98 protein-coding genes and 7 tRNA genes (2 of these 105 cut by a window edge) are annotated in these 115,343 nt (G+C 51.6%); 38 read left to right on the forward strand and 67 right to left on the reverse strand.

All coding sequences use genetic code 11. The features are described from left to right. A protein-coding gene (locus tag PsAD13_RS17410) for a type I secretion protein (protein WP_193777066.1) crosses the window boundary here: on the forward strand, positions 1-1,294 show its final stretch. The gene continues 3,134 nt to the left of window position 1, outside the view; only the last 1,294 of its 4,428 coding nucleotides appear in the window; its start codon lies beyond the left edge, outside the window; it ends in the stop codon at positions 1,292-1,294. A 60-nt stretch (positions 1,295-1,354) separates the two neighbouring features. Here PsAD13_RS17410 and PsAD13_RS17415 read toward each other — a convergent pair whose 3' ends face one another. The 4 genes from PsAD13_RS17415 to tpiA form a co-directional block, all read right to left on the reverse strand. After that, entirely contained in the window at positions 1,355-2,209 is an 855-nt protein-coding gene (locus tag PsAD13_RS17415; RefSeq protein WP_208986741.1) for a VOC family protein, read from the reverse strand. A gap of 23 nt (positions 2,210-2,232) precedes the next feature. After that, complete coding sequence (locus PsAD13_RS17420) at positions 2,233-3,861, reverse strand: CTP synthase (protein WP_057465503.1); 1,629 nt, start codon at positions 3,859-3,861, stop codon at positions 2,233-2,235. Between the two features lie 179 nt (positions 3,862-4,040). Then, a complete protein-coding gene (secG, locus tag PsAD13_RS17425) occupies positions 4,041-4,406 on the reverse strand; it encodes a preprotein translocase subunit SecG (protein ID WP_063288990.1) in 366 nt (121 codons plus the stop codon). A gap of 122 nt (positions 4,407-4,528) precedes the next feature. Continuing rightward, positions 4,529-5,278, reverse strand: a complete 750-nt coding sequence (gene tpiA, locus PsAD13_RS17430) for a triose-phosphate isomerase (protein ID WP_063318995.1) — start codon at positions 5,276-5,278, stop codon at positions 4,529-4,531. A 245-nt stretch (positions 5,279-5,523) separates the two neighbouring features. Between tpiA and PsAD13_RS17435 the strand changes: the two genes are divergently transcribed. The 6 genes from PsAD13_RS17435 to lexA all read left to right on the forward strand — a co-directional run bounded on the left by PsAD13_RS17435 (position 5,524) and on the right by lexA (position 12,142). Beyond that, a complete protein-coding gene (locus tag PsAD13_RS17435) occupies positions 5,524-7,410 on the forward strand; it encodes a SurA N-terminal domain-containing protein (protein WP_063318996.1) in 1,887 nt (628 codons plus the stop codon). Positions 7,411-7,555: 145 nt separating this feature from the next. After that, entirely contained in the window at positions 7,556-8,593 is a 1,038-nt protein-coding gene (gene trpD, locus PsAD13_RS17440; protein WP_057465507.1) for an anthranilate phosphoribosyltransferase, read from the forward strand. A 13-nt stretch (positions 8,594-8,606) separates the two neighbouring features. Continuing rightward, complete coding sequence (trpC, locus tag PsAD13_RS17445) at positions 8,607-9,398, forward strand: indole-3-glycerol phosphate synthase TrpC (protein WP_063318997.1); 792 nt, start codon at positions 8,607-8,609, stop codon at positions 9,396-9,398. Between the two features lie 57 nt (positions 9,399-9,455). Beyond that, positions 9,456-9,959 carry a cyclic pyranopterin monophosphate synthase MoaC gene (gene moaC / locus PsAD13_RS17450; protein ID WP_063318998.1) on the forward strand — a complete coding sequence of 168 codons (504 nt, stop codon included), beginning with the start codon at positions 9,456-9,458 and terminating at the stop codon, positions 9,957-9,959. Beyond that, positions 9,956-11,170: a gephyrin-like molybdotransferase Glp gene (gene glp / locus PsAD13_RS17455; protein ID WP_063318999.1), complete on the forward strand. Its 1,215-nt coding sequence runs from the start codon at positions 9,956-9,958 to the stop codon at positions 11,168-11,170. The genes moaC and glp overlap by 4 nt, the downstream gene beginning before the upstream one ends. A 249-nt stretch (positions 11,171-11,419) precedes the next feature. Further along, complete coding sequence (gene lexA, locus PsAD13_RS17460; protein WP_057465511.1) at positions 11,420-12,142, forward strand: transcriptional repressor LexA; 723 nt, start codon at positions 11,420-11,422, stop codon at positions 12,140-12,142. On the opposite strand, the gene PsAD13_RS17465 is transcribed toward lexA, so the two are convergent. After that, positions 12,038-14,590: a ComEC/Rec2 family competence protein gene (locus PsAD13_RS17465; RefSeq protein ID WP_063305278.1), complete on the reverse strand. Its 2,553-nt coding sequence runs from the start codon at positions 14,588-14,590 to the stop codon at positions 12,038-12,040. The two genes, lexA and PsAD13_RS17465, sit on opposite strands and share 105 nt — an antisense overlap. A gap of 125 nt (positions 14,591-14,715) precedes the next feature. On the opposite strand from PsAD13_RS17465, the gene gltX reads away from it, so the two are divergent. The 5 genes from gltX (at position 14,716) to PsAD13_RS17490 (ending at position 19,778) form a co-directional block, all read left to right on the forward strand. Beyond that, entirely contained in the window at positions 14,716-16,140 is a 1,425-nt protein-coding gene (gene gltX, locus PsAD13_RS17470; RefSeq protein ID WP_063305279.1) for a glutamate--tRNA ligase, read from the forward strand. 231 nt (positions 16,141-16,371) lie between these two features. Further along, positions 16,372-17,664, forward strand: coding sequence for a citrate synthase (gene gltA, locus PsAD13_RS17475; protein ID WP_057465514.1), 1,293 nt, complete (start codon positions 16,372-16,374; stop codon positions 17,662-17,664). Positions 17,665-17,902: 238 nt separating this feature from the next. Beyond that, positions 17,903-18,355 carry a hypothetical protein gene (locus tag PsAD13_RS17480; RefSeq protein WP_063305280.1) on the forward strand — a complete coding sequence of 151 codons (453 nt, stop codon included), beginning with the start codon at positions 17,903-17,905 and terminating at the stop codon, positions 18,353-18,355. Positions 18,356-18,544: 189 nt separating this feature from the next. Next, entirely contained in the window at positions 18,545-19,030 is a 486-nt protein-coding gene (locus tag PsAD13_RS17485; RefSeq protein WP_057465515.1) for a hypothetical protein, read from the forward strand. Between the two features lie 262 nt (positions 19,031-19,292). Next, positions 19,293-19,778 carry a hypothetical protein gene (locus PsAD13_RS17490; RefSeq protein WP_063319000.1) on the forward strand — a complete coding sequence of 162 codons (486 nt, stop codon included), beginning with the start codon at positions 19,293-19,295 and terminating at the stop codon, positions 19,776-19,778. On the opposite strand, the gene PsAD13_RS17495 is transcribed toward PsAD13_RS17490, so the two are convergent. Then, complete coding sequence (locus tag PsAD13_RS17495) at positions 19,779-20,264, reverse strand: GNAT family N-acetyltransferase (RefSeq protein WP_063319001.1); 486 nt, start codon at positions 20,262-20,264, stop codon at positions 19,779-19,781. It abuts the gene before it with no gap. 318 nt (positions 20,265-20,582) lie between these two features. On the opposite strand from PsAD13_RS17495, the gene PsAD13_RS17500 reads away from it, so the two are divergent. From PsAD13_RS17500 to PsAD13_RS17510, 4 genes are all read left to right on the forward strand, one after another. After that, a complete protein-coding gene (locus PsAD13_RS17500) occupies positions 20,583-21,038 on the forward strand; it encodes a hypothetical protein (RefSeq protein WP_057465517.1) in 456 nt (151 codons plus the stop codon). 12 nt (positions 21,039-21,050) lie between these two features. Further along, positions 21,051-21,197 carry a hypothetical protein gene (locus tag PsAD13_RS27855; RefSeq protein ID WP_193777067.1) on the forward strand — a complete coding sequence of 49 codons (147 nt, stop codon included), beginning with the start codon at positions 21,051-21,053 and terminating at the stop codon, positions 21,195-21,197. A gap of 105 nt (positions 21,198-21,302) precedes the next feature. Beyond that, positions 21,303-21,518 (forward strand): hypothetical protein, encoded by a 216-nt coding sequence (locus PsAD13_RS17505; RefSeq protein ID WP_063319002.1) that lies wholly within the window; start codon positions 21,303-21,305, stop codon positions 21,516-21,518. A gap of 46 nt (positions 21,519-21,564) precedes the next feature. Then, positions 21,565-22,020: a hypothetical protein gene (locus PsAD13_RS17510; protein WP_063319003.1), complete on the forward strand. Its 456-nt coding sequence runs from the start codon at positions 21,565-21,567 to the stop codon at positions 22,018-22,020. A 136-nt stretch (positions 22,021-22,156) separates the two neighbouring features. On the opposite strand, the gene lpxB is transcribed toward PsAD13_RS17510, so the two are convergent. The 43 genes from lpxB to PsAD13_RS17725 form a co-directional block, all read right to left on the reverse strand. Next, the gene (gene lpxB / locus PsAD13_RS17515) at positions 22,157-23,353 is read right to left on the reverse strand and encodes a lipid-A-disaccharide synthase (RefSeq protein ID WP_063319004.1); all 1,197 of its coding nucleotides are present in this window, start codon (positions 23,351-23,353) and stop codon (positions 22,157-22,159) included. Between the two features lie 3 nt (positions 23,354-23,356). Then, positions 23,357-24,226 (reverse strand): UDP-2,3-diacylglucosamine diphosphatase LpxI, encoded by an 870-nt coding sequence (gene lpxI / locus PsAD13_RS17520; protein ID WP_063319005.1) that lies wholly within the window; start codon positions 24,224-24,226, stop codon positions 23,357-23,359. A 17-nt stretch (positions 24,227-24,243) separates the two neighbouring features. After that, positions 24,244-25,044 carry an acyl-ACP--UDP-N-acetylglucosamine O-acyltransferase gene (gene lpxA / locus PsAD13_RS17525; RefSeq protein ID WP_063319006.1) on the reverse strand — a complete coding sequence of 267 codons (801 nt, stop codon included), beginning with the start codon at positions 25,042-25,044 and terminating at the stop codon, positions 24,244-24,246. 8 nt (positions 25,045-25,052) lie between these two features. Continuing rightward, the gene (gene fabZ, locus PsAD13_RS17530) at positions 25,053-25,529 is read right to left on the reverse strand and encodes a 3-hydroxyacyl-ACP dehydratase FabZ (protein WP_063319007.1); all 477 of its coding nucleotides are present in this window, start codon (positions 25,527-25,529) and stop codon (positions 25,053-25,055) included. A gap of 123 nt (positions 25,530-25,652) precedes the next feature. Further along, entirely contained in the window at positions 25,653-26,717 is a 1,065-nt protein-coding gene (gene lpxD / locus PsAD13_RS17535) for a UDP-3-O-(3-hydroxymyristoyl)glucosamine N-acyltransferase (RefSeq protein WP_063319008.1), read from the reverse strand. A gap of 65 nt (positions 26,718-26,782) precedes the next feature. Beyond that, positions 26,783-29,140, reverse strand: coding sequence for an outer membrane protein assembly factor BamA (gene bamA / locus PsAD13_RS17540; protein WP_063289008.1), 2,358 nt, complete (start codon positions 29,138-29,140; stop codon positions 26,783-26,785). Positions 29,141-29,341: 201 nt separating this feature from the next. Next, positions 29,342-30,478, reverse strand: coding sequence for an RIP metalloprotease RseP (rseP, locus tag PsAD13_RS17545; protein WP_063292464.1), 1,137 nt, complete (start codon positions 30,476-30,478; stop codon positions 29,342-29,344). A gap of 39 nt (positions 30,479-30,517) precedes the next feature. Further along, positions 30,518-31,690, reverse strand: coding sequence for a 1-deoxy-D-xylulose-5-phosphate reductoisomerase (dxr, locus tag PsAD13_RS17550; RefSeq protein ID WP_063307604.1), 1,173 nt, complete (start codon positions 31,688-31,690; stop codon positions 30,518-30,520). Between the two features lie 56 nt (positions 31,691-31,746). After that, on the reverse strand, positions 31,747-32,637 hold the full coding sequence (locus tag PsAD13_RS17555) for a phosphatidate cytidylyltransferase (protein WP_063319009.1): 891 nt from the start codon (positions 32,635-32,637) through the stop codon (positions 31,747-31,749). Continuing rightward, positions 32,637-33,410, reverse strand: a complete 774-nt coding sequence (locus tag PsAD13_RS17560) for an isoprenyl transferase (protein ID WP_063289012.1) — start codon at positions 33,408-33,410, stop codon at positions 32,637-32,639. The genes PsAD13_RS17555 and PsAD13_RS17560 overlap by 1 nt, the downstream gene beginning before the upstream one ends. A gap of 23 nt (positions 33,411-33,433) precedes the next feature. Continuing rightward, the gene (gene frr / locus PsAD13_RS17565; RefSeq protein ID WP_057465533.1) at positions 33,434-33,991 is read right to left on the reverse strand and encodes a ribosome recycling factor; all 558 of its coding nucleotides are present in this window, start codon (positions 33,989-33,991) and stop codon (positions 33,434-33,436) included. Between the two features lie 98 nt (positions 33,992-34,089). Next, positions 34,090-34,809 (reverse strand): UMP kinase, encoded by a 720-nt coding sequence (gene pyrH / locus PsAD13_RS17570; protein WP_057465535.1) that lies wholly within the window; start codon positions 34,807-34,809, stop codon positions 34,090-34,092. Positions 34,810-34,874: 65 nt separating this feature from the next. Beyond that, positions 34,875-35,798 (reverse strand): translation elongation factor Ts, encoded by a 924-nt coding sequence (tsf, locus tag PsAD13_RS17575; RefSeq protein WP_063319010.1) that lies wholly within the window; start codon positions 35,796-35,798, stop codon positions 34,875-34,877. Between the two features lie 170 nt (positions 35,799-35,968). Further along, a complete protein-coding gene (gene rpsB / locus PsAD13_RS17580) occupies positions 35,969-36,766 on the reverse strand; it encodes a 30S ribosomal protein S2 (RefSeq protein WP_057465538.1) in 798 nt (265 codons plus the stop codon). A 580-nt stretch (positions 36,767-37,346) separates the two neighbouring features. After that, a complete protein-coding gene (locus PsAD13_RS17585; RefSeq protein WP_063319011.1) occupies positions 37,347-37,625 on the reverse strand; it encodes a hypothetical protein in 279 nt (92 codons plus the stop codon). A 377-nt stretch (positions 37,626-38,002) separates the two neighbouring features. Further along, positions 38,003-41,437 carry a DNA polymerase III subunit alpha gene (dnaE, locus tag PsAD13_RS17590; RefSeq protein ID WP_063319012.1) on the reverse strand — a complete coding sequence of 1,145 codons (3,435 nt, stop codon included), beginning with the start codon at positions 41,435-41,437 and terminating at the stop codon, positions 38,003-38,005. Positions 41,438-42,025: 588 nt separating this feature from the next. Continuing rightward, positions 42,026-42,757: an ABC transporter ATP-binding protein gene (locus tag PsAD13_RS17595; RefSeq protein WP_063289363.1), complete on the reverse strand. Its 732-nt coding sequence runs from the start codon at positions 42,755-42,757 to the stop codon at positions 42,026-42,028. Beyond that, positions 42,757-43,980: a lipoprotein-releasing ABC transporter permease subunit gene (locus tag PsAD13_RS17600; protein ID WP_082597131.1), complete on the reverse strand. Its 1,224-nt coding sequence runs from the start codon at positions 43,978-43,980 to the stop codon at positions 42,757-42,759. The genes PsAD13_RS17595 and PsAD13_RS17600 overlap by 1 nt, the downstream gene beginning before the upstream one ends. Before the next feature lie 224 nt (positions 43,981-44,204). Then, positions 44,205-45,530: a proline--tRNA ligase gene (gene proS / locus PsAD13_RS17605; protein WP_057465596.1), complete on the reverse strand. Its 1,326-nt coding sequence runs from the start codon at positions 45,528-45,530 to the stop codon at positions 44,205-44,207. Between the two features lie 681 nt (positions 45,531-46,211). After that, positions 46,212-46,490: a DUF1467 family protein gene (locus PsAD13_RS17610; protein ID WP_057465597.1), complete on the reverse strand. Its 279-nt coding sequence runs from the start codon at positions 46,488-46,490 to the stop codon at positions 46,212-46,214. A gap of 155 nt (positions 46,491-46,645) precedes the next feature. After that, positions 46,646-47,050, reverse strand: a complete 405-nt coding sequence (mce, locus tag PsAD13_RS17615) for a methylmalonyl-CoA epimerase (protein ID WP_057465598.1) — start codon at positions 47,048-47,050, stop codon at positions 46,646-46,648. A 234-nt stretch (positions 47,051-47,284) separates the two neighbouring features. Then, positions 47,285-48,952 carry a ribonuclease J gene (locus PsAD13_RS17620; protein WP_063289016.1) on the reverse strand — a complete coding sequence of 556 codons (1,668 nt, stop codon included), beginning with the start codon at positions 48,950-48,952 and terminating at the stop codon, positions 47,285-47,287. A 237-nt stretch (positions 48,953-49,189) separates the two neighbouring features. Beyond that, complete coding sequence (locus PsAD13_RS17625; RefSeq protein ID WP_208986745.1) at positions 49,190-49,930, reverse strand: biotin--[acetyl-CoA-carboxylase] ligase; 741 nt, start codon at positions 49,928-49,930, stop codon at positions 49,190-49,192. Positions 49,931-49,972: 42 nt separating this feature from the next. Further along, on the reverse strand, positions 49,973-51,415 hold the full coding sequence (nuoN, locus tag PsAD13_RS17630; RefSeq protein ID WP_057465600.1) for an NADH-quinone oxidoreductase subunit NuoN: 1,443 nt from the start codon (positions 51,413-51,415) through the stop codon (positions 49,973-49,975). A 17-nt stretch (positions 51,416-51,432) separates the two neighbouring features. Then, positions 51,433-52,959: an NADH-quinone oxidoreductase subunit M gene (locus PsAD13_RS17635; protein WP_057465601.1), complete on the reverse strand. Its 1,527-nt coding sequence runs from the start codon at positions 52,957-52,959 to the stop codon at positions 51,433-51,435. Then, on the reverse strand, positions 52,959-54,938 hold the full coding sequence (nuoL, locus tag PsAD13_RS17640; RefSeq protein WP_057465602.1) for an NADH-quinone oxidoreductase subunit L: 1,980 nt from the start codon (positions 54,936-54,938) through the stop codon (positions 52,959-52,961). The genes PsAD13_RS17635 and nuoL overlap by 1 nt, the downstream gene beginning before the upstream one ends. A gap of 7 nt (positions 54,939-54,945) precedes the next feature. Then, positions 54,946-55,254 carry an NADH-quinone oxidoreductase subunit NuoK gene (nuoK, locus tag PsAD13_RS17645; RefSeq protein ID WP_057465603.1) on the reverse strand — a complete coding sequence of 103 codons (309 nt, stop codon included), beginning with the start codon at positions 55,252-55,254 and terminating at the stop codon, positions 54,946-54,948. 112 nt (positions 55,255-55,366) lie between these two features. Next, entirely contained in the window at positions 55,367-55,981 is a 615-nt protein-coding gene (locus PsAD13_RS17650) for an NADH-quinone oxidoreductase subunit J (RefSeq protein WP_057465604.1), read from the reverse strand. A gap of 76 nt (positions 55,982-56,057) precedes the next feature. Next, positions 56,058-56,546: an NADH-quinone oxidoreductase subunit NuoI gene (gene nuoI, locus PsAD13_RS17655; RefSeq protein WP_057465605.1), complete on the reverse strand. Its 489-nt coding sequence runs from the start codon at positions 56,544-56,546 to the stop codon at positions 56,058-56,060. A 122-nt stretch (positions 56,547-56,668) separates the two neighbouring features. Continuing rightward, positions 56,669-56,905: a hypothetical protein gene (locus tag PsAD13_RS17660; protein WP_063319013.1), complete on the reverse strand. Its 237-nt coding sequence runs from the start codon at positions 56,903-56,905 to the stop codon at positions 56,669-56,671. After that, positions 56,902-57,975 carry an NADH-quinone oxidoreductase subunit NuoH gene (gene nuoH / locus PsAD13_RS17665; RefSeq protein WP_063319014.1) on the reverse strand — a complete coding sequence of 358 codons (1,074 nt, stop codon included), beginning with the start codon at positions 57,973-57,975 and terminating at the stop codon, positions 56,902-56,904. The genes PsAD13_RS17660 and nuoH overlap by 4 nt, the downstream gene beginning before the upstream one ends. A 13-nt stretch (positions 57,976-57,988) precedes the next feature. After that, positions 57,989-60,085 (reverse strand): NADH-quinone oxidoreductase subunit NuoG, encoded by a 2,097-nt coding sequence (nuoG, locus tag PsAD13_RS17670; RefSeq protein WP_063319015.1) that lies wholly within the window; start codon positions 60,083-60,085, stop codon positions 57,989-57,991. Further along, complete coding sequence (locus PsAD13_RS17675; protein WP_063305297.1) at positions 60,082-60,432, reverse strand: pentapeptide repeat-containing protein; 351 nt, start codon at positions 60,430-60,432, stop codon at positions 60,082-60,084. The genes nuoG and PsAD13_RS17675 overlap by 4 nt, the downstream gene beginning before the upstream one ends. A gap of 5 nt (positions 60,433-60,437) precedes the next feature. Further along, positions 60,438-61,739, reverse strand: a complete 1,302-nt coding sequence (nuoF, locus tag PsAD13_RS17680) for an NADH-quinone oxidoreductase subunit NuoF (RefSeq protein ID WP_057465610.1) — start codon at positions 61,737-61,739, stop codon at positions 60,438-60,440. Between the two features lie 3 nt (positions 61,740-61,742). Beyond that, positions 61,743-62,543, reverse strand: a complete 801-nt coding sequence (gene nuoE, locus PsAD13_RS17685) for an NADH-quinone oxidoreductase subunit NuoE (protein ID WP_057465611.1) — start codon at positions 62,541-62,543, stop codon at positions 61,743-61,745. After that, positions 62,543-63,727, reverse strand: a complete 1,185-nt coding sequence (locus tag PsAD13_RS17690) for an NADH-quinone oxidoreductase subunit D (protein WP_057465612.1) — start codon at positions 63,725-63,727, stop codon at positions 62,543-62,545. Before PsAD13_RS17690 ends, nuoE begins: the two co-directional genes overlap by 1 nt. Positions 63,728-63,741: 14 nt before the next feature. Next, positions 63,742-64,344 (reverse strand): NADH-quinone oxidoreductase subunit C, encoded by a 603-nt coding sequence (locus tag PsAD13_RS17695; protein ID WP_057465613.1) that lies wholly within the window; start codon positions 64,342-64,344, stop codon positions 63,742-63,744. 100 nt (positions 64,345-64,444) lie between these two features. Continuing rightward, complete coding sequence (locus PsAD13_RS17700) at positions 64,445-65,029, reverse strand: NADH-quinone oxidoreductase subunit B (RefSeq protein ID WP_057465614.1); 585 nt, start codon at positions 65,027-65,029, stop codon at positions 64,445-64,447. Further along, positions 65,020-65,385 (reverse strand): NADH-quinone oxidoreductase subunit A, encoded by a 366-nt coding sequence (locus PsAD13_RS17705; protein ID WP_057465615.1) that lies wholly within the window; start codon positions 65,383-65,385, stop codon positions 65,020-65,022. Before PsAD13_RS17705 ends, PsAD13_RS17700 begins: the two co-directional genes overlap by 10 nt. Before the next feature lie 662 nt (positions 65,386-66,047). Then, positions 66,048-66,124 (reverse strand) — tRNA-Asp (locus PsAD13_RS17710). A 47-nt stretch (positions 66,125-66,171) separates the two neighbouring features. After that, positions 66,172-66,248, reverse strand: a tRNA-Asp gene (locus PsAD13_RS17715). Positions 66,249-66,293: 45 nt separating this feature from the next. Continuing rightward, a tRNA-Asp gene (locus PsAD13_RS17720) sits at positions 66,294-66,370 on the reverse strand. Positions 66,371-66,430: 60 nt separating this feature from the next. Beyond that, positions 66,431-66,507, reverse strand: a tRNA-Asp gene (locus tag PsAD13_RS17725). 380 nt (positions 66,508-66,887) lie between these two features. Here PsAD13_RS17725 and PsAD13_RS17730 point away from each other — a divergent pair. The 5 genes from PsAD13_RS17730 (at position 66,888) to PsAD13_RS17750 (ending at position 72,573) form a co-directional block, all read left to right on the forward strand. Next, positions 66,888-68,006, forward strand: a complete 1,119-nt coding sequence (locus PsAD13_RS17730) for a peptidoglycan-binding domain-containing protein (RefSeq protein ID WP_063319016.1) — start codon at positions 66,888-66,890, stop codon at positions 68,004-68,006. 178 nt (positions 68,007-68,184) lie between these two features. After that, the gene (locus tag PsAD13_RS17735; RefSeq protein ID WP_063319017.1) at positions 68,185-69,447 is read left to right on the forward strand and encodes a hypothetical protein; all 1,263 of its coding nucleotides are present in this window, start codon (positions 68,185-68,187) and stop codon (positions 69,445-69,447) included. Between the two features lie 384 nt (positions 69,448-69,831). Continuing rightward, positions 69,832-70,233 (forward strand): peptidoglycan-binding domain-containing protein, encoded by a 402-nt coding sequence (locus PsAD13_RS17740; protein ID WP_193777068.1) that lies wholly within the window; start codon positions 69,832-69,834, stop codon positions 70,231-70,233. A gap of 14 nt (positions 70,234-70,247) precedes the next feature. Beyond that, positions 70,248-70,865 (forward strand): hypothetical protein, encoded by a 618-nt coding sequence (locus PsAD13_RS17745; protein ID WP_153040918.1) that lies wholly within the window; start codon positions 70,248-70,250, stop codon positions 70,863-70,865. A 505-nt stretch (positions 70,866-71,370) separates the two neighbouring features. Continuing rightward, positions 71,371-72,573 carry a peptidoglycan-binding domain-containing protein gene (locus PsAD13_RS17750; protein ID WP_063319020.1) on the forward strand — a complete coding sequence of 401 codons (1,203 nt, stop codon included), beginning with the start codon at positions 71,371-71,373 and terminating at the stop codon, positions 72,571-72,573. Between the two features lie 92 nt (positions 72,574-72,665). Here PsAD13_RS17750 and PsAD13_RS17755 read toward each other — a convergent pair whose 3' ends face one another. The 11 genes from PsAD13_RS17755 to PsAD13_RS17815 form a co-directional block, all read right to left on the reverse strand. Then, positions 72,666-73,148, reverse strand: coding sequence for a hypothetical protein (locus PsAD13_RS17755; RefSeq protein WP_057461782.1), 483 nt, complete (start codon positions 73,146-73,148; stop codon positions 72,666-72,668). 430 nt (positions 73,149-73,578) lie between these two features. After that, positions 73,579-73,654: transfer RNA gene (locus PsAD13_RS17760), tRNA-Val, on the reverse strand. A gap of 32 nt (positions 73,655-73,686) precedes the next feature. Then, positions 73,687-73,762 (reverse strand) — tRNA-Val (locus PsAD13_RS17765). A gap of 256 nt (positions 73,763-74,018) precedes the next feature. Further along, the gene (locus PsAD13_RS17775) at positions 74,019-74,294 is read right to left on the reverse strand and encodes an HU family DNA-binding protein (protein WP_008546789.1); all 276 of its coding nucleotides are present in this window, start codon (positions 74,292-74,294) and stop codon (positions 74,019-74,021) included. 191 nt (positions 74,295-74,485) lie between these two features. Then, positions 74,486-76,915: an endopeptidase La gene (gene lon, locus PsAD13_RS17780; RefSeq protein ID WP_063289030.1), complete on the reverse strand. Its 2,430-nt coding sequence runs from the start codon at positions 76,913-76,915 to the stop codon at positions 74,486-74,488. Between the two features lie 460 nt (positions 76,916-77,375). Beyond that, positions 77,376-78,641 (reverse strand): ATP-dependent Clp protease ATP-binding subunit ClpX, encoded by a 1,266-nt coding sequence (gene clpX, locus PsAD13_RS17790; protein WP_057461785.1) that lies wholly within the window; start codon positions 78,639-78,641, stop codon positions 77,376-77,378. A gap of 257 nt (positions 78,642-78,898) precedes the next feature. Beyond that, positions 78,899-79,534, reverse strand: a complete 636-nt coding sequence (gene clpP, locus PsAD13_RS17795; protein WP_063289033.1) for an ATP-dependent Clp endopeptidase proteolytic subunit ClpP — start codon at positions 79,532-79,534, stop codon at positions 78,899-78,901. Between the two features lie 348 nt (positions 79,535-79,882). After that, positions 79,883-81,229 (reverse strand): trigger factor, encoded by a 1,347-nt coding sequence (tig, locus tag PsAD13_RS17800; RefSeq protein WP_063292446.1) that lies wholly within the window; start codon positions 81,227-81,229, stop codon positions 79,883-79,885. Between the two features lie 233 nt (positions 81,230-81,462). Next, positions 81,463-81,545, reverse strand: a tRNA-Leu gene (locus PsAD13_RS17805). A gap of 201 nt (positions 81,546-81,746) precedes the next feature. Continuing rightward, positions 81,747-82,106 (reverse strand): hypothetical protein, encoded by a 360-nt coding sequence (locus PsAD13_RS17810; protein WP_063289035.1) that lies wholly within the window; start codon positions 82,104-82,106, stop codon positions 81,747-81,749. Positions 82,107-82,305: 199 nt separating this feature from the next. Continuing rightward, positions 82,306-83,826: an NAD(P)H-hydrate dehydratase gene (locus PsAD13_RS17815; protein WP_244275184.1), complete on the reverse strand. Its 1,521-nt coding sequence runs from the start codon at positions 83,824-83,826 to the stop codon at positions 82,306-82,308. Between the two features lie 210 nt (positions 83,827-84,036). Here PsAD13_RS17815 and PsAD13_RS17820 point away from each other — a divergent pair, with 210 nt between their 5' ends. The 3 genes from PsAD13_RS17820 to PsAD13_RS17830 all read left to right on the forward strand — a co-directional run bounded on the left by PsAD13_RS17820 (position 84,037) and on the right by PsAD13_RS17830 (position 87,664). Next, positions 84,037-84,486, forward strand: a complete 450-nt coding sequence (locus PsAD13_RS17820; RefSeq protein WP_208986755.1) for a type III secretion system chaperone — start codon at positions 84,037-84,039, stop codon at positions 84,484-84,486. A gap of 130 nt (positions 84,487-84,616) precedes the next feature. Next, positions 84,617-85,789 carry a protein kinase gene (locus PsAD13_RS17825; protein WP_208986764.1) on the forward strand — a complete coding sequence of 391 codons (1,173 nt, stop codon included), beginning with the start codon at positions 84,617-84,619 and terminating at the stop codon, positions 85,787-85,789. Positions 85,790-85,960: 171 nt separating this feature from the next. Then, positions 85,961-87,664: a protein kinase gene (locus PsAD13_RS17830; RefSeq protein WP_063319024.1), complete on the forward strand. Its 1,704-nt coding sequence runs from the start codon at positions 85,961-85,963 to the stop codon at positions 87,662-87,664. 41 nt (positions 87,665-87,705) lie between these two features. On the opposite strand, the gene PsAD13_RS17835 is transcribed toward PsAD13_RS17830, so the two are convergent. Next, positions 87,706-88,155, reverse strand: coding sequence for a VOC family protein (locus PsAD13_RS17835; protein ID WP_063319025.1), 450 nt, complete (start codon positions 88,153-88,155; stop codon positions 87,706-87,708). A gap of 404 nt (positions 88,156-88,559) precedes the next feature. On the opposite strand from PsAD13_RS17835, the gene PsAD13_RS17840 reads away from it, so the two are divergent. Together PsAD13_RS17840 and glnA are read left to right on the forward strand one after the other, a co-directional pair. Beyond that, positions 88,560-88,898 carry a P-II family nitrogen regulator gene (locus PsAD13_RS17840; RefSeq protein ID WP_057461792.1) on the forward strand — a complete coding sequence of 113 codons (339 nt, stop codon included), beginning with the start codon at positions 88,560-88,562 and terminating at the stop codon, positions 88,896-88,898. Positions 88,899-89,019: 121 nt separating this feature from the next. Next, entirely contained in the window at positions 89,020-90,429 is a 1,410-nt protein-coding gene (gene glnA, locus PsAD13_RS17845; protein ID WP_057461793.1) for a type I glutamate--ammonia ligase, read from the forward strand. A 202-nt stretch (positions 90,430-90,631) separates the two neighbouring features. Here glnA and PsAD13_RS17850 read toward each other — a convergent pair whose 3' ends face one another. Next, a complete protein-coding gene (locus tag PsAD13_RS17850; RefSeq protein WP_063319026.1) occupies positions 90,632-91,228 on the reverse strand; it encodes a YceI family protein in 597 nt (198 codons plus the stop codon). A 167-nt stretch (positions 91,229-91,395) separates the two neighbouring features. On the opposite strand from PsAD13_RS17850, the gene PsAD13_RS17855 reads away from it, so the two are divergent. The 4 genes from PsAD13_RS17855 (at position 91,396) to PsAD13_RS17870 (ending at position 95,280) form a co-directional block, all read left to right on the forward strand. After that, on the forward strand, positions 91,396-91,821 hold the full coding sequence (locus PsAD13_RS17855) for a MarR family winged helix-turn-helix transcriptional regulator (protein ID WP_063319027.1): 426 nt from the start codon (positions 91,396-91,398) through the stop codon (positions 91,819-91,821). A gap of 704 nt (positions 91,822-92,525) precedes the next feature. Continuing rightward, positions 92,526-92,909 carry a VOC family protein gene (locus tag PsAD13_RS17860; RefSeq protein ID WP_063319028.1) on the forward strand — a complete coding sequence of 128 codons (384 nt, stop codon included), beginning with the start codon at positions 92,526-92,528 and terminating at the stop codon, positions 92,907-92,909. A gap of 193 nt (positions 92,910-93,102) precedes the next feature. Continuing rightward, a complete protein-coding gene (gene tyrS / locus PsAD13_RS17865) occupies positions 93,103-94,356 on the forward strand; it encodes a tyrosine--tRNA ligase (RefSeq protein WP_063319029.1) in 1,254 nt (417 codons plus the stop codon). A gap of 162 nt (positions 94,357-94,518) precedes the next feature. Next, positions 94,519-95,280 (forward strand): methyltransferase domain-containing protein, encoded by a 762-nt coding sequence (locus PsAD13_RS17870; protein ID WP_063319030.1) that lies wholly within the window; start codon positions 94,519-94,521, stop codon positions 95,278-95,280. Here the strand turns inward: PsAD13_RS17870 and PsAD13_RS17875 are convergent. After that, positions 95,273-98,443, reverse strand: a complete 3,171-nt coding sequence (locus PsAD13_RS17875) for an AsmA-like C-terminal domain-containing protein (RefSeq protein WP_063319031.1) — start codon at positions 98,441-98,443, stop codon at positions 95,273-95,275. The genes PsAD13_RS17870 and PsAD13_RS17875 overlap by 8 nt on opposite strands. 296 nt (positions 98,444-98,739) lie before the next feature. On the opposite strand from PsAD13_RS17875, the gene PsAD13_RS17880 reads away from it, so the two are divergent. From PsAD13_RS17880 to PsAD13_RS17890, 3 genes are all read left to right on the forward strand, one after another. After that, positions 98,740-99,237 carry a peroxiredoxin gene (locus PsAD13_RS17880; protein ID WP_063319032.1) on the forward strand — a complete coding sequence of 166 codons (498 nt, stop codon included), beginning with the start codon at positions 98,740-98,742 and terminating at the stop codon, positions 99,235-99,237. Positions 99,238-99,240: 3 nt separating this feature from the next. After that, positions 99,241-100,128 carry a ferritin-like domain-containing protein gene (locus tag PsAD13_RS17885; RefSeq protein WP_063319033.1) on the forward strand — a complete coding sequence of 296 codons (888 nt, stop codon included), beginning with the start codon at positions 99,241-99,243 and terminating at the stop codon, positions 100,126-100,128. Positions 100,129-100,282: 154 nt separating this feature from the next. Next, on the forward strand, positions 100,283-101,503 hold the full coding sequence (locus PsAD13_RS17890; protein ID WP_063319034.1) for a M23 family metallopeptidase: 1,221 nt from the start codon (positions 100,283-100,285) through the stop codon (positions 101,501-101,503). A 70-nt stretch (positions 101,504-101,573) separates the two neighbouring features. On the opposite strand, the gene prfB is transcribed toward PsAD13_RS17890, so the two are convergent. The 3 genes from prfB to PsAD13_RS17905 form a co-directional block, all read right to left on the reverse strand. Then, positions 101,574-102,705 (reverse strand): peptide chain release factor 2 gene (gene prfB / locus PsAD13_RS17895; protein WP_153040920.1). Its coding sequence is split into 2 segments (ribosomal slippage): positions 101,574-102,635 and positions 102,637-102,705, totalling 1,131 coding nucleotides; the frame shifts between segments, so codons are not numbered across the junction. Between the two features lie 149 nt (positions 102,706-102,854). Beyond that, on the reverse strand, positions 102,855-105,305 hold the full coding sequence (locus tag PsAD13_RS17900; protein WP_063319035.1) for a penicillin-binding protein 1A: 2,451 nt from the start codon (positions 105,303-105,305) through the stop codon (positions 102,855-102,857). A 268-nt stretch (positions 105,306-105,573) separates the two neighbouring features. Further along, a complete protein-coding gene (locus tag PsAD13_RS17905; protein WP_063292432.1) occupies positions 105,574-106,827 on the reverse strand; it encodes an N-acetylmuramoyl-L-alanine amidase in 1,254 nt (417 codons plus the stop codon). An 804-nt stretch (positions 106,828-107,631) separates the two neighbouring features. On the opposite strand from PsAD13_RS17905, the gene PsAD13_RS17915 reads away from it, so the two are divergent. Then, entirely contained in the window at positions 107,632-110,640 is a 3,009-nt protein-coding gene (locus PsAD13_RS17915) for an Rne/Rng family ribonuclease (protein ID WP_063319036.1), read from the forward strand. 55 nt (positions 110,641-110,695) lie between these two features. Here the strand turns inward: PsAD13_RS17915 and PsAD13_RS17920 are convergent, their stop codons facing one another. Then, positions 110,696-111,838, reverse strand: a complete 1,143-nt coding sequence (locus tag PsAD13_RS17920) for an aminotransferase class I/II-fold pyridoxal phosphate-dependent enzyme (protein ID WP_063319037.1) — start codon at positions 111,836-111,838, stop codon at positions 110,696-110,698. Between the two features lie 185 nt (positions 111,839-112,023). On the opposite strand from PsAD13_RS17920, the gene PsAD13_RS17925 reads away from it, so the two are divergent. From PsAD13_RS17925 to accC, 4 genes are all read left to right on the forward strand, one after another. Beyond that, a complete protein-coding gene (locus PsAD13_RS17925) occupies positions 112,024-113,466 on the forward strand; it encodes a M48 family metalloprotease (protein ID WP_057464437.1) in 1,443 nt (480 codons plus the stop codon). 51 nt (positions 113,467-113,517) lie between these two features. Continuing rightward, positions 113,518-114,261 (forward strand): DsbA family protein, encoded by a 744-nt coding sequence (locus PsAD13_RS17930; RefSeq protein WP_063292429.1) that lies wholly within the window; start codon positions 113,518-113,520, stop codon positions 114,259-114,261. A 523-nt stretch (positions 114,262-114,784) separates the two neighbouring features. After that, positions 114,785-115,261, forward strand: coding sequence for an acetyl-CoA carboxylase biotin carboxyl carrier protein (gene accB / locus PsAD13_RS17935; protein WP_063292428.1), 477 nt, complete (start codon positions 114,785-114,787; stop codon positions 115,259-115,261). Positions 115,262-115,275: 14 nt separating this feature from the next. Further along, a protein-coding gene (accC, locus tag PsAD13_RS17940; protein WP_063289054.1) for an acetyl-CoA carboxylase biotin carboxylase subunit crosses the window boundary here: on the forward strand, positions 115,276-115,343 show its beginning. Its footprint extends 1,300 nt past the window's final position; only the first 68 of its 1,368 coding nucleotides appear in the window; the start codon lies at positions 115,276-115,278; its stop codon lies beyond the right edge, outside the window.

Consider the following 115,343-nt stretch of genomic DNA (forward strand, 5'->3'; position numbering starts at 1 on the left):
AAATCCCTTCGGTGGCGACATTATCGCTTTAAGTCTTGATGAGAGCGCTTTGGGAGATCAGATCGGCAACAATGAGCCGACGGGCGATATGATTGGCTCAAACCCAGCAAGCACGGCAGAAACACAAAGCGATACCCTGAGTTTCACAGCTGGCTCTGACAATATTGTCAGCTTCACGATTGGAGACACATCCAATATTGAGGTCCGTGATGACAGTGGCGTAGTCGTCAATTCCATCAACTGGGCTCTTTCAGCTGATAAACAAACACTCACAGGCTCAATCAATGGTCAAAACGTTATTCAGCTTGCCCTGACAGGCTCATCCATTGCAGCTGGATCCACGGGTTCAGTTCAAGTAACTGCCACACTGCTTGCAGATTTTCCGCATGTGACCAACGGAACCAGCGATTTCACAATATTGGGTGTTCCCATTGTCGCAACGGATACAGATGGCAGCACGGCTCTAGGCATCACCAACATCTCAATCAAAGATGACAATCCAGACATCGACATCTCAGACACACAGAACGTCGTAACTGAGGGAGAGACAATCAGCGATACATTCTCCCTCAGCTCTGGCACTGATGGATACGCTCAAGTGACCGTCTACACAGACGTAAACGATCAACACATCGTCAATTTGGCTCCTAACACACAAACCACGCTGTACACGCAGCAAGGTGAACTTACCATCCATTCAGATGGCACATGGGAGTTTACAGCCGACACGGGGCTGGACTTTCCCCAAAACCAAACATTGCAGTTTTTCATTTCAGTTGAAGATGGGGATGGCGATACAGATACGGATAGCCATCTCATTTCCATCAAGCAGGCAGCACCGCCCATACTCGGCACATCCGGGAATGATGTGCTAACGGGAACTCAAACCAGCGAGCTCATCAAAGGGCTCGACGGTGACGATCATATCTCCGGCATGGAAGGCCGAGATAAGATTGCAGGAATGGGTGGCAGGGACACACTTGAAGGTGGAGCAGACAGCGATACATTCGTGCTGGATCTCTCCAATCTCACAATTGCAGATCTCATCACTGACTATGATTCATCTGGTGATGATGCTGATCGGCTGGATGTGACAGAATTGATTGGATCAGAACAAGTCACGCAGCAAAATGCGGGAGACTACTTCCAGCTATCAGGAGGCGTTCTAAGTTTTGATCAGGATGGAGCTGGAACAAACCACAACATGGTGCAGGTCATGGAGTTTTCATCTCCACCAGCTCAACTGGAGCTGATCGTGGATGAAAATCAGGCACCACTCGTTGTCACTGCATAACTCATCAGGCTCAACGCAAAGAAAAACCCCGAAAGCGATAGCCCCGGGGTTTAAATAGGTTCAGCTGCAGATCACGGTAACACCGGCCATTCGTTCTGGCTCAATCACCCAGAAATCACCGGATTTGCGTCCACCAAGCGCTTCAGCATATTCCCCAAAGCTCTCAAGATTTGCAGCAGAAAAGCCAAGGGCAGCCAGTTTAAGGCCTGCCCTGTTAGCTGGAGCTTTAACCCCATAAAGGCTCTCATAGGCGCTTGGGGAAAGAACCCTGACCACCCCGCGAGACGTTTCAATCTCAACACCAAGACTGGAAAGCCGTGCAGTACGCTCACCAATAAACGCCTTTAGGAATTCATGATGGTCAGCAGGGTCATCTGCAACAAAAATAACTTCACTCAGATCGCGCACAGTGTTTGGATGGGACTGATACTCTGCCTTCCAGAAGTTTTCCGGAAATTTGTTATGGCAGGTAAAAAAGCCAAGTTCCGCACTGAGTGGATCTGTCGTGAACGTCAGATCAAAGGCAACCTGACGCTCTTCACCTTCTGGAGAAACAGCAATCCGCTCAAAGGAAAATGGCGCGTACTCAGGAAGACCGGCAGCAGCGTATGCTTTATGATCGTCCACCGCACTCGTGCTGTCCATGACGAACATGGAAGCACCTTCTCCCTTGAGCAGGAAGTCACGATTGAACGCGCCAAAGGAGAAAACACCTTCACTTAGTTCTGTTAGCTTAGCACCTTCGCCAATCGCCAAAACCTCAAGAAAACTGCCGTTCAGCTGAACGAGGCGATTTTCCGTGCCCCAAGGATGATGCGCAATTGGCGTCACCTTAAATCCGAGCTGTTCCCAAAGCCCTGCTGCATCCTGCAAAGAGTTTACAGCAAGTACAATGTGGTCGATTCCCTTGGTCAAAGTGTTTCCCCCAAAACAGCAGATTAAACCAGACGGCTATTATCGCGCGCAGCACCTACAAAGGAGGAGAACAGCGGATGCGGTTCAAACGGGCGTGATTTAAGTTCTGGATGGTACTGAACACCGATGAACCAAGGATGGTTATCAATTTCTACCGTTTCAGGCAGAACACCATCAGGAGAGGTGCCAGCAAAGATCAGACCAGCTTCTTCAAGCTTATCACGGTACCCGATGTTCACTTCATAACGGTGACGGTGACGCTCGGAGATCTCAGTGGAATCGTAGATCGCAGCAATCTTACTGTCAGCTTTCAGAACAGCATCATACGCACCAAGACGCATGGTACCGCCCAGATCACCTTCTGCCTGACGCTGTTCTTTCTCGTTACCGCGTGTCCACTCAGTCATCAGGCCAACAACTGGCTCTTTGGCTGGGCCAAACTCGGTGGAGCTCGCATCAGCGATACCCGCAAGGTTACGCGCAGCTTCAACAACAGCCATCTGCATACCAAAACAGATACCGAAGTAAGGGATGTTGTTCACACGTGCATAGTGTGCAGCAGCAATCTTGCCTTCAGAGCCGCGCTCACCAAAACCACCAGGAACGAGAATACCATTCACATTAGCAAGGAACTCGCTTGGGTCTTCTTTTTCAAATGTTTCAGATTCAATCCACTCAAGATTGACCTTCACACCATTCGAAATTCCGCCATGCACAAGCGCTTCAATCAAGGACTTATATGCGTCTTTGAGAACGGTGTACTTGCCAACAATCGCAATAGTGACTTCACCCTCTGGATTGAACAGAGAGTTTACGATGCTCTCCCAGCGGGAAAGATCTGGAGCCGGAGCACCGGTGATGCCAAATGCATCCAGAACCTGCTCATCAAGACCTTCCTTGTGGTAGGCCAGCGGCACTTCATAAATGCTCTTCGCATCATATGCCGGAATAACAGCTTCTTCGCGTACGTTACAGAACTGAGAAAGCTTACGGCGCTCATTCTCAGGGATCTGACGATCACAGCGCACCATAAGAATGTCTGGCTGAATACCGATAGAACGCAGCTCTTTAACAGAGTGCTGTGTCGGCTTGGTCTTCATTTCACCAGCACTTGCGATGTAAGGCAGCAGTGTCAGGTGGATGTAAACAGCTTGTCCGCGTGGCAAATCATTGCCCAGCTGGCGAATAGCTTCAAAGAACGGCAGACCTTCGATGTCACCAACGGTGCCACCGATCTCACAAAGCACGAAGTCGTAGCCTTCGTTGCCATCGAGAACGAAGTTCTTGATCGCATCAGTCACGTGAGGAATCACTTGTACGGTACCGCCGAGGTAATCACCGCGGCGTTCCTTCGCAATAATATCCTGATAAATGCGACCAGTGGTAATGTTGTCCTGCTTATTTGCCGGACGCCCCGTGAAACGCTCGTAGTGGCCAAGATCCAGATCGGTCTCTGCGCCATCATCGGTCACATAACACTCACCATGCTGGTAAGGGCTCATGGTACCCGGATCAACGTTCAAATAAGGATCGAGTTTACGGAGCCGAACCTTATATCCGCGCGCCTGTAAAGCCGCACCAAGAGCTGCGGAGGCAAGTCCCTTCCCAAGAGAAGAAACAACACCACCGGTGATGAATATGTACCGTGCCATGGATCGCTACCACGTTTGAAAGGGTGGAATTTATCAAATAGGGAAGCACGCCGTGGTGGGTGCCTGATAATCCAATACCCTGGATAATTGAGTTATGTCTGAACGCACGAATGACGGACACTGCACAAGTGTGCGGTGCCGTCAGACGTATATTTCAACTGTTTCTGCTTTACAGCAGATTACTGAGCAGGTGGAACCTGCGGGCCAGTTGGCTGACTTTGCTGCTGAAGCTGGTCAAGAAGACCATTGCCAGCGCCCCCTTCTGTACCCTGCGTTGCTGAACCGGCAGGAACCTGATCAAGCAGAGAGCCTGGACGCTCATCATAACGAGCCAACAGAGAAAGAGCGAGTGAAGTAGCAAAGAAGCAGACAGCAAGAATCGCAGTACCGCGAGTCAACACATTAGCTGTGCCGCGGCTGCTCATCACACCACCGCCGCCACCGCCGCCAATACCCAATGCGCCGCCTTCAGAGCGCTGTAGTAGAACCAGTGCTACCAGCGCCACGACGACCATCAGGTGGATAACAATCAGAACGGTTTCCATAGGTATCCGTAGGTTTAATGAATTCGTTAGTCGGCCTTCTAACCGAATTTGCTGCGCCTTTCTACCCTAAAGGCGCAGCAAATTGGTGGACTGCTAAGAATATTATAAAAAACCGGCTATTATTAGCCGCGATAAGCTTCGGCAATTCCAAGGAAATCCGTAGCTTTCAGGCTTGCACCGCCAACCAGAGCACCATCAACGTTTTCAACCGCAAGCAGCTCTTTTGCATTGGTAGGCTTAACAGAGCCACCATAAAGGATGCGCATTTTACCGCCAACATCACCACCAAACTGCTTGATGAGAGTCGCTCGAATAGAAGCGTGAACCTCAGCAACGTCTGCTGGAGTTGGCGTCAATCCAGTACCAATCGCCCAAACTGGCTCATAAGCAATTACAGTGTTTTCGGCAGTTGCGCCTGCTGGCACTGAACCCAGAACCTGTTTGGTAACCACGTCAAGTGTTGTGCCTGCGCGGCGCTCGCTCTCAACTTCACCAACACAAACAATAGCAATGAGGTCAGCGCGGTAAGCAGCTTCAGCCTTCTCACAAACGTCCGCATCAGATTCGCCATGATCTTCGCGGCGCTCGGAGTGACCAACAATCACAAACTTGCCGCCAGCATCACGGATCATTTCCGCAGAAATATCGCCAGTATGCGCACCGCTCTCATTTGCGTGGCAGTTTTGTGCGCCAATCGCAATTTTGTCTTGGGAAGCCAACTGCGCAACCAGCAATGCAGGTGGACAAATCAGAAGCTCTACATTTTCGGCAAGTGCTGAGTCGTATCCCGCGCCCATAGCTTCCAGCTCTGCAGCTGAAGCCTTGGTGCCATTCATTTTCCAGTTACCAGCAACAAGTGGCCGATTAGTCATTTGATCCGTTCCCCAAATATGAATTCCAAATTCCCAAATGGAATGTGTGCTCACTAGCAGAAAAAACACTTAAGTCCCATAGCGGATTACCGCTAGTACGATGAACTTCGTATCTCCTGTCGAATCTCACAGCCTTTATGGCGTGTAAACTTGCCCCAGGGCGAAAGGAACACTATTATCCGGCGGCCTTGCATGTGTGCGCGGGGAGACTGTCCCTCGCCTTCAACAAGAGAACGGATAAAATTATGCTCGACGCGCTGCGTAATAGCGTAGGTTCCTGGTTCGCAAAGATCCTGATCGGCCTTCTGGTCCTCAGCTTTGCAGTTTGGGGGATCGCTGACGTCTTTACTGGAATCGGCTCCACATCTGTTGCCTCAGTTGGCGACAAAGAAATTTCGGCTCAGGATTTCCAACGAGCTTATTCACGCGAGCTCGACCAGCTGTCACGCCGCGTCGGCCAGCCTGTCACTCAGGAACAGGCCGCTGCATTTGGCGTACCAGCTCAGGTTCTGGGCCGCCTCATCGCCGAAGCTGCGCTTGATTATGAAGCATCACAGCTGCGCATCGGTGTATCTGATGAAGCTATTGTCAAAACAATTCAGGAAACACCAGCATTTCAGGGTGTAAATGGCTACGACCGTAATCGCCTGAGCCAGGTACTTTATAATCTGGGCATAAGCGAAGACGAATTCGTGATGCAGCAACAGCTCGTCGCAGAGCGTCAGCAGCTTGCAGAAGCTGTTATCGGCGGCATCGTTGTGCCTAAAGCAATGCTCGAAGCCTTCGACAAATACGCAATGGAAGAGCGCACTGTTGAGTACCTCGTGCTGCCACAAAGCTCTTTGACAAATGTTCCAGCTCCGACTGACGAAGAACTCGCTACGTTCTTTGAAGAGAACAAAGGCAACTACAAAGCACCTGAATACCGCAGTGCCACTTTGATCGAGCTGACAGCAGACAAGATTGCAAAGCCGGAAAATGTGACTGAAGCGGAACTCGCTCAGGAATATGAGCGCACCAAAAACCGCTATCAGTCTCAGGAACAGCGCCGCATCTTCCAGATTTCCTTCCCAACCAAACAGGAAGCAGAAGCTGCTGTTGTTGAAATGGAGTCCGGCAAGACCTTTGAAGACCTCATGAATGAACGCGATCTGACCGAAAAAGACGTCGACCTCGGCCTCATGAACAAATCCGGCTTCCTTGACCAAAAAATTGCAGATGCAGCTTTTGCTCTCAAAGAAGGTCAGGCAAGCAACGTGGTCGAAGGTCAGTTCACTAACGCGATTCTCTTTGCCAAAGAGGTCAAAGCAGCAGCAGTACAGCCTCTGGAAGACGTTAAAGACGAACTACGCGGTGTCGTTGCTCAGGCAAACGCAGCCGATGAAGTAGAAGACCTCTTCAACGAAGTCGAAGACGCACGCGCAGGCGGCAGCACCTTTGAAGAAATCGCTGAGCGCTTTGATCTGGCTCTGATCAACACACCTTCATTTGACGCTTCCGGTAAAAACGAAGCGGGCGAAACTGTTGATCTTCCACAAGCAAGCGCACTGACCAAAGCAGTCTTTTCAACCGATGTTGGCGTTGAAAATGATCCGCTGGAAATCGACCGTACAGGTCACCTGTGGTACGAAGTGAAAAATGTCACCCCTTCCCGCGACAGAGAACTCTCTGAAGTAAAAGAAGCCGTGACTGCTGACTGGACAGCCAACCGCACAGCGGAACTACTGGAAGAAAAAGCCCAAGCTCTGATCGCAGAAGTCGAAGCAGGAAAGCCTCTTTCCGAAGTCGCAACGGCCGAAGGTCTGACAACAGCCACATCTGCTCCGTTCACCCGCAACGGCGGCATCGCGGAGCTTTCCGGCTCTGCTGTGACAGCAGCATTTTCCGGACCAAAAGGCACCGCCTCTCAGGTTCCTGGCAACAACGAAGACCGCATTCTTCTTGTCCTAACCGACACGACGTCTCCAGCCTTCATGACAGAATCTGAAAACGTGCAGCGCATTGACACTCAGCTAACAAGTGCGCTGGAAAGCTCCTTGCTCAACCAGTTCATCTCTCAGCTGGAGCAAACAGAAGGTGTCCGAGTAAATCAGGCAGTCTTCAACCAGCTGACCGGACTGGATCGCCAGTAGACAAATCCTTGTCGAAAACAAGCCCGCCACACTTATAAGTGTGGCGGGCTTTTGTTTATCTCCTAGACAGCCCTCCGAAAGCTATCTAATAGTTAGCCCTTGTGTATGCTAAGGAATTACCTGAGAGATTGAGGGGGTTTTCGCCGTGAGCAATTTGAAAAATCTCATTGGAATTGTCGCTGACGGAAACACGTTGGACCGATCTCAGGCCCGCGAGGCCTTCGAGATCATCATGTCAGGCGCTGCAACTCCCGCACAGATCGGTGGCTTCCTCATGGCCTTGCGCTTGCGCGGCGAAACCATCGACGAAATTTCTGCAGCTGTAGAAACCATGCGCGCCAAAATGATCCCGGTGAAAGCACCAGATCACGCCATCGACATTGTTGGCACAGGTGGTGACGCATCCGGCTCCTATAACATTTCAACCTGCACAGCCATTGTTGTGGCGGGCTGCGGTGTGACCGTTGCAAAACATGGCAACCGGTCCCTGTCCTCCAAATCCGGTTCAGCAGAAGCACTTGCCGAGCTTGGCATCAACCTGGACCTGGATGCGAACGGCATCAGCCATTGCATTCATGAGGCCGGTATCGGCTTCATGTTTGCACCAAACCACCACAAGGCCATGCGCCATGTCGGCCCGGCCCGCATTGAGCTGGGCACCAGAACAATCTTCAACCTGCTAGGCCCGCTCGCCAACCCGGCAGGCGCAAAGCGCCAGATGACAGGCGTATTCGCACAGCAATGGGTTGAACCACTCGCCAACACCCTTCAGGAAATGGGCACCGAAAAAGCCTGGATCGTCAACGGCTCCGATGGAATGGACGAAATCACCACCACCGGAACTACCTTTGTCGCCGAACTGAAGAACGGAAACATCAACACCTTCACAGTGTCTCCTGAAGATGCGGGCCTGCCGCTTGCAAAGACAGAAGATCTGAAAGGCGGCGATCCAAAAGAAAATGCTCAGGCACTGCGCGAAGTGCTGCAAGGAGCAAAAAACGCTTACAGGGATATCGTCCTGCTCAATTCAGCGGCCTCCCTTATCGTCGCAGATAAGGTCTCCACCCTCGCTGAGGGTGTCCAGATGGCTGCGCATGCGATTGACCAAGGTGCAGCCCTTTCCCGACTGGACAAACTTGTTGAAGCCTCCGACGCTGCAACAGCTGCCAATATGAAACTCTAAGACCACGGATCCCATGTCAGATATCCTTACGAAAATCGAAGCTTACAAACGTGAAGAAATTGCTGCTGCCAAAGCGCAAACTTCATTGGCTGATCTGAATGAGGCGATTAAAGCAGCAACACCAACACGCGGCTTTGCAAATGCTTTGAAAGCCAAGCATGTGAACGGTGAGTACGCCCTGATCGCAGAGGTAAAAAAAGCAAGTCCATCCAAGGGGTTGATCCGCGCTGACTTCAACCCGCCCGCACTCGCCAAAGCCTATGAAAACGGTGGTGCAGCATGCTTGTCCGTATTGACAGACACACCATCCTTTCAGGGCAAACCAGAATATCTCGTCACAGCTCGCGCTGAAGTCTCCCTGCCAGTTCTGCGCAAGGACTTCCTTTATGACACCTATCAGGTTCATGAAGCACGTGCATGGGGCGCTGACTGTATTTTGATCATTATGGCAGCTGTTGACGACCAACTGGCCAAAGAGTTGGAAGACGCCGCATTTGAACTGGGCATGGATGCGCTTATCGAAGTTCATGACGAAGCTGAGTTGGAACGCGCACTGAAGCTCTCCTCTCCGCTTGTTGGCATCAACAATCGCAATTTAAAAACCTTCGAGACATCTCTGGAAACCAGCGAGCGGCTCGCACCACTGATCCCGCAAGATCGGATCATCGTTGGCGAGAGCGGCCTGTTCACTCCGGAAGACCTCTCCCGAATGGAAAACTCCGGCATCTCCACCTTCCTCATCGGCGAAAGCCTGATGCGTCAGGAAGATGTGGAAACCGCAACCAAAGCTTTGCTTAAACGCTAAAAATCAACTGCTTGGCAAAAGCAGACACCTGAACAAACTGTGTCCAGAGGCAAGAAAATGTCAGAACTTTCTCCAAAACTCACTCACTTAGATGACAGCGGTGCGGCTCATATGGTCGACATTTCGGAGAAAGAGGTTACCTCACGCATTGCCCGTGCAGGCGGTCAGGTAAAAATGCGGCCTGAAACTCTGGACATGATCCTTTCAGGCAACGCCAAGAAAGGCGACGTGCTCGCAACGGCGCGCATTGCTGGCATCATGGCGGCCAAGAGAACTCACGAGCTGATCCCGTTGTGCCATCCTCTGGCGCTTTCCAAGGTTCAGGTGGACTTCACACCCAACCCTGAACTTCCGGGAATTGAGATCGAAGTCTTCGCAAAAGTATCCGGCCAGACTGGCATCGAGATGGAAGCACTTACAGCTGCCTCCGTTGCCTGCCTGACAATTTACGATATGGCAAAAGCCGTTGATCGCTCTATGGAGATCGGTGAAATCCGGTTGCTGGAGAAGAAGGGCGGCAAGTCCGGTCACTATCTGGCTGAGGAGGATAACTCCCAATGAACTTGATCAGTATTGAAGAAGCGCTGGACCGCCTCCTGAAAGATGTGAATCCGACCGGTACCGAGCAGCTTCCACTACTTGAAGCCGGAGAACGCATTCTGGCAGAAGATGTTGCTGCAACACGAACGCAGCCTCCATTTTCCGCCTCAGCAATGGATGGATATGCCGTCAAAGCTGCTGATACGGTCGATCCAGAGACTGCTTTGAAGGTCATTGGAGAAGTCGCTGCCGGGCATAACTTCGATGGCACGTTGCAAGCCGGAGAAGCTCTGCGCATCTTTACAGGTGCACCTGTTCCAGCAGGCGTCGACGCAATTTTGATGCAGGAAAACGCCCGCCGTGACGGGGATAACCTGTTTTGCGAGGAAGCCGTTTCTGTTGGTAAGTTCATCCGCCCAGCAGGCCTCGACTTCAAAGAAGGTCAGACCCTCCTGAAGGCAGGCGCGCCACTCGGCTTCCGTGAGTTATCGCTTGCAGGCGCCATGAACCACGCAGCCTTGCCAGTACGCAAAAAACCGGTTGTTGCGATCCTCGCAAATGGTGATGAACTCGTAGAGCCAGGTCAGATACCAGGTCCGAATCAAATCATAGCGTCCAATCAAGTCGGCATCGCAGAATTCGTCAGAAACTGTGGCGGAACGCCAATGATGCTGGGCATTGCACCAGACCAGCCTGAGGAAATCACGGCACGCGTGAAACAGGCTATTGAAGCAAAAGCCGATGTACTGGTGACACTCGGCGGTGCCTCTGTTGGCGACCACGATCTCATTCAGGACGTACTGGGCGCTGAAGGCATGGAGCTAGGCTTCTGGCGCATCGCCATGCGCCCGGGCAAGCCCCTCATGGCCGGTGCCCTTGGCCCGATGAAAGTCCTCGGCCTTCCTGGCAATCCAGTCTCCAGCCTTGTATGCGCACTCCTCTTCCTCGGCCCGCTTCTGGACAAGATGTTAGGCCGCACGGTCTCTGTGACAAATCAAGGCGTTACCAAAGCAACTCTGGCAGATGATTTGCCTACAAATGATATGCGCCAGGACTACCTGCGCGCCAGTCTGGACACAGACGAACACGGAGATCTGATAGCAACACCGTTTGGCAAACAGGACTCTTCCATGCTTGCCTTGCTGACAAAAGCAGATGCCCTGATCATTCGTCCACCACACGCACCAGCTGCAAAGGCAGGTGAAAAAGTGGACCTGCTCAAGCTACGCTAAATCCAGACATCAGAAGTGGGCAACCCCTGCCCACTCACCCACCAGAAACCAAATCCCCCAGTTCTAGCAGGGCTTAACCTCAACAAACCCATTGCAGAACACAATGAGAACAGGTAGAGTACGTTCGTGTTTTGTCCTTCCAATCGCAGAAGTTGAAGTCTTTCAGCTTCTTGGAATTACAAAACTGCGATTGGTCAGGAATGACCGCTCACTTTCAATCAGCGCCTTAGGAGCGAACGGGGATAAAAGATGCTTACACAGAAGCAACACGAGCTTTTGATGTTCATCCATCAACGCTTGAAGGAAGCCGGTGTTCCGCCCTCCTTCGATGAGATGAAGGACGCGCTGGACCTCCGTTCCAAATCCGGCATTCACCGGCTGATCACAGCTCTGGAAGAGCGCGGCTTCATTCGCCGCTTGCCGAACAGAGCTCGTGCACTTGAAATCCTCAAACTGCCAGACTCCATTTCTCCGGGCCTGAAGCCTGCCGCTAAGGAAAAAGGCTTTGCACCTGAGGTGATTGAGGGCTCCCTGAGCAAGAAAGTAGCAACGCCGCCACCTCCACGCACCACATCACCAGACGAAGTGCCAACGCTGGAAATCCCGGTCATGGGCCGCATTGCTGCAGGCGTCCCAATCGAAGCAATCCAGACACAAAGCCATACCATCGCAATGCCTGCTGATCTGATGGGTCGCGGCGAGCATTATGCGCTGGAAGTCAAAGGCGATTCCATGATCGATGCCGGTATCTTCGATGGAGATACCGTGTTGATCAAACGTGGTGACACGGCTGATAACGGCGAGATTGTTGTGGCGCTGATTGATGAAGAAGAAGCAACCTTGAAGCGCCTGCGCAAAAAAGGCGCCTCAGTCGCGCTGGAAGCGGCCAACCCCGCCTACGAAACTCGCATCTTCGGCCCGGGCCGCGTCCACGTGCAAGGCAAGATGATTGCGCTCTTCCGCCGCTATTAAATCATTGGTTGCCTGAGGCAATTTCGGATTCCAAGGCCTGCGCTGAGCATCATATGCCCAGCGCACTTTTTTTATTCTTTCCCCGCCCTCAGCACCAACAGAAAGCCAGATGTAAGCTGAACCGCGCTCTCCGAAAACCTTCTGGTCAATAACCAGCTCAGCCCGGCAAGCCGGAGGCGCCTGAACCTGCGTGATGACGATGGTGGCAAGATGGCAGTCAGCCTCCAAAACATCAGCCACTTTGGACTGTGCCAACAGGATCGGCGCAGAGCTTATCCTCCCTCCCTCTGCAGGCTGCTGAGGGAATATCTCAATCACACAGCCGCGATCATCACAGGACCGATCTGAAGCCCTCACCTTGTGTTGCTTGAACGAACCCGCCGAAACTCCACCAGCGCGCAACAGGCTGTCAGCAGCAAACGACATACGTGAGGACGTCAGTCGAAACGCACCATCCTGCCCATAATAAGCAATGTGCTTGCCCGCATCCGCAATCATCAGATCAGGCGCCTTGCCACCGGCAAACATCAGGACACTCACCGTAAATGCCGGAAGTGAAAGCCATTTCAGGCGCAGCGGCATCACACACAGTACGACAATCGCTAGGATCACGAGCAGATACCCTGGAGCACTGGAAACCCCGAGACTGGTCAGCCCCTCACTGAGTGAGCTCACCCAGTAAGCAGCTTTCAGCACCAGCGCCAACCCAGCCTCCATCCCTTGCAGAAAGAACGCATCCGCACCAAACGGGATCGCCAACAGACTCAATAACCCAAGGGGCATAACCACAAAAGTCACCAATGGCATAGCAAGAATATTCCCCAGAACTCCATAAGGCGCAACCTGCTCAAAATGCATCGCCGCAACTGGCCCCGTGGCAGCACCTGCAATCAACGAGGTCAACGCACAAGCTAGAATCCACTTTAAGATTACACGACTAATCCTATGAAACCATGAGGTATTCCGTCTTCGCGAACTATCTCGATTACCGAGCAACCAATCCTTCCCAAGCATATAGGCTGAGAGCAAGGCGAGCACTGCAATGAAGGACATCTGAAACCCGGGAGCCAGAACCTCCTCCGGCCTCAGGCTTAAAAGCACAAGGCAAGCCAGCGCCAGACCACGCAGACTGAAGGCCCGCCGACCAAGCAGACCCGCGCATAAAATCATCGCCGCCATCAAAAAAGCCCGCTGCGTTGCCACAGAAGCTCCTGACAAACCAAGATAAACAATCGCCGCAATCAGTGCTGCCACGCTGGCATAAACGTGAATATGTCCTTTCAGCGCAAGCGACTGGCTGAGGGATAGGATCAGGCGGGCACCAAGGAAGACCAGAGAGGTCACAAGTCCCATATGCATGCCGGAGATAGCGAGCACATGAGCAAGCCCTGCATTGCGCAAGGCATCCTTGTCAGCGGTGGCAAGATAGTCTCGCTTGCCCACCAGAAGTGCAACAGCAAACGCACTTTCCGGGCTGTTATCCAACACCCGCCGGATCCGCTGTGCTATCCCACTGCGCACACGCTCTATCCCTTGCAGAAAACTTGTGCCCTCTACCTGTGCCACAACAACCGGTTTGGAAAGCGCATAGCCGACCGCACCAATCCCACTGAAAAACGCAGTTCGGGCAAAGTCATACCCACCGGGGCGCACCGCACCTCCCGGCGGCAACAACCGAGCCTTCAGCTGCATCCTGTCCCCCATCACGGGTGCCTCTTTCATCCCCTTGATGCTAATCCGGATGCGATAAGAAAGAAGAGTTACGCCCTTCTGCGAAAGTGTTGTCACATCTGCAAAAATGACGGAGTAAGCCCCTTTGCCAGAATGCTTCACTCCAGCAACCACACCCTCCACTTTGCGTGTAACCGGGCGCTCCAGCGGGTCACCGCGCGCATACTCCACGCGCAAATCAGCAAGGAAGAACCCGGCAGTAAAGAACAAAAGCGCGGTCAGCCCAACCGTTAACCGCCCGATCTTCCAACGACGAAAAGCGAATACTCCCAATAAGATAAAAGGAGTTCCGCTTAAAACACTGTAAGGCTCGGCGGGGAGTGAGAAATAAACCAGCACACCAGCTAAATGGCAAAGCGCATACCAGAGGATGCCATGCCCCTTGTTCCAATCCTGCACGAGCGCAGAGCGGGCATAAGTCATGACAGCTGACCAATCCGGCCTCAGCACGAAACCCAGCAGCTTACGTGCCCTTTGAAGCACATCACGAAGACTAAGGCGCTGTTTCTCTTCAGCAAAACGCATGCTTGCGTTGCTATGTGCGTTTTTTGCGTTGACTTGCGTTTTTGTGCGTTGCTGTGTAGTTCGCCCAGCAAGCGCCGTATCGGTCTCAAACGGCGCAGAAGAAAACTTATCCTCCTCAAGGCAAAGCTCACCTATTCTGGGAGCACAGCCACCAGATTGCGTCTTGTCTGAGGATGATTGCCCCTCGCGCACCCTTAAGTCCCTTTCTGCCACTTGGGAACTTTTCAATGCTATGGTACACAGCCCGCAGAGGTACGGCGCCCCGCCGTAATTACCCCAAACTATTCGAAGTAACTTGAAACTTTTCCGGAACACCTATGACTAAACCTGTTGTGACGCGCTTCGCGCCTTCTCCTACTGGCTACCTGCATATTGGCGGCGCCCGTACAGCCCTGTTCAACTGGCTTCTGGCAAAACACAGCGACGGTAAAATGCTGCTGCGCATTGAAGACACCGATCGCTCCCGCTCCACTGAGGAAGCCGTAGATGCGCTGCTGGACGGTCTGTCCTGGCTGGGCATGGACTGGGACGGCGAGCCGATCTCCCAGTATGGCCGCGTTGACCGCCACCGCGAAGTTGCTGAGCAGATGGTCAAGGACGGCACTGCGTACTACTGCTACTGCTCCCCGGAAGAAGTGAACGAGATGCGCGAGAAGGCCCGCGCAGAAGGTCGCCCGCCGCGCTATGACGGCACCTGGCGTGATCGTGACCCATCTGAAGCACCAGAAGGCATCGCCCCTGCCATTCGCCTGAAAGCACCGCTTGAAGGTGACACCATCGTGGAAGATCAGGTTCAGGGCACCGTCAAGTTCGCCAACAAGGATCTGGACGACCTGATCCTCGTGCGTTCTGATGGCAACCCAACCTACATGCTGGCCGTTGTGGTAGACGATCACGACATGGGCGTCACCCACATCGTTCGTGGCGATGACCACCTGACCAACGCAGCACGCCAGTCCCTGATCTACAAGGCTCTGAACTGGGATGTCCCGGTCATGGCGCACATTCCGCTGATCTACGGACCAGATGGCGCAAAGCTCTCCAAGCGCCACGGCGCAGTAGGTGCAGAAGCGTACCGGGCTATGGGCTACTTGCCATCCGCCATGCGCAACTATCTGGCACGCCTCGGCTGGTCCCATGGCGATGACGAGATCTTTTCTACCGATCAGATGATCGAGTGGTTCGGTCTGGACGCTGTCGGCAAATCCCCGTCCCGTTTCGACTTCAAGAAGCTGGAAAACCTGAACGCTCACTACATGCGCTCAGAAAGCGATGAGGAGCTGCTCGGTCACTTCCTCACCTATCTGATGGACGTGGAAGGCGGCGCAGACGTCATGGCGTGGATTGCAGGCGATGGAAACCAGGACAAACTGGTTGAAGCTCTGCCTGGCCTGAAAGAGCGTGCAAAGACCCTTGTCGAACTGCAGGAATCTGCTCGTTACCTCTGGGTTCAGCGTCCGCTGGATCTGGATGCAAAGGCTGAAAAGATCCTCTCTGACGAGGCACGTGCTGTTCTTGGCAAGGTTCTGGTTGCTCTGGAAGCACTGGACGAGTGGACCGTGGAGAGCACCGAGACTGCCGTTAAGGCAGTTGCTGAAGCAGAAGAGCTGAAACTCGGCAAAGTTGCTCAGCCATTGCGCGCTGCACTCACTGGTCGTGGCACATCCCCAGGCATCTTTGACGTGCTCAAAGTGCTCGGAAAAGACGAATCTTGCGCACGCATTCGTGATCTTTCAGCTTAATTCGCTGAATTCTAAAAGAAACTACCGCTGCAAATACTAGTCATTCGTAGCGGTAGTTACACTTATAGCTAAAAGCATTGGTTGCGGGCGCTTGCCCCATCGCGGCAAATGATATAGGCAGTTCCACGACAACACTCTCCTCCGGGCGGAAACGTCAGATCATGCAGTGTATTCATTTGTACACAAATGAAGCAAGTCGCATGAGGAGATACAAAATGGGGGTTGCCTGATATGAGCGACAAAACAGCGAAACTGACTATTGGAGACAACAGCTGGGACTTTAACGTCCACTCTGGCTCCATGGGCCCTGATGTTCTGGACATCGGTTCGCTTTATAAGCAAACTGATCACTTCACACTGGACCCTGGTTTCACATCAACTGCCTCATGCGAATCCAAGATCACTTACATCGACGGTGACGCAGGCGTTCTGCTTTACCGCGGTTACCCGATTGAACAGCTCGCCGAACACGGCGACTTTTTGGAAAGCTGCTATCTGCTGCTGTACGGCGAACTGCCAACACGCGCAGAGAAGGACGATTTTGTTCATCGTGTAACCTACCACACCATGATCCATGATCAGATGAGCTCTTTCTTCAAGGGTTATCGTCGTGACGCCCACCCAATGGCAGTCATGACCGGTACCGTTGGAGCTCTCTCTTCCTTCTATCATGACAGCACCGACATCTCTGATCCACACCTGCGCATGGTTGCATCCCTGCGCATGATCGCAAAGATGCCGACCATTGCTGCAATGGCCTACAAATACCACGTTGGCCAGCCATTCGTTTACCCAAGAAACGATCTGGACTACGCATCCAACTTCCTGCACATGTGCTTCGCAGTTCCATGTGAGGAATATAAAGTAAATCCGGTTCTGGCACGTGCCATGGACCGTATCTTCATCCTGCACGCTGACCACGAGCAGAATGCTTCCACATCCACCGTACGTCTTGCTGGTTCTTCAGGCGCAAACCCATTTGCATGTATTGCAGCTGGTATTGCATGTCTGTGGGGTCCATCTCATGGCGGTGCGAATGAGGCAGCTCTGAACATGCTCTCCGAAATCGGTTCTGTTGACCGTATTCCTGAGTATGTAGCACGTGCAAAAGACAAGAATGATCCGTTCCGCCTCATGGGCTTCGGTCACCGCGTCTACAAAAACTACGACCCACGCGCGCGCATCATGCAGAAAACCTGTCATGAAGTGCTTGCAGAGCTGGGCCACCAGGACGATCCGCTTCTTGAAGTGGCAATGGAACTGGAAAAAGTTGCTCTCACCGATCCTTACTTCGTTGAGAAGAAGCTTTATCCAAACATTGACTTCTACTCCGGCATCACCCTGCGTGCTCTGGGCTTCCCAACCACCATGTTCACCGTGCTCTTCGCACTGGCTCGTACAGTAGGTTGGATCGCACAGTGGAAGGAAATGATTGAAGATCCTTCCCAGCGTATCGGTCGTCCACGCCAGCTGTACACCGGCTATTCCGAGCGTGATTATCAGCCAATCGACCAGCGCCGCTAAGAACATTCTCCGAAAAACGGATACCGGTTTTCGGGAAGTGTAGCAAAGCTGCTTGAGCTGATAGACAGACTTAGAAAAAGGAGGCATTTTGCCTCCTTTTTATTTGAATAGCGCCCATTGCGTTCAACACACGCAAACCATGAGGCGGCTTAATCCTGTTCATGCCTCACCACATCCCTATCCTTGATGTTTGACCAAGTGCCCGGCACTACCACTGGCATCAGAAAAGGATGTATTGATGCGTCTTGCCCCCCTCCCTGTTTTTGCAGCTTTCACGCTCCTCTCTGCTGGTCTGGCAAGCTATTCCTTAGCAAACACCGACACCACACAAGCCTCCAGAGACGTTGTCTTTTCAAACCTGAGCATGCAGGACGGCACATCAGACAATTCCATCTGCGTTGAGCGATATGGTGACGGGTATACAGTCTCCCCCTCCAAGGAAGCCCCTAAGCGCACCTACATCAGCGATAAAGGGCACACGGTAACGCTGGTCGATACAAACGAGATCCTGGGACACGGCATTTTTGCAGAGCACGACCGGTTTATGATGACGTTTCCCGGCAATAAAGAGGAAGAGATCGAGGTCACTCAGTTCGTAACCGGCCTGATTGGCGGAGACCATTACAGCGGCGTATTCACAGACGGCACATGCACCGGCAAGGTCTTTGTTGGCCCGCTGAAACTCCAGTAAAGCCCGCTCACCACCGTTCCGTTGAACTGACACAGACAGAGCCAGATAATCTGAGAGGTTCCCCAAACCGAAATGGTCCGGTGCAAAAGGCACGTCCGGTTCATCGTCCAACAGCATTTAGCAGCCGCACCAATCCTGACCGTTCAGGCATAAAAGATGGGACACAACAGGTTTAAAACGAGAGAAAGCATGCGAGTTAAAAAGCTGAAGCAGTCCGGTGTTGTTCTCCTCATCACCTTTGGACTACTGGGGCCAGCCAGCAGTCAGATCGTCAATCGCGTCAATAAGGCTAATCCGTTTTCCGACATGAAGCGCGCCCTTCCAACACGGCAAGTCTTAATTGACAACCTGACAGTCCTGACTGATGCCGTGGGAATTGAGTTTTGCGAGGGACGTTATGGCAAAGGCGGCACAATTTTTCCTGACCAAAACGGGAAACAAGGGCAGTTTATCAGCAAGATGAACGACAAAGTCTCCCTCTACGACCGCAGTGAGTGGCGTCAGGACGGCATTTATGCAGAACACTCAAAACTGCTGATCACCTTCCACAATGCCCCGGACGTAGAGGTCGAGGTGACTGCCTTCATCACCGGCTTCGTCAACTCCAAGATGTTCAGCGGCGTCTTCTCTGATGGCGTCTGTACCGGGCACTTCTCCGTCGTAGCCGCCAATTGATCCCGCAAAACGCTGCCTCGAGAAATTGATTAAATCCGGACAATCGCGCGAAACACATTCTTCATCCTAAAGAAAATCAAATTGAACCCAGAGCATTTACATTAACGCAGCAGGACTATTCTTTGCTGGTCGTGAGGCCTGAACAGCAACGAGTGGAAGCTCCCCATGAAGAAGATTTTCTGTGCAGCAACAAGCCTCAGTCCTGTCGTCGACAGATCCGGGACGAGAGGTCAGGCACAGCAGGTTTGAAATGGGAGTAGACATGCGCCTTACAAAACTGAAACAGTCCGGTGTAGCTCTCATCCTCACCATTGGGATGCTGGGGCAAGCCAATGGTCAGATCACCCACCGCGACAACCGGGGCAATCCCTTCACCGACCTGAAACGCCTGTCTGTATCACGGCAAATCGCCATCCAGAACCTGACAGTCCTGACAGATGCAGTTGGTGTTGAGTTCTGTAAAGAGCGCTATGGCAACGGATACACTGTCTACCCCGATCCAAACGGACGGCGCGGACAATTTGTCAGCGACAAAGGGCACAAATTCTCCCTTTATGCCCGCAGCGAGTTGCGCGGTGACGGCATTTATGCCGAACACTCGCAAGTCCTCATCACCTTCCCCAATGATCCGGATGAAGAAGTCGAGAACACCCAGTTCATAACCGGTTTCGTGAACTCCAAAATCTTCACCGGCGTCTTCTCAGATGGCATCTGCTCCGGAAGATTCTCTGTCGTCGGCGTCAAATGATCATTTCTGGACAGGTGCAGTTGCCTCAGTCAGCTCAAAGCATTTACTGACAGAACTCTCGTTGGTCTTATAGGTGCGAAAGCCAACCGCCTCATAATAACCCAGCCCCTCCGGGTTGGAGGCACCAATCGTGGCATCAATCTTCTCAAGACCGGCTTGTCTGGCAGCATCAAGCGTTGCAGCAAACAAGGCCCGCCCGACACCGCGGCGCCCAGCACTCGGGCGCACATGGGTGCCGATCATGCCCCAACCCGGCGTCACACCATAAGTGTTGCCCTCTGATGCCCATTTCAGGACCTGCAGCCCAAGCAGGGTCCCGTCCACATCTTCAACCACAGAACAGCGGATATTATCTGAATGAGCAATGTACTGAGAGATCACATAGGTCTCATCACTCGGCAAACTGCGCTTTCCCAACGCAGCAAGTTCCTGCAAAAAACTGCTGATTTCTTCAACATCGGCCAGAACCGCGTCTCTGACTTTCATAAAAACCTCAAAATCTGTAGCTGACCTGCACACTCATTCTCAAAACAAACACGACAGGAGAAAACCCACGATGCATCAATGCAATGAAGAGCATAGCCTATCATAAGCCCCGGCTTTTCCAGCCCCTGTACTGCGTAAATCTTCAGTTTTCACGGATGTTTATGCGTAGTGCATTAGAAACTGGCTAAATCCAGCAGTATCCCCAAAACCCATTCTTCATCCTAAAGAAAATCGAAGCTCAGCAAAAACATCTACGTTAACGCAGCAGGACTACTCTTTGCGCGGTTTTAAGCCTGAAAATAACAAGTGGTGGCACCCATGAAGAAATATCTCTGTGCAGCAGCAAGCCTTGGCGCAATTGCCTATATCAGCAGCACGGCTCTGGCAGACGATCACAGTCTGGGCAGTGACAATGAATCCGTCACATTCTCCGAGCTGACATTGGCAGACGGCACGCCTGACGACGGCACCTGCGCAAAACGCTACGGAACAGGTTACAAAACCGCAGACCATCCCGACACATCTTCACCAAACGCTCAAAAGACGACGACAGAAGGCCACGACATCATCATCTCCTCCACCGGTGGCACCATTGGGGATGGCATCCTGTCCATCGAAAATGAGTACGAGATCATCTTTCCCAATGACGAACACAAAGAAACAATTGATGTGAAGATGTTCGCAACCGGCCTGATTGGCAGCGGAACAGCCTCAGGCGTGTTCTCGGATGGCACGTGCCGCGGCAAAGTCACCATTCAATCTGCTCAGCAGTAGGACCTCCACCTGATGAAAGCCGCCCTTTGCACAGTGATATCCCTGACAGCCCTGACGCTCACAAGCATCAATGCAGACGCGATGAGCCTGCGATTGGGGCGCGGCGACAAGTTTTCCGCATTCACCGACCCGTCACTGGTGGACGGAAGTCCGGAATAAGAGATCTGCACAAGGCGCTACGGGAAGGGCTTTACTGTCAAAGCACACCCCGGCTCCCTCCCTGAACAGCGGGAATTCAACACTTATGAAGGGCACATTATCAAGATGACCCATGTAGGTGGCAGCTTGGGAGATGGCGTATATTCGCTGGAAAATGAGTACCTCTTCACCTTCCCCGATGACACCGAAGCTAAACCTATCAAATTTCAACTGATAGCAACCGGCCTCATTGGAGACGGACAAGCTTCCGGAGTTTTTTCTGACGAAATATGCCGCGGCACCGTACAGATCATGCTCGTAAAGAATACAGCAGCACAATGATACAACACTGCACCATACCACTCAATAAAACGGGACGGATAGAACAATGAAACCATTCCTCCTGACTTCCGCCTGCATTCTGGCTATGACCATTGCCAGCACATCAGCACAGGCCCTCACACAACGATTAGGCCCCGGCAACAGAACAATCACCTTCTCTGAATTGTCCATGACCGATGGAAGCCCTGATGATGGCACCTGTGAAAAGCGCTATGGCACCGGCTTCACAACGCAAAGTAATCCAGATTCAGCAAGCAACCCACTCAAGCGGACAACCAAAGAAGGACATAACATCGAAGTCATTGCACTCGGCGGAAACGTAAGCGAAGGTATCTTCTCCATCGAGAACCAATATGAAATCATCTTCCCCGATGATGAAACCAAAACACCTGTAGATGTGGAACTGGCAGCAACAGGATTGATCGGCAGCCAGGAAGCCACCGGTGTCTTTTCCGACGGTACGTGTAGAGGCGTCATTCAGGTCAAAGTGGTCAGCAACTAAGCCACCATATAAAAAGGCCTGAAGATCCCTTCAGGCCTTTAAACTCATAGCTTAAAGCATCACTTTAAGCGCAACGCCAAATGACTCTTGGTTTTCAAAGAGCTACACCCATTTAATGAATCACTTTCAAAAGCACCTAAGCTGAAACTCCAGCCGTTTCCAAAATGATCCGGGCAGCCTTGCCTGCCTGACTTTCGCCTTCAGGCAAACGCATCTTTTCATCAATACGAGAGAACGCGTCCAGCTGCGCCCGCCGCTCTGGACTATCAGACAGCAGCGCAAGTACGGCCTGACTAAGCACTTCAGGGGCCGCTTCGTCTTCAATATATTCCTTGATGCTGTGATCTCCAAGCACAAGGTTGGGCAGCACAATGGTGTCCACCGCAACAATCTTGACGAACCGGTTGATCTGCTTCAGGCGGCGGAAGAACCAGTCCAGCTTGTAAGCTATAACCATAGGCACCCCAGCAATCGCCAGCTCCAAAGACACAGTACCGCTGGCCGCAAGCGCTGCATTTGCCTGTCGCAAAGCCGCAAACTTTTCCGCTTCACCCGTCACAATACGCGGCTGCACCTTCCAGGACGCCACACCATCGCGAATGCGCTGTTCCTGATGAGGCACTGCTGGAATGATCACATCCACATCCGGGTCTTGCGCACAAATCAAAGCGACTGCTTCACCAAACGGCTCCAGCAACCGCGAAACCTCGCTGGTTCGGGAGCCCGGAAGCACCACCAACTGCTTTCTGCCTGTCCCGAGCTCTGCGCGCTCCCCCGGAGCAGGCCGCAAATCCGCAAGCCGTTCAATCAACGGATGCCCTACATAGTCACAAGGCGGCCCACCAAGGCGCTTGTGGGCCTCAGGCTCAAACGGCAACAGAGCAAGCAGCTGATCCACATATGCCGCCATCTTCTTCGCACGTCCCGGACGCCACGCCCACACAGACGGGCTCACATAGTCCACCACCCGAATATGCGGCGCTTTTTTGCGCACGCGCTTTGCAACGTTGTGAGTGAAATCCGGAGAGTCGATGATCAGCAGTAAATCAGGTTGCTCGGCCATAACCGCATCAACAGTTTGATGTACACGGCGAATAATTGTCGGCAAACGCTCCAACACCGCCGTGATGCCCATCACAGCAATATCATGCAGCGGAAAGATCGACTGCACACCTTGAGCCGCCATGCGCTCACCGCCCAGACCACAGACCTGAAGACGATCGCCAATCGAAGCCCGCAGGGCTTTTATGACTTCCGCGCCGAGCTGATCACCAGATTCCTCGCCAACAACAAAGAAAACCTTGAAGGGTTTGACAGCTTCCAAATCGCTCATACCTCAGCGCTCACCAGCTTCAAAGTCTTCATCACGTGCGCAACCATAAAGGAAAACACCCAACTCATCGCAAAGGCGCTCAACCTCATCACGATGAGCAACCAGTACACGCCCAGCCTCAACACACACGCCTTTTAACTGTGCGTCAGAAGCTTTCTGTATGGTTTCTGGCCCAACGGTCGGCATATCAAGGCGCAGATCCTGTTGCGGCTTAGAACACTTTACAAGCACACCTGCAGCCCCTTTGGACCGGACACGGCCATTAGCACGCAACCCAGCAACACGCTCAAGCATGGCGTCCGTGCCTTCAGCGCCCTCAACAGCAACAACACGTGCACCCACAGCAACAGCACCCTGCCCGATATCCAATCGGCCCACAGCATCCACCGCCTCAATGGCAAGCTTCATATCACTCAGAGCCTTGGCATCCGGCTTCGGCCCTGCCACGTGGCCTGGGCTAGCAACCAACCCCGGAGCAACTTCATGAGCACCAACCACGTGCAAACCCTCTCGTTCAAATATCCCGGCTACTTTCACCAGCAAATGATCATCGCCGCCAACAACAGCCTTGATGATACGCGGCAAACGCCAAATCGTTCCAAAATCACCGAGGATTGATGTGAAATCAGGCCGCTTCTGCACAGCGCCAATCAACACCACATCCTGAACACCGTTAGATTTCAACGTTGAGAACAGTTTGCCGATCTGCCCCCAGCCAAGTTCAACGGGATTAAACGCAGAAAGGGAGGCATCTGCCTCCCCCTTGATTGCGATGGTCACCACATCGCGACCTTGTTCCATAGCGGAGCGAATGACCAGACCGGGCAAATCGCCGCCACCAGCAATCACAGCAATAGGTGCCTGTTTCACCATGAATTCAAAACAGACCCTTATTCACCGGTGTTGCGCGGCGTACAGAACCGGCGCTTTTCATCTTCCAGCATGAACGACGTCATCGTCTGCACACCTTCAAATTCAGCGTACTTGGTCCGCGCAATCTCAGCACGAGCACGCAACGTACCCTCTTCACTGTTGAAGACTTCCTTATACGCACCGCGCAGGGCGTGGATTTCTTCGCGAGAAAAGTTGCGGCGCTTCAAACCAATCAGATTCAGCCCTGCAAGACGCGCACGATCACCAATCACAGATCCATAAGGGATCACGTCAAACTCAACACCAGTCAGACCACCAATGATGGAATGAGCACCCACACGGCACCACTGACGCACAGCAGACAGTCCGCCAAAGATCACGTGATCTTCAACCTCAACATGCCCGGCAAGCGTTGCGTTGTTGGCCAGAATAACGTTGTTGCCCACAATGCAATCATGCCCGACATGAGTACCCATCATGAACAGGCCACCATTCCCAACGCGCGTCACACCACCACCGCCGGCAGTGCCAGGGTTCATAGTGGAGTGCTCGCGGATCTGATTGTCTTCGCCGATTTCCAGTAGCGTATCTTCACCGGAAAACTTCAGATCCTGCGGCTGATGCCCCAAGCTGGCAAACGGGTAGACCTTCGACCGGGCGCCGATCGTTGTCCGTCCAGCGATCACCACATGGGAAACAAGCTCTACATCAGCGCCAAGGGTTACCTTGGGACCCACCATGCAGTAAGGACCGATCTTGACATTCTCTCCAAGTACGGCCCCATCCTCGATAATCGCGGTGGGATGAATCTGTTGCATCAATGACCTCAATTCGCCTCGTCAGAATCGACAAGCATTGCGCTGATTTCCGCTTCAGCAACCTTCTGCCCGTCTACCATTGCAACACCTTCAAATTTCCAGATGGTCGCGCGGTTGCGGACTTTTTTCACGTGAAAGCGCACCTGATCACCAGGAACCACAGGCTTGCGGAACTTACACTTATCAATGGTCATGAAGTAAACCAGAGAAGGCACATCTTTCTTTTCACGACCATGGACGCAAAGCGCACCAGCAGTCTGAGCCATCGCTTCGATAAGCAACACACCTGGCATTACAGGCTGGCTTGGAAAATGTCCCTGAAAATGTGGCTCATTGATGGTTACATTCTTAATACCAACACCTGAGTTGTCGCCGTCCATATCAACGATACGGTCAATCATCAAAAACGGATAACGATGGGGCAAAAGCTCCATAACCCGCATGATATCAGCGCTTTCAAGTGTTCTGGTCTCTACATCACTCATAATAATGCCTCAGCAATATCGGTTTGACTGGCATATGTCTCACTTGGAGCATCTGAGGATACGCCCTCCTCATTCACCAGCCAATCTAGTTAACTATCGGGATCAGATCCCGGGTCTAATCTGTTATTTCTTGCCGCCTTGAGCGGTCAGGCGGCGAAGCGCCGTCATTTCCTTGAACCACTCACGGATCGGCCGTGCCGGTACACCACCATAACGCCCACCTGGCGCCAGATCGTCGTGTACAGCACTCACGCCAGCAACTTGCGCGCCCATTCCAATGCGAACGTGCCCGGAAACACCGGTCTGTCCGCCAAGAACCACATAATCCTCAAGGCTGGAACTTCCAGAAATCCCTACCTGAGAAACAATGACGCAATGCTTTCCGATATTAACGTTGTGACCAACCTGAACCTGATTATCAATCTTGGTTCCATCACCCACAGTCGTATCACGGTTTGCACCGCGGTCTATACAGGAGCCAGCGCCAATTTCAACATCATTTCCTAGCACAACTCGGCCCAGCTGGGGAACCTTGATATGTCCACCTGGCCCCATCGCAAACCCAAAGCCATCCTGCCCTATGCTAACGTTTGGGTGAATAATGACACGATCACCAAGCACTGCGTGCTGCAAACTGGAATTTGCTCCAATGGAGCAATTCTCGCCCAGCTGACAATTGGCAGCGATCACTGCATTGGGACCAACACGAGATCCAGCCCCAATCACCACATGCGCGCCAATGACAGCACCAACTTCAACAACAACACCTTCACCCAGCTGCGCGCTCTCATCAACAAAAGCACGCGGACTGACAGACGTCTCGCTGGTTACCGAAAGTGGCCGCATTGCGGTTGGGTAAAGCTCAGCCAAAACTTTCGCCAGTGAGCGGTACGGCTCCTTGGCGAGCAAAGGCACAACGCCGTCAGGCACCTTGTCGACATGCTTTTTGCTCACGAGACAAGCTGTTGCCTTCGTGCTCTCAAGCTGATCCAGATATTTTGGATTATCGATGAACACAAGCGTTCCGGGAACGCCTTCATCCAGAGGAGCAACACCAGTAATGGCAAGGTCATGATCACCACGAACAATCTCCGCCCCAGCCCATTCAGCTACTTGTTTCACTGTTATTGATCGAGCTTCAGGGAAGAAAACCGGGCTAACTTCAGATTGATTTGATGGTTCTGTCATAGGATCCTACAAAAAAACGGCCGCCGAGGGTATCGGCGACCGATTATAATCAAATTTTCACTAGATCAGAAGCGTGTACCACCACTGAGCTTGAATACCTGCGTTTCATCAACATCGTTTTTGAGCACAGGCCAAGCAAAGTCAGCACGCAGCGGCCCAAACGGCGACTGCCACAACACCCCAACACCAACGGAAGCACGAAGATCGAAGTCTTCAGACTGGATACCGCTTCCGATTACAGAAGACAGTTCGCTATCCACACCCCAGAGAGAACCCGCATCAGCGAAGACTGCGCCCGACAATCCAAGTTCTTCAGGGAAGACTGGGAATGGGAACTGACCTTCAACGGTACCTGCAACGTAGTATTTACCACCCAAGGCATCGCCACCGTTTTCATCACGAGGACCATAACCGTTGGTTGCAAAACCACGAATTCTGTCAGGTGAACCCTGGAACTGATCAGTCACGCGCAGACGGTTACCGATAGATTCGATGTAACCGGCAGAACCCTTCACAAAACCAACAAGACCCCATTCAGCATAGAGCTCTTCAAATGCGCTACCCTTAAACTGACCACGAACATACTGAGACTCTCCGCCGAGACCCGCAACTTCCTGCTCGTAGGAAGCGACATAACCGTCACGTGGGTTCAGGTTGTTGTCCAAAGTATTGTAGACGAGCGAGAAGCCCGCAAGTGAAGTCGTGTACTGCCCAAGGGAGTCACAGACACCCAAAGACACACCAGGCTCACAATCGCTAATGCCAGTAGAGTCACTACGTGTCAGATCGCGCTGGTAAAGCTTGTAGAACAGGTTAAGCGTCAGTTCGTCTTCGCGAAGCGGAAGGCCGAAGTTAATCGCACCACCAGTTGTCTGCTCTTCATAAGCACGGGAGCTGTTCTGATCGTATACGCGGCGGTATACATCCAGACCTGCGGAGATACGACGCCCCATGAAGAACGGCTCAACGAATTTGAACTCATACTTCTGGTTATCGGTACCACCACCAACAGCAGCTTTAACGTACTGACCGCGACCAAGGAAGTTGCGCTCGGTGATGGAGATATCACCAATCACACCGTCAGAGGTGGAGTAACCCACACCGAATGAAACTTCACCGGTTGGCTGCTCTTCAACATCCACGTTGATGATCACACGGTCAGGAGCACTGCCCTGCTGACGCGTAATACGCACATTCTGGAAGTAACGCGTGTTGCGCAGACGACGCTCAGCCTTATCCAGAAGGATACGGTTGTAAGCATCACCTTCAGCGAGATCGAATTCGCGGCGGATCACGTACTCACGTGTACGGTCGTTACCACGAACGTTGATACGCTCAACATAAACGCGTGGACCTTCTTCGATCAAATAAGTAATCGAGACTGTCTTGTTCTCATAATCACGCTCACCACGAGGGCGAACCTGAGCAAACGCATAGCCTGCCTTGGAAACTTCCAGCGTCAGAGCTTCAAGCGTCTTTTCAACTTCTAAAGAGTTGTAGGTATCACCAGACTGAGTGCGCAGATACTGGCGCATCGCCTCTGGGTCAACAGCAGACAAGGAGGTATCGATTTCGATATCACCGAACTCGTACTGCTCACCTTCATCAACAGTGAACGTCACGTAGAAGATGTTTTGCTCACGGTCCAGATCTGCAACAGCAGAAACAACGCGGAAGTCAGCGTAACCCTTCTGGTAGTAGAACTGACGCAAAGATTCTTCATCTACATCGAGACGATCAGGATCATAAACATCAGTTGTACGCAACCAGCCGAGGAAGCCACTTTCGCGGGTCTGGATCTGCTCACGCAGGTAGCCGTCAGAGAAGGCTTGGTTACCGATGAAGGAAATACGGGCAACACCCGTCTTATCCCCTTCTTCGATTTCAAAAACCAGATCCACACGGTTATTAGCGCGCTCAATAATCTTCGGCTCAACAGACGCACGATAGCGACCGGAGCGACGATAAGCTTCCAGAAGGTTCTGAGCATCAGACTGAACACGCGCACGTGTCAGCATGGACCGCTCAGAAGAACGAACGACTGATTGCAGAGCTTCGTCTTTCAGTCGCTTGTTACCCTCAAAGGAGATTTTGCCGATAACTGGATTTTCTTTAACATCAACAACAAGAGTGCCGCCGCGTTGCTCGATGGAAACATCAGCAAACAGACCGGTCGCATAAAGCGTGGTCAGGCTCTCGTCGATATCAATTGCAGAAAACGATTTCCCTGGACGGATAGTCAGGTAGTTGCGAACTGTTTCGCTTTCGATGCGCGTTGCACCGTTAACGACAATCTTGTTAACCACCGCGGCCTCGGCAACCCCTGTTCCGATAAACGGAACCCCAACCGGAGCAACTGTAGTAGTAGCTGCAACGGCCATTGCCAAAAGCGACACACGTGACAGGTTCTTAAATGACTGCATAGAACTGCTATGCCTTTTATTTTCAGCCTAAAGTTGCATTAGTCCCCTGATCCTCAGATCACTAATGCGCCTCAGGGTAATGGATAGAATCTGAAACACCTAGGAACTTTGTACAAGGTTTTCAGAGTAAAGCAAGGCGACACAACTGGATTTAATGCAATTTGCCCAATCCTTTGCCCAACCTTTGGTTACGCAACTTACCTAAGAGCCGATTATCGACCGCAGATCATTCCAGGTCGCAAAAACCATTAGAAGCAGAACCAGAGTGATTCCTATCCGGAACCCGAAATCCTGCAGTTTTTCACTCAACGGCTTACCCCTTACGATCTCGATGATGTAGTACAGCAGATGCCCGCCATCCAGCATGGGAACAGGCATAAGGTTGAGTAAACCAATAGAAATTGACAAAACTGCGGTAAGGTTAATTAGCGGTAAAATACCATGGGTCGCAACTTGCCCGGAAATTTGTGCTACGCGAATCGGACCACCTAGTTGGTCCGGATCTTCTTTACCGAGGAAAAGACCGCCAATATAACCTAATGTCCTATCAAGAATGTACCATGTCTCTTTTACCCCTTCACCCACAGCTTCCACCGGGCCAAAACGCTTGACTATGATATCTTCCTGAGAAGTATTTCGCTGAATTCCAAGAATTCCAACCTTCTGCGTATTCCCAAAACCATCACTGATTTCCTGTAGTTCTGGCGTTGCAGTAAGGCGCTCGACAGCATCCCCGCGCTCCACATCGATCTGCATCGGAACGCCCGCACTCGCCGTCACGACCCGCTGCACATCATTGAAACTTTCTACTGGATTGCCATCAATCGAGAGGATCAAATCCCCTGGCAAAATGCCGGCCATTTCAGCCGCACTACCAGGTCGCACCTGATCCACACGCGGCAATGTTTCGAATTTTCCTAAAAATCCAAACATTCCTGCAAAGATAAGAATAGCGAGGATAAAATTGGCAATAGGCCCTGCGGCCACAATTGCGGAGCGCTGCCACGGGTTCTTCGCAAAGAACGCAGTCCGGCGCATCTCCTCATCCATTTTGGCTTGCTCATCACGGTCTGGCACGCTTGCAGCATTCTCATCACCTGAGAACTTCACATAGCCACCCAGCGGAATGGCACAGACCTTCCAGCGCGTCCCATGCTTGTCATTGCGACCCAACAGTTCCGGTCCAAACCCGACTGAGAATGCAAGAACCTTCACCCCGCACCAACGCGCGACGAGGAAATGCCCTAGCTCATGGAAGAAAACAACCACAGTAAGCACAGCCAAGAAGGGAATGATGACTCCGAGCGAACCACCAAGAACTGAACTCAGAACGTCCATGCGAACAGCCTTACCTTATTTTTTAAAGGAAGCGCCGGATTAGGCGGCCATCTTCCCAATAACTTCGTTTGCAACTCGACGCGCTACCTGATCCAACTGAAGAATCTCCTCCAGCTGATCTGAACAATCTAGCATATTTTGCGTATGAAGCCGATTCAGAACATCCTCAAGAAGCTCTGGGATCTGGAGGAAGCCGATCTTCCGTCCAAGGAAGGCTTCCACCGCCACTTCGTCAGCTGCGTTAAAAATCGTCCCTGCCCCATCGCCAAGTTCCATCACTTTACGTGCAAGTGACAGCGCAGGAAAACGCTCAAAATCAGGCTTTTCAAAGTCCAGACGCCCAATCATCCCCAGATCAAGATCCGCAACCGGAGCCGTCTTTCGGGTTGGGTATGCCAGACAATGAGCAATTGGCCCGCACATGTCCGGAACCGCCATATGGGCCAATAATGACCCATCACAATATCTAACCATGCCATGGACAATTGATTGTGGATGGACAACCACATCCAGCTGATCAGCGGTAATAGGGAACAGATGATAGGCTTCAATCAGCTCAAGACCTTTGTTCACCATAGAAGCACTATCAATGGTAATCCGCCGCCCCATGGACCAGTTTGGATGCTTCAGCGCCACCTCAGGCGTGGCAACACGCATCTCATCCAGTGTCGATGTCCGAAACGGTCCACCGGAAGCTGTGACAATCACTTTGTCGACAGCTTTGGGGTCATCCTGCTCAAACACCTGAAAAATAGCGTTATGCTCTGAATCCATCGGCAGCAGTTTGGAGCCATGCTTTTCAGCCAGCTCACACACAATCGTACCTGCACACACCATGGTTTCTTTATTGGCAAGAGCGATATTGCTGCCTGCCTTGATCCCCTCAATGGTCGGCTCCAGCCCTGCGGCTCCCACCATAGCAGAAACCAGCACATCTACCTTCTGGCTAGCCGCCTCCAGCACAGCCTCACGACCTGCAGAAACCTCAACGCCAGTACCGGCGAGTGCTGCTTTAAGATCTTCGTATTTAGAGGCATCACCAATGACCGCATGCTTTGCGCCAGTCTCCCGGCACGCCTTCGCAAGCGCATCAACATTGCGGCCTGCAACAAGTACATTGACTTCATAACGCTCAGGGCTGTGCGCAATAACTTTGAGCGTACTGGCTCCAACCGATCCGGTTGCTCCCAACACAGTGAGAGATTTTGTCATATCAACAACCCTTGCAAATCAACAGAACCGTGGGCGAAGCACAAAAATCAGCAGTATCAGGATGCAAACAGCATCAACCCTGCATTTGGATCAAACAGCTGACCGCCAAACACTACACCAACCACATAGGCAAACACAGCGGCAGCGACAAGGCCATCAACGCGATCAAGCAGCCCACCATGCCCGGGAATAAGGCGACTGGAGTCTTTCACCTTAAAGCGGCGCTTCATGGAGCTTTCAAACAGGTCTCCAAGCTGAGAGACTGCAGAAAGAACAACAGCAAGCCCAAAAGCCCAGACCAGCTGAGAACCACCCGCAACAGCAACAAAGCCCATTCCTAAAAGCGAAGAAAAGACCACGCCGCCAATAGCACCGCTCCAGGTTTTGTTTGGAGAAACAGCAGGCCAAAGCTTAGGTCCGCCAAAGCTGCGACCACACACATAGGCCGCAATATCGGTCCCCCAGACCACAAGGAAGAGATAGATGATGAAGAACAGCCCTTCATCCCCTTCCCGCAGCGCCAGCAATGAAACAAATGTCAGGCCAGCGTAAACGTAGCCCTCACTCACCCAGCGCGCCGTCCGGTCAAAGCCACCAGCACCGTAAAGTACCACAGCACCAGCAATCAGCGCTACGGCAATCCAGAGCGGCTGCGCCTGAAAGTAACTAAAGCCAATGAAGAGAAGAAACAGGTAGCCCAGCAGCACAACAGGTCGCTGAGCATTTTGCAAAATGATCTTGTACCATTCCCAGTAAACAATCAGCATGCCAACAAGCACGAGGCCAGCAAACCAGAAACCACCTGCCCATGTCAGCGCCAGCGCGACAGGAGCAAGAATAACTGCAGAAAGAGCGCGTACCAGCAAATCAGGATTTGCATTTAGCACGCGCCGGATAATTCCTCCGGAAGCGCCTTCAGAATTGTTCTGATTGTTTTTGTCAGGCATTACGTCCCAGTCGCGTCAGAGCTCAAACCCCCATACCGCCGGTCACGGTTAGAGAACGCCAGCAAAGCATCATCAAAAGCATCTGAGTTAAACTCAGGCCAGGGCGTAGGAGCAAAATAAAATTCGGCATAAGCAGCCTGCCACAACAGGAAGTTGGAAAGTCGCTGTTCTCCCCCTGTGCGGACTATGAGGTCTGGATCCGGAATATCACGGGTATCCAGACAAGTACTGACATCATCCTCCCCAATGTCAGCAGCTCTCAACTCACCAGCTTCCACGCGCTGCGCCAGTTGCCGTGCAGCTCGGACGAACTCGTCCCGCGCTCCGTAGTTAAAAGCAATAACCAGCACCAGCCCGGTACAATGAGCGGTCTCTCGTTCCGCATCATTAAGCAGGGTCAGCATGGATTTATCGAGATTTTCTTTGGACCCGATGACACGAACCCTCACATTAGTCTTAGTGAGTTCCTTAATGTCATCGCGTACAAACCGGCGCAGCAAGGCCAACAGGAAAGAAACTTCCTGTTGCGGGCGCGCCCAGTTCTCAGAAGAAAAGCTAAAAAGCGTCAGGTAGGAGATCCCGCGCTTTTGTGCGTGTTTAACGGCTTCGCGCAGTGTTTTCACACCGCGCCGATGCCCTTCAGTGCGCGGAAGGCCCCGGCGAGTTGCCCAACGGCCATTACCATCCATAATGATGGCGACGTGACGAGGCACACTCAAAAGTCCGATTTCGGAATTTGCATCAACTGCCTCAAATTCAACGCTCGCCGCCATATAGCCCCCGCTTGCAAACAGGATTAAACCTGCTTGATTTCCTGTTCTTTTTTGGCAAGTACAGAATCAACTTCACCAATAATGTCGTCAGTCATCTTCTGAACCCTGTCAGAAGCTGACCGCGCATCGTCTTCCCCCATCTCACCAGCTTTTTCGAGCTTTTTGATGGTTTCCATGCCATCGCGGCGAACATGACGTGCAGCGATCTTCGCTTGCTCGGCAAATTTATGCGCAACTTTGACAAGTTCTTGACGACGCTCTTCATTAAGCTCAGGAATTGGCAAACGCAGCACCATGCCATCCACAACCGGGTTTAGACCAAGGCTGGATTCACGGATAGCTTTTTCAGTGGCCTGCATCATGGAACGATCCCAGACCTGAACAGAAATCATGCGCGGCTCTGGAACACTGACTGTCGCGACCTGGTTGATCGGCATTGGAGCGCCATAAGCCTCCACAGTGATTGTGTCCAGCATACTTGCAGAAGCACGACCAGTACGAAGACCAGCAAATTCATGCTTCAAAGCTGTGATCGCACCATTCATGCGGCGGTCAAGATCGTCATAGTCCAGCTCTGACATAATTTCCTCTTTCACCTATCATTTTAACGGACCGGCATTCCAAAACTAAAAACCGGCCCGGGTCAAAATCCGACAGTTAAGACACCAATTGGTGCCTGTTAGTCTTCAATGACCGTAAATAGCCCCTGCCCGCGCAGCACATTAACAAGCGCGCTGGAGGTCTTGATGGAAAAGACAACTACAGGAATAGAGTTGTCCCGGGCAAGTGCAATCGCGGTCGCATCCATGACTTTAAGGTTCTTTTCAAGAACTTCCCCCGGTGTAAGCGTGTCAAAACGCTTTGCATCAGGCTTAAGCTTAGGATCAGCGTCATAAACGCCATCAACACTAGTACCCTTGAGGAACACATCACACTGCATCTCTGCCGCACGCAGTGCCGCACCAGAATCAGTGGTAAAGAACGGATTGCCCGTACCACCGGCAAACAGAATAACGTCCCCGTCTTCCATGTAACGCTCTGCGCCGCGCTGAGTAAAGCTCTCACAAATCGACGGCACCGGAACAGCGGAAAGCACACGCGCCTGAATACCGCGCTGACGAAGCGCATCGGCAAGCGTGAGCGAATTCATAATGGTTGCCAGCATACCCATATGGTCGCCGGTCACACGGTTTGCGCCTTTGGCTGCCAGAGCCACACCGCGGAAGATGTTACCGCCACCAACAACGATGCCGAACTGGGCACCCAGATTTACAGCCTCTGAAATTTCCGCTGCTACCCGTTCAACCACCTTTGGATCGATACCAAAGTCCTGGTCGCCCATCAGCGCTTCCCCTGAAAGTTTCAGAAGAACTCGTTTCCAGCGAACACCCTCAGACATAGTAAACCTCTTTTCATGCATCCAGATACAAAGAGGGCGTCGACTGAGTCGACGCCCTCAATAAATTAGTTACCAGCAGCAGCAGCAACTTCAGCTGCGAAGTCTGATTCTTCTTTTTCAATACCTTCACCAAGGGCGATGCGAACAAAGCCGGTGAGTTTGATTGGAGAACCGATTTCTTTAGCTGTTTCTTCAACGGCCTTCTCTACAGTCAGATCAGGGTTGATAACGAAAGACTGCTTAACCAGTGTAACTTCTTCATAGAACTTACGCAGGCGACCTTCAACCATCTTCTCGATGATGCTTTCAGGCTTACCAGACTCACGAGCCTGTTCCATGTAAACAGTGCGCTCACGCTCAACAGCGTCTGCATCCAGCTCGTCAGTGTTCAGTGCCATTGGGTTGGTCGCTGCAACGTGCATTGCAATCTGTTTACCCAAAGCTGCCAGCTTGCCTGCATCACCTGCAGATTCAAGAGCAACCAGAACACCGATTTTGCCAAGGCCTTCGCCAGCAGCGTTGTGCATGTAAGAAGCAACAACACCTTCAGAAACAGACAGACCAGCAGAACGACGAAGGGTCATGTTTTCACCGATGGTGCCAACAGCTTCCTTCAGTTCGCCTTCAACGCTCTTGTCAGAACCTGGGTAAGGTGCTGCAGCAAGCTTCTCAACGTCACCATCAACAGTAAGCGCGGTTGCAGCGATATCGCGAACCAGCTTCTGGAAGTTTTCGTTACGAGCAACGAAGTCTGTTTCGGAGTTAACCTCAACAACAACAGCTTTGTTGCCATCTGCAGCAACTGCAACAAGACCTTCAGCCGCAACACGGCCAGCCTTCTTAGCAGCCTTTGCAAGGCCTTTGGTACGCAGCCAGTCAACAGCTGCTTCCATATCACCGCCTGTTTCTTTCAGGGCAGCTTTACAATCCATCATGCCAGCACCGCTTGTTTCGCGGAGCTCTTTTACCATAGCAGCGGTAATGCTCATCGTACGCCTCATGGACGGGAGTGTGTCATAAAAAAATCAGAGGAAGCCGACTTCCCTGCGGATTCATCCGATTTATCGCATAGCGACCGTGACCCTTCGCAGTAAAACAGACGAAAAATCACATAAAAACTGGAGGGGAAGCGCATAAATGCGCTTCCCGAGAGAAAACCTTAGCCTTCGCTCTTGTCAGCTTCAGCTGCAGGAGCAGCTTCTTCAGCAAGAACAGGCTCTTCAAGGAGTTCTTCAGATTCGCCAAGATCAATACCCATAGAACCGGATGCGCGTGCGATGCCGTCAATAGCAGCGCGTGCGATCAGGTCTGTGTAAAGAGTAATTGCACGACCAGCATCATCGTTACCCGGTACAGGGTAAGTAATGCCATCTGGATCACAGTTGGAATCCAGGATCGCAGCAACCGGAATACCCAGACGACGAGCTTCCTGAATTGCGTTAGCTTCGCGGTTGGTATCGATAACAAAGATCAGGTCGGGAATACCGCCCATGTCTTTAATACCACCAAGGTTGCGCTCAAGCTTCTGACGCTCACGGTCAAGGAACAGACGCTCTTTTTTGGTCATGCGGTTCGCATCACCACCGTCGAGCAGCTCTTCAACTTTACGCAGACGCTGGATGGACTGAGAGATCGTCTTCCAGTTGGTCAGCATGCCGCCGAGCCAACGAGCGTTTACGTAGTACTGAGCAGAGTTGCGAGCAGCTTCTGCAACAGCTTCCTGAGCCTGGCGCTTGGTACCAACCAAAAGCACGCGACCACCAGCAGCAACAGTGTCAGACACAGCTTTAAGAGCCTGGTGCAGAAGCGGAACTGTCTGACCAAGATCAAGAATGTGAATGTTGTTGCGAACACCGAAGATGTAGTTGTTCATCTTTGGGTTCCAGCGGTGCTTCTGGTGACCAAAGTGGACGCCTGCTTCAAGAAGCTGACGCATAGTAAAATCAGGCAAAGCCATGCCTTTATTCTCCTTAGTTTTCCGGTTTAATCCTCCGCAGGGCAGCACAACCGTGCAACTCTCTAACCGGATGGAGCTCGCCACAAGGACAAACCCCGCCCTGCGTGCGGGATGGGGCGCTTATAGAACCCCTTTTCAAGAAGATCAAGCACTCAAGGATTAAGATCAACACATAGGCCCGAATTAGTAAATCAGATGCTCTCCAGCCCTGCTTACACAACCAGAAAGCTTACCTCTCGAGTAGAAGCAACCTGCCTCAAAACTAAACGACCAAACACAGACACAGAATCTTCTGCAACACGACTCAAGAACCAGCAAATCGACACCAACTGTGCTCACCAGCATCTACCTGGCATCATGACAACAGCAGCAATGAACGGGACGCCAGGCACACACAATGAGCTGTCCGCAATTCTAGGGGCGAAATTTAACCCACAACTCCAAACACACTCGACCGAACACCCGTACAGTCCAATTTAGAGACACAATCAATGCCCATACTGCAAGCCACTATCAAAAACGCATCACCACACAATCTTAATATTGTGACTTCCGCGGTTATTCTGGGAAATGTCACGACTTAAGCTTTCCGCCTTTGATTTCTGTTTAATTCTTCGAGCTCTTCACAACACTTGCGAAGAAAGTACAGAACTTGCGCGACTGCAATAAAACTCAAACCTGTAATTACCCCTGTACCGGCGGCGAAAAATACACCTGTAACTTTCACCCAAAAATCATAGGAATCCCACGCAGACATGATGCCGATGACAAATGATATCAGGGATATGACAGTAATTATTATACCGACGGCATAAAAGATTTTAGCAACAGTATCTGGCCTGCTCTTAACATAATACATCTCTAACTCCTCACAAATGGGGGGGGGGAGTGGCTCTTGTCGGTAAACAGTAAATATGAAAACTAAAACAATTACCCTCAAGGGTATATATAAAGGACTAATTACAACTTATGGAAGTGAGGCAATTGCAATTTATGAGGAGTTAAGCAATTTCTTTGCAGGTATTTTTATCAGCGAGGTCAGAACGAGCAACGAACGGCCAGCAAGACCAGAAATCTGGCTTGAGTAAGCTATCAAAGAACAGTTGCACTCTTGGAAAAATGCTTCAAGCGCCATACTCAATAAATCATTTCCGCGTGCAAAGCTGAAAAGACAAGAAAACCCGCCAAAATCACCTCGACAGGTTTGCTACTAGACGAATTAAAACCCAGATCAATTTAAGACATCTGGACGTCCATCACGCCCGGCAGGGTTTTCAACGCACCAGACAGTTGCGGTGAAAGCTGATAGTTTCCGGGGAGTTTGACCTCCACTTCGCGCTGACCGTTATCCAGAAGCACAACGCAGCTCACTTCACCATCACCGCCGCGGCGCAGTTGGCGTTGCAAACTTTGGATCGGTTCACTAGATCCGAGGAAAATCCGTAGGGTTCGATGCACCCTGCCCGCCACTTTCTCCAGCGGCTCTACCTGTGAAATGCGAACACTGACTTCCTCATCACGCATATCTGCCTGCACCAGCAGCACAACAGATTGCCCCGGCTCCAGCAAATCGCGGCATTGGTTCAGCGTCTCAGAGAACATCACCGCTTCATACTGCCCGGTCGGATCAGAAATACGAACGATGCCCATCTGGTTGCCGGTACGGGTCTTGCGCTCCTGCTTTGCTGTCACAGTGCCCGCAAGACGCCCTGCGGAAGACCCAGCCTTCACAGAGCGCTCAAAATCTTTCCAAAGCTGCACACGCAACTTGGTGAACAGCTCGCGATACTCATCGAGCGGATGGGCTGAAATGTAAAAGCCGACCGCCGCATATTCTTTTTGCAGCCGCTCGGATGGCAGCCAAGGGTCTGTCGGATTAAAGATCAAGGGCTCAGGCGCATTATCTCCGCCAAAGAAATCATTTTGACCAGATGTCTTATTCTCTTCCGTCCGCTGTGCCATGCCGATGATACGATCCAGACCATCAAGCAACTGCGCACGGTTTGGATTAAGTTCATCAAAGGCTCCAGCGGCAATGAGATTCTCGATTGTGCGCTTATTAAGAACCTTCGGACTGATGCGCGTTGCAAAGTCACCCAGATCCTTAAACGGTTCATCTCCACGCACATCAACAATGTGTTCAACCGCCTGCTCGCCCACACCTTTGATCGCACCCATGGCGTAAACGATCTTGCCGTCAAGCACGCCAAAATGCACACCGGATTTATTGACGGAGGGTGGCACGACCTCGATGCCCATACGCACCGCTTCCTGACGGAAGTCACTCAACTTGTCCGTATTACCTAGATCAAGCGTCATGATGCCGGCGAGGAACTCAACCGGATAATTCGCTTTCAGCCATGCAGTTTGATAGGCCACAAGCGCATAAGCAGCCGCGTGGGATTTGTTAAAACCGTAGTTCGCGAACTTGGCCACCAGATCGTAGATCATCCCGGCCTGATTTTTATCGACCTTCTGCTCAACCGCCCCCTCAACAAAGCGGGCTCGCTGGATCTCCATTTCAGCCGCGATCTTTTTACCCATCGCACGGCGCAGCAAATCCGCTTCACCAAGAGAGTAACCAGACAGCACCTGAGCAATCTGCATCACCTGTTCCTGATAAACGATAATACCGTTTGTCTCGGTCAGGATTGGCTCCAGCAACGGGTGGAGATAATCAGGCTCCTGCTCGCCATGTTTTACCGCGTTGTAGATCGGGATATTGTCCATCGGGCCCGGGCGATAGAGCGCCACCAGAGCAATGATATCCTCAAACCGGTCAGGCCGCATACCAGCAATGGCGCGGCGCATGCCCTGACTTTCCAGCTGGAACACGCCAACCGTCTCACCAGCAGCCAGAAGCTTATAGGTCGCGGGGTCATCAATCGGTATTTCATCGATCTTAACTTCAATGCCACGCTTCTTGATGTGCGAAACCGCAGTATCAATCACTGTCAGCGTTTTCAGACCCAAAAAGTCAAACTTGACCAGACCGGCTGCTTCAACCCACTTCATGTTGAACTGAGCAACAGGCATGTCAGAACGAGGGTCTCGGTAAAGCGGCACCAGCTGCTCCAGCGGACGGTCCCCAATCACCACACCCGCCGCGTGGGTAGACGCGTGACGATAAAGGCCTTCCAGCTTCTGCGCCATCTTCAGCAGGCGGTCGACTACTTCTTCCTGCTTGGCTGCTTCACGCAGCCGCGGCTCCTGCTCCAATGCCTCTGGCAGTGTGCACGGATTGGCCGGGTTGCCAGGAACCAGTTTACTTAGGCGGTCTACCTGACCATATGGCATCTGCAGAACACGGCCCACATCACGCAGCACCGCCTTGGCCTGCAGCGTTCCATAGGTGATGATCTGTGCCACCTGCTCGCGGCCATACTTGCGCTGCACATAACGGATCACTTCTTCACGACGGTTCTGGCAAAAGTCGATATCGAAATCCGGCATGGACACGCGGTCCGGATTCAGGAAGCGCTCGAACAGCAATGAGAACCGCATTGGGTCAAGATCGGTGATGGTCAGTGACCAGGCAACAAGCGACCCCGCACCGGAACCACGCCCCGGTCCCACAGGAATGTCCTCGTTCTTCGCCCACTTGATAAAGTCCGCAACGATCAGGAAGTATCCAGGAAACTTCATACGGATAATGATGCCAAGCTCATAATCCAGACGGTCCCAGTAATCTTTCTCTTCAAGGTCGGGTGCCAGACCATGCAGATCGAGACGCGCCTGCAAGCCTTCCTTAGCCTGCCGCGTCAGCTCTTCCGCCTCGGCACGCTCCGCTTCGCCAGCATCAGCATCCGCACCAGCAAAGCGTGGCAGAATAGGATCTCGCTTCAAAGGCCGGTAATGGCAGCGCCGCGCAATCGCCACGGAGTTCTCAAGCGCCTCCGGAAGATCGGAGAACAGCTCCATCATCTGCTCACGGGCTTTGAAGCAATGATCCGGCGTCAGCTGACGGCGATCCGTCTCGACAAGAACACGACCTTCGGAAATCGCGATCAGGGCATCATGCGCTTCATAATCATCCGGATTAGGGAAATAAGCCTCGTTGGTCGCAACAATTGGAATATTCAGATCATAGGCAAGGTTCAGGAGCGCAGGCTCAACATCTTCCTCGCCTTTCATATTGTGGCGCTGCAATTCCACATAAAGACGGTCGCCAAATGTGGACTGCAAAACCTCTAGGCGAGACTTGGCAAGATCAACATGCCCTTCTCGCAGTTGCGAGTTAATCGGACCATCACTCGCACCAGTCAGAACAATCAAGCCATCAGATTTATCCAACACACGTGAAAGAGGAACATTGGCTTTGAGCCCCGGCTCTGTATCAAGAAAGGCTCTTGACACAAGATCCATGAGGTTCTCATAGCCCCCTTCATTCACGGCAAGAAAAACCAGATCACTGACGGCTTCATCCCCCACCGCGTCAGGTTGATCGTCAAAAGTCACCGATATCTGACAACCAATGACAGGCTGTATACCTGCGCCAAAAGCTTTTTCAGAAAACTCGAGTGCACCAAACAAGTTCCCGCTGTCAGTAATGGCCAGCGCCGGCTGCTCATCCTTGGAAGCCAGGTCAAGCAGCTTTCCAATTGGGAGAGCCCCTTCCAGCAATGAATAAGCCGAATGAACACGGAGATGGACGAAACCTGGAGATGACATCTGGAGCCTTTTGGTTCGCAAGGTGTGTGCGACAGTAGCACCTCATTTGGAGGACCCAAAAGCAAATTGCAATTGCCTGGCAAATCGCACCACCGGTTATCCCGAGTTTCCCAACCTCTCTTCCTCAGTATTTTCTAAGGAAGCATCCGGGTCAGCGCATCACCCCACATCAGGCAGCTGCTTGCAAAAAGAACGATAGAACCGAATGCTGCTGCTTCACGAAGTACAAATGACATAACAAACACCCTTATTTTGAACCCTATTTGTATCTGTTATGTTCTATCAATGTTCTCATTCTTTCAACTCTTAATTTGACTGGGTCAAACTCATAGTTAATGAGTGGTATACGCATTCCTCCTCCAACATCACCGCTCAAACACAGCAATGCATTTTCCTCCGCAACTCAACAAGTTGCAGAGCCAGTCAGCGTTAACGCGGCAGGTATACATCACGAAACACCGGCCTCGCTTGAGCGATCAGACAGAGAGAACAACAGGCATCAAAACAAGAACATCCCCTCAAAACAAAAATGCCAGCGAACAGGTCGCTGGCATTTGATTCTCAATGGAACGCACTCTCATTTCCAACTTAAGGAAGCTCGACCACCTTGCCTTCGCGCAGTGTAATCCGTCGGTCCATCTGTTTTGCAATTTCCAGATTGTGGGTTGCCAGCAAGGCCGCCACACCGGAGGCACGAACCAGCGCGGTCAGCGCCTCAAACACATACTGCGAGGTGTTCGGATCAAGGTTCCCCGTTGGCTCATCCGCCAACAGAACTCGCGGTGCATTTGCAACCGCACGCGCAATCGCAACACGCTGCTGCTCACCACCGGAAAGCTCCGCCGGACGATGAGTTTCTCGCTCAGATAGACGCATGTAAGAAAGCAGCTGGCGTGCGCGTTCTTCCGCATCCTGACGTTTCAGTCCGCAAATCATCTGCGGCAACGCAATGTTTTCCAGCGCAGTAAACTCTGGCAGCAACTGATGGAACTGGTAGACAAAGCCCACCTCAGTCCGCCGAATGGCTGTGCGCGCATCATCATTGAGCTTGGAACATTCCCGCCCGCCAATCAGCACCTCACCGCTCTGCGGCATTTCCAAAAGGCCAGCCAGATGCATCAGCGTCGACTTACCTGCGCCAGAGGGTGCCACGAGCGCAACCATTTCCCCTTCATAGAGGTTAAGGTCAGCGCCCTTCAGAATTTCCAGTTTGCTGTTGCCCTCAACATAACCGCGGACAACATTCTTCAAACTCAGAACAGGAACGCGTTCCTCACCCTTAAGCGAAACACCAGCAACCGGTTTTGTTGGTTTATTCATCATTCGTAGCGCAAAGCCTCAACAGGATCGAGCCGGGCTGCGCGCCAGGCAGGGTAAATCGTAGCAAGCAGGCTCAATACCAAAGCCATAATAACAACACTGGTCGTCTCACTTGGATTCATTTCAGCCGGCAGCTTTGAAAGGAAGTAAAGCTCTGGCGAGAACAGCTCGGTCGAGGTCAACCAGGAAATCCCCTGACGAATGCTCTCAATGTTCCAGCACACCACAGTACCCAAAATAAACCCGGCAAACGTACCAATGGTTCCAATGCTGGCCCCCGTGATGATGAAGATCCGCATCACCGCGCCGCGGGTTGCACCCATCGTGCGCAACACGGCGATATCACGGCCCTTATCTTTCACAAGCATGGTCATGCCGGAAATGATATTCAAAGCGGCCACAAGAACAATCAGCGTGAGGATCAGGAACATCACGTTACGCTCAACTTCAAGCGCTGAGAAGAACGTCATATTGCGCTGGCGCCAGTCAGAAACGAACACAGGCCGTCCAGCCTCTTCTTCAATAACAGGTCGCAGCGGACCAACAGCATCCGGGTCATCAGCATAGACCTCAATGCCCGTCGCCAGACCTTCTTTATTGAAGTACAGCTGTGCTTCATTAAACGGCATGAAGGCAATCGTGCCATCATATTCGCTCATGCCAATCTGGAAGATCGCAGAGACCGGATAGCCCTTCACGCGCGGGGTCATCCCCATCGGCGTGATGCTGCCACGCGGGGTAATCACGCGAACCGTATCACCAACAGTAACACCCAGCTGACGCGCAAGGCGGGAGCCAATGGCAACACCTTCGCCATCATCAAACCCATCCAGCGTTCCAAGCAGAACATTCCCGGACACCAGATCCAGCTTATCAAGATCAGCCTTATGAACACCGCGGAACAAAGCGCCCAGATCAGCGCTTGGTCCGGAGATCATCGCCTGCCCTTCAACAAACGGCATAGCAAAATCAACACCGTCGATGCCAGCCAGCTTGACCGAGGTCGCCTCATAGTCATTGAGCGGGCTATCGATGGGCTGCACAAGTACATGTCCGTTGATGCCAAGAATTTTGGTCAGCAGCTCCGTGCGGAACCCGTTCATCACCGCCATAACGATGATCAGAGTTGCGACGCCCAAAGTGATGCCCAAAAAGGACAGACCGGCAATAATTGAAATGAAAGTTTCTTTGCGTCTGGAGCGCAGATAACGCCCTGCCAGCATCCACTCAAAGGGTGCAAACCACCGGTTCTTTCCGGGATGAGCCGCCTGAATCTCTGCCGTCATACTAGACTATTCTCCGTTTCCGCCTGTTCAACTACCCCGTGGAATATAGGGAGCATGAAGAGCAAGTGCCATAAGCTCTGGCAAAAAGGCCCGGCAGCAGAAAGGCCGCCGGCACCTAGCATACCATTGAAGCTGCTGAGTTACCCCAAGCTTCGCTGATATCAGCCTTTTAAGGCAGAAATCAGTTTGTTGACAGCCGCTTCCGGGGTCAACATTTCGCGATCACCAGTTGCGCGGTCTTTAACTTCCACTTCACCGGTCTTCAGACCACGTGGACCAACAACCAGCTGATACGGCAGACCAATCAGATCCATGCTTGCAAATTTCTGGCCTGCACTGGTCTTGCGGTCATCATAAAGAACCTCAACGCCCGCCTTTTCCAGCTCCGCGTAAACGCTCTCACAAACTTCATCGCACTCAGAACCAACCTTCATGTTGATCAAACCAACATGGAACGGCGCAACTTCTTTTGGCCAGACAATGCCATCATCATCATGGCATGCTTCAATGATCGCGCCCAGCAGGCGGGACACACCAATGCCGTAGGAACCCATGTGAACAGGCTGTTCCTTGCCTTCAGCAGTCATCACTTTCGCGCCCATAGGCTCGGAGTATTTGGTGCCGAAGTAGAAGATGTGGCCAACTTCGATACCGCGTGCAGAAACCTTCTTGTCTTCTGCAACAGCCTCAAAGGCAGCTTCGTCATGCATCTCATCAGTGGCAGCGTAAGGCGTGGTCCACTGCTCAATAATGCCGGAAAGGTCACCATTGAAATCAATATCTTCCGCCGGAGTTGGCAGGCCAAGAATATCCTTATCAAGGAACACTTCGCTCTCACCGGTAGACGCCAGCACAATGAACTCGTGAGACAGGTCGCCGCCGATCGGGCCAGTGTCCGCCTTCATAGGAATTGCAGTTAGACCCATGCGGGCAAAAGTGCGCAAATAAGCGACAAACATGCGGCGGTAGGCTTCAGTTGCCCGCTCTTTGTCCAGATCGAAAGAATAAGCATCCTTCATCAGGAACTCACGGCCACGCATCACGCCAAAACGAGGACGCACTTCATCGCGGAACTTCCACTGTATATGATAAAGGTTCAGCGGCAGGTCCTTGTAGGAGCGCACATAACTGCGGAAGATGTCAGTGATCATCTCTTCATTGGTTGGGCCAAAGAGCATTTCACGCTCATGGCGGTCTTCAATGCGCAGCATTTCTTTGCCATATGCATCATAGCGGCCACTTTCGCGCCACAGGTCAGCAGGCTGAATGGTTGGCATAAGCAGCTGGACAGCACCGGAGCGGTTCTGCTCTTCTTCAACAATACGCTGAATCTTGTTGAGCACACGGTGGCCAAGCGGCAGCCATGCATAAATCCCGGCTGACTGCTGACGGACCATACCCGCACGCAACATCAGGCGGTGCGATACGATCTCGGCTTCTTTCGGAGTTTCCTTCAAAATAGGCAGGAAATATCGGGACAAACGCATTAGTTTAACTCTTCAGGTTTAAAGGCACGCAAGCTCTGGCTCACCACCAAACATCATTTCTATGTCTTCTTAGCAAGCAGAACGCCTGTTGTAACTGCCAACATGGCTATATGCCAATTTTCTAAGACATATTTCCCCATACACGCAGCTTTTTGCCTACACCTTTGGGTTCAACTCACGGAATCTCCGAAAAATTATAGCTAAAATTTTAGGCAAGCAAAAAATTGCGGCGAATTGATACAAAATGATGACAAACTAATGTGATTACGTTAGTGTCTGTTCAACAACAAAAACAACACCCTTAAGCGGTGTTGCAAGGTATCGCGATCTTTAGTCTTGGGAGGAAGGTTCTCGGGCGCCCGTTTGGTTGCAGCCGGCACTCTACGCAAGTGCAAAGAGAACATTTAGACGCGGAACTCGTTCTAACAGCAAGGCTTCGGCCTTGCTTTTTTTTCGCCAATTTCTGCCATTTCACTGAATGAAACTCTATGAATGCCGCATTCAGTTTGCTCATATCAGCATACTCACCAGAACCTGAACACAGCGGGGACAAGTGCCTCTCCATCCCCTCCCTCTAAACGCAAAAAAAAGCGATTCCCGAGAATCGCTTTTTTGACACTTGATGGATTTGCTCTGTAACTCGCTGATTTTACGCCACACAATTGATGTGCAAAACCAAAATCAGGAAGGAGCATTGCCCATTAATTGATCAACAAGTGGAAACAGATGCGCGCCAAGGCCGGACTCAAGGAACCAATAGAAGGCAACGAACACAATTGTCGTTACAATCGTGTTGATGATCACCTTCTTCAGCATCTGAGGATTTTTGGGCGCGCTTTCAGTCGTTCCCGGAACTACTTCGCCCTCTTCCGCCTGAGTGCGAACACCAAACGGTAAAATGGCCAGAAACAAAATCCACCACATCATAAAGTAGAGTGCAACGAGTAGCGGCGTAGCCATAAATGTGCTCCTGGAACGTTCTTGTTTTTCTGCGGCTGGTCACCTTACTGTTGTATCACAAAGCAACCAGCGCACTACAGGTTTTTACCTACAAGAATTAGGCCCGGACCGAAAGCCTTCCAGTTTCCTCAAACCACAAGTCTTTCAAGTCAAACTTAAGCCTGTTCCAACTCGGTCAATGTTCCAAGGAAGTCCTTTGGGTGCAAGAATAACACCGGCTTGCCATGTGCACCAATCTTCGGCTCACCATCACCCAGAATACGGGCTCCGTTAGCAACCAGCTGATCGCGCGCGGCAAGAATGTCATCAACTTCATAACAGATGTGATGGATACCACCTTGCGTGTTACGCTCCAGAAACTTGGAGATCGGAGAATTCTCGCCAAGCGGCTCCAACAGCTCGATCTTCGTATTTGGAAGCTCGATAAACACGGTCGAAACACCATGATCCGGCTGAGCCACTTTTTCTGAGGCAATGCCGCCGAGTGCATCACGATACACCTTCAGGCCTTCTTCCATATCCAAAACGGCAATCGCGACGTGGTTCAATCGTCCAATCATGACGGTCCTCCCAATAACTCTTTGTTCTAGAGCGCGTTCCATTCGATTGCACACAATCAAATGACAAGAAGCTGCCCAAACAAAATGTCAGAGCACAGCACCTATCTGCAGATGAACGCCTATGAGTTCTAAGGAACAGATTTCATTCACAAAGTCCATTGGATCAAAAGTCAAAGGCCGCAGATGATATGCTCATTTGCGGCCTTTGATTATCTCGAAAAATGTGTCTGAGGATCAGACGCGTTGCACTAATGCCTTACAAAGAGGTTTCTTGCCCCAGTGCTCTACAACAGCATAGCGCCCTGCCCGCCTGGCGGCTTCACGCACCAGTTCCACATCACGGCGGCGGCTCTTTGGAATGGAAATCACAGCACCATAAACGGCATCACGAACGGCATCCTCAAACGGTGTCCCGTTTTCAGTTTCATCCGGCATCCCGAACAGAACCACATCGATGTCGCCAAGCAACTCTCCGCGACCATCCACGATCAGAGAGACCGTCACGCAGCCGCCATAAGAAAGCTTCCGGCGTTCCTGAACACCAGTTTCCTCAGGCGCTGCAATCAAATGGCCATCGCGAACCAGAATACCGGCAGGTGCTTCATCAATAACCTCAAGCCCACCCGGATGTAGGCGCACCATGTCGCCATCACGGATGATCTTAACGTCCTTCACGCCTTTACTGATCGCAAAGTCCTTATGACACTGCAGGTGCAGCGGCTCACCGTGAACCGGTAGAACTTTCTTCGGGCGCACAAGATTGTAAACCTGATCCAGCTCACCACGACGCGGATGCCCAGACACGTGCACCAGCGCATCACGATCTGTCACCACCTTCAACCCTTCGTGGGTCAGCTGGTTGATGATATTGGAAACAGCCTTTTCATTGCCCGGAATAGTCCGACTGGAGAAGATAACCATATCACCAGCAGACAGCGCGACCTGACGGTGTTGATCACCTGCAATACGGGCCATCGCAGCGCGCGCTTCGCCTTGCGAACCAGTGCAAAGAGCGACAACCTTATTACGTGGCAAAGATCCATAGGTCTCTTCATCACGGAATGGCGCCAGTCCATCAAGATAGCCCAGATCACGCGCGATCTCGACAGTGCGCTGCATGCTCCGGCCAATCACAACAATCTCACGCTCTGCCGCCATTGCCGCTTCAGCAACCGCCCGCATACGCGCAACGTTGGAGGCAAACGTGGTCACAGCAACGCGGTTCGGTGCCTTTTTGATAATCCGTGTCAGCTCTTCCTTCACATCCGCTTCACTCGGGCTGACCCCGTCACGGACTGCATTGGTGCTGTCACAGACAAAGACATCAACGCCTTCATCTCCCAGTTCACGCAAACGCTGAAGGTCGATCGCTTTACCAATGCCCGGTGTCAGATCGATCTTCCAGTCACCGGAATGCAACACCAGCTGACCGCCAACACGAATAGCCAGAGCACACGGCTCCGGGATCGAGTGGGTCATGGTCACCATCTCAATATCAAAGATACCGGCTTTGAAACGATCTCCCTGATTAACAACAGTCACCGGAATTTCATAATCCGCACCATCGCCAATCAGCTTGGCTTCCAGAAGGCGAGCAGTGAACTCGGTCGCGTAGACCGGTAATTCGAGCCGCTTCCAGAGGTAGGACAATGCGCCGTAATGATCTTCGTGAGCATGCGTGATGACGATGCCATCAATGCGAGAACGCTCTTCTTCCAAAAAACGAATATCTGGCAGAACAAGATCCACACCCGGCAATTCCGGTCCGGCAAATGAGACACCAAAATCAACAATCAGCCAGCGACGGTCGTCCTCAGGTCCATATCCATAAAGACCAAGGTTCATTCCAATTTCGCCAACACCGCCCAAAGGCAGGAATACGAGCTCTTGAGTGCTCGACATCTAAGACTCCTTCAAAGCATATTCTCAATAAATGGTTCCGGTTCCCGGAATGAGAATACGCGTATAATCTCTAGAGCGTGTTCCGTTTGATTGGGACCAATCAAGCAACAGGAATTCGCTCAAACAAAAGAACTAAGAGCGAGATGCGTGAATGCTAATGAACGCAACTTGCTCTATGTCCTGACAGGCGTGTGGCCTTAGTATTCAAAAAGCCAGCAGAACACGCTTTGCACGTCTTCAGGAAAAGAAAACATCTCCGGCTGTCACCAGCCGCTCGCCACCATGATCCATCTTGACGATCAGGCGGCCCATTTGGTCGATGTCCATAAAGACACCGGAAAACTCTTCATTGCTCAGGCGGACACGGATCGGTTTCCCGCGCCCCACGGCGCGTCGCAGCCATGCAGATCTGATCTCTTCAAACCCACTGGCAGCTTTCCACGTTTCCAGCCATCGTGCAAAACTTTGCGCAAGAGCGTCAAAGACCTGTTGCGGCTCACACATGTATCCCATGCTGCGTAAATCTGTAACAGCATAATCACCCAGATCCGGGTGATGAGACACGTTGACGCCAAAACCGCACACAAGGCACAGCTCACCATTAGGCCCACTTTCGCTCTCAAGCAATATGCCAGAGACTTTTTGTCCGTCGATGAGCACATCATTCGGCCACTTCAGTTGCACCAGATTATGCGCACCAGTTGCCCGTTCAATAGCCTCTCCAAGAGCAAGAGCAGCTACAAAGGGCAGCTGAACGATCTTCTCGTTCTGTACACCCACCCGCAGCAACACTGAGGCAAACAGATTGCCGGGCTCCGAAGTCCACGCCCGTCCACGACGTCCGCGCCCGCTCAGTTGAATATCGGAGCGGACCCACAGATTACCCGGATGCCCTTCCCGTGCCTTGTGCAGGCCGTGAGTATTGGTGGACCCGATCTGGTCGTAATACTCAAAACAAAAGCCCGGTGCAGATCGCACCGGGCCTTCGTCTTGTAATTGTCCAAGGTTCATCATAGGAAACTAGAACAAAACGCCAGCCGCATTGGCAGCCGCATTCATAATTGGTTCCGGCATGATGAAGAACAGTCCGACAACTGCGCTGGAAAGACCAAGCACAATTTTCATTTCACCAGACATTGGCAGGAACTCGCCAGTCGCATCATCAAAGAACATGACCTTGATCACACGCAGGTAATAGTAAGCAGCCACAACGCTGGTCACCAGACCAATCACGACCAATGGAGCAAGACCTGCATCCATCGCAGCGATGAACACGTAGAACTTACCAAAGAAGCCGATGAGTGGTGGCAGACCGGTCAGGGAGAACATGATCACTGCAAGCAACACTGCCATTGGCAGGTTGGTCTTGGAAAGACCTGCAAGATCGGAGATCTCTTCAACCATACCTTCCTTGCGGCGCATGGAAAGGATGCAAGCAAACGCACCCAGTGTCATCGCAAGGTAAGCAGTCATGAACACGATCAGACCGTGGACACCAGCTTCAGTACCAGCTGCCAGACCAACCAGAGCGTAACCCATGTTACCAATGGAAGAGTATGCCATCAGACGTTTGATGTTCTTCTGACCAATCGCAGCAAAGGCACCAAGACCCATGGACGCGATAGCGATGAACACAACGATCTGCTGCCAGTCCGTGGTCACATTGCCCAAAGGCTCAACCAGCACACGGATCAGCATACCGAACGCAGCAATTTTAGGCGCTGCTGCAAAGAACGCAGTAACTGGTGTTGGTGCACCCTCATAAACGTCCGGGGTCCACATATGGAATGGAACCGCAGAGATCTTGAAGGCAATACCTGCCAGCATGAACACGATACCGAACACCAGACCAAGGGATGCACGATCGTCTGTCAGAGCCGCCGCGATGCCAGTAAAGTCAGTGTGGCCGGTAAAGCCGTAGATGAAGGACATACCGTAAAGCAGCATACCGGAAGACAACGCACCAAGGACGAAGTACTTCAGGCCAGCCTCAGTAGAACGAACAGAGTCACGGTTAATCGCAGCAACCACGTAAAGAGCCAGAGACTGCAGCTCAACACCCAGATACATGGAGATCAGATCGTTGGCTGAAAGCATCAGCATCATACCAACGGTCGCGATCACGATGAGGATCGGGTATTCAAAGCGGTCAAAGTTCTGAGAACGTGCGTAAGCAACGGACATCGCAATCGCAAAGCCGGACCCGATCAGCACCAGTATTTTCATATACTGGGAGAACGCGTCCTGTACGAATGCGCCGTCAAATGTTGTGCCGTAATGCGGGCTCACCAGCAGGATCAGACCCGCAACAGTGAGCAACGCAACACAGATACCCGTTACCAGCGGAGTGGATTTCTCTCCACCAAAAGCTCCAACCATCAGCAGGACCATTGCGCCGAGAACCAGAAGGATCTCGGGCAATACCGGCATTAGATCAGGAATAGCTAGAAGCTCAGCATTCATGAGTGCACGGTCCCCTGTTAATGGCTAGACACTGCAGCGGCTGCATGGGCAAGACCCCCTGCATCAAGCGCGGCATTGTAGTTTTCGATAAGGGCACCAACGGACGCGGACGTCACATCCAGCACTGCTGCTGGGTAGAACCCGAAGAAGATAGTCAAAATGATCAGCGGAGCCAGGATGAGCTTCTCACGGCCTGTCAGGTCCAGCATAGACTTGAGGCTTTCCTTCTCCAACGCACCAAACACGACGCGGCGGTAAAGGAACAGAGCGTAAGCAGCAGACAGGATCACACCAGTCGCAGCGAAGAACGCCACCCACGTGTTCACCTGGAACACACCAATCATAGTCAGGAATTCACCCACGAAGCCGGCAGTTCCTGGTAGACCAACGTTTGCCATGGTGAAGATCATGAACGCCACCGCATAACGAGGCATGTTGTTCACGAGACCACCATAAGCCGTAATCTGACGGGTGTGCATCCGGTCATAAATCACGCCAACACACAGGAACAGTGCGCCAGAGATCAGACCGTGAGCCAACATCATAAAGATCGCGCCTTCAATACCCTGCGCATTGGCAGAGAAGATACCCATGGTCACGAAGCCCATATGAGCAACGGATGAGTAGGCAATCAACTTCTTGATGTCTTCCTGAGCCAGCGCCACCAGTGAGGTGTAGATGATCGCCACAACAGACAGCGTAAAGATGAACGGTGCGAACATATCACTGGCAATTGGGAACATTGGTAGTGAGAACCGAAGGAACCCATAACCACCCATCTTCAGCAGGATCGCAGCCAGAACAACAGAACCAGCCGTCGGCGCTTCCACGTGAGCATCTGGCAACCAGGTGTGAACAGGCCACATTGGCATCTTCACTGCAAAGCTTGCGAAGAAGGCCAGCCACAACCACGTCTGCATCGCTGCCGGGAATTCGCTCTCATTAAGCAGAGTTGGAATATCCAGCGTACCAGCCTGCCAGTACATGGCCATGATAGCCGCCAGCATCAGCACGGAGCCGAGCAAGGTGTACAGGAAGAACTTGTAGCTTGCATAAACGCGGCGCGGACCACCCCAAACACCGATGATCAGGAACATCGGAATAAGGCCAGCTTCAAAGAACACGTAGAACAGAACCAGATCCAGCGAACAGAACACACCGATCATCAGTGTTTCCAGTACGAGGAAAGCGATCATGTATTCCTTGACGCGGGTCTGAATGCTTTCCCAGCTCGCCAGAATACACAGCGGCATAAGGAAAGTAGTCAGGATCACGAACAGCATGGAAATGCCGTCAACGCCCATGTGGTAGGTGAAGGTATCACCAAACCAGTTGTGCTTCTCCACCATCTGGAAGCCAGGGTTCTCGTTGGTGAACCCGCCCCAGATGAACAAGGAGACGATAAATGTGAAACTCGTCGTAATCAGCGCAACACGCCGAATATTCGTTTTCGCATCTGGGTCATCTCCCCGCACCAGCAGGATGAAGAACACACCGACCAGTGGGAGAAATGTTGTGATGGAAAGGATGGACCAGTCGTTCATTAATGAACTCCCCCACCGGAGAACATGGCCAGGGTCACGAAGAAGGCAACCCCGATCAACATGGCAAATGCATAGTGATAGATGTAGCCAGACTGCAACCGAACAACCCAACCGGTAACCTGCTGAACGCGTGAGGCAACACCGTCAGGACCAAGTCCGTCAATCACAGTGCCGTCACCGCGCTTCCACAGGAAGCGGCCAAGAGCCAGGGAAGGTTTCACGAACAGGAAGTCATAAAGCTCATCAAAGTACCACTTGTTCAGGAGGAACAGGTACAGAGGTTTATGACGCTCTGCCAGAGCCTTCGGCATATCTGGTTTAGCGATGTAGAAGAGGTAAGCGATGATGAAACCGCCAGCCATTGCAAGCCATGGGGAAAGCTTCACGAGCCAATGGACGTGATGCATTTCTTCAATGACTGCGAGCTCACTGTTCGTACCGCCAAAGACATTCTTCCAGAAGCTGAGATAGTCAGCACCAATAAAGGCATCCTTGAACACCATACCGGCAAAAGCTGCACCAAGTGCAAGCAACAGCAGCGGTACAAGCATAACCCATGGGCTCTCATGGATGTGTTTCATCACATCAACAGAAGCACGGGTCTTGCCGTGGAAGGTCATGAACACCAGACGCCAGCTGTAGAAACTGGTCAGCGCAGCTGCAAGCACCGTTGCCCAGAAGGCATAGGAGGCAAACATGTTGTGACCAACATAAGCAGCTTCAATGATCGCATCTTTGGAGATGAAGCCAGCTGTACCGATGTAGGTAAACGGAATACCGAAACCAGTCAGTGCCAGCGTACCAATCATCATGGTCCAGTAGGTCCATGGAATGTGCTTACGCAGACCACCCATCTTACGCATGTCCTGCTCGTCAGACACAGAGTGAATGACGGAGCCAGCGCATAAGAACAGCAGCGCTTTAAAGAACGCGTGTGTGAACAGGTGGAAGATACCAACACCGAATGCACCAACACCCAGCGCCACGAACATGTAACCCAGCTGAGAACAGGTGGAATAGGCAATCACGCGCTTGATATCGTTCTGCACACAGCCAATGGTCGCTGCAAAGAAGGCAGTCGTCGCACCAAAGAAGGTCACAACAGTCAGGGCCGTTGGCGCAAGTTCAAAGATTGGCGCAAGACGCGCAACCATGAACACACCAGCTGTCACCATGGTCGCTGCGTGGATCAGCGCGGAAACAGGCGTTGGGCCTTCCATCGCATCCGGCAACCAGGTGTGAAGCAGGAACTGAGCTGATTTACCCATGGCACCCATGAAGAGCAGCAGACAGACAACTGTCAGCGCTGCTTCAGGCATCAACTCATAGCCAAGGAAGTTCAGAACAGGTTCTTTATTCTCAAGAAGAGAAGGACCGCTGCTGAAAATCGTTGCGAAGTCGATGGAACCGTACAGGTAGAAAACACCGAAGATACCCAGAGCGAAACCAAAGTCACCCACACGGTTGACGATGAATGCTTTCATCGCAGCCGCATTGGCAGAAGGTTTCTTGTACCAGAACCCGATCAATAGATAGGATGCCAGACCAACGCCTTCCCAACCAAAGAACATTTGCAGCAAGTCATCAGAGGTGACCAGTGCCAACATTGAGAAGGTAAAGAAAGACAGGTATGCAAAGAACCGCGGACGATGCGGATCGTGGTGCATGTACCCGATAGAGTAAATGTGAACCAGACAGGAAACGGAGTTCACAACCACCAGCATCACTGCGGTGAGTGTATCAACACGAATTGTCCAGTTAACCGACAGATCCCCGGAGGTGATCCAGCGGAAAATTGTCACAATCTGCGTGCTCTCCGACCCAAGGCCGTATTGAAAAAACACCACCCATGACAAAAGGGCTGCGACAATCATAAAGCCGCTGGTGATGTACTCGCTGGCTTTGACCCCAAGCCGATTGCCGAACATTCCGACAATCAGGAAGCCAAGCAACGGCAGAAAAACGATTGCTGAAAACATCCGCCCCTCAGCCTTTCATCATATTGATGTCTTCCACGGCAATAGAGCCGCGGTTACGGAAGTAAACAACCAGAATAGCAAGACCAATGGCCGCCTCTGCTGCTGCAACGGTAAGGACCAGGAGCGCAAAGATCTGACCAACCATGTCCTGCATGAAGTAGGAAAATGCCACCAGGTTGATATTAACTGCGAGCAATAAGAGCTCGATAGACATCAGGATCACGATGACGTTCTTTCGGTTGAGAAAGATGCCAAAGATCCCGATGGTGAATAGGATCGCTGCGACCCCGAGATAGTGCGCTATGCCAATTTCCATGGGCGCCTCTCAGTGCTCCCCGTGTTCTATTCAAATTCCGGAGAAGGAACCTTCAAGAGGAAGGCCTTTTCTCCGGCACGAATTAATGATGAAGACCCGTTACAAACGCGTCTTACAACCCCTTGCCTCTTTCAACTTTGACCACTTCGATCGAAGTTTCAGGACGACGGGCAACCTGCTCAGAGATGTTCTGACGGCGTACGCCCGGCTTATGGCGGAGGGTCAATACAATCGCACCGATCATTGCAACCAGCAGCACCAGACCAGAAACCTGGAACCAGTAAATGTAGCGGGTGTAAAGCAATTCACCGATAGCGGCGATATTTTGTGTCTGCTCAACAGGAGGTGTCGGGGCGGACCCTTCACCTAGCATGCCAGGAGCGATGTACCAGCCACTGGCAACCATCAAAAGTTCAGCCAGCAGAATTGCACCAATCAGCGCGCCGATTGGCAAATACTGCAAGAACCCCTGACGCATTTCGGCAAAGTCAACATCCAGCATCATGACCACGAACAGGAACAGCACCATGACCGCACCCACGTAGACAACAACCAGAAGCATCGCCAGATACTCGGCACCAATCAGTACAAACAACCCGGCTGCATTAAAGAAGCACAGGATGAGGAACAGCACTGAGTGAACCGGATTGCGAGAAGCAATCACCATGAAGGCAGAGGCCACCGCAAGTGCGGCAAACAGATAGAAAAACAGGGCCTGCAAAACCATTTTTAGGTTGCCTTTGTCCTATTGTCTCGCCCGGTCAGTGCAAAGCCCCAACCGGACACAATCCACTCCCGTTACCTTAACGGTACGGAGCATCCAATTCGATATTGCGAGCGATCTCACGCTCCCAACGCTCCCCATTCGCAAGCAGCTTGTCCTTGTCGTAGAACAGCTCTTCCCGCGTCTCGGTCGCAAATTCAAAGTTCGGGCCTTCCACGATCGCATCCACCGGACACGCTTCCTGACAGAACCCGCAGTAAATGCACTTGGTCATGTCAATATCGTAGCGAGTGGTACGGCGTGTCCCGTCATTACGACGAGGTCCAGCTTCAATCGTAATGGCCTGCGCAGGGCAGATCGCTTCACACAGCTTACAAGCAATGCAGCGCTCTTCTCCGTTCGGATACCGGCGCAAGGCGTGTTCACCGCGAAAACGCGGGCTTACAGCACCCTTCTCAAAGGGATAGTTAATCGTCGGCTTTGGCTTGAAGAAGTAACGCATGGCAAGAAAAAACGCCGATACGAACTCCTTCAAAAGCAACGACTTTGCGGCCTGTCCCAGTCCCATAGCCTTTACAGCCCTTTCTTGATCGAACATGCCACCGGCATGGAAGATCGATTACAATCCAAGAGAACCTATGAGCACTTCTAAGAAGTCATACTAGGTTCTCGTTACCCTTTCCTCTCGAATTAAGGAGCAATGCTAGCTCCGGCGAGATATACGATAATCGGAATCCCGATTATCGTCAGGGTAAAAATGACTTTGCGGATCGTCGGTTCCGCCAGCTCAACCCAACCTTTTTCAGCTGGGTTGCGCTCTTTTCCTTTGTTGATGGCTGCCTCCATAAATCCAAGAAGGAGACGGTAGTTCAGCCATCCAAGGTAAATTCCCATGACACCGCCGATTAACCCGGCGATGGAAATCATGCTCCGAACCCACCCACTGGTGGGGTCCAGCCCATGAACATCAGCACGAAGGCCACGATGAACACCATTGCCAGTGACAGCGGCAGGAAGACTTTCCACCCCAGACGCATCAGCTGGTCATAGCGATACCGCGGGACCATTGCTTTCGCCATGGAGATGAAGAAGAACACCAACAAACTCTTGAGCAGGAACCAGACGACACCAGGCACCCATGTGAACGGTGCGATATCCAATGGAGGCAACCAGCCACCCATGAACAGGATGGTCATCAGACCACACATCAAGGAGATCGCCACATACTCACCCAACATGAACATCATGTAAGGGGTAGAGCCGTACTCAACCATGAAGCCCGCAACCAGTTCGGATTCCGCTTCTGCCAGATCAAATGGAGGACGGTTTGTTTCAGCAAGTGCAGAAACAAAGAACACCACGAACATCGGGAACAGCGGCAACCAGTACCAGTTCAAAATAGACAACCATGGAACGCCCAGCACGTGAGCAAGCCCGCGAGCCTGCTGCGCATAAACGATCTCGGTCAGGTTCAACGAACCAACGCAAAGCAGAACAGTTACGATCACGAAGCCGATAGACACTTCGTAAGAAACCATCTGAGCTGCAGAACGCAGAGCTGACAGGAACGGGTATTTGGAGTTGGACGCCCAACCACCGATGATCACGCCGTAAACTCCAAGGGAGCTGATCGCGAACACATACAAAATACCCACGTTGATGTTTGCAATCACCCAGCCATCCGCAACAGGCATAACCACCCATGCAGCGAGGGAAAGAACCACTGTAATCAGCGGTGCAAACAAAAACAGGAACTTATCAGATCCCGATGGGATTACTGGCTCTTTCAAAACGAATTTCAAAAGATCCGCAAAACTCTGCAGCAAGCCCCAGGGGCCAACAACGTTAGGACCACGACGGATCTGGACAGCAGCCCAGATCTTACGGTCAGCGTATAGAATGTAAGCAACGATCAGCAGCAGCACGACCATCAACAACACGCTCTGGAAGAGCATGATGATCAGCGGCCAGCCATAATCCCAGAAAAAAGCTTCCATGCTCACCGTCCCCTTATTCCGCCGCCTCAGCTCGGCGCTGTATGGCAAGAGCGGAACACTCGGCCATCACCGCTGAAGCTCGGGCAATCGGGTTGGTTAGATAAAAATCATTGAATGCCTGTGCGAAACCGGCACCATTCATATCACCACCGCGCGCGGCAAGCTTGGAAACATCCGAAGCAACACCGGTCGCGATGCAATTTACATTCGCCATATGAGGAACGGCCTCAATAACAGCACCGCGCAACTGCGCAAAACTGTTGAAGGAAAGCGGCTTACCAAGTGCACCGGAAAGTGCACGAATGATCGCCCAGTCCTCACGTGCATCACCAGGAGGGAATGCAGCGCGGTTTGCCAGCTGTACACGGCCTTCCAGGTTCACAAATGTCCCTGGTTTTTCGGTGTAAGCAGCACCTGGTAAAATAACGTCAGCGCGGTGTGCACCGCGGTCACCGTGTGTACCGATGTAAACAACAAACGCATCACCGAAGGACGCCATGTCCAGTTCATCTGCACCAAGCAGGAACACAACATCAAGGTCGCCTTTAGCAGCTGCGTCTTGAATACCACCAGTATCCAGACCGCCCTCACCCGGAACAAGTCCGATATCCAGACCACCAACGCGGCTGGCAGCAGTGTGCAGAACGTTAAAGCCGTTCCACTCATCGCTCACAGCACCAACGCTTTCAGCAAGCTTGGCAGCAGCAGCCAGCACAGCAGCACCGTCTTCACGGGCAATCGCGCCTTCACCAACGATAATCATTGGATTCTTCGCGTTCTTCAGGACCTCTGCAAATGCATTCTTGCCAGAAGCAAGATCCGCCAGAGTGTCCGGACCAGCACCGAGGTAATCCACATCATAAGTCAGGTCTGCAGGCTGGCCAATCAGACCAACTTTTGCACCGCCATGACGCCAAACCTTACGGATGCGCGCATTGAGAACTGGCGCTTCAACACGTGGATTAGCACCCACGAGCAGAATTGCATCAGCGTCTTCAATACCTTCCACGGAAGAGTTAAACAGATAGGTTGTCCGGCCAAGCGACGGATCGAGCTGAGCACCATCCTGACGGCAATCCATGTTGGCTGAACCAACACTCTCCATCAGAGCCTTCAGAGCGAACATCTCTTCAACAGTAGCAAGGTCACCAGCGATCGCAGCAGTTTTAACACCACCAGCCGCTTTCACCTTTGACGCAACCGCATTCAGAGCGTCAGTCCAGCTCGCAGGAGCCAACTTGCCGTTCTGCTTCACATATGGGCGATCCAGACGCTGTGTCTTCAGACCATCCCAGATAAAGCGGGTTTTGTCGGAGATCCATTCCTCGTTCACCTCTTCATTGAGGCGAGGCATGATGCGCATGACTTCTTTACCGCGTGTATCCACACGGATAGCAGACCCAAGAGCGTCCATCACATCAACGCTTTCTGTCTTCACCAGTTCCCATGGACGAGCATTGAACTCGTATGGGCGAGAAGTCAGAGCACCAACCGGGCAAAGGTCAATCACGTTGCCCTGCAGCTCGGAGGAAAGCGCTTCTTCAAGATAAGTGGTAATCTCGGCGTCTTCACCGCGGCCAATCAGGCCCAGTTCGGAAACACCGGCAACCTCGGTCGTAAAGCGAACACAGCGCGTGCAGTGAATGCAGCGTGTCATGATCGTCTTAACAAGCGGACCGACATATTTATTTTCAACCGCGCGCTTGTTTTCCGCATAACGGGAACTATCTACACCGTAAGCCATGGCCTGATCCTGAAGATCACACTCACCGCCTTGGTCACAGATAGGGCAGTCCAGCGGGTGGTTGATCAGGAGAAACTCCATCACACCTTCACGCGCCTTTTTCACCATAGGAGATTTTGTAAAAATCTCTGGTGGCTGGCCTTCTGGTCCCGGACGCAGATCGCGCACGCCCATTGCACAAGAGGCAACCGGTTTTGGCGGTCCGCCTTTTACTTCTACAAGGCACATGCGGCAGTTGCCGGCTACAGAAAGCCGGTCATGAAAACAGAACCGAGGAATTTCCGCGCCGGCCTCTTCACAGGCCTGCATAACGGTATATTCCGCAGGAACTTCAATTTCTTTGCCGTCGACGACAAGCTTGGTCATGCGTTGGCATCCTCACCCTTAGCTTCTTTAGCCCGATAAGCTTCAAGAAGCTCAGTCACTTCAATTCCATCGATGGTCATGCCCTCAAGCCGGCAGCTTTTGAGTTTAGCGCCAGCCAGATTGGCATTTTCAAGGATCAGCCCAGAAAGATTGACTTTCTCGACTGACCAACCAGAAAGGTTTGCATCAAGGATAGACCAGCCTGAGAGATTAACGTCGTTGATGCGGCCACCGGACAGATTCACATTCGTGAAAGAGCAACCAGACAGATTGCAATCCACAAACAAAGAACCGGAAAGGTCGCTTTCGTTCACATTCAGACGTTTTTTCTCATTGCTGATCTTCATATCCCCTACTCCGCTGCAATCTTGTCGGTCGGTGTGCGCTGCGTAGCAACGTATTGATCGATCCGATCTTCAATCACAGGGCGGAAGTTTTTGATCAAACCCTGAATAGGCCATGCAGCCGCATCACCAAGCGCGCAGATCGTATGTCCTTCCACCTGCTTGGTTACTTTGAACAGCATGTCGATTTCTTCATAAGAGCTCTCGCCCTTGACCATCCGCTCCATCACGCGCCACATCCAGCCCGTGCCTTCACGGCACGGCGTACACTGACCGCAGCTCTCGTGTTTGTAGAAGTAGGACAGACGGGCAATCGCTTTGATGATGTCCGTGGAGTTGTCCATCACGATCACAGCAGCTGTACCCAGGGAAGAGCCAACTTCGCGCAGACCGTCAAAGTCCATCTTGGCGTCACGGATCTCTTCGCCCTTCACACAAGGAACAGAAGAACCACCCGGAATAACCGCCAGCAGATTGTCCCAGCCGCCGCGGATACCACCGCAGTGCTTTTCAATCAGTTCCTTGAACGGAATACCCATGGTTTCTTCAACGGTACAAGGTTTATTCACGTGTCCGGAAACACAGAACAGCTTTGTGCCAGCGTTGTTTTCGCGGCCAATACCGGAGAACCATGCACCACCACGACGCAAGATGGTCGGAGCAACAGCAATGGATTCCACGTTGTTCACTGTGGTTGGGCAGCCATAGATACCCATGTTCGCAGGGAACGGAGGCTTCAGACGCGGCTGACCTTTTTTACCTTCAAGACTTTCCAGCAGTGCAGTTTCTTCACCGCAGATGTAAGCCCCTGCACCGTGGTGCACGTAGATATCAAAGTCGTAGCCGTTCTTGTTGTTCTTGCCGATCAGGCCAGCATCATATGCCTGATCAATCGCAGCCTGCAGACGCTCACGTTCACGAATGAACTCGCCGCGCACGTAAATGTACGCAGCAATAGCACCCATCGCGAAACCAGCAAGCAAGCAGCCCTCAACCAGATGGTGAGGATCGTGACGCATGATTTCACGGTCTTTACAGGTGCCCGGCTCGGACTCATCTGCATTGACCACGAGATAGGCCGGACGACCATCGCTTTCCTTCGGCATGAAGGACCACTTCAGGCCAGTCGGGAAGCCCGCACCACCACGACCACGAAGACCGGAAGTCTTCATTTCGTCGATGATCCAGCTGCGACCTTTGTCAATAATGTCTTTGGTACCAGACCATGACCCGCGCTGACGAGCTCCTTCGAGCCCCCAGTCATGCAGACCATAGATATTGGTGAAGATACGATCGGAATCGTTCAGCATCGCTTACCCCTCACCTTTCGCTTTGGCTTCCTGAGCTTTGCGGTGGCTCTCCAAGAACTCCGCAACACCAGCCTCAGCTGGACGAGGAACACCAGTATAACCAGCACCGCCAGTATTCAGAGCAGCACCTGCATGGTGCCGTGACGCTGCATCGGAACCGTCAACAACGATCGCTTCCTGAGGTGCACCCTTAGTGGTGTCCTCAATATTCAGCAATGTGGTTGGACCACCCTCTGGCGCCGCAAAGATACGGTCAACACCCTGAGGGCCCGGCAGAACCGGCTTTCCGCCTGCAATGTCATCAAGAAGCTTTTCAAACTTCTCAACATCCAGATCCTCATAGAAGTCTTTGAAGATCTGCACCATCGGCGCGTTTACACAAGCACCAAGGCACTCAACCTCTTCCCAAGAGAAGTTTCCGTCTTCGGAAAGGGTATGAGGGGTCTCGGAGATCTTGCTTTTACAAACTTTGATAAGCTCTTCAGAACCACGCAACTGACAAGGGGTCGTACCACACACCTGAATGTGTGCTTTTTTACCGACCGGCTGCAGCTGGAACATGGTGTAGAAGGTAGCCACTTCCAGAACACGGATGCGAGGCATATCGAGCATTTCAGAGATCGCACGGATCGCTGGCTCGGTCACCCAACCAACCTGCTCTTGCGCACGCCACAGAATTGGTACGACAGCAGATGCCTGACGCCCTTCCGGGTAACGCGCGATAACTTTATTCGCCCATTCCAGATTTTCTGGAGAGAACTCAAAAGACTCTGGCTGTTCGTGATGAAGACGACGCACTGACATTACCGGTCAATCTCCCCAAATACGATATCGATGGAACCGATGACAGCGGCAACGTCAGCCAACATATGGCCGCGGCACAGGTAATCCAACGCCTGCAGGTGAGCAAAGCCAGGAGCCTTGATCTTGCAGCGGTAAGGCTTATTGGTTCCATCAGAAACGAGATACACGCCGAATTCGCCTTTTGGCGCCTCAACGGCTGCATAAATCTCGCCTTCAGGGACCTTATAACCCTCGGTGTAAAGTTTGAAGTGATGGATCAGAGCTTCCATAGAGCGCTTCATTTCACCGCGCTTTGGTGGAACCACTTTACCATCGGTTGAAGAAACAGGGCCAGTTTCCTTACCCAGCATCTCCAGACACTGCTTAATGATGCGAACAGACTGATGCATCTCAAACATGCGGATCAGGTAACGGTCGTAACAGTCGCCGTTCTTACCGATTGCAATGTCGAATTCCATCTCATCGTAGCACTCGTAAGGCTGCGACTTGCGCAAATCCCACTTCGCACCGGAACCACGAACCATCACACCGGAAAAGCCCATAGCCCAGGCTTCATCAAGATCAACAACGCCGATATCAACGTTACGCTGTTTGAAGATACGGTTGTCAGTCAGAAGGCCTTCAATGTCGTCAAGGGTTTTAAGGAACGGATCACACCAGTTCCACATGTCCTCAAGCAACTGAGCAGGAAGATCCTGATGCACGCCGCCCGGACGCACATAAGCCGCGTGCATACGAGCACCACAACCGCGCTCATAAAACGCCATAAGCTCTTCGCGAGGCTCAAAGCCCCACAGCGGCGGCGTCAACGCACCAACATCCATCGCCTGCGTCGTCACGTTCAAAAGGTGTGACAGCAAACGTCCAATTTCAGAGTAAAGCACACGGATCAGCTGACCGCGCTTTGGCACTTCAATGCCCAGCAAGCGTTCAACCGCAAGAGCAAAGGCATGCTCCTGATTCATTGGTGCTACATAGTCCAACCGGTCGAAGTAAGGCACAGCCTGAAGATAGGTCTTGTGCTCGATCAGTTTTTCAGTACCCCGGTGCAGCAGACCGATATGCGGGTCAACGCGCGTGACCACCTCACCGTCCAGTTCAAGAACCAGACGAAGCACACCGTGCGCCGCAGGGTGCTGCGGACCAAAGTTAATATTAAAGTTTCGTACCTGAGCCTCAGCCATTCTCTACCCGTGCCTCAGTTCGATGCTTTTTCATCACCAGGAAGCACATAGTCAGTACCTTCCCATGGTGAGAGGAAATCAAAACTACGGAATTCCTGAGTAAGCTGCACAGGCTCATAAACAACACGCTTCTTGGTGTCGTCGTAACGAACCTCTACATAACCTGTCAGAGGAAAATCCTTGCGAAGCGGGAAACCGTCAAAACCGTAGTCAGTCAGCAAGCGCCGCAGATCCGGGTTACCGGTGAACAAAATGCCGTACATATCGTAGGCTTCACGTTCAAACCATTCAGCACCCTTGAAAATGGAGATAACAGAAGGAACCGGAGTGGCCTCATCTGTCTGAACCTTCACGCGAACGCGCAAGTTCTGAACGGGGGAAAGCAGGTGGTACACAACGTCGAAACGTTTTTCCCGAGCTGGCCAGTCCACACCGCAAATATCAACCAATGCTACAAAGCCGCACCGCGCGTCATCGCGCAGGAAACGCAAAACATTGATAATCTGATCATGGGACACATTAAGAGCCAGATCGCCATAAGCAACCGACCAGCCCTTAACTTTGTCTCCAAGCGTTAGCTCGATAAATTCACCGAGTTCGCTAAGCGTCTCGTCCATTACCTTGTTTCCTATAGGTTGGACATCTCACAAATGGCAAGGAACCCCATGCCAGCAATGTCGATAAGGCCGCGCACCACGAAAGTGCACGACCTGTAATTTATCTTTCAATCGTACCTGTGCGGCGGATCTTCTTCTGCAGCAGCAGCACACCATAAAGCAGCGCTTCAGCAGTTGGAGGACAACCCGGCACATAGATGTCAACCGGAACAACCCGGTCACATCCGCGCACAACAGAATAGGAATAGTGGTAGTAACCGCCGCCATTTGCACATGATCCCATGGAGATCACATAGCGAGGCTCTGGCATCTGGTCGTAAACCTTACGCAGCGCAGGTGCCATTTTGTTGGTCAGTGTTCCTGCAACAATCATCACGTCAGACTGACGTGGGGAGCCACGAGGAGCAAAGCCGAAACGCTCTGCGTCATAACGCGGCATCGACATCTGCATCATTTCCACTGCACAACAAGCAAGACCAAACGTCATCCACATGAGCGAACCGGTACGTGCCCACTGAATCAGACTTTCACTGGAAGTAACCAGAAAACCTTTATCAGAAAGCTCGTTGTTCACATTCATGAAGAACGGATCATTTTCGCCCACCGGGCGGCCTGTGTTGGGATCAATGATCCCTTTTGGAGCTTCAGAAACAAGAGGCTTGGAGCCGTCAGAGATCAATCCCATTCCAGCGCTCCCTTCTTCCATTCATAGATGAACCCAATCGTGAGCACGCCCAGGAAGATCATCATGGAAACGAAGCCAAACCAGCCCAGTCCGCCATAAGCAACAGCCCATGGGAAGAGGAAAGCAACTTCGAGATCAAAGATGATGAAGAGGATCGATACCAGATAAAACCGGATGTCGAATTTCATACGCGCGTCATCAAAGGCATTAAAGCCGCACTCGTAAGCGGAGAGCTTCTCAGAATCTGGATTCTTAAAAGCTACGATAAACGGGGCAATGAGAAGCGCGAGGCCAATAACGAGGGCAACACCGATAAAGACGACAATCGGGATGTACTCCCTGAGGAGGTCTTCCATTTGTATATCCGTCCCTGGACGTAACAGGTCATGCGACCAATAAAACTCTTGGTGCACTGCACACACGGCAGAAAGTAGGGCGTAAGATTTGGAAGGACACCCTAGGATCCGGTGTATCTAGTCGCACCGCAACGCACGATTAGCTTAGCCCCACCATCTGCGCAAGACCTTACAACGGAGTAAATCGGGTCGGAAAGAGTGCCTTACGCCGCGAGAAGATCACATTCTCGAGAGGCGGGCACTAAAAAGCCGCTAAAAACCTAGAGATATATATTATGAGTAAAATACTCATATTAAAATAGAAAAATGACGTTTTCTAACAATTGCTTGGGAAAACTACTCAAGACTTAAAATCGGACAATAAAATTGGTGCATTTTCCTGCGTAGTTCTGCGTAAATAGTCAAAATGTCTCAATTGAAGAGTCGCGGGGCAATACCCATGGGCCTGCACTACTTGCTACACTTTAAGTCCCTGCCCGCAAAAACTTGTCCGCTAAATCCGCGATTTAAGACAGCTCCCCTACCCTAATTATAAGACAGCAAAGCTTTGGCAAAAGACATGGGCAGATAATGCAATAAAGCTCAGAGAAGATGAGCCAGAATACACGAAAGCACGGTGCGCTATTTAAAGCGAACACCGTGCTTTTCGTAGTAAATGAAAGTGGCGCGAGTGACGGGACTCGAACCCGCGACCTCCGGCGTGACAGGCCGGCACTCTAACCAACTGAGCTACACCCGCAACTCTCATTTATATGTTTGTTATAGCAGCTACTTCTCAAAGAGAAGTGGCGCGAGTGACGGGACTCGAACCCGCGACCTCCGGCGTGACAGGCCGGCACTCTAACCAACTGAGCTACACCCGCAGCTATAACAGTTTGCTTGGACTGAACACCTCTTCCCAAGGGAAGTGGCGCGAGTGACGGGACTCGAACCCGCGACCTCCGGCGTGACAGGCCGGCACTCTAACCAACTGAGCTACACCCGCTCAATCCAAACTACCTTCAACAACACTTTGCTTTCCTGCGCCGCTTCTCCTAAGGAAAAGTGGCGCGAGTGACGGGACTCGAACCCGCGACCTCCGGCGTGACAGGCCGGCACTCTAACCAACTGAGCTACACCCGCTTGGGTCAGCAACGTTGTGTCGTTGTTGGTGGCGCTGATTTACGGCGGGGGCGGGTCCAAGTCAAGCGAAGTTGGATCGACTTTGCGAGTTTTTCCTGAATAACTTGTTTTCACTGTGAAAATTGGCCTCGAAATGCGTTCAGATGTGGAAAACAGGACTGCATATCACCCATTTTATCCTCTTCTGGACTCAAGGACTTTTTGGCTAGCCCTGAAAAAAATCTTATTCGCCATCAATGAAAATTCGAAAACCGCCTCAAAAAAGTCAAATCTCGTAATTCTACTTAGCGCGGGGCGGCTCCTGCGATAAAGTCAGGAACAATCATCTCAATCAAAATACAAAAAAGTCGACAGTCCAATTCATTTCAAGGACCGGTTTTATGGGCACATTTTTCAAAGCGCTTGCTCTTGCAGCAACAGCAGCTGTCGCAATCCCCTCATCCACCCAGGCTGATACGGGGGACTTCATCATCGGGCTTGGTGTAAGAGCGATCGGAAACACGATCATTGATCACACCGCAGCTCAACAACCAACCCCGCATGTCGTCACCGCTCAATCGCAGCAGGCGCGCAGCATTCCCCGCATCCCAACTCAGCAAACAGTGGCTCTCAGCCGCATTCAGTTGAAAGACGTCCAGTATCGCCTGAACTTGCTGGGCTACAACGCCGGTTTCCCTGACGGCGTAGCTGGTAAGCGCACCTTGCGCGCAATAGGCAGGTTTCAAAGCACCCTTGGTTACGTGGCAACCGGGCGGCTCACACAGTCTCAATTAGAAGAGCTTTACACCCGCACGCAAAAGAAGCGCTATCAGAAGACCCAGATCGATCAGGCGCAGCCAACACCAGCTCAACCACCTCTGCCCCAATCCAATCCCGGTGGGTACTCTGAGGCAGAAAAAGCAACGGTCAGAATCCCAAAAGAAAACAAGCTTGCGCTGGACCCTAAAAATCCACCCAACATTTACGGACTGATCACTGGCATGCGCAGTGACGAAACCGCAGGCTTTCTAAAAACAGAAGGCTATGAAGAGTGTGTAGAGACAACCGGACTGACCATCTGCAAGAAAGAGACCAAAAACCTCGAAGAAACTGTCAGCGTCAATAAGGTTGGAAACGTCATCTATGGAGTGAGCCGCACTGTAACATTCAAGACCGCCGCCCCAAGATCTGCAGTCCTTACAAAGCTAGCAGAGGCCTACCCAAACCTCACCCGCTTCAAAAAGATGGCAACGTCCAGCTCCAAAACCTGCCTGGAGCACCACACTGGCGATGGGGCTAGTTTATTAGCACCTGCAGAGGCCAATCCATCGGACCCTGAAACGCTTCTAACACTTACCGAAAACTGCCGCAACTTCTACGCCATTGAGCTAGAAGGCACCCGCAACCTCAAGTCCATGCGCATCACCCTCTACGACGGTCACCCCATCCAACTCGCAGAGGAAGAGCAAACCGGCATTTTCCAAACCAAATCCGAAGCCGCGGATGAGCTAAAGTTCTGATCAGCCTATGCCTTTGTATTGGCCTCAGATAATTTGGGGCCAATACAGCAGATGCCTCCAACCTCGTCAGGATTCACTCCCCACAAGTGAGAGATTATTCCTGCTACATACACAGTTAAAGTAGCCTCAAAAATTCATTTCTGCTCACCCGCAAATTTGTCCTTTTGGAAGCTCCAGAATGTTCAAAGCAAAAGCGCTCGCCCTGCTGGCTGCACTGTGTCTGTGCGCAACATCAGCCTTTTCAGCCGCACTGCATAAACTCGAAGAATTCAAACCTCACGTCTCGTATGAAAAGACATCCTATACCTTTCCGTTTCTCGCCAAAGAAATTGAGGCGGCAAGCTATGATGCTAACGGATCTCTTGGATACATCCTCGTCGCATCAGACTCAGCAGATAATCTCGTTATCTCTACATGGCAGTCCAATGTCACAACACCAGTAGATCTGGTCAATCGAGGCAAAGCGCGCAGTGTTTCCGTCGCAAAGATCGACGACACCCACTTCATCACGCCCGTCATTGATGGAGGCAACAAGCTCAGGGTCATTCTCTGGAAGATCACAGGAAACGGCACGATAACTTATCGTAGTTTTCTTCCAGGACCAGAGGTGACAGAAGTCACTTCTGCAAGTTCCGGTTCGGCTGCCATGGTTGTTGCTCAACGCAAAAATGGCACTTTGTTTGCCAGAGCCTACAAGTTGAAAAACGCCAATAATTCGCCGGAAAAAGTACTAGACGAAAAAGGAACGTACAACTTCTTAGGTTCCGCCGACCAACTCACCATGAGTGACGGAACTGCAAATCTCCTCGCCTTCCGCGATGGTGATGGAAAACTAAGAGTTACCCGCCTTCGCAAACGCCAGAACGCATCTGTGATCGAACGCGGACCAACACTTGTAAGCATGGGCCAAATTCAGAAAGCCGCAATTACTGCTGCCGATGGCACTCCGAATGGCCGATGGATCACCCTATCAACAAGCAAAGGCCCCAGCGAGTTCAAAACAGGGCATAAATGTTTGGGCCAGACCATTCATAAAGAACCCCATGGGCGTGGCAAGCTAATCGAATGGGATATTGGAACCGACGGCACCCAGTACCTCCGCCGAAGGGCTGAGCGTGAGTTTCAGGGCAGCGGAGGCGTCGCAAAGGAAGTCGCCGTAGAAGTGATCGGCAATGGCAACTATCTGGTCAGCAGCCACCTGGGCTTTGACACCTTCTGCAAACGAAACCCGAAAAACCGCGGCAAACAGCGAATGGAGGTCCACCTATGGGATCACGCTGGCACCACCTATGACAAAGACACCTCAGGCCGCATCAACGGCAAATACTACGACGTCGCCATCGCTGAGTTTCGCCCCATTCAGAACTACAACGCAAACTTCGTCGTAGCCCTCATCGGCGAAAACCAACAAGTCAAACTGACCATCTGGGGTGTGAAGTAGCTCAATCCTGAACCATCAAGGCAAATCAAGAGCTACCAGACAAAGAAGGCAGCCTCTTCAAGGAAGCTGCTTTTTTTTGTGCATCAACAAGTCTCTAGGTGTTTGCTTCAGTGCCTTTTCAGAGTGCCAACACCTTAAATCATTGCCTGAAACAAACCTTCTCGCATGAAGTACATTCATGGAAAGCTTACAAGAAACATCAGGTAGGCATCGATTTTACCCGCATACCCAAAAATATCAGCATTTAAAAATCTCAACCTAAGAGTGAAATAATTAATTTATTTCAACTTACATTTTTTAGAGTTTGAGATAAATTTGCTGCAAGCGGATCTTTCCCGTCTTTCTTTTGATTTTATAAGTGTGCAAGGCAACAAAATGCGCAAAATGACTAAGCTTACTTCTGCTCTCTGCCTCTCTTTAGCAATCAGCACCACCGCCGCCCGTGCAGGCTCCGAGGATTTCATCTTCGGCCTCGGTGCAGGCATTATTGGTAGCGCTATTGTAAATGGCGCCCAAAAGAATGCGCCAGCTCAGACGCAGAAACGAACAACACGGAAAAGAAGTAGTTTTTCAGCAGAGACACAGGACATCCAGTTACGCCTGAGCATGCTGGGCTTTGATGTGGGCACACCAGACGGCGTTTCAGGCCGCCGCACACGCAACGCCATACGCCAATTCCAAATTTCCATCGGCGCTTATGCAAATGGTAAGCTCGATAACAGCAAATCAACATCACAATACCTGTTACGCCCGGCGCAAACACAACCAACAACGCCCAGGTCGTGAATGTCACTCCGAATGTGTCATCAAAGAACGAAACACAAGTCGCAGTGACCTCCTCCAAACGCCTCGCTCTTGACCCAGCCAACCTTCCGTCAATTCACGGCCTGACCGTTGAGCGCTTTGAGCATGACGTGCAAGGCCTGCTGGAAAAAGTCGGGTATCAGGGGTGCACAGTTGATGAAACGAAGACCGTGTGCTCACTTGAGAAAGACACTCTCTCTGAAACCGTAAGTGTGCTTACTCAGGATGAAAACATCTACGGCCTGCAACGCGAAGTCAGCTTCAAAAACCCGGCTCCCCGCGCTGCAATCATGGGCAAGCTGCTGGACGCCTACCCGGTGCTCACGCATTTTGAGAATATGACTGCCACACAGGATAAAACCTGTCGCATTACTTACGTCAACAACAGCGGCGAGCTCCTGAAGCAGGCTCTGGAGAAACCATCCAACGCAGAAGCGCTGCGCCAGCTGTCAGACAACTATAATGACTACCACAGCCTGGAGGTCTTTGGAGAAGACACTGTGAGTGGCATACGCCTCGTGTTTTACAGCAGCAAGCCAATCAAGGATGCGATTGAAAACCGCAAGGGTGCGTTCCAGATTTCCTCAAAGCCAGCACAAGACTTGACCTTCTAATGCTCCATCTAAGCTGAGCACCAATACGACACAAGCCAAACAAAAAAGGCAGCTTCCTCAGGGAAGCTGCCTTTTATTTTGCATCAAAGCTTTAAGAAGCTCACCAGTCATGGCGAATGCGTACGATCAGGGCGGTCATGAAGCCAAAGAACGCTGGAAGACCAGCATGTTCCAAACCAAACCAGGAGCAGCCAACAAGCGTCTCCTTTTGTAGGCCTTTCAAAAGTTCCACAAACAGGAAACATAGGCCCTCTGCGCAACAGCATTAGAAACTCCTCAAGATCTGATTTCACAATTGCGTGTCAAATCAGCCCTTCGGGGAGTTTCTTGCGTTTGGATTGCCCCTCCTCCTGCAGCACTCACTACGCATTCACTGCTCTGCCAATATTCGAGTCACTTGCGGCACACCCAACGCGATCACAAACACTTAAGACAAAAACTGAAAACGAAATCATGCAGCTGCAAAGCAAAGCATGCCTTACCAAGAACAATGAGGGATTCTGCGATGAAAACTGCCACAAAATTTCTACTGGCTACGACAACAAGCTTGTGCCTGCTGACCACGCAGTCAAGCGCCAGTGAGGAAGATTTTCTGCTCGGTCTTGGCCTCGGCGTTGCGGGCGCAATTGTGGCAGATGAAGCGATCAGCGATGACGTCTACGTGGAGGAAGTCTATATAGACGAACCAGACCTCTATGTTGATGACAACGGAGATATCTATGTCGACGACTACGATGACTTCTATGAGGAGGAGGTCTACGTAGACGAAATCTATGTAGAGGACGTTTATATAGAAGTGCCGCACGTTGTAATCCCTCAGGTCACTCCCCGTCACCAACCCGCACAGACCCAAACACGCAAGCCATCCCAAAACCAACGCAAGGTCGGTTCACCTCAAACTCGAGGTATTCAGGTTCGTTTGAATAGTCTTGGATACAACGCAGGGAAACCCGATGGCATTCCGGGCAAAAACACGCGCAATGCGATCTCCCGCTTCCAAACCTCCCTCAATCATCCCGCCACAGGAAAACTAACAAACGTAGAGATTGCTGCTCTGGTTGAAAAAACTTCGAACCTCAATTCGAAAAAACAGCCTCAGAAAACTGACCAGCCAGCAAAGGAAGCAAGAAAAAAAGATCCTGTGAAGACCGCTGGAAAAATGCCAAGCATTCACGGGATGACCACAGGCGCTCCTTTTGCCGGAACAGCAGAAAATCTGACAAAGAAAGGTTATTCCAACTGCCAGATTAAAACTGGCACTGTGAGCTGTACCCGCACAACAAAAAGTTTGAAAGATCAGATCACCGTCGGTTCAATTGACGGATCTGTCTATGCAATCCAGCGTTCCGTTCATTTTATTGAACCTGTTCCGCGGAAAGAAATTGAACATAGAATAGCCTCTGCTTATCCAAATCTCATCAATCAAAACAACATGATCCAGGCAAGCTCAGCCCACTGTCTCACAAACTACCAGCAAAGCCCTTCATCTCTGGCTCTGTCAACACTGAAGACACCACGGGAAGTGCAGCAACTTTTAGCCGCAGCGAAGTCATGCTCTTACCTCTATGCAATCGAGATTGACGATAAAGATCCGGCGAGTAGATTGGATATTGTGCTTTATTCAGCCAAACCAATCCAATCCGCCCTCCATAAGAAGACAGATATCTTCGGTGCAACGACCGAGAAAACCAAAGACTTGACCTTCTGACAACACCCATAAAACCAAAACTGGCTTAGACACAAAAAAGGCTCTGATATTTTCATATCAGAGCCTTTTCTTAGTTCAGCTTAAAACTGCCGTTACCAACCGTGGCGAATGCGCACGATCAGGGCGGTCATGAAGCCAAAGATCATGTGACCAACCAAAGACGCCCATGTCAGCTGAATGAAGCCGAGGAACGGAGGAAGACCAGCAAAAATGTGCGCCATGATGTAAAGCGCGAACACCCAAAGACCAACGCCATAGCAAAGACCAACAACCCACCATGGCAGCGGCGGAATGATCACACGTGCCAGCGGACGAGCAATATAGAGGTATCCGATAGGATAAAAGACGACGCCAACGACGGCGTGGATGACTTCAGCCCAGAAAAGGCTTCTGAAACCAAAGACCGACTGCACAAGTGCAGCTGGCTGTAGTGGACCACCAACCCAGAACGGCGTGATATAGCGCGCCCAGATCTCCCAGCTCACATCTGCAACGATGCCTGCCAGAAGGATGGTGACCAGAGTGTGCCACACAAGTGGCGGACAGATAGGGTGCTTATGACTTGAACCACTCATACGGCGCATGCCTCCACGTAGTTATACTTGATTGCCACGCGGAGTTAAAAACGATCTCAGTCATGCAAGCTGTTATCTACGGCACACTTAGCAGCGCAATAACGGCTCTTGAGCAAGTCCTACACGATTGTTTCCAACCGAACACCAGGACTTCACTCATTTAAGGGCAAAGCAGCTCTCAAAAAGTTGACGAAATGAGAGCACGCTAAGCGAATAAGCTCCACAGGCTATTGCAGCAAGCTTAGCTATAAGATCCTGAGATCACCCTTTGGTTTTTGCTCAGATTAGCACCCTACCCTACAGCCTTGAGAAACCAATTGCCGAAACGCCGCCTTAAGCTTAACAGCGCCGTCCTCGGTAATTTTCAGGAGAGTAAACAACAAAAAAGCCTCCGCGGATCTCCGGGAGACTTGAAATCCTCAAAGAGGAATGGTGGGCGATGAGAGACTCGAACTCCCGACATCTTCGGTGTAAACGAAGCGCTCTACCAACTGAGCTAATCGCCCATCCTGGAGCGTTGAACATCCTCAAAAGAGAATGGTGGGCGATGAGAGACTCGAACTCCCGACATCTTCGGTGTAAACGAAGCGCTCTACCAACTGAGCTAATCGCCCCCGCAGGGTGGTACGCCGTGTGGCGTGGGGAGCTATTTAGCCGCCCTCCCTACCCTTGGCAAGGCCTGAGATTGAAAAAAACGACATTACCAGCAAAAAACTTGGAGCTGCCATCCATCCTGTGAATTACCTGATTAAACAAAGGCTTGTCGTCACAGTAAAAAACCGGCAACCCATCAGAAATGAGCGCATAAAAAAAGCCCCTGCCGCTCCAATGAACAACAGGGACTTTTAAACCCAAAACGAACAAGCCCAATTAGGCGTTGACCGCGTCCTTCAGGCCTTTACCAGCTTTAAATTTCGGCGTCTTGGAAGCCGGAATCTGAATGGTTTCGCCTGTGCGTGGATTACGGCCTTCAGTTGCCGCACGAGCGGAAACGGAAAAGTTGCCAAATCCGATGATCCGAACTTCATCGCCGCTCTTCAGGGTTTCAGTGATTGCTTCGAAAGATGCTTCTACTGCTTCGCCTGCCTGTGCTTTGGTCAAGCCAGTTTTTTCCGCAACGGCCCCGATCAGATCATTCTTGTTCATGACAGTCCCTTTCTAAAATAACGTGGGGAATGCTTTAGATTCGCGCTGCACTCCTGAATCGGACATTCGTGCGAAATTGCGTTCAAATCAAGCCGCGAACCGCAGAAAACGGCCATTTTCTGTGTAGTATCAACCAAAAAAAGCCCCGGAACTTGTCCGAGGCTTTTGTATCCACAAGCAGACGCTCTGGTTCAGTGTGCGACGACCCCTGAACCCTTGTCATCTTTGACCAGTGCTTCAGAGCTGGACTTTTCTTCCTCTTCGCTCCATTCGATGGCTTCAGGCATACGAACAAGAGCATGTTCAAGCACTTCGTCCATGCGAGCGACTGGAATAATTTCCAATTCATTCTTCACATTGTCAGGAATATCAGCCAGATCCTTCGCGTTATCCGCTGGGATCAGAACCTTCTTGATGCCACCACGAAGAGCAGCCAGAAGCTTCTCTTTCAGACCACCGATTGGTAGCACGCGGCCACGCAGTGTGATCTCACCTGTCATCGCCACATCACGACGAACCGGAATACCGGTCATCACGGAGATAACAGTTGTCGCCATGGCGATACCAGCAGATGGACCATCCTTTGGAGTAGCTCCTTCTGGAACGTGAACATGCAGTTCGCGCTTTTCGAAGAGCGGAGGCTCAATGCCGAAGTCTTCTGAACGGGAACGAACGTAAGAGGCAGCAGCCGAGATGGACTCTTTCATCACATCGCGCAGGTTGCCGGTTACGGTCATCTTGCCCTTACCTGGCATCATGACACCTTCAATGGTCAGCAACTCGCCGCCCACCTCAGTCCATGCCAGACCGGTGACAACACCAACCTGATCTTCATCTTCAACCTGACCGAAGCGGAAGCGAGGCACACCGAGGTATTCCTCAATCAGCTCTTCATCCACTTTGATGGTCTTCTTGTCGTTGACCAGAATGTCCTTCACAGCCTTACGGGCCAGAGTGCTCATCTCACGCTCAAGGTTACGCACACCAGCTTCACGGGTGTAAAGACGGATGGTCTTCTGCAAAGCGCCGTCAGACACTTCGAACTCACCATCCTTCAGACCGTGGTTCTTCACAGCCTTCGGCAACAGGTGACGACGGCAGATCTCGATCTTCTCATCTTCAGTGTAACCAGCAATACGGATGACCTCCATACGGTCCATCAGTGGACCCGGAATGTTCAGCGTATTGGCTGTGGTCACAAACATGACGTCGGATAGGTCGTATTCCACTTCGAGGTAGTGATCCATGAAGCTGCCGTTCTGCTCTGGGTCAAGAACCTCAAGCAGAGCGGAAGACGGATCGCCACGGAAATCCATGCCCATCTTGTCGATCTCATCAAGCAGGAACAGCGGGTTGGACTTCTTCGCTTTCTTCATGGACTGAATGACTTTACCCGGCATGGAGCCGATGTAAGTGCGGCGGTGACCGCGAATTTCAGCCTCATCACGCACGCCACCAAGAGACATGCGTACAAATTCACGTCCGGTTGCTTTCGCGATAGATTTACCAAGAGACGTTTTACCAACGCCTGGAGGGCCAACAAGACACAGGATAGGGCCGCGCAGCTTGTTCGCGCGCTTCTGCACTGCAAGGTACTCCACAATGCGTTCCTTGACCTTCTCAAGGCCAAAGTGGTCGGTATCCAGAACCTTCTCGGCAAGCGTCAGGTCATGCTTAACCTTGGACTTCCTGCTCCACGGAATGCCGATCAGCCAGTCAAGGTAGTTGCGAACCACAGTCGCTTCCGCAGACATCGGGCTCATCTGCTTGAGCTTCTTCAGCTCAGCATTCGCCTTCTCGCGAGCTTCCTTGGACAGCTTCGTCTTGGCAACGCGCTCTTCCAGCTCAGCAAGTTCATCACGGCCATCTTCACCATCGCCGAGTTCTTTCTGAATGGCCTTCATCTGCTCATTCAAATAGTACTCGCGCTGGGTTTTCTCCATCTGGCGCTTCACGCGGGAGCGGATGCGCTTTTCCACCTGCAGAACGGAGATCTCACTCTCCATCATGCCCAGCACCTTCTCAAGGCGGTCGGTGACAGCCACAGTGCCAAGCAGTTCCTGCTTGTCCTGGATCTTCACAGCAAGGTGGGATGCAATGGTATCAGCAAGTTTCGAGAAGTCGTCAATCTGATTAACGGCGCCGAGAACCTCAGGAGACACCTTTTTGTTCAGCTTCACGTAGTTCTCGAACTCGGAAATCACTGAACGGCCAAGAGCCTCGACCTCAACCTCGTCACCGCCAGCTTCATCAAGAATAACAGCTTCTGCTTCATAAAGGTCTTCGCGATCAGTGAACTTGCCGATTTCGGCACGTGCACCACCTTCAACCAAAACCTTTACGGTGTTATCTGGCAGCTTCAGCAGCTGCAAAACTGTTGCAAGGGTACCGACTTTGTAAATCTGATCGGTATCCGGATCGTCATCCGCCTCGTTCATCTGGGTAGCAAGCAAAATCTGCTTGTCAGACTCCATCACCTCTTCCAGAGCACGGATCGATTTCTCGCGCCCTACAAACAGCGGCACGATCATATGAGGGAATACGACGATGTTGCGCAGTGGGAGAACAGGAAAAACAGAGTTTTCTGTCTCTTCTTCCGGGCGCATTTCATTGTCAGCCATCTCTATTCCTTTCAAATTGCAGCTTTCCAACGAAAGCTACGAAAAAGCGCAACATAAAAATCGACTAAGGCCCTTAGGGCACTCGTAGAATTTCGAGGGCCGAATTCACTCGCCCCAAAACGGGCACAAACAAATTCGCCAAGCTGCGAACTCGACCTATTAGGTGGAGACACCGCCTCCAAGTGTCAAGCACTCCGCTTCCAAGTCTTTCAGCGATCTGTTGATATTATAAGCTTTTTTCCTGCAATCAGGAGCGTATAACACCGTTTGATCGTCCTCACACTTAAGCTGGAACACCATCCTTCCCGGTCTTGGTTCGCGTTTACGCAGAACACTCATACGCATCATCATGCTAGACACATGAGACAAAAAATGGGCGGCACTTTTTTCAAGAAGTTACCGCCCAAATTAAACTCAATACCCGTGAGCGAAGCCTACTGGCTCATCAGTCCCCATCGCCTTACGCGCTGGTTGCTGAATTCTCCGCACGATCCTCGTAAATGTACAAAGGACGCGCATCACCGTCGACCACCTCACCGGAAATCACAACTTCCTTCACACCCTTAAGGCCAGGAAGCTCGTACATGGTTTCCAGCAGAATTGCTTCCAGAATAGAACGCAGTCCGCGAGCACCGGTCTTACGTTCAATCGCACGTCGGGCAACTGCCTTCAGAGCGTCTTCATGGAAGGTCAGCTCTACGTTTTCCATTTCGAACAAACGCTGGTACTGCGCAACAAGCGCATTCTTAGGTTCACTCAAGATGGACACCAAAGCGTCTTCATCCAGATCTTCAAGAGTTGCAATAACCGGCAAACGGCCAACAAACTCAGGAATAAGACCAAACTTCAGCAGATCTTCTGGCTCAAGCTCAGAGAACAACTCACCGGTCTTGCGATCTTCAGGTGCAAGCACGGAAGCAGCAAAGCCGATAGAGGTTTTGCGACCACGGTCAGAAATGATCTTATCCAGACCAGCAAATGCACCACCGCAGATAAACAAAATGTTTGTTGTATCTACCTGCAGGAATTCTTGCTGCGGATGCTTACGACCACCTTGCGGCGGAACAGAGGCAACAGTCCCCTCCATGATCTTCAGCAGTGCCTGCTGAACACCTTCACCAGAAACGTCACGGGTGATGGATGGGTTTTCTGCCTTGCGGGTAATTTTGTCCACCTCATCGATGTAGACAATACCGCGCTGCGCACGCTCAACATTGTAGTCTGCGGACTGAAGCAGCTTCAGAATAATATTTTCAACGTCTTCACCAACGTAACCCGCTTCAGTCAGCGTGGTTGCGTCAGCCATCGTAAACGGAACATCCAGAATTCGGGCGAGCGTTTGTGCCAGATGGGTTTTACCACATCCGGTAGGACCAACCAGAAGGATGTTGGACTTAGCAAGTTCAACATCGTTGTTCTTGGAAGCATGATTCAGGCGCTTGTAGTGGTTATGAACCGCTACAGACAGAACCTTTTTGGCTCGGCCCTGACCAATCACGTAATCATCAAGAACACCACGAATTTCCTGAGGTGTCGGAATCCCATCACGAGACTTCACAAGCGAAGATTTGTTTTCTTCGCGAATAATGTCCATGCAGAGTTCGACGCACTCATCGCAGATGAATACGGTCGGACCCGCAATCAGCTTACGGACCTCATGCTGGCTTTTTCCGCAAAACGAGCAGTAAAGCGTATTCTTGCTGTCGCTGCCGCTGGCTTTGCTCATGAGATATAACCCCGCATCGTTTCAAGGGACACAGCCCCTGTTAGAATTCTTAGTTCGACAGCGATACTTTCGCCGCGACGTTCTACTGACTTATCGCGTTTTGTGTTCCGCTTCCAGAGGGAAGCTTTGGAAATCACTAATAGCCATTCTCTTATGCGATATTTGGCTCGCAATAATCAACATTCCTTTAAGCCTCGCACGCAAAGTTCATTCCCTGTTAAAAAAACTTGCGCGCGAGTTACTTTATAAAACCGGCTTTAAGCTGGTTCGATAACGTTCAAGCTCTCGCGATTTTCGATAACGTTATCAATCAGACCGAACTCTTTCGCCGCATCTGCACTCATAAAGTTATCACGTTCAAGCGCTTCTTCAACAGCGTCAAGAGTCTGACCTGTATGAGAAACATAGATCTCATTGAGGCGACGCTTCAGCTTCAGAATTTCCTGTGCATGCAGCATAATGTCTGCCGCCTGCCCGCGGAAACCACCGGAAGGCTGGTGAACCATGACGCGGCTGTTTGGCAAAGAAAAGCGCATACCCTTTTCACCAGCAGCCAAAAGCAGGGAACCCATGCTTGCAGCCTGACCGATACAAAGAGTTGAAATCTTCGGACGGATAAACTGCATAGTGTCATAAATAGCAAGACCACTGGTCACTACACCACCCGGGGAATTGATATAAAGTGCAATTTCTTTGTTCGGGTTTTCCGCTTCCAGATAAAGCAACTGGGAACACACCAGTGTAGCCACAGTATCTTCCACAGGACCGGTCAGGAAGATAATACGTTCCTTCAGCAACCTTGAGAAGATATCATAGGCCCGCTCACCCCGGTTGGTTTGCTCTACAACCATTGGCACCAGGCTGTTCGTGAAATACTCAACAGGATCGGTCATGCGTCATCCATTTTAAATATGCAGAAAGCTTCGTAAAGCTCGGTAACTTATCCGGCATTCCGGTAAGCCTGCAAGAAACTTATGTCGAAAAAAGCGCCACGCCCACCCACGGGATGTCGCCCTTGTCTTAAAGGCACTTGCCAAAAGGTAAAGCCACAAGGTTTATGGAGTGTTTCCATAAGACCCGATAGTCTTATCCCAATTATAAGGGAGCTTAAAGACCACATTGGGCCTATGCACTTAAGACGGCTTCAGATATTTCGGCTTTCCACCTCAAAATTCAAGATGTCAAAAAAGAAAAAGGGGGCACAAGACCCCCTTTCCGAAATTCTTGGGTAATCCCAACAATTATGCTTCGTCTTCGTCCTGAGCCATCAACTCTTCTTTAGACACAACTTTGTCGGAAACTTTCGCGAGTTCCAGAATGTAGTCCACAACCTTCTCTTCGTAGATTGGGGCACGCAAGGAAGCGAGAGCCTGTTCGTTGTTCTTGTAGAATTCGAACACCTGCTGTTCCTGACCTGGGAACTGACGAACGCGGTCGAACAGAGCCTTCTGAACTTCTTCGTCGGTAACCTGAACTTTGTTCTGCTCACCAACTTCAGAAAGAACCAGACCAAGGCGTACGCGACGCTCAGAGATCTTGCGGTATTCAGCTTTAGCTTCGTCTTCGGTTGTTTCTTCGTCTTCGAAGGTTTTACCGGACTGCTGCATGTCAGCTTCAACCTGCTTCCAGACACCGTCAAATTCTGTTTCCAGAAGTTTCTCAGGCAGCTCGAAAGAGTACTCTTCGTCCAGCTTGTCCAGCAGAGCGCGCTTTACTTTCTGACGGGTAGCTGCACCGAACTGGCTTTCAATCTGGCCACGAACGATTTCTTTCAGCTTCTCAAGGGATTCAAGACCCAGCTTGGTTGCCATTTCATCATCAATGGAAACTTCGCCAGCAGCTTCAATGCCTTTAACGTCGATGTCGAAGGTAACTGCGCGACCAGCAAGGTTTGCTGCGCCGTATTCTTCAGGGAAGGTCACGTCGATGACTTTTTTGTCACCGATTTTCAGGCCAACGATCTGCTCTTCAAAACCAGGAATGAACTGACCAGAACCCAGAACCAGCTGACCGTTCTCATCTTCACCACCTTCAAATGGCTCGCCGTCAAGCTTGCCGAGGTAATGCATGGTAACGCGGTCACCGTCTTCAGCAGCAGCACCTTCTTCGCGCGCTTCAAATGGACGGTTGCTTTCTGCGATCTGCTTAACCTGCTCGTCAACTTCGTCTTCGGAAATTTCAACGATTGGGCGTTCAAGTTCAATCGCAGAGAAATCTACGATGTCGAACTGAGGCAGAACTTCATAGGAGATGGTGTAAGCGAGATCTGCTTCACCAGCCAAAACTTTCTCAGCATCATCGTCAGAAAGATCGATTTCTGGCTGAAGAGCTGGCTTTTCTTTGCGCTCTTCAATGGTCTTAGCAGTGGTTTCGTTGATCAGGTTACCGATCAGCTCACCCATTGCCTGACGGCCATGAACTTTCTTGAGATGAGAAACTGGAACTTTACCCGGACGGAAGCCGTTAATGTTTACCTTTGACTTCATGTCATTAAGATATTCATCGAGGCGGGTCGCCAGATCCGTCGCCGGGATAACGACTTTGAGTTCGCGCTTTAGGCCCTCGGCCAGGGTTTCTGATACCTGCATGGTCTTTGCTTCGTCCTTGATTTAGGACGCGTACCGACAAACCAATATGGTTTGTCCCAGCACGGTAAACATAACACCAATTTCGAAGGGGGGAAAACGCTTCGGGAGAAAATCCCTCAGCTCTTATCCGCCTGACGAAAAGGTGAGCATAAACCGAACCTCGACAACGCCCTCAACTTTTCCGTTTCCGATAAGCTACGGTCGTTTATTTATGCACCGTATCACCGGGGATATGGTGCGGCTGGAGGGACTCGAACCCCCACGGTCTCCCGCTAGAACCTAAATCTAGTGCGTCTACCAATTTCGCCACAGCCGCGTTGGAGGGGTAGCTAAATGGGAACCTAAGAGAAGTCAACCACCTAATACGCTGTTTATGCCCAGTTCTCGGTTTTCCACGCCATTTCTACCTATGAAACTGTGCATTACGACAATCCGGGGCCAATTTCTCAAGCAGGAGATCGCATCACATCCTTTTTCTTTTCTGGCTCGTGCATTGCCAGTCAGCAAGCCACTCCACTCACTCACAAAGTGGCGTCAGAACCCGCTGCATAAAAGCCGCGCCTTTTTCGGTCAGATACAACTCCCGGCGGCGACCATCCGTTTTATCCGCCTCAACACGGGCATAGTTATGTCCGCCACGCACATCCTTGTGCCCTTCGCACCAGTAATAGATATTGCGGGTCGCGGTTCCTGATTGGTAACCAATCTTCTTTTGAAGGCCATGAGGATGGATCGTCACCCCCTCCTCCTGATGAACGGCAATTTCAAGCAATGTCAAAACCGTCGAGACCTGCATTTTAGCATCATGGTCTTTAAACGGTGCCAGCGCCTCGATGATCTGGCGGAGTGCTGCAGAGTGCTGTGTCGTCTTGCTCATAAGAATATCCGTAATATCGTCCCGAAGGCGAAGACGATCACACGTTTTACGCGCAACCCTCCCCCTTCTCTCGTCTGCCTATCGCATTGCTTGTCTCAATAAATGATACGCATGACGTTTCGTAGATTAATTATCACAAATATTGATGATTCCCACCAGATATCTCAGAGGGTAAACCCATCCCTTGGGCGGGGAAGCTTTAAAAATCACCCAAAAATTGAACCAGCTCGGTGAGCACATCCGGGATATGCGAAACCAGATCTTCCGCAATAAGTCCGGCTCCGGCAATTTCAGCGGCCCGGCCATGCACCCAAACACCTTTCGTAGCGGCCTCATAGCCACCAAGTCCTTGCGCCAGATATCCGGCAATCACACCCGCCAGCACGTCACCAGACCCTGCTGTTGCAAGCCAGGGCGTGCCACTGGCATTGATGGACACATGACCTTCAGGGTCTGCAATCACCGTATCCGCCCCCTTCAACACAACCACAGCACCAGCCTGTTTCGCTGCCTTCTTGGTGCGCTCCACTTTGCAATCCGTGGACGTGGGATCATACAAATCAGGAAACAAACGCCGGAACTCACCCTCATGAGGTGTGAGCACAACACGCCCAGCGCAGTCAGAATCCGCAATGTAGGCAAACAAGTGCTCCGGCTTTTCCTCAAAGGACGAAAGCGCATCCGCATCCAGAACCACACCGCGCGCTCCGGAAAGGCACTCAGCAACCCGCTCCTGTGTCTCGCGGCCAATACCGGCTGCCGGTCCGATCACCACGGAGTTGAGCCGCTCGTCTTCCAAAATACGCTCAAAGTCGGCAATACGTTCAGCCGGGCGGATCATGATACTCGTCAGATGTGCTGCATGGACCAGAGCCGCCTGTTCCCGCGCCACCACAGTCACAAGCCCGCTGCCCGCCCGCTGTGCGCCCAGCGCAGCAAGACGGCTGGCACCAGTGGCAAACTTGGGACCACTCACAACAACAGTGTGCCCCCTGTTATATTTATGCCCTGCCACAGCCGGCTGATCGGGAAGATCTCCCCAAATCTTGTCGCAGTTGTAAAAAGCGGTTGGCCCAATCTTCTCTAAGACAGCATCCTCCAGCCCGATCTGCTCAATAACGATCTCACCGCAATGTCCCCGGCCCGGATAAAGGTAGTGCCCCGGCTTGGCACGAAAGAACGTCACTGTCATATCTGCATGCACAGCCTCACCCAGCACAGCGCCGCTGCGGCCACTCACACCGGAGGGCAGATCAACTGCGACACATTGCGCCGGACTGTCATTGATGTGCTGCACAAGCGCCAGAACTTCATCATCTAAAGGTCGAGAGAGGCCCGCACCAAACAAGGCATCAACAACAACGTCGTCCTCACCCAGCTCTTCCAGCGCGGCCCGCATGTTATCCATTGAGGTTAAATCAAGATCCATCTCATCATAGGCAAGCTCCGCATCGCCTTCGAGAGTTTCCGGGTCACACACCAGCCCGACAGAAACATTAAAGCCCTCATTGTCCGCTAGCTGCGCAACAACAAAGCCGTCTCCGCCGTTGTTTCCCGGGCCGCAGAACACAAGAACCCGCGAATAGGGATGCAGAATCTGGCGCATCACCTCAAACACAGCCTTGCCCGCATTATGCATCAACTCAATACCGGGAAAGCCACCCTCGATGGTCAGGCGATCTGCCTTCTTCATCTGCAATGGTGTCAATAACTCATGCATAAAGCTCTCCATTTCCCTATTCGTCAGGCTCTGAGAAATTTATTACCCATTATCCCTAAGAAATTGGTTCATCATTACCCAGCTGCCGCGACGTTTTTTCGATCACGAAAAATCACAAAACATAAGCTAGTGCTAAAAGGCACAGATTTAAGAGGCACTTCCTGAGTAAATGTTGATACCAGCGCACCACTTTGGGAAAACTACGAAAACATGCACGAGAGACGAGCCCACTACGACCAGCTAATGACTGCTTTCGCACGACGTCTGGGTATGACCACCCAGCCTGATACTGGACTATTTCTTATTGAAGAAGCAAACGGAAGTCGTTGGTCGGTCGAACTCAATGAAAGCTCGGATCTCATTTATATAAGCACCAGCCTCCTTCCTGCAGAAGATAAAAATACACTGAAGGCGGCTTTGGAGCTCAATCAGGATGTGGACCTCCTCCGCGGAGCGTTCCTCGGACTGTCTCAATCTGGTGACTTGCAACTGAATGCTCAGGCCACACTCCGGTTCACAGATGACCTTGCACTAGAGAACACACTGGTCAACCTGATGCAAATTCGCGAGCAGGTATGCGCACGGCTTTCTGAAACGAAATCCACCCAAACCTCCAAAGCCGTAGAACCGGACTGGAGCACGACGTCTATTCGCCTGTAAAGGTCTCTCACCCATGCATTCCGTCAACTCTCCCAAGCATACTCCAGTTGATCAGAGCCAACTCCAGAACGACGTAAGTGCACAACAAAACTCTGCGCCAAAAAAATCAGAGAAGTTGGAAGCGCGCGGCGTGTCTGTTGAGACCCAAAAGGGCTCAACACCGCCAACAACAAGCAATACGAAGCCCCTCGACACCGCTTCAACTGAAACGCTCGCAAACCGGATAAAGCCACCGAGCCAAACCATTTCAGAAAGTGTAACGCAGGAGGCAACCGCCCCTTTTGAAGCAGACCGCACCGCGCTTGAGCAAAATGCCAGGCGCCTTGGTGCTGGTGCCAATGGTGAAGTCTATCTTGTCAATCAGGACGGCAAGTCCTTCGCATTTAAAGTCGCAAGCACCGAAGCCGGTTGGCAGGCCCTGCAGCAAGAAGCACAGGTCTACGGCAAACTTGCCCAGATCGGTCCTCACGATAATATCGTCAAAAGCATGGGCATCGTCGAAGTTCAGGGCGTACAGGGCCTCGCCCTTGAGCATGTGGAAGGCTACGAAGCAGGCAAGCTCTTCACCACTGCCGAAAAGCTTTACACAAACAACAAGCTCAGCCATTCCCAGTACTGGGGCACCGTGCAGTTCATTATGCGCGACGTTTTGAGCGGCGTGCACCATCTGGCACAGGCAGGCATCAGCCACAGCGACATAAAGTGTGGCAACCTCCTTTATGACAAGGAAAGTCAGGCGATTAAAATCGTCGACTTTGGCAGCGCTGCAAAAATCGGCATTGATCCTGTCACTATTGGCACTCCGGACCATTCAGCTCCGGAAGCTCTTTTGTCTCTTCCACACAAAGATGGAGACAAACCACGCGCCAATGAGAAGCAGGACACCTTCGCCGTTGGTCAGATGACCTACCGCGCAGGCGAACATACCGAGAATTTATTTGGTGCACAAAATACTGGTGAACCAGCTGCACTTGGCTTTGCAATGCATTCCAAACTTCGAGATATCGAACGCCGCGGCGAGACCATTGAGTATCAGGCGCTCAATCAGGCCGATGACCCAGCCGTTGCAGGCACACCGGGCCATTTCGGCAAGGGCGGCGAAACTGCTTATGTTGAGTTCGTCAATATCTCAACCCTGCTGGACATCGATGTACGTGGCACCGCAGAAGAGCTCCTGAAGACCAACTTCATCTCTGACCCTTTATGTCAGCCAGACGAAGCCCGTCAGGTGATCTCAGGCCTCATGACCAAAATGGAAGAAGACCACAAGGCAGAACTCGCAGCTCTCATGCAACACACCTGATCTGCTCCTTGCAATGATAACCATCAAAAAGCCGGCCTCGTGGTCGGCTTTTTTGCTGCGCACCTTCAGGGACATTTTAATCACATCCCTCCATTTCGATACACCTTAACAACATCGCCTCTGTTTACAGTGGAGTGAGCAAACGATCGCAAACAGCTCAAGACCTGTAATATGACAAAGTCGCCTCGCCCTCTTCAGAACCCGTCGAATGATCCATCAACTCAGGATGCCCAGATCAGCGCGTGGGCAGACAATGTCATCATCCTGCTGGGCCTGAGTGAGAGTTCAGCAGAGGACGGCCAGACAGAACCCGATTTCAACCATCCCCACATGGCCACCAGCAGCCGGTTCACCGTCAGCGACGTCGAAGAAATCAGCTCCTCAGAAGACGAGGAGAGCGATAACGAGCTGGAGCAACCACCAGTCACCGCAGTCCCACCCGTCAACAGGTTCACAGTCAGCAGCGTCAGCGAACCAAGCTTCTCAGAGGATGAAGAAAGCGACACAGAGCCGGAACAACCTCAGCCCGCCGCAAGCCGGTTTGAAGTCAGCAATGTAGACGAGGACAGCCCCTCAGAAGATGAGTTGGAGCAACCACCAACACCCACAGCTTCCCCCACCAACAGGTTCACAGTCAGCAGCGTCGACGAGCCAAGCTTCTCAGAGGATGAAGAGAGCGACACAGAGCCGGAACAACCACAGCCCGCCGCAAACCGGTTTGAAGTCAGCAATGTGGACGAGGACAGCCCCTCAGAAGATGAGTTGGAGCAATCACCAGCGCCCACAGCTTCCCCCACCAACAGGTTCACAGTCAGCAGTGTCAATGAGCCAAGCTTCTCCGAGGATGAAGAAAGCACGGAAGCACCAGCAACAATGGCTCTCCCCTCCGACAATCTCAAACGCGCCAAACGACTGGGTGCAGGATCATTCGGAGAAGTGAGCTTGTACACGGACGAAAAAAGCGGAAAGTCCATTGCGTTCAAGACCGCGCGGTCACAAAAAGGCAAAGACGCCCTGCAAAAAGAAGCTCAGATCTACGGGAAGCTGATGGCCGCCGGCCCGCACAAGAACGTTGTACAGTGCTACGGAATACACGAGATCGACGGCGAAACCGGCCTTGCTATGGAATATGTGGAAGGCTGTGAAGCAGGTGACCTTTTCGAAGGCGCCGAAGAACTCCTCCAAGAGAACAAGCTCAGTCACTCTCAATATTGGGGCGCCTTACAATTCATGGCGAATGAAGCGATTGACGGTCTGAAGCATGTCAACGCGGCAGGTATCAGTCACAACGACATCAAAGGAGGCAACATCCTGTTCGACAAGAACAGCCAATCCCTCAAGATCGCTGATTTTGGTTTTGCAGGCACCATCGGAGAAGATCCACTGGACTTCGGCACTCCGGAGTATTCCAGCCCGGAAGCCATCGCCGCCGCCTTCAAAGACGCAGAGGATCGTGACCGCCTGGACGATAAACAGGACGGTTATGCCATTGGCCAGATGGTATATGGCGGAGGTGAAGGTGAAGCCAATCTTCTGGGCGCGCCGGATTGCGACAGCCCTTATGCATTCGCTCTCCATGTTGTGCGCAAACTAAGCAACTCAAAATCTCAAACCGGCGAAGAAACCAGCCCGGAGAAAGCCCTCACGCCAACAGATGATCCTGATCTGGCTGGAGAGCCTGGTTATTACAACGAGAGTTACGAGTCTGCGTACACCCGCTTCGTAAACAATTCCATGCAGATCGATCCGAAGAAGAGAAGCAGCCTGGATGATATGCAGCAAAGCCAGTTTTTACAGGATCCGCTCCTGCAACCGGACGAAGCGAAAAAAGTCCTCGACTACATCATGCAGCAAACCAGCTCCAAATCTGCATAGGATAAAAGCTAGCTTCATACGATCAGAGCTGGGCAACACGCCTAGCGATTGGACTTTGGCGGCTTCTTCTTCGCATTCCTGGCAGTCTCCCGCTCATCACTGGCAATCACCACATCCTGAGGCTGGGAAAGCTCAATCAGATTGCCGTCGGGGTCGCGAATGTAGACAGACAGGATCGGCGAACTGGCACCTGTGCGGAACACAGGCCCCTCCACAATCGTCACGGCGGCAGCACTCAGCCGCGCAATGGCCGAATCCAGACTCTCAACCAAAAAGCAAAGATCTGCTGTCCCCGGCACCTGTTCCTGTGCGATCGGAGTATGGTCTACATCGATGGGCTGAAGGTTGATCTTCTGCTGCCCAAAATGCAGGGCCCGCCGCCCGCCTCCGAATAGGATCTCCTCCATACCCAGTACATCCTGATAAAAACGACTGGTACGTTCAACATCATGAACGGTAAGCACGACATGGTCGAGAGAAACCAACCTCATCACTCGCTCCTTCAAGCGCATGCCAAAAACTGACTGTCAGCTTCCATAGGAACGCGCAAAATCTGCAACAGCTTTTTCACGACCAACCATAACCCTGCCTTGCACAAGGAACCAACTCCTAGTTTCAGGCGAGATGAACAAAAGGTACACTGCCTATTTTTTAACCATTATGCGCAGTGTTTGTGCACCAGATATATTTCAGATGCAGTTTCCCATTATTATTAAGGGAGCAAACTGCCCGCTTTCGCGGCTTTTTAAGAAAATTTCAAAACTGGCACGGTTTCTGCATTCATATTTCCGTAAGTTTTGAATCGCGAACTTTCTGCACACGCGCTGATCATTTTTAAGAGCATGCCAGATCAGCAGCGCACGCAGATACAAGACGAACTGAGAGTGTGAAGACCATGAAGAAAATTGAGGCGATCATTAAGCCGTTCAAACTGGATGAAGTGAAAGAAGCACTTCAGGAGGTTGGTCTTCAGGGGATCACCGTTACCGAAGCAAAAGGATTTGGCCGCCAGAAGGGTCATACAGAACTCTATCGTGGCGCCGAGTACGTGGTGGACTTCCTGCCAAAGGTTAAGGTGGAAATCGTACTCAACGATGATCTTGTAGAAAAAGCTGTAGAAGCCATTCGCGACGCCGCACAGACTGGCCGCATTGGTGATGGCAAGATTTTTGTCTCCAGCATCGAAGAAGCAATCCGTATTCGTACCGGGGAGACGGGCGAAGACGCTGTTTAACCCAGAGTTTCACTAGGAAATCACGAGGACTGAATGAGTTAGGGGCGACGATCCCACACGCTTGGTCTTCCAGTTTACAACACTGCGCCACTGGCGATTTTAATAAGAGGAATAGGAAGTTATGACAACCTCCGCTGATGTCTTGAAAGAAATCCAGGAAAAAGACGTAAAGTTCGTAGATCTTCGTTTTTCTGATCCGCGCGGCAAGCTGCAGCACGTCACCATGGATATCTCCCAGGTGAACGAAGACATGTTCGCAGAGGGCGTCGCATTTGACGGTTCTTCTATCGGTGGTTGGAAAGCAATCAACGAATCCGACATGATGCTGATGCCAGATCCGGAAACAGCTCATATCGACCCATTCTTCGCGCAGTCCACCATGTCCATCTTCTGTGACGTTCTCGACCCACGCACAGGCGAAGGTTACAACCGTGATCCACGCATGACAGCCAAGCGCGCTGAAGCCTATGTGAAAGCATGTGGCGCAGGCGACACCGTATTCGTTGGCCCGGAAGCTGAATTCTTCATCTTCGACGACGTTCGCTTTGCAGCAGACCCGTACAACACCGGCTTCAAGCTGGATTGTTCTGAACTGCCATCCAACATGGACAGCGAATACGAGTCCGGCAATCTCGGTCACCGTCCACGCACAAAAGGCGGTTACTTCCCAGTACCACCAATTGACAGCGCGCAGGACATCCGCTCCGAAATGCTGACCGTCATGTCCGACATGGGCGTGAAGGTTGAAAAGCACCACCACGAAGTGGCAGCAGCTCAGCACGAACTCGGCATGCAGTTCCAGACCCTGACAACCTGTGCTGACCACATGCAGATCTACAAGTACGTGGTTCACCAAGTTGCACACGCTTATGGCAAGTCCGCGACCTTCATGCCTAAGCCAGTCTTCGGCGACAACGGCACCGGCATGCACTGCCACTTCTCCCTATGGGAAGACGGCAAGCCAACCTTTGCTGGCAGCCAGTATGCTGACCTTTCCGAGAATGCTCTGTACTTCATCGGCGGCATCCTGAAGCACGCGAAATCTCTGAACGCATTCACCAATGCGTCCACCAACTCCTACAAGCGTCTGGTACCGGGCTACGAGGCTCCGGTTCTTCTGGCATACTCTTCCCAGAACCGTTCCGCATCCTGCCGTATTCCATTCACATCTTCTCCAAAAGGCAAGCGCGTTGAAGTTCGCTTCCCGGATCCTTCTGCAAACCCATACCTGGCGTTCGCTGCACAGCTGATGGCTGGCCTTGATGGCATCAAGAACAAGATCCATCCTGGCGATGCAATGGATAAGAACCTGTATGATCTGCCAGCAGAAGAACTCTCCGAGATCCCAACTGTTGCAGCATCTCTGCGTGAAGCTCTGGAATGCCTCGATGCAGACCGTGAATACCTCAAAGCAGGCGGCGTATTCGATGACGACCAGATCGACGCCTACATCGAACTGAAGATGGAAGAAGTCATGCGCACAGACATGACCCCTCACCCAGTTGAGTTCGACATGTACTACTCCGTCTAAGTTATGAAGGGACTGCTTTAACTCCAATGCACCTATGGCGTATCCATAAGACGAGCTTCGGCTCAAATCAGGAGACGCCTTTCAAAAGCAGTCCTCTCATCTAGGCACAATAAAACCCCGGCTGGCCTCAGTCGGGGTTTTGTTTTTTCCATCACCCGGATCTCACCTGGCGATACAAACCTGCATCAGCAAAGCAGAGAGCTTACCAGCCGCCCTCTCTCATCTCCGCAGAGATCTCAAGACGCACCCGATCGCTGGTCAATGGTGCAAACTTGCCAACACCAAAGTCACTGCGCAAAATGGCTCCCTTACCCTCTACACCGATCCACTGCCCCTGATAGTAGTCAAAGTAGCTTCCCAGCGGATGCGGGCCATTGTGTTTGAGCTGAAAGTCCAGTTCCACCGGATGCTTTTGGTCCCTGATGGTCAGATCCCCCACCAAGGTCACAGCTGTTGCCCCGGTCTGCTTGACGGATGTGGAAACGAACGTGATCTCAGGAAATTTCTCTGCGTCAAAGAAGTCAGAGCCTTTCAGATGCTCATCCAGCGGCTGAACACCCGTATCCACGCTTGCCGGATCAATAGTCACACTGACTTTCGTTTCTTCAATCTTTGCCGGATCAAACTCCACTTCCCCGCCAACAATCTTCCACTCACCAGATTGCTCTGTCAGTCCTGCATGATTGTAGTAAAACCGAACCTCGGTATGGGTCGGATCAAATTTGTAGCTCGCGGCCTGCGCTGACGCTGTGAATGCAAGCGACGCCGCAACAACGGCGAATTTCGTGAAATGCCTCATGCTTTTCCTGCCTCATATCCCTGTTTGTCACATAAAAACTGCAGTTTCCTGCAAATACACACTCATTAACCTATTAATTTTTATCATGTTAATATATATGCATGTATATACATCTAAATGAATGAAAACCATTTTCAAGAGCGGAATGCGCAAATAACGAGGATGTGATGTCTGTCAGCAAAGAGTCAGTTTCTCTCTGGATCGCTCTCAACAGAGTGCAAAAGACCATCTACACCGATATCGAAAGCACCTTCAAAGCAGAGCGCTTCCCCCCTCTCTCCTGGTATGACATCCTCTGGGAACTGGAGAACGCACCCGATGGCCTGAGGCAATTCGAGTTGGAGCAACGTGTCCTCTTCCAGCAGGCCAACCTCTCCCGTGTTATCCAGTCGCTCGCCAAGGCTCAGCTGGTCGAGAGCAAACCCGCCCTCAAGGACAAGCGCGGCAAGACCCTCTTCATCACCTCAAAGGGAAAAGACCTCCGCGCCCAGATGTGGCAAACCTATGAGCGCATGCTGGAAGAAAAACTCGATACAAAAATCACCAAGGAAGGCGCGACCCAACTCGCAGCAGCCTTGAAGGCGCTAGTTTAGATTTTTTCATCGACCAGTGGGTCGCGACAGTAAACAATGGCTTTACGCGCAACACAGCGCCTCTACACAGCAACGCAAGAAAACACGAAAGAACGCAAACCAACGCACATTAGAGCGCAAAGAGGATATGTCATCACCACGTCACGAAACTGCGTTTAAGTGCAATGAGATTATCAGTATCTGACCGTGCTGATTAGACCCGCATACTCTTCAAAGGCGATCCTCTCGGATCGCCTTCTTTTTCGCGCTTTTTTGGAAAAATAGAGCGTCTTCACTAAGGCAGCACTAACTATTTTCTCCCCCATCCCTTGAAAGAAAACCCAAGCGTTCCTAAGTTAGGTACAGGTCAACAAAAGGAGAGCCAATGACTCCACCGGACCTGCATGTTGTACGGTTTTTATAAAGGCAATTCGGTACTTATGAAGACCCTCTGCAAGATGCTACAATATAGCAAGACTACAAAACGGCCTGAGCGACCGAGCGTCATCAGACGGTAAGCACGGATCGAACCCGGACGTACACGGGCGGAAATCATATCAAACGCCCCAGCATATAGCCTTGAAACGGTAAATCGCGGCGATCCGACTATAAAAGCAAAACCCCGTTTAGACCTTCGAGAAGGACGCGGGGTTTTCTTTTGGCCATTGCAAAGTATTTCGCACCCTCTAAAATATACCAATTACATTCATATTTTAGAGAAAACAATGACTGCAGCAGCCGACACAATTGAACTTCTCCCCACGCTCCCTTCCCTCAACATTCAGGAAACAAAAGCGTTTTACGCAGACAAGCTCGGCTTTTCCAACGTCGTTTACGAACAGGCCGACTTTCTGATTCTGCGCAGAGACACTTTAGAAATCCACTTCTGGCTCACCACAGAAAAGCACCTGTGCAACAACAGCAGCGTTTATTTCCGTGGAGGGCCCGTCGTCGACCTTCACGAAGAATATCGCAAACTCGGTCTTCAAGAGGACGGCAAGAGCGAACCCCGCTTCACACCACTCGCCAGACGCCCCTGGGACATGGAGGAGTTTTACATCCACGACCCTCACGGCAACCTGTTGAAATTTGGCCGCATTCCGCTCTAAGCAGAACAGAGAGGAAACACACCTGCGTTGCGGAGGACTCACTCAACACACCTCAGCAGCAAATTCTCCGCACAATCTCAAATCCCCAACACAGCTTTTGGGCCTTGCCAGAAAAAACGAGTGAATCCCGCTGAAAACTCAGGTATAGACCTTTCAACTTGGAAATACTCAGTAAATTGAACAGGCTTGACCAATGAGCTCATATAAATCCGAATTTATGCGGACAATGGAAGAACGCGGCTTCCTCCACCAACTCTCTAACGCCGAAGGTCTGGACGAACTTTGCGCAAAAGAGACCGTAACCGCATATATTGGCTTTGATTGTACAGCCTCCAGCCTGCACGTTGGCTCCCTTGTACAAATCATGATGCTGCATTGGTTCCAGAAGACCGGCCACCGTCCGATTACCCTCATGGGCAGCGGCACAACACGCGTTGGCGACCCGACTGGCAAAGACGAAAGCCGCAAAGTGCTGACCGATGAGGACATCGAAGGCAACAAAAACGGCATCAAACAAGTCTTTGAAAAGTTTTTGCAATTCGGTGATAGCCCATCTGATGCAATGATGATGGACAACGCCGACTGGCTCTTGAAACTCAACTACATGGACTTCCTGCGTGATGTTGGCCGCTACTTCTCCGTCAACCAGATGATCCAGCGCGACAGCGTGCGCCTGCGTCTGGAACGCGAGCAGCACCTGTCGTTCCTCGAGTTCAACTACATGCTCCTGCAGGGCTACGATTATCTCGAAATCCATCGCCGCACAGACTGCCGCCTACAGATGGGTGGCTCTGATCAATGGAGCAACATCCTCTCTGGCGTGGACCTTGGTCGCCGTCTTGCAGACAAAGAACTGTTCGCCCTCACCACCCCGCTGCTCACCACAGCTTCCGGTGCCAAGATGGGCAAAACCGCAGCAGGCGCAGTATGGCTCAACGCAGACATGCTCAGCCCCTACGATTACTGGCAGTTCTGGCGCAACACCGAAGATGCTGACGTCGAGAAGTTCCTGAAACTCTTCACCATTCTGCCAATGGACGAGATCAAACGTCTGGCAGGTATGGAAGGCGCTGAGATCAACGAAGCCAAGAAGGTTCTGGCAACCGAAGCAACCGCCCTGCTCCATGGCCGTATCGAGGCTGATAAAGCTGCTGAGACAGCTCGTAAAGCGTTTGAAGAAGGCGCCAATGCCGCTGGCCTGCCAACCATCGAGATCCCGTCAGCAGAGCTGAAAGAAGGCCTCGGCGTCCTCAACGCTTTCGTAACCGCTGGTCTATGTTCTTCCAACGGAGAAGTCCGCCGTAACATTAAAGGCGGCGCTGTACGCATCAACGATAAGGCAGAGCAGGATCACAACCGCTCTATCACTGACGCTGACCTGACCGATGATGGCGTGATCAAGCTTTCTCTTGGCAAGAAAAAACACGTTCTTGTAAAGCCAGTCTAACAGTCTGACTAAACACAATATCTTTGACAAAGCCGGGCCTTGCTCCCGGCTTTTTCTTTGCCTGCAAAACACTGCAAGTTTATGCAATTGCAGCCAGTCAACTGCACCTTGAGCTAGCCCTGATAGCCTAAACTGCTGCCCTTGTATTCAGGAGCAGCCCCCATGGCGATGCAGGATTGGAACGCACAGCAATACTTGAAGCACGCAGCCTATGTCGCAGACTTTGGGCAAGACGCACTTGAGTTGCTCGCAGTGCAGCCCGGAGAAAGCATTTTGGACCTGGGATGCGGTGAAGGCACGCTGGCCCAGGAAATCCAAAGCCGAGGGGCAATCGTAACCGGCGTCGACACAGCAGAAGACATGCTCCTGCAAGCGAATGAGAAAAGCATCAAGACTTGCCTCATACCTGCTGAAAATCTCAATTTTGACAAGGAGTTCAACGCAGTATTCTCCAACGCAGCCCTTCATTGGATGCAGGATTACAAGGGCGTCATTCGCGGCGTTGTGAAAGCTCTTAAACCGGGAGGTCGGTTTGTTGGTGAAATGGGATGCGACCGAAACTGCCGCATCATCCGATCTGCAATGGAGAACGTGTTCGCCCAAAACCCTGCTTTCGGCCCCTACAAGAGCCCCTGGATTTTCCCACCACCCGAAACGTATATGCGCGCGCTGAAAGAAGCAGGCTTCTCAGTCACCTATCATACAGAAATCGAACGCAGGACACTGCTGGAAACAGGAATGAAGGGATGGCTGCAACTCTTTACCAGCAGCCTCACAGAGCAGCTGAGCGAGGCAAATAAGAAGCGATTTTACAAAGAGACAATCAAGCATCTCAAACCACTACTTTATTCGAGAACCAAAGGCTGGGAAGCAGACTACGTTTGCATGCGCTTTGCAGCCTACCTCCCTGTGACCTCTACTTAAATTCAAAGATACGGCGGAACACACCCGGCGCAATTGCAGAGACCGGGTTGACCTGGAACTTAGGTTTTTCAAAAGTACCATCCAGCTTATAGGTCACTCCAAACAGCCCTTCATCAGAAGAGCCTCCACCCAAGATGAGACCGATCACTGGCAGTTTCGCAAACAGGTTGTTCAAGGCATAGGCAGGAACAAACGTGCCTGCCATATCCAGCTGACGGTTCTTCAGATTGGCATTCCCGCTAAAAGTCCCGCCAATAATAGCACCGCTCAACGTTCCCTTGGAAACATTCAGAATGTCCCCTCTGCGCGAAAACTGCATGCGCATCTTTTGGAAAGACGCCTCACCAGAATTCACTGCAGCAGAATACACTTCGCTATTTCGCGTTCCGCGAATTTCCTTCGGCTCGATCCCTTTCAGCGCTTTAATCGCAGGATCTTCGGTGATGGAAAAATCATTTACAGTCAGCTGACCAGCCCAGTTGGTATCAGTTGGCATCTGGATATCCAAACGCCCGTTACCACCGCGCATACGCGGGAAAAGGTCCATAAACCGTAAGAACTCACCGGCATTGTTCAGCTTACCTTTTGCAAAGCGATGCTTCCCCTCACCGCCAACAGTGAAATTGAACTGACCACGGCTTGAGGTCGCGCCCGAAACAGCAAGATTAACAGCACTTTGCCCACGAAAGAGCCCATCAATCCGCACGTTCTGAGCCTGTACACCTCTGAAACCGATCAGGCGCCTGAATGTCAGGTCAACCGCAATTACATCTCTTTTGCGCTTTGCCGAAGCAGCTGCATTATCGGCCCCAAACGAATCCAACAGGGCACGGCCATCAAACCGATCCGCATTCATGACGACCTGATACCCACCACCACGGCGTGGACGAATGGTCATCTTGGCTTTGTCATTGGGGCGCAGATTGAACGCGGAGAAGTCAGCAAGCGCCAGCTTTCCATTGCCATCAATTTTTAGATTGCCACGAACTTCAACACCTTCAGACAGGAATGAGAAGTTATGGAGCGTCCTGGCATTACCATTTTTTGTCACACGGAACCTTGCGGTTGCACGTACACCAGACACCTTGCTCCAGCCAACCTCACGAACGTTGATGGCAGCTTTTGAAAGGTCCAGTTCAAACACCTGCGCGCCGCCACTGTCCTCATAGCTGACTTTCACAGAGCCTTTGACATAGCCCTGAAGATCAACACCGTAGTCTGTCAGATCTTTGGCATTGGCAACAAACGTCACGCCCTGACGGTCTTCAGCCCCACTGCCATCGCGGCTGGTGCTCAAATCAATCTCAGACTGGAAGCCATTCAGCTTCCCCTTGCCGGAAATCTGGGTTTGCTTTGTATCCGCCTGAACGATCAGGTTTGCATTTTCGATGGTCTGGCCTGAGATTTTCGCTTTACTGCTGAAGTCCTTCAGATCCAGATTGGCGCGCCACTCAACATCCTTAACCTTGAGATTCTTGAGGAGCGGGAACGAGGCTTCAACACGGACTTCACCCATGCCAGAAAGGTCTGCTGGCACGACACTGAAACCCTCTAACGCATTTATAGGTTCAGCGTCAGCTAGCACACCCAAATCATCGGCACGCCCCGTCAGTAGCACAGACAGTTCAGCAGGCAGAGCCCCTGGTGTTGCGATATTCTTGATCGCAAACTGAACCTCTGGCACCTTAACGATGTTCCCGTCTTGCATACGGAAATGACCATTGCTGCCGGAGATCGAAAAATCTTCATTCTCGATCTTGCCGGTCCCGGTGAGATCCCGCACCACAGGCAGAGTTTTGAGTGCTTTGACTGAGCCATCAATCACATCAAAGGACGCCGTAAGGCCGTCTCCCTGCCACGCAGGCGTACTCCGGTCGCCATCAAAGGCTTCCGGCCCAAGCGCCAGATCTAAGGCAATGTTATCAACCCGGCCAGGGCCGAGGTGATCAATCAACCAGTTTCGGGTTTTTGGTGCTGTAACTGTCGGCCAAACCTGCAACACTTCGCCAAAGCTCAGGCTTGGGCTGTAAACGGATAGCGCAAGGGACGGTCCCGGTTTCCCGTAGTAGAACGATCCAGCAACATTAATGTCAGCATCAAGCCCGACAGCACGAGCTCGTTCAATAGAAATCAGGGAGTTCGTCGGATCAAACGTGCCAGATGCATAAGCATCAGGGAACAGCAGCGGCGGCGACTTTACATCAGCAGGCGCCAATACGATCTCTCGGGAACCAAGCGAATAGTTCCACTCAGCGCCTTCAGTTACAGGTGGCTGCACAACCCCACCAAACACAACGCGTGTGTTTTTACGGCGCAGATAAGATCGTCCGATGATAATATCGGGATTATCGCGCTGCAAATTGAGATCCAGGAATGCTTCGTCGACGGTAATAGAATTATCTGGAGCAGTGCGGATGAAGATTGGAGAGGTACGAACATTCATGTCCGCACCAACAAACTCACCAGTCGCCCAAAGTTCAGCATTCGCTTCAACAAACAGACGCGTATTCGCCAGCTTGTCATCACGAGCAAAACTGTGTGTTGGCAACAAATCTCGCAGCGAGGCATCGCGCAGATTGACGGAAATGTTTCTCGCACCAGTTTCTGGTGTAACAGTGCGCTTCAGATCCCATGACCAGTCGCCTTCACGGCCCACGATCTTTGCATTTACTGCAAAGGAGAGATCATCCAGCAGCACGGCATTTGCATCAATACCATCGGCGACAAACTCTTCACCCTGCGCGTTGATCACCAGTCGCCCGTACTCAATAGCAACTTTCTCAAGATGCCAGCGTTTGAGCTCCTCAACAGCAATCACACTAAACTTGTCAATCGCCACCACGCGATTTTGCACCCGTGGCAAAGGCTCCGATCCACTCGCCAGCTTGATCGTTGCAGAAGGCCGTTCCAGCGCGACACTGGTGATTTCCAGATCACCGGTCAGCAGTCCAGACAGATTGATGCCGATTTCGGCTCGTGGGAGCAACACAGTCGCAGCAGTGCGACCTTTGACGCGAATAAGAGAATCTTCCAGGAGAATACGGCTGCCGTTTTCACCAAACAGATCAAACTGCGCACTACCAACGGTGACATTCAGCGCTTTGCTCTCAAACTGTTTGATTGCCCAATCCACGAGATAGGGAACAGAAAACGGGCCACTCATCACCCGGTAACCGCCAAAACCAAACGCTATAAATAGAAAAACGCAAACAACACCCCATATTACGCGTCGCTTAAAACGACGTGTAACAGGAGAGCTCTCAAGCTCTGCTGTATTCCCAACATCAACAGCCAGAATCTTATTCCCTGTTTTAGTGGTACGTTCGATTTTGACCGAATCGTAACCTGCGATAGCATCGCGTGATCACAGGTGCTCTGCAAGATTAATTGCTTATCTACACCATACTCAAAAAAACGGCGTCCCAAGAGACCAAATGGCACCCTAGGAGCAAATAAAGAATGCCTGATACGAAAGATGCGACACCTTCCTTACCGCAGGAAGACATGCTGGCACCGGATTTTACCTTAGCCACAGATTCGCAAGGACAATTCACTCTATCAGAACAAACTGGCCAGTCGGTCGTCGTTTATTTTTATCCAAAAGATGACACACCAGGCTGCACAAAAGAAGCAATTGCCTTTACCGAAAATACGGCTGAGTTTGAAAAACACAATGCAGTTATCATCGGCATTTCGCCCGATACACCACTAAAGCATGACAAGTTTAAGGCGAAATACGGACTTAACGTCACACTTGGGGCAGATATCGAGAAAGAAGTTTGTCAGGCCTACGGGGTTTGGGTGGAAAAAAACATGTACGGAAAGAAGTACATGGGCGTTGAACGCTCCACATTTCTCGTTGATAAAGAAGGCAAGATTGCCAAGATTTGGCGTAAGGTCCGCGTTCCCGGCCACGTCGAAAAGGTCTTGGAAGAATTACAAGGTCTGAGCCAGTAAAGAATGCCAAAACTTCCGGGCAACAATGATGCGGATGCGTTTGCAGGGCAAGCGCATCTCACCCTCCCTAAAAACACCAGCGTAAAGTCTCTTAGAGACGGCGCCCGCCAAATCCTCGAGACACCTGATTTGGACCTAAAAGTCGCGCTTGCATACTACGTTGCAAATCAATGGTTCAAAGGTGCCTTGTCTATTTCCCGTGGGACAGTCGAGAAGCCCATGCCGGATCGCCCTGGTCGCCCGGCAAAACCCGAGCTTCTTCCACCACGAGACATGCCCAAACGTGCGGTTGGAGGGAAAAACGGCAAGGTCGCCCTGCTCCATTCTCTGGCACACATCGAGCTTAATGCCATCGATCTCACCTGGGACCTGGTCGGCCGCTTTACCCATGTGCCCATGCCGCGCTCCTACTATGACGACTTTGTCCGCGTTGGATTGGAAGAGGCAAAACATTTCACGCTCATTCAAGAACGCCTTGCAAAGCTTGGGCACGCCTATGGCGATCTGCCAGCACATGACGGTCTTTGGCAAGCTGCCCAGTCAACCGGCAAGGACCTGATAGCACGTTTGGCAATTATTCCACTCGTGCTCGAAGCCAGAGGCCTCGACATCACCCCATCCATGATCGAGAAGGCCAACGCCACAGGCGATGAAGACACTGCCAGCGTGTTGCATGTGATCTACCACGACGAGAAAGGCCATGTTGCCTATGGAGCAAAATGGTTCCGCTTCATGTGTGACAGGCACCGTGTACGTCCTGAGCCTCATTTTCAACAGCTCGTAAAACAACATTTTAAAGGACCACTGAAGCCCCCGTTTAATGACAGAGCAAGATCTGAAGCAGGTCTCACTCCGGGCTTCTATCGACCGCTCATCAAATTGACCCAATGATACACTGCACTTAGACTTTATTAACCATAACTAACTTTAATTGAATTTAACAAATCATTTCCAGTAGGCAAACTGAGCAAGTGGTCATCCGATGAAGCTTTCCAGGTGCAGTGAGTTTTCTAACAATTACAACCAATTGAAATTGGATGGCCCAATGTGGCTTTCGCGCATCACATCTGAGCTGCGCGTAATTCCTCCGATAGCTTATTGGATTTCCGGTCTTGCAGCAACGGCAGTCGTCTCCGCAGTATTGGCAAGCAGCTTTCAACAGTCTCTCAGCGAGATGCGGCTTAATTCAACATTATCCAGAGAATTGGCGCTCCGTGAAAACTATGAAAGCGAAATTCGGGATCTCAAATTTCAGCTCGGCGAGATGCGCGGACGGCTGGATCAGGACACATCAGGTCTAAATGCTCCTGCTCGCAAACAGCAAGCGCAGCTATTGCGGCAGTTTCAAGAAATTGAAGCACTGGTTACGCTGGCGGAGCAATCAAACCTTGTCCTCTCCGCTATCCCGCCCTCTCCAAAGCGCAAACCTCTTCAAAGAGACGTCAGCGCGACCAACACCCACAAACTATCGTTTGCATCACAAAAAAGCGGTGCGCCATTTGATATTCTGAAAACACTGTCAAGCAAGCAGTCCACCGCGCCACAGCCAGCTGCCCCTCACAAGGACTTCTACGCAAAGCAAGCGCAAGGGCAACTCTTGCTCACCGCTTACACACAAGCGGCTATGGACGACATAAAACGTGCAAACACGCTGCTTAAGAAAGCTGGCGTTGCACAGCCTGTCTTTGTCACCCCAAGTTCATCTGCTGGCGGCATCTATCAGGACATTGGGTCTGCTGATTTAGATAGCAGTATGATTGCTGCGCGCCGGATCATTGAACAACGCATTGAATTGAATACGAAAGTGGATGCTCTGCCATTTGGCAGCCCACTCTCCAGCTTCAACATCTCCAGTGCGTACGGAGCCCGAACAGACCCGTTCCTCGGCAAACCTGCGATCCACACTGGTCTGGATTTCAAAGCACCTCGCGGAACCTCAGTCAAAGCAACCGGCACCGGCATTGTCTCACTCTCACGGTACAACGGCGGCTACGGCCTTTCCGTGGAAATCGTACACGACAACGGCCTAGTTACCCGCTACGCCCACATGCACAAGCTACTCGTCAGCGAAGGCCAGCGCATCAATATGGGCGATATCATCGGGACTGTCGGCAATACGGGTCGCTCAACAGGCCCTCACCTCCACTACGAGGTGCGCCTCAACGGCAAGCCAGTCAACCCAATGCGTTTCATCCGTACCGGCGACAGGCTAGCAGTAATTTTCAAACCAAAAAAACAAACCAAAATCGCACTCAATTTGCCATAAGACCATTCACAACACAAAAGCCCCGGAACAGAGCTCCGGGGCTTTTTTTATTCATTTCAGAAGATAAGGCTTAATCCAGATCTTCAACCGCAGCAGGCGCGTTGCCGAATGCACGGTGAGCCAGTGTTGCTTCCATAAACTTATCCAGATCACCATCCAGAACGTCAGAAGGCGCAGTGCTTTCCACGCCTGTACGCAGATCCTTCACAAGCTGGTACGGCTGCAGAACATAAGAGCGGATCTGATGCCCCCAACCGATATCGGTCTTGGAAGCAGCATCCTTGCTCGCCTGATCTTCACGGCGCTGCAACTCAGCCTCATAAAGACGTGCACGAAGCATGTCCCACGCAGTTGCGCGGTTTTTATGCTGTGAACGCTCACTCTGACACTGCACCACAATACCTGTTGGATTGTGCGTAATACGAACAGCAGAGTCTGTCGTGTTCACGTGCTGACCACCAGCACCAGAGGCACGATAGGTATCAATGCGGCAATCGCTTTCGTTGATCTCGATATTGATGCTGTCATCAATAACCGGATAAACCCAGACGGACGCAAAGGACGTATGGCGACGTGCATTGGAGTCATATGGAGAGATGCGAACAAGACGGTGAACGCCTGCTTCGGTCTTCATCCAGCCGTAAGCATTCTCACCCTTAACAAGCAAAGTTGCAGACTTGATGCCCGCTTCTTCGCCGTCATTGTATTCCATCAGCTCGACCTTATAGCCGTGCTGTTCACCCCAACGGCGATACATGCGCAGAAGCATGCTGGCCCAATCCTGACTTTCAGTACCGCCAGCACCGGAATTGATCTCAATATAAGTATCATTTCCGTCGGCTTCACCAGAAAGCAAGGACTGCAACTGCAGCTTATTGACCTGTTCCAGCATAGCTTTCAAAGCAGCTTCAGCCTCGTCAACAACGGACTGATCATCTTCCATCTCGCCCATCTCAATCAGTTCCTGATTGTCAACGAGATCCTGCTCAAGCTTGCGAACACCGCCAATGCTGTCATCCAGCTGCTGACGTTCACGCATCAGTTTTTGCGCATTCGTCGGGTCATTCCAAAGATTTGGATCTTCAGAAAGCGCATTGAGTTCATCTAGACGGACAAGTGCACTGTCCCAGTCAAAGATGCCTCCTCAGCAGGCTTATGGCCTGCTTGATTTCGTCGACGATGGCCTCCATTTCGGCGCGCATCGGATACCTCACTTTTTTGAAAAACAACTGTGCAGTCAATAACACTGCGTCGGGTGCGAACATAATCGCAGCAAACGATTTCCGCAATCAGTCAGACCACAGAAACTGTGGGCTGGTCATGCAGTTAGCAAGGCCAGCCCATGAAGTTTTTAGTAAAGTCCACCTGTGCCGGACATAACGGCGCGCCCGGCTTCCGGAGACAGATCCTGACGGATACCAATCTCATCCTGGAAGCCAATGACAGAGTAACTGTCTGGTGGCGATGTGCCTGGCTTGAAGGATTCCAGAATTGTACCCGGAGCCCCAGCACCAGCCCGCAGACCAGTACGGCGGTTGATAGATACCAGACGCAATCCGCTTGGAACACGGAACTCCAATGGAGGCGCATCCTTCAGAGCATCTTTCATGAAGGCCGTGAAGATTGGTGCCGCAACCTGACCACCAGTCGCACCGCGGCCCATTTTGCGCGGAGTATCATATCCAACAAACACACCCACGGTCAGTTCTGGTGTAAAGCCAACGAACCATGCATCACGCTCATCATTGGTGGTACCAGTTTTACCAGCAACAGGACGGCCAACAGCTTTAACACTTGTCGCCGTACCGCGCTTGACCACGCCTTCCATCATGGACGTGATCTGATAGGCGGTCATAGGATCAAGCACCTGCTCACGAGTATCAATAAGCTCAGGCTCTCCCTGATTGCTCCAATACTCCTCGGAGCAGTCTGTGCAAACAAGCTGATCGTTCTGATAGATAGTCTCACCATAACGGTTCTGGATACGGTCAATCAGAGTAGGCTGCACTCGGCGCCCGCCATTGGCCATCATGGAATAAGCTGCTGTCATGCGCATCACGGTGGTTTCACCCGCACCAAGAGACATAGAGAGCACCGGCATCATATTGTCATCAATGCCGAAACTGCGTGCATATTCAGCAACTAGATCCATGCCCATGTCCTGAGCAAGTCGAACAGTCATCACGTTACGGGAAAGTTCAATACCAGTACGCAGAGTAGACGGACCGTAGAACTTGCCACCATAGTTCTGTGGCTTCCACGGGTCCTGCCCTGGTCCTTGCTCAATCTCAACAGGCGCATCGAGCACCACTGAAGACGGCGTATAGCCATTATCCAGCGCAGCCGCATAAACGAACGGTTTGAACACAGAGCCCGGCTGACGCCAAGCCTGCGTCGCACGGTTAAACTGGCTTTCGGCGTAACTAAAGCCACCAACCAGCGCGACAACACGGCCAGTATTCGGGTCCATGGCAACAATGGCACCCGAAACCTCAGGCACCTGCCGCAGCACATACTTGCCACTCACCTGACGCTGCACGTAAATCACATCACCCGGGCTTAATACTTCCTGCACATTGCGAGGAGCACGACCGTTGACGCGAGCCCATTTCATATCACTCAGGGAGAGATCTGCACGGACACGCTCAGTAGAAAGTTTCCGGTTTGCCATGCGCTTTGGACGAAGACCTACAACGGCCTTCTGATTACTCACAGACAGAACCACCGCACTCGTCCACTCAGGGACATCGTTCAGCGTCTGAACTTTAGCTAGAGCCGCGCCCCAGTCGCTGGAGGTGATTTCAATCGTACTGATCGGACCGCGCCATTTACCGCGCTTATGGTCGAAGTCAACCAGGCCGTCACGCAGTGCCTTACGCGCCTTCAGCTGCATGTCAGGATCAAGGGATGTACGAACGGATAGACCATCCTCATAAAGCTTCTCTTCACCGTACTGACCGGCCAACTGGCGTCGCACAGCCTCAGAGAAATACTCAGAGCCTTTCACGAGGTTACCAGTTGGACGCAGCTTAACATCAAGAGGCTTGGCCTTAGCTTCAATACCTTCCTGAACTGTTACGTAGCCGTTCTCAACCATACGGTCGATAACCCAGTTCCGGCGTTCAATCGCACGGTCCCGGTAGCGGTAAGGATGATAGTTGGACGGGCCTTTAGGAACCGCAGCGAGATATGCAATCTCTTCAAGCTCAAGCTCGTGAACAGATTTATCAAAAAGGATCAGGGAAGCAGCGCCAACACCGTATGCGCCAACACCGAGATAAATCTCATTCAGATAAAGCTCAAGGATCTCTTCTTTCGTAAACGCTTGCTCAATACGCAAAGCAAGAAGCGCTTCTTTGATCTTGCGCTCATACTTCTGCTCACCGGTCAAAAGGAAGTTCTTTGCAACCTGCTGAGTAATCGTGGACGCTCCAACAAGGCGGCGCCCAGACCCACTGTTACGAACGTTTGTGATCACCGCACGGCCAATGCCCCACGGGTCGATCCCGATGTGTTCATAAAAGTTCTTATCTTCAGCAGACAAGAAAGCTTGCTTCACACGGTCCGGAATAGCCTGAATCGGAATAAACAAACGCCGTTCACGCGCGAACTCATACATAAGATGACCATCAGCAGCATGCACACGTGTCATGACTGGCGGCTCATAATCCTTCAGCGCGGTGTAGTCCGGTAGATCCTTGGTTATGTCATTGAGATAAATCCACAATCCGGCAGCTGCAATCAGCCCCAGAACAACTGAAATCCCAAAGAGATATCCAATGAACTTTAAAAATAATCTCATATTCGGGCTCGTTTGCTTTCCCGCTAAGAATGTTCGTGTCGTGAAGCCAGCATTCCAGAGCCAGTTTCAAACGCCGTTCCTGATGCATTTCCCGTTAAGGGTCAAGAGGTCTCGCCCTGAATGAATGCAGCAGAATCGAATCCAGACTTCACTGTTACAGTTTGGCACCCAATCGCTTTTCATTATGGCAAAGCTGAGGCAGGAACTTAGTCTTTATCCCACTGCAGCAGCGACATATACGCACCCGAAAAACAATCACACCAAACAGCTATTGCTGCGCAATTCTAGCCCGAAAGAAACCGTTCGTCGCTTGAACAATCGCATCCGACACGCGTTCCCGCCACTCATCAGAACCTAACATTTTCTCATCCAGATTATTGGAAAGAAATCCAAGTTCAATCAAAACAGACGGAACATCGTGGCTTTTCAGCACTTGAAACCCCGCAGAACGAAGAGGATTTTTAATAACTGTTGTGGCGCTTTTAAGTTCTTCAACCACCAACCGTGCAAAATGAATTGAAAAATTCTTGGTTTCACGACGGGTGAGTTCAACCAAAATATCTGTAACCTCTTCAGGTTCATCAGAAAAATCGACCCCGCCAATCACATCCGAATAGTTTTCACGGCGCGCCAGCGCAGCCGCCATCCGGTCAGACGCCCGCTCTGAAAGAGTGTAGATTGAGGCCCCACGCGTCGTCTCTGCCCCATTTGTGATCGAATCCGCATGAATGGAGATGAACAGATCAGCCCCTTTCCCACGCGCCAGCTTGGTCCGGTTCCCCAAAGAGATGAATTTATCATCATCACGGGTTAGATAGACCTGATAGTAGCCAAGTTTATCCAGTTTCTCTTTCAAAAACCGACCAAAATTCAGAACGATCGCCTTTTCAAGCGTGCCATTACTGCCAACCGCACCAGAATCAACACCGCCGTGTCCCGGATCGATAATGATCACGGGCAGATCGTTTTCAGTCGCTGCAGCTGGCTCTTGAGTGTCTTGCTTTGGAACAGACGCCGTCGCCCCTACTGGCTGCGCATGAGAGGTGGCCTGACCAACCGCAGCTTCAAACTCATCAGGAGAAGATTCGGTCAGATCAATAACCAGCCGTGTTGGTTGATCTTGTACGCCAGGCAGCAAAAAGGTTTTATCCAGAGCGACTGGAGAATTGAGATCAAGAACTACCCTGGAACGCCCTTTGGAGATGGAGCCATACCGCCAGGACCGAACCAGCCCCCGCCCTTTTGGCACGAAATCTCTTGGAAACTGGAAGGTGACAGACGGCAGATCAATCACCAACCGATAAGGGTGAGACAAGAATGAAAGGTTATATCCAACCTCACCATCCATATCCAGAATGAAGCGCGTCCGTGCCAGATCTCCGGCAACACGTGCATCAGAAACGACCGAAACCGCGTTTTGCGCCGATACAGCATTACTCATGGCAACAGTTGCAATGAGAGAAAACGCGACACAATAAAAGCTGAGAGCACAGAACCTGAATGCATGACTGATGCGGCTCACCTTTTCACTCCCCTATAGAAACACTGGCAATTTAGTTTAAATCAAGTTGAACGATTAAAACACGATTAAGCGAAAGTCACCCCGCCAAACCTATCATTAAGCATTGATTAACAACTGCAGCTTTCGTAGCAAGACATCGCCAGATCGATTTTCCCAAGCTTGCCAAGCGTCTCGAGGGATCGTAAAAGGTTTACTAGGACTTCGATTTGGAATTGTTCCGTAAAGTTGTGAGCCATATTTTTTGAAGCTGATATCCTGAGATTTTCGCAGTTTTCAAACTGATCGAAATGTTTCAAAAAGCCCATATGAGCCATTTGTGCCGTTTCCGGTTTGTTGATGAGGATGCGGTATAAACCAACTGGAAGAGCAGTCTGCTCGAGAGCCAAGACAGAGTTTTGCCGTGACATTTTCGGTCATGGCGGGTTGTGAACAGATTTTCTGTCGCTTTGGATAAGTGCTTTATCCCCGAATTTTCGGAGAGATACGGCAGCTAGGCGCAGGAACAGACGTTTACAGATTGGAAGCCTGAAGAAGCGCTTCCATTTCAAGCATACCGCCTTATGGGCGGTCAAAAGAGATCATTAAGGGCGAACGGTTTGTCAAAGCTACGCGCAAATACAAATGAACATGAGTTAAGAAGCAGTGCGCCGACGTGTCAGTCGGTCCCTTCTTGCCGTGATCATGCGCGCCGCCGTCTCTCCTTTTCTACTAGCAACTTACATAACAAGTTGACCGACCTGACGATGTACAAATCTCAGCGCCACTCGCGCCGTCTTCAGTGTTTGGTCCTAAGGAACTCACTTCATGGCAAACAAGATGCTGATAGATGCGACCCACCCGGAGGAGACCCGGGTTACGGTCGTGCGCGGGAATCGGGTTGAGGAATTTGACTTTGAAGCCGCAAACAGAAAGCAGCTTCGCGGAAATATCTACCTAGCTAAAGTCACACGAGTAGAGCCATCACTTCAGGCCGCTTTTGTTGAATATGGTGGCAACAGACACGGGTTCCTCGCCTTCAGCGAAATCCATCCGGATTATTATCAGCTCCCGAAAGAAGACCGGGAGGCTCTTGAAGCTCAGCTTGCAGCCGAAGCAGCTGCAAACCAGCGTGAACGTGCCCGCAGAGAAAAAGAAGAAGCAAAGCGTGAAGCCGAAATTCAAAAGGTTGCTGCAACGAAAGCCGCAGAAGCTTCTGAAGATGTTGTTGCTGAGCTGATCGAAGCTGAAACCAGTGCTCTGGAAGCAGAACACGAGGCCGAAGCTCTTGCCAGCATGGATGCTCCTTTCCAGGATGACAGCATCGAGGATATCGAGGCAGAAGCTGCGGAAGAAGACGAAGCTGGCAATTCTACAGCGCAAAAAGCAAGCGCTGGTGATGCAACGGCTGCCAAGCCTTCTTCAAAAGAGCCTGTAGCTGAGGCTGATACTGCTGAAGACACAGAAGCTTCCAACAAAGCCGCATCAGAAGACGCGACTGAGGAAACTGTAGAAGAGACATCTGAAGCTGAAGAGCAGGATGATAGCGAAGAGGAAGCGGAAGAAGAAGTTACCGCACGCCCTCGCCGTCTGCGCGACAACTATAAGATTCAGGAAGTCATCAAACGCCGTCAGCTGCTGCTGGTACAGGTCGTGAAGGAAGAGCGCGGAAATAAAGGCGCTGCTCTGACAACATATCTGTCCCTCGCTGGCCGTTACTCTGTTTTGATGCCAAACACCGACCGTGGTGGCGGGATTTCCCGCAAGATCACGAAGCCAACAGACCGCAAGCGCCTGAAGCAGGTTGCTGGTGATTTGGATGTGCCGAACGGCATGGGTGTTATCCTGCGCACAGCAGGCGCCAGCAGAACCAAAGCAGAAATCAAGCGTGACTTCGAATACCTCCTGCGTCTTTGGGAAAATGTCCGCGAACTGACCCTTGATTCAGCAGCCCCTACCCTCGTTTACGAGGAAGGCAGCCTGATCAAGCGCTCTATTCGCGACCTGTACAACAAAGACATTGATCAGGTTATGGTTTCTGGCGAAGAAGGCTACCGTGAAGCGAAAGACTTCATGCGCATGCTGATGCCAAGCCATTCCAAGAATGTTCAGCCTTATCGCGATGCAACGCCAATCTTCACCCGTTTCGGTGTAGAAGCCCAGCTCGACGCAATGTTCTCACCACAGGTGACGCTGAAGTCCGGTGGCTACATTGTCATCAACCAGACAGAAGCTCTTGTTGCGATTGATGTGAACTCCGGGAAAGCAACCCGCGAACAGAACATTGAAGACACAGCTCAGGCAACCAACCTGGAAGCCGCAGAAGAAATTGCGCGTCAACTTCGCCTGCGCGACCTCGCCGGTCTTGTGGTTATCGATTTCATCGACATGGAAGAGAACCGCAACAACCGCGCTGTTGAACGTCGCCTGAAAGAATGCCTGAAGTCTGACCGTGCCCGCATTCAGGTTGGCCGCATCTCACATTTCGGCTTGCTCGAAATGTCACGTCAGCGCATCCGCACCGGCGTACTCGAAAGCTCATCAGTTGTTTGCCCGCACTGCCATGGTTCTGGCATCGTGCGCTCAGTAGAATCTGTTGCTCTGCATATCCTCCGCTCCCTGGAAGATCAGCTGCTGCGTGGCTCTACTCACAACTTGAATCTGAGCACGCCAAATGAAGTGGCGATGTACATTCTCAACCAGAAGCGCCATCACTTGATGGATCTGGAGCGTCGCTTCGGTCTGGAAATCTCTATTCTCGGAGACGACACCGTTACCGAGCAGCACTTCACTCTGGAGCGCGGCGAGCTTGCAACACCAAGCGAGCGTACGCAGCCTCTGCCAGCTACAGTTCAGCCCGACACCATCTTCCCCGTTGAGGAGGAAGAAGAAGAAGAAATTGTTGAAGAGACTGTAGAGGAAGAGAAGCAAGAAGCAGCTGATGAGGACGGCAATGATCGTCGTCGTCGCCGTCGTCGTCGCCGTCGTCGCACTGGCAACGAGAAAGACGAAGCTGAGCAGCAGGAGACAACATCTGCGAGCGCTGAAGAGCCGTCCGCTCAAGAAGACGCATCCTCTGAAGAAAAGTCAGCTGACGTGGACTCTACTGAGCTAACAGACGAAGAAGAAGATCGCCGCCGCAAGCGTCGCCGTGGTCGCCGTGGTGGCCGCCGCTCTCGTCGCAGAAGCGCATCTGAAGAAAACGGCGAGAACGGTGAAAGCTCCGAGGAAGCAGAAAGCTCTGCGGACAGCGTTGAAGAGATCATCGCAGAAGCAAAATCTGAGACCGCAGATGAGGCAGTAGCTGCAGAAGACACTGCTACTCCTGCAGAGCCGGTAACAGAGGCTGTAGCTGAAGAAGAGCCGAAGAAAGAAACCCGCAAGCCTCGCCGTCGTCGCAGAGTAAAACCTGCACCTGAGGAAACAGCTGAAAAGGAAGCTTCTACAGAAGCAACCGAAGCCCCTGCCCCTCAGGTAGAAGAAACTTCAGACGTCGCAGTGAAAGAAGCTCCAGCAGAAGTGGCAATACAAGCAGAGCAACCTGCAGAAGCTCCGGCAGAACCAGTGAGCAAGTCTGCAGAACCGGTGGTTGAGCAGCCTAAAGAAGAAAAGCCTGCGGAAGTCGCTAAGGTTGAAGTGAAGGAAGAAGCTCCGGCTGTCGAGGCCCCTAAAGCTGTAGAAGCAGAAGTTGAGGCCGAAGCACCAGCGAAACCGAAAGCGCCAACCAAACCGGTTGTGACATCGCATAAGGTTGTTGAAGGGGAAACCGTTGCCGTTGAAGGCGATGATGACTCGCCGCGCCGCACTGGTTGGTGGCAGCGCCGCTCTTTCTTCTAAGAAGAAACAAGTTCAAAAAAAGCCCGCTCAACTGAGCGGGCTTTTTTATTGCCTGTTACTTGAGCCAGTTTTCCAACCGCTCTACCGCAAGCTTGATATCAGGTTCCTTCCCCGCAAAGGAAAAGCGCATGAATTGATTCCCGCGCGTCAGATCGAAATCTACGCCGGGCGTCGCTGCAATATGTGTCTCTGCCAACATCTTCTGACAGAACTCCATGGAATCGTTGGTGAGCTTTGAAACACCGGCATACACATAGAACGCACCGTCAACCGGCAGCACATCAAAACCAAGCTGAGGAAGATGATCAAGCAGCACCTGCCTGTTGGCAGCATACCCAGCCTTGATCTTCTCATAATCCTCCGTCGCATCAAAAGCAGCAGCTGCAGTCACCTGCGCCAACTCTGGGGGCGAAATGTAAAGGCTCTGCGCAATCCGCTCAATCGGACGTACAAGCACTTCAGGCAACACCATCCAGCCAATACGCCAACCTGTCATGCAATAGTATTTGGAAAAGCTATTGACGATGATCGCCTTGTCCGTAAAGCGGAGCGCCGTCTCCTCCTCCATATCATAGGCAAGCCCATGGTAAATCTCATCGGAGATGAACCACAGATCCATCGCCTCACAAGCTTCAACCAGCGCCTTGAGAGCATCAGGAGACATCATGGTCCCGGTTGGATTTGCCGGACTGGCCACAAGCACGCCCTTTAGCGGCTTCTCCTTATGCACAGCCTCAAGAATCTCAGGGGTAAGCGACCAGCGCGTTTCCGGGCCGACCTCAATCTCCACACACTCCAGCCCTAACACCTCAATAATATTGCGGTAGGCCGGATAGCCCGGAGATGTAATCGCAATGCGGTCCCCTCTGTCAAACCCGGCAAGAAACGCAAGGTTAAAACCGGCAGAAGAACCCGTAGTTGCAAAAATGCGAGATTCTGGAACCTCTAATCCGAAGGTTTGCTTATAGTAGCGAGCAATGCTCTTCTTCAGCAACGGAATGCCTTGCGCTTCCGTGTATCCCAATCGGCCAGAAGACAGGTGGTCATGCGCAACCTTCAAAACCGAGTCAGGAACAGGCGCTCCCGGCTGCCCCACTTCCATGTGCAGCACATGTTCTCCGCTTTGCTCAAGGCGGTTGGCAGCATTCAGCACTTCCATAGCTTGAAAAGGCAGGACTTCACTACGTTTTGATCCCATTAATACTGACAAATGCATTCCCTCTTATTTCTTCTTCTCAGAGCCTGTGCTTTAATTTTTCGGGCTACCTAGCAATTTTGCCTAATAACTGCCTATCTTGGGTGGTTAAGGCTTATTTGAAAGTCTATGTAGTACTTTAAGTGCGAACCGCTCTGCGCCTGCCAAGCCAATTAAGGGGACTTGACGTGCAATTTAAGAACAATGCATTGAAACGTGTGATTGAACCAGTCAAATCACAAGCAACAAAGTTTGCGCGCAAAATTCTTATAACAGCAACCGCACTTTCACTGGTTGTACCTAATGTGGCAATCACCACAGCTCAAGCTCAACAAAAGAAGGGGCTCCCCCTCGTTCGCGATGCAGAAACTGAAGATTTGCTGCGCGAATACGCCAAACCGATCTTCCGGGCAGCTGGACTTCCTGCCAATCAGGTTGAGATCATTTTGGTCAACGACAAGAGCTTTAACGCCTTTGTTCCAGACAGCCGAAGGATGTTTATCAACCTCGGCGTCATTATGGATGCCAAGACGCCAAGCGAAGTGATCGGCGTGATCGCACACGAGACCGGCCATATTGCTGGCAACCATCTGGTTCGCATGCGCCAGGCAGCTTCAAACGCACAGATCATGTCAGTTATCGGCATGATCCTGGGTGCAGGCGCTATGGCAGCAGGTGCAACCACGGGCAACAGCTCTATAGCCCGCGGTGGTGCAGCAGCCGTCTCCGGCGGCGGAGCGCTCGCCCAACGAAGTTTCTTGTCCTATCGCAGATCTGAAGAATCGTCAGCTGACCAAGCAGCCCTGCGCTACCTCGATCGCATCGGCGTTTCTGCCAAGGGCATGCTCACAACATTTGAACGCATGGCGGATCAAGCTCTGTTTTCAGCGCAGTATGTAGATCCATACGCGCTCAGCCACCCCATGCCTCGCGCCCGTTTCAACGCCCTTCAAAACAGGGCTCAAAAGGCGAAGCACTTTAACAAGAAAGACCCTGAGCGCCTTCAGCTGAAACATGACATGGTAAAAGCCAAACTGCTGGCATTCACCAGTCACAGAAACTCAGTTTATCGTGCCTATCCGGAAAGAGACAAAAGTCTCCCTGCGCAGTATGCCCGTGCCATTGCCAGCATGAGGTCCGACAAAGCGTCAAAAGCTGTCAGAAAAATTGACGCCTTGATCTCAAAAGCGCCGGAATATCCGTATTTTTATGAAATCAAAGGACAGGCGCTGCTCGAAGGCGGCAAGCCGAAAGCCGCAATTGCGCCATTCCGTAAGGCGCTGGCGCTTTATCCTGGCAATCCGCATTTTGAAATCTGGCTGGGCTTCGCAATGGTCGCATCCGATGACAAGCGGTATCTGAAAGAAGCAAAGAGCATTTTGACCAGAGCTCTGCGAAAAGACAGATATTCCATGAACGGCTATGCCCAGCTTGCAATCGCGAATGCCCGTCTGGGCGATATCGCTGGAGCAGATCTGGCAACCGCTCAAAGCCATATGACCCGCGGCGATGTTCGCAGCGCACAGCGCTACGCAAAACGCGCTCAGAAAAAATTGAAAGTCGGCTCACCCGCCTGGCAACAAGCTGACGATATACTGTCAGTCAAAGTGCCTCAGCTCAGACGCCGCTAACAAATTAGACTGATAAAAATCAAGCACCCGAACAGGGTTACAGGAGACGTCATGAACAAACTCATTCGCAGAGCTGCGATCACATGTGCAGCAACGTTCGCCCTGCTGCCAGCAACTTTTTCTGCACAAGCAGAAACAGTGAACCGCGCTGAAGTCGAAACAATCATCAAGGAATACCTTGTCGCAAATCCGGAAATCGTGCTGGAAGCGCTTCAGGAACTTGATAAGCGCCGCCTCGCAGAAGAAGAAAGCGCACGCAAAGGCGCTATCTCCAGCCTCTCTGATGAGATCTACAACAGCGACTACCAGATTGTCCTCGGTAACCCAGACGGCGACGTCACGCTCGTAGAGCTGTTTGACTACAACTGCGGTTACTGTAAGCGCGCACTGTCTGACCTTGTTCGCCTCGTAGACGAAGACAAGAACCTCCGCGTTGTCTTGAAAGAATTCCCTGTACTGGGCAAAGCATCTCAGGAAGCTGCACGCGTTGCGATCGCAGTTGCTGAAGTCGCACCAGAAAAATACGAGGACTTCCACCTCGCACTTCTGGGCCAGCCTGGCCGCGCAAACCTCGCCAGCAGCCTGAAAGTTGCGAAAGATCTCGGGATCTCTGATGCAGATCTGGAAAAATCAATGAAGTCCAACCGCGCCGCTGAAACCTTCCAGGAAGTATTCACTATTGCTGAACAGCTCGGCATCACCGGAACCCCTTCCTACATTTTGGGTGAAGAAGTGATTGTTGGAGCCGTCGGCTACGACACTTTGAAGGAAAAAATTGCAGCTGAACGCGAGTAGATTGGTCCCAATCGCGCATATCAACGCATTTTCGCAGCTTTATCCTTAAGAACTCAACTCAGAGCGGACAAAGGTCTTTTCCTTGGTCCGCTCTGACCATATAAGAGGGCCAGTTATGTTTATTTGCCTGGCTACGCTTTACCAATACGTCAAGTAAACCTAGCGTATTACACAGAGTTTTTGAGAACAGATTGGTTGCGTAGGCGCAACTACATTTGTGTACTTCTGAGTAAATCAAAGCGTTATGTGCCTTTCTGCGCTAATAAACATGATATTGCCTTATGCTCAGCCTAGGCACTCCGGATGCATACTTTTTAAAAGACAGCATCTCGCAAATAGAGAATTAATGGCTATCTAAGCAGTTAATAACCAACTGCTTGCGTAGTTCATTCAGTCAGAAAGTCCGCATTTGCTCTGAGCAATTGGATTTTCACAGATTATTAAAGGCCATCCTTGCTGCACAGTCGCTTTGGGGGCCAAACCGAAGGCTCCTGGCATTAGTCAGGGCATTTCGAACTGGACGATGAAAACGATGACGAAAGAAACTAAGTTTGATCAGGAAATGATCCGCCAGCTTGCAAATGTGCTGGACGAAACCAACCTGACCGAAATCGAAGTGGAACAAAAAGATCTCCGCGTTCGTGTCGCTCGTCAGCTGACAGTGGGTGCAGTGGCACCAGTAGCAGCACCTGCTCCTGTCGCTGCGCCGGCACCAGCAGCGGCTGCACCTGTAGAGATTGCAGTTTCTGCAGATGCTGCAAATCATCCGGGCGCAGTAACTTCTCCAATGGTTGGCACAGCCTATCTGGCACCAGAGCCAGGCGCGTCAGTCTTTATTGAAGTAGGCAAGTCCATCAAGAAGGGCGACACCATTCTGATCATTGAAGCGATGAAGACCATGAATCAGATCCCTTCACCAAAGTCAGGCACTGTGACTGCAATTCTGGTTGAAGATAGTCAGCCAGTTGAATTCGGCGAACCACTTATCATCATCGAATAACAGGCGAAGTCTCTATGTTCTCAAAGATCCTCATCGCAAACCGCGGCGAGATCGCACTCCGCATCCTTCGGGCATGTAAAGA

Source organism: Pseudovibrio sp. Ad13, from assembly GCF_001623225.1.
Classification (GTDB): Bacteria; Pseudomonadota; Alphaproteobacteria; order Rhizobiales; family Stappiaceae; genus Pseudovibrio.

Bases quoted from the DNA above. Each gene is read 5' to 3' on its own strand.
- trpC (WP_063318997.1), top strand. From the start codon at position 8,607: ATGTCAGATATCCTTACGAAAATCGAAGCTTACAAACGTGAAGAAATT.
- dxr (WP_063307604.1), bottom strand. From the start codon at position 31,690: ATGACAAAATCTCTCACTGTGTTGGGAGCAACCGGATCGGTTGGAGCC.
- nuoK (WP_057465603.1), bottom strand. From the start codon at position 55,254: ATGGAAATTGGCATAGCGCACTATCTCGGGGTCGCAGCGATCCTATTC.
- PsAD13_RS17560 (WP_063289012.1), bottom strand. From the start codon at position 33,410: ATGGCGGCGAGCGTTGAATTTGAGGCAGTTGATGCAAATTCCGAAATC.
- nuoF (WP_057465610.1), bottom strand. From the start codon at position 61,739: ATGCTGAACGATTCCGATCGTATCTTCACCAATATCTATGGTCTGCAT.
- PsAD13_RS17850 (WP_063319026.1), bottom strand. From the start codon at position 91,228: ATGAGGCATTTCACGAAATTCGCCGTTGTTGCGGCGTCGCTTGCATTC.
- PsAD13_RS17870 (WP_063319030.1), top strand. From the start codon at position 94,519: ATGGCGATGCAGGATTGGAACGCACAGCAATACTTGAAGCACGCAGCC.
- nuoH (WP_063319014.1), bottom strand. From the start codon at position 57,975: ATGGAAGCTTTTTTCTGGGATTATGGCTGGCCGCTGATCATCATGCTC.
- PsAD13_RS17495 (WP_063319001.1), bottom strand. From the start codon at position 20,264: ATGAAAGTCAGAGACGCGGTTCTGGCCGATGTTGAAGAAATCAGCAGT.
- PsAD13_RS17730 (WP_063319016.1), top strand. From the start codon at position 66,888: ATGGGCACATTTTTCAAAGCGCTTGCTCTTGCAGCAACAGCAGCTGTC.
- PsAD13_RS17585 (WP_063319011.1), bottom strand. From the start codon at position 37,625: ATGTATTATGTTAAGAGCAGGCCAGATACTGTTGCTAAAATCTTTTAT.
- PsAD13_RS17860 (WP_063319028.1), top strand. From the start codon at position 92,526: ATGACTGCAGCAGCCGACACAATTGAACTTCTCCCCACGCTCCCTTCC.
- PsAD13_RS27855 (WP_193777067.1), top strand. From the start codon at position 21,051: ATGAAAGCCGCCCTTTGCACAGTGATATCCCTGACAGCCCTGACGCTC.
- moaC (WP_063318998.1), top strand. From the start codon at position 9,456: ATGTCAGAACTTTCTCCAAAACTCACTCACTTAGATGACAGCGGTGCG.
- bamA (WP_063289008.1), bottom strand. From the start codon at position 29,140: ATGCAGTCATTTAAGAACCTGTCACGTGTGTCGCTTTTGGCAATGGCC.
- PsAD13_RS17620 (WP_063289016.1), bottom strand. From the start codon at position 48,952: ATGTCGAGCACTCAAGAGCTCGTATTCCTGCCTTTGGGCGGTGTTGGC.
- gltA (WP_057465514.1), top strand. From the start codon at position 16,372: ATGAGCGACAAAACAGCGAAACTGACTATTGGAGACAACAGCTGGGAC.
- PsAD13_RS17840 (WP_057461792.1), top strand. From the start codon at position 88,560: ATGAAGAAAATTGAGGCGATCATTAAGCCGTTCAAACTGGATGAAGTG.
- PsAD13_RS17810 (WP_063289035.1), bottom strand. From the start codon at position 82,106: ATGAGCAAGACGACACAGCACTCTGCAGCACTCCGCCAGATCATCGAG.
- dnaE (WP_063319012.1), bottom strand. From the start codon at position 41,437: ATGTCATCTCCAGGTTTCGTCCATCTCCGTGTTCATTCGGCTTATTCA.
- glp (WP_063318999.1), top strand. From the start codon at position 9,956: ATGAACTTGATCAGTATTGAAGAAGCGCTGGACCGCCTCCTGAAAGAT.
- PsAD13_RS17775 (WP_008546789.1), bottom strand. From the start codon at position 74,294: ATGAACAAGAATGATCTGATCGGGGCCGTTGCGGAAAAAACTGGCTTG.
- rpsB (WP_057465538.1), bottom strand. From the start codon at position 36,766: ATGGCTTTGCCTGATTTTACTATGCGTCAGCTTCTTGAAGCAGGCGTC.
- tig (WP_063292446.1), bottom strand. From the start codon at position 81,229: ATGCAGGTATCAGAAACCCTGGCCGAGGGCCTAAAGCGCGAACTCAAA.
- PsAD13_RS17705 (WP_057465615.1), bottom strand. From the start codon at position 65,385: ATGGAAGACCTCCTCAGGGAGTACATCCCGATTGTCGTCTTTATCGGT.
- PsAD13_RS17700 (WP_057465614.1), bottom strand. From the start codon at position 65,029: ATGGGATTGATCTCTGACGGCTCCAAGCCTCTTGTTTCTGAAGCTCCA.
- proS (WP_057465596.1), bottom strand. From the start codon at position 45,530: ATGCGTTTGTCCCGATATTTCCTGCCTATTTTGAAGGAAACTCCGAAA.
- mce (WP_057465598.1), bottom strand. From the start codon at position 47,050: ATGATTGGACGATTGAACCACGTCGCGATTGCCGTTTTGGATATGGAA.
- PsAD13_RS17510 (WP_063319003.1), top strand. From the start codon at position 21,565: ATGAAACCATTCCTCCTGACTTCCGCCTGCATTCTGGCTATGACCATT.
- PsAD13_RS17600 (WP_082597131.1), bottom strand. From the start codon at position 43,980: ATGCTGGCAGGGCGTTATCTGCGCTCCAGACGCAAAGAAACTTTCATT.
- PsAD13_RS17740 (WP_193777068.1), top strand. From the start codon at position 69,832: ATGACTAAGCTTACTTCTGCTCTCTGCCTCTCTTTAGCAATCAGCACC.
- PsAD13_RS17675 (WP_063305297.1), bottom strand. From the start codon at position 60,432: ATGAAGATCAGCAATGAGAAAAAACGTCTGAATGTGAACGAAAGCGAC.
- tpiA (WP_063318995.1), bottom strand. From the start codon at position 5,278: ATGACTAATCGGCCACTTGTTGCTGGTAACTGGAAAATGAATGGCACC.
- glnA (WP_057461793.1), top strand. From the start codon at position 89,020: ATGACAACCTCCGCTGATGTCTTGAAAGAAATCCAGGAAAAAGACGTA.
- PsAD13_RS17610 (WP_057465597.1), bottom strand. From the start codon at position 46,490: ATGGCTACGCCGCTACTCGTTGCACTCTACTTTATGATGTGGTGGATT.
- lon (WP_063289030.1), bottom strand. From the start codon at position 76,915: ATGGCTGACAATGAAATGCGCCCGGAAGAAGAGACAGAAAACTCTGTT.
- nuoG (WP_063319015.1), bottom strand. From the start codon at position 60,085: ATGACCAAGCTTGTCGTCGACGGCAAAGAAATTGAAGTTCCTGCGGAA.
- lpxD (WP_063319008.1), bottom strand. From the start codon at position 26,717: ATGACAGAACCATCAAATCAATCTGAAGTTAGCCCGGTTTTCTTCCCT.
- PsAD13_RS17930 (WP_063292429.1), top strand. From the start codon at position 113,518: ATGAACAAACTCATTCGCAGAGCTGCGATCACATGTGCAGCAACGTTC.
- PsAD13_RS17490 (WP_063319000.1), top strand. From the start codon at position 19,293: ATGCGCCTTACAAAACTGAAACAGTCCGGTGTAGCTCTCATCCTCACC.
- PsAD13_RS17505 (WP_063319002.1), top strand. From the start codon at position 21,303: ATGACCCATGTAGGTGGCAGCTTGGGAGATGGCGTATATTCGCTGGAA.
- PsAD13_RS17815 (WP_244275184.1), bottom strand. From the start codon at position 83,826: ATGCATGAGTTATTGACACCATTGCAGATGAAGAAGGCAGATCGCCTG.
- clpP (WP_063289033.1), bottom strand. From the start codon at position 79,534: ATGACCGATCCTGTTGAGTATTTCACGAACAGCCTGGTGCCAATGGTT.
- nuoN (WP_057465600.1), bottom strand. From the start codon at position 51,415: ATGAATGCTGAGCTTCTAGCTATTCCTGATCTAATGCCGGTATTGCCC.
- PsAD13_RS17915 (WP_063319036.1), top strand. From the start codon at position 107,632: ATGGCAAACAAGATGCTGATAGATGCGACCCACCCGGAGGAGACCCGG.
- gltX (WP_063305279.1), top strand. From the start codon at position 14,716: ATGACTAAACCTGTTGTGACGCGCTTCGCGCCTTCTCCTACTGGCTAC.
- PsAD13_RS17595 (WP_063289363.1), bottom strand. From the start codon at position 42,757: ATGAATAAACCAACAAAACCGGTTGCTGGTGTTTCGCTTAAGGGTGAG.
- rseP (WP_063292464.1), bottom strand. From the start codon at position 30,478: ATGGACGTTCTGAGTTCAGTTCTTGGTGGTTCGCTCGGAGTCATCATT.
- PsAD13_RS17920 (WP_063319037.1), bottom strand. From the start codon at position 111,838: ATGGGATCAAAACGTAGTGAAGTCCTGCCTTTTCAAGCTATGGAAGTG.
- PsAD13_RS17480 (WP_063305280.1), top strand. From the start codon at position 17,903: ATGCGTCTTGCCCCCCTCCCTGTTTTTGCAGCTTTCACGCTCCTCTCT.
- lpxA (WP_063319006.1), bottom strand. From the start codon at position 25,044: ATGCAACAGATTCATCCCACCGCGATTATCGAGGATGGGGCCGTACTT.
- lpxB (WP_063319004.1), bottom strand. From the start codon at position 23,353: ATGAGCGATTTGGAAGCTGTCAAACCCTTCAAGGTTTTCTTTGTTGTT.
- PsAD13_RS17750 (WP_063319020.1), top strand. From the start codon at position 71,371: ATGAAAACTGCCACAAAATTTCTACTGGCTACGACAACAAGCTTGTGC.
- nuoL (WP_057465602.1), bottom strand. From the start codon at position 54,938: ATGTTTTCAGCAATCGTTTTTCTGCCGTTGCTTGGCTTCCTGATTGTC.
- PsAD13_RS17880 (WP_063319032.1), top strand. From the start codon at position 98,740: ATGCCTGATACGAAAGATGCGACACCTTCCTTACCGCAGGAAGACATG.
- PsAD13_RS17635 (WP_057465601.1), bottom strand. From the start codon at position 52,959: ATGAACGACTGGTCCATCCTTTCCATCACAACATTTCTCCCACTGGTC.
- PsAD13_RS17690 (WP_057465612.1), bottom strand. From the start codon at position 63,727: ATGGCTGAGGCTCAGGTACGAAACTTTAATATTAACTTTGGTCCGCAG.
- PsAD13_RS17695 (WP_057465613.1), bottom strand. From the start codon at position 64,344: ATGGACGAGACGCTTAGCGAACTCGGTGAATTTATCGAGCTAACGCTT.
- tsf (WP_063319010.1), bottom strand. From the start codon at position 35,798: ATGAGCATTACCGCTGCTATGGTAAAAGAGCTCCGCGAAACAAGCGGT.
- PsAD13_RS17890 (WP_063319034.1), top strand. From the start codon at position 100,283: ATGTGGCTTTCGCGCATCACATCTGAGCTGCGCGTAATTCCTCCGATA.
- lexA (WP_057465511.1), top strand. From the start codon at position 11,420: ATGCTTACACAGAAGCAACACGAGCTTTTGATGTTCATCCATCAACGC.
- secG (WP_063288990.1), bottom strand. From the start codon at position 4,406: ATGGAAACCGTTCTGATTGTTATCCACCTGATGGTCGTCGTGGCGCTG.
- accB (WP_063292428.1), top strand. From the start codon at position 114,785: ATGAAAACGATGACGAAAGAAACTAAGTTTGATCAGGAAATGATCCGC.
- PsAD13_RS17755 (WP_057461782.1), bottom strand. From the start codon at position 73,148: ATGAGTGGTTCAAGTCATAAGCACCCTATCTGTCCGCCACTTGTGTGG.
- lpxI (WP_063319005.1), bottom strand. From the start codon at position 24,226: ATGGTGAAACAGGCACCTATTGCTGTGATTGCTGGTGGCGGCGATTTG.
- PsAD13_RS17875 (WP_063319031.1), bottom strand. From the start codon at position 98,443: ATGAGTGGCCCGTTTTCTGTTCCCTATCTCGTGGATTGGGCAATCAAA.
- PsAD13_RS17735 (WP_063319017.1), top strand. From the start codon at position 68,185: ATGTTCAAAGCAAAAGCGCTCGCCCTGCTGGCTGCACTGTGTCTGTGC.
- PsAD13_RS17660 (WP_063319013.1), bottom strand. From the start codon at position 56,905: ATGATTTCCATCGCCGGGTTAATCGGCGGTGTCATGGGAATTTACCTT.
- fabZ (WP_063319007.1), bottom strand. From the start codon at position 25,529: ATGAGTGATGTAGAGACCAGAACACTTGAAAGCGCTGATATCATGCGG.
- PsAD13_RS17885 (WP_063319033.1), top strand. From the start codon at position 99,241: ATGCCAAAACTTCCGGGCAACAATGATGCGGATGCGTTTGCAGGGCAA.
- PsAD13_RS17650 (WP_057465604.1), bottom strand. From the start codon at position 55,981: ATGGTTTTGCAGGCCCTGTTTTTCTATCTGTTTGCCGCACTTGCGGTG.
- nuoI (WP_057465605.1), bottom strand. From the start codon at position 56,546: ATGGGACTGGGACAGGCCGCAAAGTCGTTGCTTTTGAAGGAGTTCGTA.
- PsAD13_RS17420 (WP_057465503.1), bottom strand. From the start codon at position 3,861: ATGGCACGGTACATATTCATCACCGGTGGTGTTGTTTCTTCTCTTGGG.
- PsAD13_RS17855 (WP_063319027.1), top strand. From the start codon at position 91,396: ATGTCTGTCAGCAAAGAGTCAGTTTCTCTCTGGATCGCTCTCAACAGA.
- pyrH (WP_057465535.1), bottom strand. From the start codon at position 34,809: ATGTCTGAGGGTGTTCGCTGGAAACGAGTTCTTCTGAAACTTTCAGGG.
- PsAD13_RS17435 (WP_063318996.1), top strand. From the start codon at position 5,524: ATGCTCGACGCGCTGCGTAATAGCGTAGGTTCCTGGTTCGCAAAGATC.
- frr (WP_057465533.1), bottom strand. From the start codon at position 33,991: ATGTCAGAGCTGGACTATGACGATCTTGACCGCCGCATGAATGGTGCG.
- tyrS (WP_063319029.1), top strand. From the start codon at position 93,103: ATGAGCTCATATAAATCCGAATTTATGCGGACAATGGAAGAACGCGGC.
- PsAD13_RS17500 (WP_057465517.1), top strand. From the start codon at position 20,583: ATGAAGAAATATCTCTGTGCAGCAGCAAGCCTTGGCGCAATTGCCTAT.
- PsAD13_RS17485 (WP_057465515.1), top strand. From the start codon at position 18,545: ATGCGAGTTAAAAAGCTGAAGCAGTCCGGTGTTGTTCTCCTCATCACC.
- PsAD13_RS17900 (WP_063319035.1), bottom strand. From the start codon at position 105,305: ATGAGATTATTTTTAAAGTTCATTGGATATCTCTTTGGGATTTCAGTT.
- nuoE (WP_057465611.1), bottom strand. From the start codon at position 62,543: ATGTCAGTGCGTCGTCTTCATCACGAACAGCCAGAGTCTTTTGAGTTC.
- clpX (WP_057461785.1), bottom strand. From the start codon at position 78,641: ATGAGCAAAGCCAGCGGCAGCGACAGCAAGAATACGCTTTACTGCTCG.
- PsAD13_RS17830 (WP_063319024.1), top strand. From the start codon at position 85,961: ATGACAAAGTCGCCTCGCCCTCTTCAGAACCCGTCGAATGATCCATCA.
- PsAD13_RS17820 (WP_208986755.1), top strand. From the start codon at position 84,037: ATGCACGAGAGACGAGCCCACTACGACCAGCTAATGACTGCTTTCGCA.
- PsAD13_RS17555 (WP_063319009.1), bottom strand. From the start codon at position 32,637: ATGCCTGACAAAAACAATCAGAACAATTCTGAAGGCGCTTCCGGAGGA.
- PsAD13_RS17835 (WP_063319025.1), bottom strand. From the start codon at position 88,155: ATGAGGTTGGTTTCTCTCGACCATGTCGTGCTTACCGTTCATGATGTT.